We start from the raw sequence: 115,343 nt of genomic DNA, 5'->3' as shown, positions 1-115,343 counted from the left end.
GACGGTAGGTGACGAAGTCCACCTGCATCCCGGCGATCATGCGGCTGTGCTGGGACACCGTCTCCCGCCGGAAACCCTCCTCGTCGGCGAGCTGGTGCAGGTAGTCCAGATCCCCGCCGGTGCCGAAGAAGATCAGGACCCGCCCGGTGCCGGTGAGGTGCTTCCGCGCCTGCCGGAAGAACCGCGTCAGCGCCGCGTAGTTTTCGTCCGTGGTGGCCGATTCGTAGACGTTGCCGGCGGCGAACCAGCGGAACGGCGGGTTGAAGATGATCAGGTCGAAGGCGCCGTCGACGGCGCTGAAGATGTCGCTGTGGCGGACCTCGAACCGGTCGCCGACCCCGTTCCGGTCGGCGTTGCCCCGCGCCGCCTCCAGCGCGTGCGGGTTGATGTCCACGGCGAGGACCTCGGCCCCCTTGGTGGCGGCGAGGACGCCGTTGACGCCGTTCCCGGTGCCCATGTCCAGTACCCGGTCACCGCTCCCGGTCTCGGCGAGGACGGCCTCGCCGAGCAGGTAGGAGACCGGGCCGATCGCCAGCACCTGCGGCGGGACCGTGATGGTCAGGCCGAGGAAGGAAAAGGTCTGCTCGCACTCCGCCCCGGCGCTTCCCCTGCTGACCAGCGACTGGTGCAGCTCCCAGATCTTCGTGGCGCGTTCTTCGGACATCAGCGGACGGTAACCGTCCTGTGCTTTCGTCACTTTCCAGCTCCAGACTGCGTCAGTGGTTTCGGTGAAAGCGGAAAAGCGGAGGGCGGGCGAACCCACCCTCCACTGTGGACATATCAGGCCTTGGCCGCGAAGTGGTCCACGATCTCCTGCAGGTTCTTGTCCGACTTGCCCCCGACCTTCTTCCCGGTCTTTTCCACCAGGTCCCCGTCGAGCTCGACGGGCAGCACGATGGTGTTGCCGACCAGCACCTCGACCTCGGCCCCGTGCTGGGTGAGCCGGTACTCGCCGGTGAGCGAGTAGAGATCGCCCGGCAACCCGGTCCGCCACTTGTGCAGAATGCGGTTCGGGGCCTGGAGCACGCGCGCGTACTTCTTCTCGTCGCTGGTGTCGCCGTCGGCCAGGTACCGGTAGACCTCGTCGAGCGAGGCCGTCACCCGCGCCGTGCGCTCGGCGGTGAAGGTGAGCTCGCGCAGCCGGTCCTGGTGCACCGCGAGCCAGCTGGTGTGCTTGAGCACCTCGGGCACGTTGTGGTCCATGTGCGCGCTGACCTTCTTGATGGTCGCGGCGTCGTTGCCCGCGATGTCGAACCCGTGCCGGGTGCGGACCAGCGTCCCGGTGTCCCCGTCGGGGCGGAACGTCCACTCGCCGAACAGCGTCTCGAACGGCGCCGCGGGCTCGACGTGGGTGAAGACGATCTTCCGGCCCTCCCGGTCGATCGTGCGCCGGATCCGCCAGGACTTGACCTGCTCGCCGTCGATGACCCAGCGGTCGACCAGATCGTCGTTCCCGTCCCGCCCGACGACCTCGGCGTACAGGTGGGTCGGGTAGTAGAGGTGGTTGTTGTCCTGGTCGGCCACCAGTTCGAGCAGCGAGTCCGCGGACGCGGGCACGTGGATTTCGTGGATCAGCTCGGTCATTTCTCCTCACTTCTCCCCGCGCGCGGGGGTAGGGCGCGGGACGGTGCCCCGCGCGTGGGTGCCGTCCTGCCACGGGGCCTCGATGCCCCACGAGACGACCCGGCCGGGGGTGATCCGGATCATCTCGTCGGCGACGACGTCGTTGAACCGCCTGCCACCTTCGGCGAGCGCCTCGGCGGTGCCCCGGACCTCGATGCCCCGCGGCGTCCACGGGTCGATCGGGTCCACGTCGTCGACCACGAACGAGACCAGCGCGTTGCGCCGGATGTCGCGGTACTTCCGGCTGGCCGCCATGTTCAGCCCGCCGATGTCGATCGTGCCGAGTTCGGCGTTGTAGTGGAGGCCGACCGGGACGTTGTGCGGTTCGCCGTGCGCCCCGACCGTCGCCAACCTGCCGAGGCGCTGGGTGCGCAGGTACGCGATCTCCTTTTCGGTGAACACCGGGTACTCCTTCCGGGTCAGCGGAACCGGGCCGCCGGGCCCAGCGGGTCGCGGGTCAGCACCGGATCGCGCCGGACGACCGGCTCGACGGCCTCCTCGACGAGCTTCACGAAGTCGTCGTCGAGCCGGACCGACAGGGCTTCGACGTTGTCCCGCAGGTGTTCCGGCCTGCTCGCGCCGAGCAGCGCGCCGGACACCGCGGGATTGCGCAGCACCCACGCGATCGCCAGCCGGGGCAGGCTCAGCCCCGCCTCGGCGGCCAACCGGGCGACCGCGCCGACCGCGGTGAGCACGGCGTCGTCGAGATAGTTCCAGCGGTTGATCGACTGGGCGCCGATCGGCGAGCGCGCGGCCCTGCTGTTCTCCGGGGCCGGGACGCCCGGCGCGTACTTGCCGGTCAGCACCCCGCCGGCGAGCGGGGACCAGACCAGCTGGCCGATGCCCAGCTCCACGCACGTGGGCACCACCTCGGCCTCGATCACCCGCCACAGCAACGAGTACTGCGGCTGGCTGGCGATCAGCGGGACCCCGAGCTCCTTGGCGAGCGCGGCCGCCGCGCGGATCCGGTCCGCCGGCCATTCCGAAACGCCGACGTAGAGCACCTTCCCGGCGTTCACCAGGCTCGCGAAGGCGAGCATGGTCTCTTCGAGCGGTGTCTCCGGGTCGAACCGGTGGGCCTGGTAGAGGTCGATGTGGTCGGTGCCGAGACGGCCCAGCGAGCCGTGCAGCGATTCGACGATGTGCTTGCGGGAGAGCCGTCCCGCGTTCGGATCGTCCCTTTTGGACCGTCCGACCTTGGTGCACAGCACCAGGTCCTCGCGCCGGTGCCCGGCCAGTGCCCGGCAGAGGAGCTCCTCCGCGCGGCCGCCGGCGTAGGCGTCCGCGGTGTCGAAGGTGGTGATCCCGGCGTCGAGCGCGGCGCGCACGCACGCGAAGGACGTCCGGTCGTCCAGCTGTTCGCCGTGGGTGAGCGCGTTGCCGTAGGCGAGCCTGCTCACCATCAGCCCGCTCCTGCCGAGTGGGGCGTGGTCCATCAGCCGTTCCCTTCGTTGACGGTGCCGGCGACCAGCACGCGGACCGGCAGCCCGCCGACCGGGCGCACCTCCGGTTCGCCGAATCCGGCCTCGGCGAGCAGCGCGCGGTAGGTCGCCACGGAATGGGCCTGGCCGCCGGTGGTCCAGGCCAGCATGAGCAGCGAGAGCAGATGCGCCTCGGTCTCCTCGGCCGGCGGCCGCTCGCCGGTCACGAACCCGGCGAGGACCAGCCGCCCGCCGGGGCGCAGCACCCCGGCGATCCGGCGCAGCAGCACCGCGCACCGCTCCGGGGAGAACAGCGGCAGCAGGTTCGCCGCGACGACGACGTCGTAGGGCCCGTCGAGCGGGGCGGTGAAGGCGTCGCCCGCCAGGAACTCCGCGCGGTCCGTGACGTCGAGCCGTGCCGCCTGCGCGCGGGCGGCGGGCAGCACGTCCGCCCCGTCCAGCCCGGACATCCGGGCGTGCGCGAACCGCTGGGTGAACAGCAGCCCGAACAGGGCGTGCCCGCAGCCGAGGTCGAGCAGGTGCGGTGCGGGCCGGTCCACGGCCCACGCCGTCAGCGCGTCCAGGAAGACCTCGACCGTGCTCTTCGTGACGAAGGTGGCCTGGGCCGCGAAGTCCTGCCAGTAGCCGAATCCGGGGTCGGTGGCCAGCGCGGGGCCGCCGGTGCGCACGAGCGTCGCCAGATCCCGCATGGCGTCCCACTCCGCGTCGCTCACCAGGAGCTTGACCGCGCCGCCGCGAAACCCGGGGCCGGTGCTGACCAGGAGTTCGCCGCCCTCGGGCAGGGCGAACTCCGTGTCATGGCAGTCGAGCAGCCCGACCGCCGCCAGCGCGCCGAGCAGGACCGCGGTCCGGCGTTCGTCGGTACCGGCGGCCTTCGCCACCGTCGCCGCTTCGGCGGGCCCGTCGGCGAGCGCGTCGAAGACCCGGAGTTCGAGCCCTGCCTTGAGCAGGCTCGTTCGCTTGTACGCCTGGAGCGTTTCGACGAGCGAGTGCTGGGTGAACGGGCTCATGTGGTCGTCTCGCTTCGCGAGACTGCGTTGGTTTCCTTGTTGGTTTCCTTGTGGCACAAGATGTTTTCGCTCATGACACCTCCTGTGTCGTGCGGGCCGGGACGCCGAACCAGGTGCGCAGGGCGGCGTCGAGCCCGGCGGCCGTGGTACCGGGCGCCGCCCCGGCAGGCGCCGACCACGCGGTGTACCCGTCCGGCCGGATCAGCAGCGCGTCGACGTCCGCGAGCACGCCTTCACGCTTTTCCGGCGCGGCCGTGACCGTGTCGACGCGCCCGGACCAGCCCTCGGCGGCGCGCGCGTACGGCGTCGAAGCCCGGGTGAGCAGGAGCACCGCGCGTCCCGGGTGCAGCAGTTCGGCGAGGCGGCGCGTCCCGCGTGGGGTGGCGAGCCGGACGTCCGGGGCGAACCCGCCGGCGCCGGGATCCGCGCCGGGCATGGGATAGCGGACGCCGAAGCCGCTCGACAGCTCGGTCAGGTGCGTCCGGACCTCGTCCAGCCGCATCAGCTCGGCGAACAGTTCGCGGAGCGGATCGACGTCCTCGCCGGTCCGCATCAGCGCCAGCTGCGCGCGTGTCGTGCGCAGCACGGCCTCGGCGACCGGACGCCGCTCGCCGGGATAGCTGGCGAGCAGGTCGCCCGGCGCGTGACCGCGCACCGTGGCGGCGAGCTTCCAGCCGAGGTTGACCGCGTCCTGCAGACCGATGTTCAGGCCGGGCCCGCCCGCGGGGAAGTGGATGTGCGCCGCGTCGCCCGCCAGCAGGACCCGCCCGTCGAGATAGCCGGTCGCGATCCGGGACGCGTCGCTGAACCGTGAGATCCAGGTCGGCTCGGCCATCGGCACCGGGTAGCCGAGGATGTCGAGGACCTTCCGTTCCAGCTCCGCCAGGGTGGGCGGGGTGTCCCGGCCGTCCTCCGGCCCGGCGAAGTCGATGGTGACCACGCGGGTGAGCCGGGAATGGGGATAGGGCAGCATCAGTGTCCAGCCGCGACCCGTGCGGCGCCAGCCCTTCGGCGCCGTGGCGGGATCGGTCAGCACCAGCTCCCCGGTCATCCCCGCCACCGACGCCCTGGTACCGGGGAAATCGATCCCCGCCAGCTTCCGCACCGTGCTGGCGCCGCCGTCACAGCCGACCAGGTAACGGGCCCGCAGGGTGTGGTCCCGTTCTCCCGCGACGCGCACCTCCACGGCATCCGCGGTCTGCGTGAACCCGGTGACCTCGTGACCGCGCCGGAGCACCACGCCGAGTTCGGCGGCCCGCTCGCCGAGCAACCGCTCGGTGACCGTCTGCGGCATGAACGCGAGATGGGGGACATCGGTGTCCAGCAACGAAAAGTCGACACCCTCGATACCGGCGAAGTGCGAGCCGGTCCGCCGGGCGCCCGCGCCGATCCCCAGTACCTTTTCCTGTTCGTCGAGAAAGCGCTTCAGCAGGCCGCGCCGGTCCAGCGTCTGCGCCGTCCGGACGTGCAAGGACAGGGCCCTGGACTGCCGGGTGGGCTCCCGGAGCCGTTCGAGTACCACCGTGCCGACGCCGAGCAGGCCGAGTTCGGCGGCGAGCATCAGCCCCACCGGCCCACCGCCCGCGATCACCACATCCGTGTCCACGACTGCCTCCCTCGCCCGGGTGATCAGGCCGCGTCGGTGTTTTCGAGCATCGCGACGAGATCGCGCAGCTTCCCGCTCGCCGCGGCCAGCGCCAGGTGGTTGTGGTAGTCCCGCGAGGACACGATCAGGCCGTCGCGGATCCGCATCACCACGAGGTTCGGCAGCCGGACCGTCATCCCGGTCTCGGTGTCGACGAGGTCGTAGTCCCACTCCGCGACGATCACCTCGGGATCGGTGGTTTCGTGCACGAAGGTGTTGTGGGCCTTGAGTTTCATGCGGTCGCTGACGCGGCGGTCGAAGAAGGCCCGCAGCTCCTCGCGGCCACGCCACTTCGCCTGCCCGACGCCGAAGACGTGTTCCACCTCGGCGTCCTCGGCGTAGAAGTCGGCGACCTCGCCGCGGCCGCCGTTCTGGATGCTTTCCTGGACCTTGGCGAAGATCTCGCGAGGACGGGGTGTCGTGGCCATGATGAACTCCCGTGAAGGTGGTCGGGGAAATGAATGTGGATTGCCACGGCCGGTGCCGCCGGGCGGTTCGTCGCCATTTCCCGGCGGTGGCCGGACCCGAAGGTACGGAACCGCGGAACGGCGCGTCAAGCGGGGCATCGACACCCGGACTGCCTTGACTTTTGTTTGCTGACAGTGCTTCGGCGACCGTGCCGCCGAAGAAGCACCGGCCCGCGCGAAACCTCCGGTGGCTGTACTAGATTCGGTGCACGAACTTTTGATCCGGCTCGACGCTTTCGGAATTTCTGGGGAAGCGAACAACGGGAAGGAACGGAGAATCGGGATGGAATTCAGGCTTCTCGGGCCGTTGTCGGTCATCGATCGCGGGCGGGTGCGCACGCCGACCGCGCCCAAGGTCCGGCAGATGCTCTCCCTGCTGCTGCTCCGGGCGAACCACACCGTCGGCCTCGACGCCGCCGTCGAGGAACTCTGGGGCGATCACCCGCCGCACAGCGCGGTGCTGACCACGCGGACCTACATCTACCTGTTGCGGAAAGCGTTTCCCGACTGGGCCATCGAAACCGTCCCGCTCGGCTACGTGCTCCATGTGGACGAGGCCGTGCTGGACTTCAAGCGGTTCGACCGGCTGTTCGCCGAGGCACAGTCCTGCCACCAGGACGGCCAGATCGAGCGGGCGGCCCGGCGCGTCGACCAGGCGCTGGCCGTGTGGTCGGGGCCCGCACTGTCCAATGTGCCGCGTGGCAGGGTGCTCGACGGGCTGCTGACCGCGTTGGAGGACAAGCGGATCGCCGCGCTGGAGCTGCACATCCGGACGCAGCTGTTGCTGGGGCGGCACCGGGAGCTGATCGCCGAACTGCGTGCCCTGGTGGCGGAACACCCGTTCAACGAATGGTTCCACTCGCAGCTCATCTTCGCGCTGCACCTGGCGGGCCGCCGGGGTGAGGCGTTGCGGGCCTACCGCGACGTGTGCGGGCTGCTGAGCGACGAGCTCGGGCTGGCACCGTCGGCGGATCTCCAGCGGGCGCACCAGGACGTGCTGACCGCGACCGTGCGGGAACCGGCCTGAGCGTTTCCTCGCGGGCGCTCGAAGTCCTGTTTGGACCCCACACGGCGGGACGCCCCGGACGCGGTCGTGTCCGGGGCGTCCCCGCGCTTTTCGGCGCCTTCCTCAGGCAGGGGAGTCCTCGCCTCTGAGCAGGTCGAGGCGTTCGGCGAACTGCTGCCAGTCCGAGGCACAGCCGTGTGCCAGTTCGGCGACCAGCTCGCGGCAGTGCTCGGGTACCTGGTCGGCGATCCAGCTCCATCCCCCTTCGCCGCCGCTGTGACTGTGCAGCCAGCGCAGCAGGGTGCGCCCGGCCTCGGTGTAGCGCAGCGACGGATCCGCGAGCAGGGCACGCACCGCGGACGCCCGGTTCCGGCCGAGCGTCTGTTCGCCCGGCCGGTCCGGCGCCTGCCGGGGCACCCGCTCGGCGTGTGCCGGCGGCTCCCGCCGCTGTTTCGGCGGGACGGGGTCGTCGCCCCTGCGCAGCCTGCTGCGGACGTCCTTGGCCGTGGACAAGGAAATTCCGGCGTCCTCGGCGATCTCACGGATGGGCGCGCCGGGATTGCGGCTGATCAGCTCGCTCGCCCGCAGCCGTCCGTCGACCTGGTCGAGGCGGCGCTGTCGGCCATCCCTCCCCACTCGGGCGGCCGAGTGGGGAATTTCCCCACCGGACCGCCGCCGTATCGCACCGACGGTCTTGTGCGACAGTCCGGTCCTCGCCGCGATGGCGCGGTCGGACCAGTGCGGATGGGAGCGGACGATCCGCTCCGCCGCGGCCTTGCGGTCGGCGAGCGAAAGCGGCAGTCCGTGGCGGATGTTGGATTCGACGGCGACCACGAAGGCCTCGTGCTCGTCGCCGTCGAAGAAGTGGACGTCGATGGTGGTGTCGCCGCGCAGCCGCGCGGCGTGCAGCCGGTGCATGCCGTCCACCACCCGCATCGTGGCTCGGTGCACGATGATCGGCGGCAGTGCCACGCCGCTCTCCGCCAGTGCCTGGGCATGGTAGGGATCTTCGCCTTCGCTGCGCGGCGAATCCGCGGGAAGGAGATGGTCGATCCGAACCAGGGACGGTGCTTTGTCCGTCGGCTGGTGAGCGGCGGTGGCGCCGTGCGAGCCGTCCTCGGGCCTGGTGTCTCCCGCCTGTTCGCAACAGGACGCAGCTCGTCCTCGCACAGCTACCCCTTGGCGAACGTGGCACGGGTCCCCGCCGGCCACGGTCGTTGTGACACCCGGTGGCGAACCGCACCACGGCGGGCCCCGGGCCGGGCACGAAGCTTTTCAAGTCGCGTGTGCGCCGCCGAATCACGTATTTTCGAAGCCGACCCCGCCGATGCGCATTCGCTGCCTGCCATCCGATCGGTTTCCCGCCAGAACAAAACAATGACCCCCATCCCCAGAATGGTTCGGACCGGACGTGCGAGTGTGAAACGTCACGGAGAGTCAACATTCGCGCTTGCCGGCCAGCTGCCCCAGCATCACCACTGCAGCCGCTGTCGCTGGAGGGTGAGAAAGCTTTTCGTCACACCAAGGTGAGCTGACAGTTAATTTAGCTGTGCCGGACGGGGTTAGTCAACGGTGCTTGAAGATCGACCTGTCGCGTTGGCCAGCCATCGGTCCTGAATGTCTGAATTATCAACACTGTCCTGAGTGTGTGTGTTGTCGCAATGTGTCCGATATAGTTTTTACTGTGCGTGATATGGCACCGGGTGTCGATGACACGTTTGGCGCAGGGTCGGAATAGCCATTCTTGGCCGGCGCGAATTTGCCTGTCGTTATCGAAGGAATCCGCGAAATGGCCGGACGCCGTTGTCACGGAAGGTGGGTACCGAACCACGTGGCCAGCGCCGCGCGCGGGCCGGTCCCCGCGTCTTCGCCCGGCCGGGCGGCCCACGCGACGATGCCGTCCGGCCGGACGAGCAGGGTGGCGGTGTCGGCCCGGCTCGTCGACCGTACCGGGACGAGGCGGACGCGATCCGGCGGGATGGCGGGGATCCCGGCGGGGAAAGCGTTTTCCTCGCACAGCAGGACCGCGTGCCCCGATCCGGTCAGCTCGCTGAGCCGGCACTCGCCGCCGGTGCGGGTGATCCGCAGATCGGGACAGGGACGGCCGAGGAGCGGATGTCCGTTGCCCGGGTAGGGAAACTCGTGCCGGAGGTCGAGGCCGGTCAGCATCCGGGCGAAGTACCGGTTGACATCGGGAAGCTCCATCAGGTCGGTCAGTACCGCGCGGAGGGCGTCCACGTGCGGCCCCGGCCGCATCAGCACGGACTGGGCCAGGGTGTTGGCCAGCACCGACGCGGCGACGGGATGCCGTTCCGCGGTGTAGCTGTCCAGCAGTCCTCCTGGCGCCGTGCCGGCGACCGTCGCCGCGAGTTTCCAGCCGAGGTTGGCAGCGTCCAGCAACCCGAGAGTGAGTCCCTGGCCACCGTTGGGTGAGTGCACGTGCGCCGCGTCCCCGGCGAGCAGCACCCGGCCGCGGCGGTAGGTGCTCGCCTGGGCCGCGTAGTCGGTGAACTGTTGTGGCTCGGCGATCGCGGTCACCACGGCCGGCACGCCGGTCACCCGCCGGATGCTCTCCTGCAGGCTCGTCGCGGCGAGCGGCGTCCGGTCCGCCGCCCGCGCGTCGAACTCGAAGGTGCCCACGACGCCGCGTTCGCCGTCGTGGGAAAAGATGCCGCGTTCCGTGCGCAGCCTGCCCGTGGGCAGTGGTGGCCCGTCCGCCTCGATCCGCGCGATCCGGCCGATGAGCATCGGATCGGTGCCGGGGAAGTCGAACCCGGCCAGCGCGCGGACCGCGCTGCGCCCGCCGTCGCAGCCGACGACGTGGCCCGCCCGGATCCGCCGGGTGCCTCGCGGGGTGTCGACGGTGACCACGACCTCGTCGCCCGCGGTGTCCAGCCCCGTCACCGTGTGCTCCCAGTGGGGAACGACGCCGAGCCCGGCCGCGTGGGCGGCGAGGATCCGCTCCAGATCTCGTTGCCAGATCAGCGATCCCACGCGTTCCGGCTCGCCGGGCAGCACCGGGTCGACCCGGTGGATCCAGCCGAAGTGGAGTTTCGACGCGGCGCCGTCGACCCCGGCCCGGTCGCGGCGGAGGTCCGCTTCCGCGGCTTCGCGATATCCGGCGACGGCTTCTGCCAGGCCCCGGCGGGCCAGCGCCTCCACCGCCAGCGGGCCGATTCCGCGTGCCTTGCGTTGTCCCGTCGGGCCGGGAAGCCGGTCCAGCAGCAGCGGGCGCACCCCGGCCAGGCGCAGTTCCGCGGCGAGCAGGAGCCCGACCGGCCCGGCCCCGGCGATGACCACGTCGGCGTCCATCGATTCCTCCCCGGTTCCTCCTGACGCGATGTCGGCGTCGAAATTACGGCACGGCAGGCGATCCGTGCTCATTCCCGGCCCGAACCGCGCGCGATGCGGCCTCCCTACGGTCGACCGGTAAGCCGTTGGTGCCCTTCGGAGGGAGTCCGCCCCGATGACCGCACGGCAAGTCGTCGTCCTGTTCCTGGATCTCGCGGTGGTGCTGGTGCTCGCCCGCGGGCTGGGTGCGCTCGCCCGGCGGCTCGACCAGCCCGCGGTGATCGGCGAGATCCTCGCCGGGATTCTGCTCGGCCCGACCCTGTTCCACGGCGCGGTCACGCGGGCGGTGTTCCCGCCGGACGTCCGGCCGTTGCTCAGCGGGCTCGCCGATGTCGGTGTCGCGCTGTTCATGTTCCTGGTCGGGCTCGACCTGGACCTCGGCGCGTTGCGGGGACGGGCGCGCGCGACGATCACCGTGTCCGTCGGGTCGATGGTCGTCCCGTTCGGGCTCGGGTTCCTGCTCGCCACCTCGCTGGCCGGGCAGCACGCGCCGGGACACCGGCTCGGCTTCTCCTTGTTCCTCGGTACCGCCATGGCCGTGACGGCCTTTCCCGTGCTGGCCCGCATTCTCGACGACCGCCGGATGACCAGGACGCCGGTCGGCAGGCTCGCGCTGGCCGGGGCGGCGGTCTGCGACGTGCTCGCCTGGTCCTGCCTCGCGCTGGTGGTCACCCTGGTCGGCGGCACCGGACAGGCGTCGTGGCGGGTCGTGCTGCTCGCGCCGTTCGCGGCGGTGCTGTTCGGGCTGGGCAGGCCGATACTGAAGAAACTGCTCGGCCGGCCGGGGGACTCGGCGCGCACGCAGCTCGCCGTCGTGCTGGCCGGGCTGCTCGTGTGCGCCGCCGTCAGCGAGTGGATGACCCTGCACTTCATCTTCGGCGCGTTCCTGTTCGGGCTGGCCCTTCCCCGGAACGATGGGCTGCGTCGTCAGGTCACCGACCGCGTCGAGCCGGTGTCCTCGGTCCTGTTGCTCCCGCTGTATTTCCTCGTGGCCGGGCTGAACGTCGACCTGACGCGGGTCGGGACGGCGGAGCTGACCGAGCTCGGCTGGATCCTGCTGGTGGCCGTGGGCGGGAAGCTCCTCGGCACCTTCGCCGCCGCCCGGATGCACCGCGTCGGCGCGCGCGAGGCCGGGACACTGGCCGTGCTCATGAACACGCGTGGCCTGACCGAGCTGGTGATCCTCACGGTCGGGCTCGACCTCGGCGTGCTCGACCAGACGCTTTACACGATGATGGTGGTGATGGCCGTCGTGACCACGGTCGCGACCGGACCGCTGCTGCGGGTGCTCTACCCCCGGCGACATTTCCTGCCCGACGTCGCCGAGCCCGTGCGATGACCCGCGCGTCAGCCCATGCCCACGCTCTGCCGCTCGGGTTCGATGAGCGCGACGACCCGCTCCTGTTCGCGCGAGTAGGGGCCGCCGATGTACTTCGTCGCGATCCGGTCGACGATCTCCCACGCGGCGTCGCCGTCGAGCCATTCGACGACCCTGCCGCGGATGATGACCGGCTGGAACGGGTTGTCGACCGGCGTCAGCGAGAGCGCGACCCTCGGGTCACGGCGCAGGTTCCGTGCCTTGCGGCTGTCCGGGCCGGTGAGGATCACGACGTGGTCGCCGTGCGTGCCGATCCACACCGGGACGGCGTGCGGGGCGCCGTCGGGCAGGACGGTGGCGAGGTGGGCGGTCGGGGCGGTGTCGAGCACCTGGCGGACTTCGGGGTCGATCATGGTGGTCAGCTCCTTGGTGTGGCAGGGAAAACGGGTCAGCGTTCGACGGCGTAGTGCAGGTGGGTGACGCCGGGTGCCGGGACGGCCTCGACGAGGCGGAGTCGGATGTGTTCGGGCAGTTCGCGGAAGAACGGACGGCCTCCGCCGAGCAGGATCGGGACCTGGTGCAGGACGAGTTCGTCCACGAGCCCCGCCTTCAGCGCCTCGGTCACGACGCCGCCGCCCATGAGACCGACGTCCTTGCCGCCCGCGACCTCGCGGGCCGCGGCGATCGCGTCCTCGATGCCGGTGGTGACGAGGGTCTGCCGCTCGCCGAGCTCGGGCGGCCGCCGGTGGCTCAGGAGCACGAGCGGGGCGGCCGGATGCGGGCTGCCGCCGTCGAAGTGGCCGGAGTCCTCGTAGGTGTTGCGGCCGGCCACGACCGCGCCGACGCGGGAGGCGAGCGCGTCGAACACCCGGGCGCTGGGCTCGCTCAGCTTGAACCCGCCGAACACCTGGCTGGGCGTGTCGCCGTCGAAGTACCAGTCGAACAGCATCGTGCCGTCGCCGAGTCCGCGCCCGGCGCCGGGCTCCCGGCCGGTGATGTAGCCGTCGACCGACACCGCGAGCCCGCTCACGACCTTGCTCATCCGCACATCCTTTCGGAGTTCCTTCAAGAGACTCCATAACCGTAGCAGTTGAAGTTCCCTCAGGGAACCCCAATTGCTAGACTGGTCCCATGCAGCGCACCGACTTCGGCAGGATGGCATGTTCGATCGCCCGCACGCTCGACGTCATCGGCGAGCCGTGGTCGCCGTTGATCCTGCGCGACGTGTGGGTCGGGATGAGCCGGTTCGAGCAGCTCCAGACCGACCTGGGGATCTCGCGCAAGGTACTGACCGAGCGGCTGAACCACCTCGTGGAGCAGGGCGTGCTCGACCGCCGTCCCTACGACCGGCGGCCGAGGTACGAGTACGTACTGACGGAGAAGGGCACCGAGCTGGTCGACGTGCTCATGGTGATGGCGGGCTGGGGCGACCGCTGGCTGGCGGGCGAGGCCGGCCCGCCGGTGCTCTACCGCCACCACGCGTGCGGTGAGATCGCGCGGGCCGACCTGCGCTGTGCCCGCTGCGGTGAGCCGATGCACGCCGGGGACGTCGACGTGCTGCCCGGCCCCGGTGCGGCGGGCTGACCGGCGCAGCTACGCCGCGGTGCCCTCGACGACCGACAGCGGGGAGCCGGTCGGGATGACGCGGGTGAGTTCGAGCCCGGCTTCGGTGAAGAGGCGCTCGAACTCCGCCCGGGTGCGTTCGCGCCCGCTGAGCGAGGCCATCATGAGCAGGTCGAAGGTCTTCCCGGGGTGTGGATCGTTGCCGGTCGGGAGGACCGAGTCGGCCACGAGCACCCGGCCACCGGCGGACATCGCGCGCCGGCACTGCCGCAGGATGCGGACGCTCTCCTCGTCGTCCCAGTCGTGCAGGATGCGCTTGATCAGGTAGACGTCGCCGCGCGGCACCTCGGTGAAGAAGTCGCCGGTGGCCGTTTCCCAGCGATCGTCCGCGCCGAGTTCGCCGAGGTGGTGCTCGGCGAGGACGTGCGGCTGGTCGAACAGCACGCCGCGGATCCCGGGGTTGGCACGCAGGGCGGCGAGCAGGAGACCGCCGTGGCCGCCGCCCACGTCGACCACGGTCGCGGAGTCCGGGAACGCGCAGGCGTGCGCGATGAGCGGGTTCTCCGGATCCGCCATGCCCGCCATGCCGTCGTGGAAGATCGCCGCGGTGGCCGGGTCCCCGGAGAAGTGGCCGAAGAACGAGGTGCCGAAGATGCGCTCGAACACGGTGGTGCCCTCGCGTACGGTCGCGGGGAGTTCCCCGGCGGGCTGCCAGAACGTCTTGTCGGTGAGCATGAGGATCGCCGACCGCGCCGACACCGGCGCGTCCGTGCGGAGCGCGTCGGCGGCGGGGGTGAGCGCGAACCGCCCGGCCTCGTCCTCGGCGAACACGCCGCGGGTGGCCAGCAGCCGCAGGGTGCGGTAGAGGTACGCCGGATCGGCGCCGGTCGCCCGCGCCAGCTCGGCAGCCGAGCGCGGTCCCTCGGTGAGGTGATCGGCGACGCCGAGCGCGGCGGCGACACGCAGTGCCGCGGGGTAGAGGTATCCCAGTACTTCGTCCAGCAGGAAGAACGCGGATGCCCGGCCGGCGGTGACCGGCGTGGCTTCGTCCGGAGTCATGCACGGATGATCCACCCGGCCGTTGCCGCCGGGCAAGGTTTCCTTTGTGTACGGGGAAAGAGACGGGGCCGTTTCCCGCAGCGCCCACGGCCGGACGGCGGTACCGGGGTTCGTCGCGGTGGTGACGGCGTGCCGCCGGGGCCGGATAGTCCACTGTGGATAGTGGTGCGTGGTCCACAAAGGACCACACGGCCCGGCCGGTGCCGGGGGCGCCGGGTTGGCGTCGTGGGGCCGACGTGGAACCCTGAGGCGGACAGGAGGCGCCGTGGCGGACGCCTCGGGACCGGACGGAGCGGGGCGCGATGGACGAGGCGAGCGGGGCCGGGGCGCCGACACCGGGGTCGCTCGCCGGTCTGCGCCTTGACGAACTGCTGCACGAGGTGCAGGACCGGCTCCGGGAGATCGGGAAGACGCGGGACCAGCTGCAGGGACTGGTGGACGCGGTGCTGGCCGTGGCGACCGGGCTGGAGCTGGACTCGACGTTGCAGCGGATCGTGCAGGCCGCCGCGGACCTGGTGGACGCGCGCTACGGGGCACTCGGCGTGCTGGCCGAACACGACGGGCTGGCGGAGTTCGTTCACGTCGGCATCGACACCGAGACCAGGGCCGTCATGGGCCACCTGCCCGAGGGGCGGGGCCTGCTCGGCCTGCTGATCGAGGACCCGCGTCCGGTGCGGGTGCCGGATCTGGCCGCGCACCCGGCCTCGGTGGGCTTCCCGCCGAACCATCCGCCGATGCACAGCTTCCTCGGGGTTCCGGTCCGGGTGCGGGACATCGTGTTCGGGAACCTGTACCTCACCGAGAAACGGGGCGCCGCCGAGTTCACGCCAGACGACGAGGTGGTGCTGGAGGCGCTGGCGGCCGCGGCGGGAGTGGCTATCGAGAACGCGCGGATGTTCGAGCGGTCCAAGACGCGGGAACGGTGGCTGGCGGCGGTCGCGGAGATCAACGGCGGCCTGCTGGGCGGCGCGTCGGCGGCGGACACGCTCGGCCTGGTGGCCGACCGCGCGTGCGAGGTGGTGCTCGCGGACGGCGTGTTCATCCTGCTCGAGGACTCCGGCGCGACGATGTCGGTGAGCGCCGCGTCCGGGCCGAGGGCCGGGCTCGTACTCGGCTCGTCGATCGCGGTGGGCACCACGGTGCTCGGCGAGGTCGTGTCCACCGGGCAGCCGCTGCTGATCCCCGACATCGACGCGGCCCTGCCCGGTGACCCGGAACCGCCGGCGGCCGGGTTCGGGCCCGCCGCCGCGGTCCCGCTGGTCAGCGCGGCCGGGGTGGGCGGGGTGCTGATCGCCGTGCGGGACAAGGGCGCGGCGGGGTTCAAGCCGGAACAGGTGCCGATGCTGTCCTCGTTCGCCGACCAGGCCGCGGTGGCGCTGGAGTTCGCGGACAACCAGCGCAACCAGCGGCTGCTCGACGTGCTGGCCGACCGGGACCGGATCGCGCAGGACCTGCACGACCACGTCATCCAGCGGCTGTTCGCGACGGGGATGAGCCTGCAGAGCATCCTGCCGAGGGTGACCGACGACCACGCGCGCGCCAGGGTCACCACCGCGGTGGAGCAACTGGACCAGACGGTGCGGGAGATCCGGACGTCGATCTTCGACCTGCACAGCACGGGCACCACCACCAGCCTGCGGCGGCGGCTGCTCGACCTGGTCGCCGAGCTGGCCGCGGGGACCGCCGTCACGCCGTCGGTGCGGATCTCCGGCGCGGTCGACACGCTGGTCCCGGACGCACTGCACGAGCACGCCGAAGCCGTGGTCCGGGAGGCGCTGAGCAACGCGCTGCGGCATTCGGGGGCCGACTGGATCACCGTCGACCTCGCGGTGGACGACGAGCTGGTGATCACGGTCACCGACAACGGGAGCGGGATACCCGAGGGCGGCAGGCGCAGCGGCATGGACAACCTCCGGCGCCGCGCGGAGCGGCAGGGCGGGACGGCGGCGTTCACCGCCGGGCCCGCCGGGGGAACCACGGTGACCTGGCGGGTCCCGCTGCGCTTGCCCTGAACGACGGGTTCGGGGCAGGCGGGCCGGAGGTGCTGAAGGACGCCTTTAGTGCGTTGGCCGCTCTGAAGGACGCTTTCAGTGCGCTGGATGCACTGAAAGCGTCCTTCAGCGCCCCTCACGCGTCGTTCGCGGCGCGGTGCGGGCCGGGGGCCGCGCTGCCCTGGTACTCGCCGAGGTCCGAGACGAGCGCGGTGATGTCGGGCATGGTGTCGTACCGGCGCTGGTGCAGTTCCGCGATCTTCTCGGCCATCCGGGGGTCCTCGTCGTCGGTGATGTCGAACGACATGAACTTCTCCACCAGCGGCAGCCCGACCCGGTCGGTGTGCAGATGCGCCGGGTGGACGAGGTATTCCCAGTAGCCGTCGAGGTCTTCGAGCGCGAACACGGCGCCGTACTGGTACTCGCCACCGTAGTCGGGGCCGACCACGAAGGACTTGACCGCCGGGATGGCCCGGCCCTGCTCGCGCAGGCTTTCCAGCGCCTCTTCGAGCTGCTCCGGAGTGGCGGAGGCTTTGATGGTGAACCGGTTTCCGTGGTAGATCATCGAACTTTCCTTTCCTTGTGTTGCAGGACAATCAGGGTGGCCAGGGCCGCGCCGGCCGCCATCGCGGCGCCGCTGTAGGTGAAGGCGCCGCCGATGCCGGCGGTCCGGACAAGTGGCTGCGCGGCCAGCGGCGAGAGGAACTGGCCGAGGAAGATCCCGGTGACGAGTCCACTGAGGACTCTTCCGCGCCGCCCGGGGCCGGCCAGCCCGGCGAGCCGCAGATTCAGGGTGGGGACGGCGAGCCCGACGCCGACGCCGCCGACGAGCAGGCCGACCACGATCGGCGCGACGGATCCCGCCGTGCCGATCAGCAGCCAGCCCGCGCCCAGCAGGCCGACGCTGGCCGTGGTGATCGCCGTGGGCGTCAGCCTGCCACTGAGCACCGGGAACACCAGCGCGCCCACGACGCCGGTCAGCGTGCTCCCGGCGACGACGATCCCGACGACCGCCGGACCGACCCCGAACTCGGTCAGCAGGAACGGCAGCTGCGTGGGTGCCAGGTAGAACGCGAGTGTCACGACGAGGGCCAGCGCGTAGATCCCGGTGACGCGTAAGGAATTTCGCGACGGGCCGGTGTCGGCGGGGGCTTCCCCGGCACGGGCCGGTTCACCGAGTGTCCGCAGCGCGGCGGGCAGGATCAGCGCCGAGGCGGCGTAGATCCAGAACGGCAGCTTCCAGTCCACGCCGGCCAGCACCCCGGCCAGCGGCAGGAAGACGACCCCGCCGAGACTCGCGAACGCCTGCTGCAGCCCGAGGAACGAGGCCCGCCGCGGTCCGTCGAACCAGTCGGTGATGATCGCGCTGACCGCGGTCATGATCCCGCCGACCGCGATCCCGAGCAGTGCCCGCGTGACCAGCAGCACGACGAGGTCGGACACGAAGTAGCCCGCGGTGCCCGCCACGGCGTAGAGCGCGAGACCGCCGACGAGCAACGGCCGTCGCCCCACCCGGTCGGCGACGGCGCCGGACAGTGGCGCGCTGATCGCGATCGCCAGCGATGTGACCGTCAGCGCGAGCTTGACCAGGACGTCCGCGTTTCCGAAGGCCCGGGTCATCGCGGGCAGGCTCGGCGCGATGACGGCCGCCGCCATGATCGTCAGCGTGGCCGCGGCCAGCAGGGTCGCCTGAGCCGCTCGTGTGGGTGCCCGCCGGGCCGTGGTCATCGTGCCTCCTCGAGGTTCGTCGTCGAAGTCGAGGTTGCCGGTGTCGCCACGGAGCTCGCGTCGGCGACGATCGCCTATTCGATCGGTGGTGCCGGGTAGGCGACGGTTTTCGAGGAGAGCGGCGCGGTGTCCACGCCGGACAATGGCCGATCCGGTGACGAGCTGTGCCCGGATGTTCGCCGAGGCCGGGAGGTCAGCCGAGGCCGGGCATGTCCCGGAGCTGACGGCGCGAGGTGATCCCGAGCTTGCGGAAGATGTTGCGCAGGTGGGCGTCCACCGTCCGCGGGCTGAGGAACAGCCGGGTGGCCACCTCCTTGGTGGTCGCGCCGGCCGCGACCTCGCGCGCGATGTGCGTCTCCTGCATGGTCAGCTGGTCGTAGGTGTGCCCGGACCGGCTGCGGGCCACCTCACCGGTCGCGCGCAGTTCGCCCGCCGCCCGCTGGGCGAACGCCTCCATCCCGATCTCCGAGCACCGCTCGTGCGCGGTGCGCAGCTGTTCACGGGCCTCGCGACGGCGGCCCTCCCGGCGCAGCCATTCGCCGTACCGCAGGTGCGCCCGCGCGAGGTGCGGGGTGAGCGTGCTGCCGGCCAGAATCCCGATGGACTCCCGGTAGTCGTCCTCCGCCTCGCTGACCAGCGCCCGCGCGCCCGCCGCCACGCCGCGCGCGAACGTGGTCCCGGCGGGTCCGGTGTGCTCGGTCAGCGACTCCAGCGCCGAGGCCGCGGCGGCGGGCTCCCCGCAGCGGACCGCGGCCTCCACCAGCTCGGGCAGCGTGATGCCGGTGAGGAAGATGTCGCCGGCCGCGACTGTCCGGGTGGCCTCCGCCAGCGCGGCCGGGTAGTCGCCCAAACCGTTGTACAGCACCGCTTTCGCCCAGCCGAGGTTCGTGATCAGCTGACCGGTGCCCCGGCTGGCCGCGTCGGCGGACAGGTCGAGCACCTCCTGACGGCGGCCGCGCATCGCGGCCAGGTGCACCCGCGGGTACAGCTGCGGCCGGTCGCCGAGGGCGTCGGCGATCGCCTCCTCCTCGGCCGTCGCGGCGATCGCCCGCCCGAAGTCCCCGGTGAACACCGCCTGCACCGCCACCTGGGAGAGCCCGAGCCGGACGGTCATCGGCGACCCGGTGTCCTGCCCGGTCCGCACCAGCCAGTCGACGATCGTCGCGTGCAGGTCGAGGTCCCACAGTTCCCCGGCGAGCACCGTCGCCAGCGCCGGTGCCTGCGGCCAGCCGGGATCCTCGCCGGTGAGGGCCAGCCGGAGCGCGGGCACCCCGGTGCGGTGCCCCTCGGTGTGCCACCGCACCAGCGCGTCGAGCAGATCCGGTTCGCGGGTGGCCGGCGGCGCCGAGCGGGCCGCGTCGAGCACCCGGTCCAGTACCCCGGCCGCCCGCCCGACGACGAGCGCCATCTCCAGCGCGGCCAGGAAACACTCGCGCGACCGCGCCGGGTCGGTGGCCGCGAGCCGCTGGGCCGCCCGCAGGATGAGCTCGGGCCCGCGGACCGTGGCGTCCGCGCCCTGCACGAAGGCGAGCCGCCCGCGCAGCAGGTCCACCGACGCGTGCCGGTGCTCGTCGAGCTGCTCGGTGTCGATGCTGGCCAGCAGGTCCGCGGCGGTGTCCGTCCGGCCCGCGTCGAGCGTCGCCCGCGCGGCCGCGAGCGTGCGTTCGACCTGCTTGTCCGGGTCGAGCGACAACGCCGCCGCGCGTTCCAGGAAGGCGGCGGCAGCCGCGACCCCGCCCCGTGCCTGCGCGCGCGAGGCCGACGACTCCAGCTCGGCCGCGAGGAGCTCGTCCGGTCCGGTGGCGGCCTGCGCGCGGTGCCAGGCGCGCCGGTCCGGCGCGGCGGCCGGGTCGGTGGCCTCGGCCAGCGCCCGGTGCGCACGCCGGCGCAGCTCCGGCTCGGCCGCGCGGTAGGCGGCCGAGCGGGCCAGCGGGTGACAGAACCGCGCGCGGGTGTCGAACCGCGCGAGCCCCGACGCCTCGACGGCGGCGGTCGCGGCGGGCACGTCGATGTCCAGGTCCCGCACGGCCGTCCACAGTAGACCCGGGTCGCCGGTGGGGTCGGCGCTGGCGAGGACCAGCAGCCGCCGCGCGTCGGGCGGCAGCCCGGCCATCCGGCTCTGGAAACTCCGCTCGATCCGGCCGGTGACCGGTGACGGCGTCGGCAGCGCGAAGCCGCCCGCCTTCGGCAGCTCGATCAGGGCCAGCGGGTTTCCGCGTGCCTCGGCGAGCAGCCGGTCACGCACCCGCTCGTCGAGCGTGTCGGTCTTTTCCCCGGCGAGCAGGGCCCGCGCGTCCGCTTCGGCGAGGCCGCCGATCGTGAGCCCCGGCAGCTCGTCCAGCCCGCGGACGGCGTCCTGGTCGCGTGCGGCGAACACGATCGCGATCGGTTCCGCGGCGACGCGCCTGGCCAGGAACGTCAGTGCCCGCACCGAGGCCGCGTCCATCCAGTGCGCGTCGTCGACGAGGCACAGCAGCGGATGGTCCGCCGCCGAGGCGGCGAGCAGGTCGAGCGCGGCGAGGCCGACGCGGAAGGGATCGGGTGTGCCCTCGGCCAGCCCGAACGCGATCATGAGGGAGTCGCGGTAGGGCGCCGACAGCGTGTCGAGGTGGGCCAGCGCCGGGACACACAGCTGGTGCAGCGCCGCGAACGGCAGCTCGCCCTCGAACTCCGAGCCGGACGCGCGGACGATCCGGAACTCCGGCGGCGCGGTGTGCTCGACGTGGTCCAGCAGCGTGCTCTTGCCGATGCCCGGCTCGCCGCGGAGGACGAGCACCCCGCCCTCGCCCCGCCCCGCCGCGCCGACGAGCGCGCGCAGACGCTCGATCTCGTCCTTCCGGCCGATGAGCGACATGATGCGGCCATTATGGCGGACACCGTCACCGGGCGGCGATTAGGTGATGGTCACCGAGGCGAACGAGGGGGCGTCCGCGCGATCGTCGTGGCATGACGAACGACGACACGGACGGCGGGGTACCGGCCCGCGCGCCGATACCCCGCGGGGTCGCGATGGCCGGGCTGGCCACCGCCATGTTCCTGGTCATCCTCGACGCCACGATGGTGAACATCGCCGGATCCGCGATCCGCGCGAGCCTCGGGCTCACCGCCGCCGAACTCGCCATCGTCGTGGGGAGCTACCTGGTGGCCTTCGCCGGACTGCTGCTGCTCGGCGGCAGGCTCGCCGACGTGCTCGGCGCCAGGAAGGCGTTCCTGGGCGGGATGGCGCTCTATCTCACCGCGACGGCACTGTGCGCGCTCGCCACCGGCGGCGCGATGCTGATCGCCACCCGGATCGCGCAGGGGATCGGCGCCGCGGTGGTGATCCCGTCCGCGCTCTCGCTGGTGCTGTTCCTCCACCCGGAGCCGGCGGAGCGCACCCGGGCGACCGGTGTCTGGGGCGCGATCGCGGGGATCGGCAGTCTCCTCGGCGTGGTGCTCGGGGGAACACTGACCGAGCTGCTGGGCTGGCAGGCGGTGTTCCTGGCCCCGATCCCGTTCGGCGTCGCCGGCGCGCTCGTCGTGTGGCGCGCGGTGCCGCCGGTTCCCGGCAGGCCCGGCCGGTTCGACGTGCTCGGCGCCGTCACGATCACCGTCGGCGTCTCCGGCCTGGCGCTGGGCATGGTCTCCGCTCCCGGCGCGGGCTGGGCCGCGCCCACCACCCTGCTCGGTCTCGGGCTCGGGCTCGCCGCGCTGGTGGCGTTCGTGGCCGTGGAACGGCGGTCGGCGCGTCCGCTGGTCCCGCTCGGCGTCTTCCGCAGGCGGCCGGTCGTCACCGCGAACCTGGTGATGCTGCTGGGCGGCGGCACCCTGGCGAGCCTGTTCTTCTTCCTGCCCCAGTACCAGGTCGAGGTGCTCGGGATGAACGCGGCGGCGGCCGGGGCCGCCCAGCTCCCGCTCGCCGGGATGATCATCGTCGGCAGCGTCGGCTCGCCGATGCTGGCGAAGCGGATCGGGCTGACCCGCGCGCAGCCGGTCGCCCTCGCCGTCCTGCTCGCCGGATTCCTGTGGCTGGCACTGGACCAGACCGCCGACGGCTTCTCGGTCAGCCTGCTGTGCGCGTTCGTGCTCATCGGTACCGGCCTCGGCCTCAGCGTCGTCAACGCCACCGCGATGGCGGTGCGCGACAGCGCGGAGGGGGAGGCGGGCCTGCTCAGCGGGCTGGTCAACGCCGCGCAGCAGCTGGGCGGCGCGGTCGTGCTCGCCGCCCTCACCGGGGTCGCCATCGGCGCCGCGGGAACGAGCGGGGACATCTCGTTCACGACCGCGTTCGCCGGTGAGGCCGCGCTCGTCCTCGTCGCCCTCACGATTTCCCTCGTCTCCGCCACCCGTGCCCGCCCGGCTCCCGCCGTCGCGGGCGCCCGCTGAACCTGTTCACCGGAAAGGAAAACCCACCATGAACACCACTCCCACCGTCCTCGTGACCGGCGCGACCGGAACCGTCGGCTCCGCGCTGGTGCCCGCCCTGCTGGAACGCGGCGTCGCGGTCCGCGCGATGACCCGCGACGCCGGTCGCGTCATCCCCGGCGCGGAAACCGTCGTCGCCGACCTGAAGGACCCCGAGTCGGTCACCGCCGCGCTGAAGGGCGTCGACGCGGCCTTCCTCAACAGCCCGTCGGCCGAGGACGCCGCCGCCACGCAGATCCGGTTCGCCGACCTCGCCCGTGACGCCGGTGTCCGCGAGCTCGTGGTGCTGTCGCAGTACGCCGCGCGGGCCGACTCGCCGGTGCGGTTCCTGCGCTGGCACGCCGAGGTCGAGGCGCACGTCCGGGGGCTCGGGATCGAGTACACCGTGCTGCGTCCCAACCTCTACCTGCAGGCGCTGCTCGCCTTCGGTGGCACCATCGCGCAGGGCTGGTTCGCCGCGCCGGTCGGCGACGCCGCGGTCAGCGTCATCGACACCAGGGACATCGCCGAATCCGCTGCCGCCGTGCTGACCGGCACCGGGCACCACGGCCGCACCTACACGCTGACCGGGCCCCGCGCCGTGACCCACCACCAGATCGCGCGGGCCATCGGCGCGGCCACCGGGCGGGAGGTCGCCTTCCACGACGTGTCCGCCGAGCAGTTTTCCGCCGCGCTGAAGGGAATCCTCCCGCCGTGGCAGATCGGCGGCCTCGTCGAGGACTACGCCCACTACGCCAGGGGCGAGGCCGCCGAGGTGCACTCCGCCGTCGCCGACCTCACCGGCCACCCCGCCCGCGATCTGGACGAGTTCGTCCGCGACTACGCCGCCGCGTTCACGCCCTCGGCGTGAATCCCTTGCCAGGAAAGGAAAATCCGATGATCTACCACTGCATCCGGTTCACCCTCAAGCCCGGCGTCACCGAGGAGGAGAAGGCCGCCGGGATCGCGCGGATGCGCGGGCACCGGGACGCCATCCCGGCCATCAGGGCTCGCGTGTTCGGCCCCGACTTCGGCGGGGAGTTCGACTACGGCGCGGTGACCGTGCTCGAAGACCTCGCGGGCTACGAGGAGTACATGAACCACCCGGCGCACCTCGCGATGGACCGGGCCGGGCTGCCGCTGGTCGAGAAGTTCGTCTCCTACGACATCACCGACGATCCGGACCCGGAGGCCGGCGCGAAGATCGCCGAGATCCATCGGCGCCGGTTCGAGGCCGTGCCCGACGTCGCCGGCCTCGTCTCCGATCTCGGCGAGTACACCGGCAGCGCCGCGCCGGGCCCGCACGCGAAGTAGGCGTCCGATGTCCCGCGGCCCCGCCCTTGAAGAGTTGCATAATTAAGAAACTGCCAACATGATAGATTCTCCGAGTCTTGACGGGTCCGGATGAGGGGACGTGCCGATGGGAAGCCAGTTCGTCAGCGAGCTGCGCCGGGGGATCGGGGAGGCGCAGGACGCGGCGGTCGCCGCGACCGAGGCCGGGCACCCGTACGAGGCGTACCTGCACCGCGCGCGGCTCGCGGAGCTGCTGCGCCTCGCCGGCCAGCACGACGTCGACACCAGCGCGCTGGTGCTGCCCACGGTGCGCGCGGCGCTCGACGACGATCAGTCGGCCCTCGGTCGGTGACGATCCGCGTGTCTCGAACGCTCCGTTGGGGACGTTGCCTGGAACTTCGGGGGACGAGCGCCCCAATGTGGCGTTCGGTGCGTTGGACGCACCGAACGCCACATTGGGGCGCATGACCACCGCACAGCCCGAACGCGCAGGGCATCGTGGGCTATCGACGCGTTCGGGACGTGTCCGTGGGTCATTCGTGATCTGAAAGACCGGTGTCGTGCACCCGTCCGGTTTGGGGGATGTGAAAGGGTCGTGATGTGAGTAACAGGGCCGGGTAGCCGACTTTCGCTTGACGCTCCGCCACCGTGCGCGACTATCGTGCTGCGCTAAGCATTTGCTTAGCCACCGGGAGGCCCTGGATGCCCGACGCAGCGACCCCGCGAGGAGCCGGAATGGTGATCGGAGTCCTGAAGGAAGCCCGGCCGGGCGAGACCCGGGTGGCCGCCACCCCGGAGACGGTGGGCAAACTCCGCAAGCTGGGCTACGAGGTGATCGTGGAACCGGGCGCCGGGCTGGCGTCGGGGTTCTTCGACGAGGCGTACACCGAGGCGGGCGCCGGGATCGGCGCCGTCACCGACGCGGACATCGTGTTCGGGGTGAACGCCCCCTCGGCCGAGCAGCTGGCGGCGGTGAAGCCGGGCGCGACAGTGGTCAGCCTGCTGGCCCCGGCGCTGAACGCCGAACTGGTCGAGGATCTGGCGAAGCGGCCGATCACGGCGCTGGCGATGGACGCGGTACCGCGGATCAGCCGGGCGCAGTCGCTGGACGTGCTGTCCTCGATGGCCAACATCGCGGGATACCGGGCGGTGGTGGAGGCGGCGCACACCTTCGGCCGGTTCTTCACCGGTCAGGTGACCGCGGCGGGCAAGGTGGCCCCGGCGAAGGTGCTGGTCGTCGGCGCGGGGGTGGCCGGGCTGGCGGCGATCGGCGCGGCGGGCTCGCTGGGCGCGATCGTGCGGGCGACCGACCCGCGTCCGGAGGTGGCCGACCAGGTGAAGAGCCTCGGCGGGGAGTACCTGTCCATCGAGGACCCGGAGGCCGAGGTCTCCGCCACCGGGTACGCCAAGGAAATGGGCGACGACTACAAGGCACGCGAGGCGAAGCTGTACGCCACGCAGTGCCAGGACGTCGACATCATCGTCACCACCGCGCTCATCCCCGGCAGGCCCGCGCCCCGGATCATCACCGCGGAGATGGTCGCGTCGATGAAGCCGGGCTCGGTGATCGTGGACATGGCCGCGGCCAACGGCGGCAACGTCGAGGGCTCGGTGGCGGGGGAGAAGATCGTCACCGGCAACGGCGTGACGATCCTCGGCTACACCGATCTCGCGGGCCGGTTGCCCGCGCAGGCGTCGCAGCTCTACGGCACCAACCTGGTGAACCTGCTGAAGCTGATGACGCCGGAGAAGGACGGCAGGCTGGTCGTCGACTTCGACGACGTCGTGATCCGCTCGATGACCGTCGTCAAGGACGGCGAGCTGACCTGGCCGCCACCGCCGGTCAAGGTCTCGGCCGCGCCCGCGGCGCCCGTCGCGGCACCCGCGGCGAAGGAGGAGACCGCCAAGCGGCCGATGACGGCGGGCCGACGGCTCGGGCTGGTGCTGGGCCTGGCGGCGGTGTTCCTGCTGCTGGCGGCGCTGGCCCCGGCGGCGCTGCTGCCGCATCTGACGGTGTTCGCGCTGGCGATCGTGATCGGGTACTACGTGATCGGCCACGTGCACCACGCGCTGCACACCCCGTTGATGTCGGTGACGAACGCGATCTCCGGGATCATCGTGGTCGGCGCCCTGCTGAACCTGGTCAGCGGCAACACGGTGGTCGTGGTGCTCGCCGCGGTGGCGACGCTGCTGGCGACCATCAACATCTTCGGTGGTTTCGCGGTGACACGCCGGATGCTCGCCATGTTCTCCCGCAGCTGACCCGAGAGGCCTTGACATGACTGTGCACACCGCGAGCCAGGCCGCCTACATCGTCGCCGGGCTGCTGTTCATCCTCGCGCTGGCCGGGCTGTCCCGGCACGAGACGGCGCGGGTCGGGAACTACTTCGGCATCACCGGGATGGCGGTCGCGCTGGTCGCGACCATCACCCAGGCCGTGACGGGCGAGATCACCGGCACTTCGGTCGCGCTGCTGATCATCGCGATGGTGATCGGCGCCGGGATCGGGCTGCGGCGGGCGGCCGTGGTCGAGATGACCGGGATGCCCGAGCTGATCGCCCTGCTGCACTCGTTCGTCGGTCTCGCCGCGGTGCTGGTGGGCTGGAACGGCTATCTCCAGGTCGAAAGCGAACCCGCCGGGGGCGAGGCGCTGCACCTCGACTCGCTCGGCACGCTGGGGATCCACCACGCCGAGGTGGTCATCGGCGTGTTCATCGGGGCGGTGACCTTCACCGGCTCGATCGTGGCGAACCTGAAGCTGTCGGCGAAGATCAAGTCCGCGCCGCTGATGCTGCCCGGCAAGAACCTCCTCAACCTCGGCGCGGTGGTCCTGTTCGTCGCGCTGACCGCGTGGTTCGTGGCGAGTCCGCAGTTGTGGCTGCTGATCGTGGTGACGGTGCTGGCGCTGGCGCTGGGCTGGCACCTGGTCGCCTCGATCGGCGGCGGGGACATGCCGGTGGTCGTGTCGATGCTGAACTCCTACTCCGGCTGGGCCGCGGCGGCGTCCGGGTTCCTGCTGGAGAACGACCTGCTGATCATCACCGGCGCGCTGGTCGGTTCCTCCGGTGCGTACCTGTCCTACATCATGTGCAAGGCGATGAACCGGTCGTTCATCTCCGTGATCGCCGGCGGTTTCGGCATCGAGGCCGGCCCGGGCGGGGACAAGGACTACGGCGAGCACCGGGAAATCACCGCGGAGGGTGCGGCGGAACTGCTGACCGGTGCCTCGCGGGTGATCATCACGCCGGGCTACGGGATGGCGGTGGCGCAGGCGCAGTACGGGGTGGCGGAGCTGACCCGGAAGCTGCGGGACCGGGGCGTCGAGGTGCGGTTCGGCATCCACCCGGTGGCAGGCAGGCTGCCCGGCCACATGAACGTGCTGCTTGCCGAGGCCAAGGTGCCCTACGACATCGTGCTCGAACTGGACGAGATCAACGACGACTTCGCCGAGACCGACGTCGTGCTGGTGATCGGCGCGAACGACACGGTGAACCCGGCCGCGACCGAGGACCCGGGCAGCCCGATCGCCGGGATGCCCGTGCTCACCGTGTGGGAGGCGGAGAACGTGGTCGTGTTCAAGCGTTCCATGGCCTCGGGCTACGCCGGGGTGCAGAATCCGCTGTTCTTCCGGGAAAACTCCGCGATGCTCTTCGGGGACGCGAAGGACCGGGTCGGCGACATCCTCGCCGCCCTCTGAGACCGCGCGGGCGCCACGATGTGTCCACAAAGGACACATCGCGGTCGTGCGGACGGCACGGTGGCGGAGGGCTAGCAGCCCGGGGCCTGGGGGAGCGGGCCGGTTTCGCGGATCCGGTCCACCACCGCCCGCACCTGGGCGGTGTCGTATCCGGCGAAGGATCGCCGGAGCGTTTCGAGACACCGGCGGGCACGGACGGAATCGACGGTCTCGGCGAGGGTGAGCGCGGTGTGCGCCAGCTCGACGGCACCGTCGAGCTCGCCGATGGCGAGGCGTGCCTCGGCCAGCCAGGCGGAATACAGCAGCCGTTCGCGCCGCCGGTGCTCGCCCAGCCGCGCCAGGCCGCTCGCCAGCAGTTCCTCGGCGCGGCGGAAGTGCCCCAGCTTCAGCCACGCCCGTCCGGTGTCGGCGAGCAGCACCCCGGGGCCGAACCAGCGGAGCCAGCCGGGAGTCCCCGCGCCCGCCGGTGTGGCCGCCGCCTCGGCCGCCGCGGCGTCGCAAGCGCTTTCCTCCCCGAGCTGGGCGTGGGCGAGGGCCTGCCGGATCGCCAGTAGCGCGCGGAGCGCGTCACTCGCGGTTTCCTCGACCCCCGTGCGGGCGATCGCGAGCAGGCGAAGCGCGTCCTGCGGCCGGCCGTACCAGGTCAGGTGATCGGCCAGCCACGAGAGGACGTAGGCGCCGAGCTGGCGGTCACGGGCCAGCGCGGCCGTCCGGAGCGCGGTGAGCTCGTAGTGCTGCCCCTCGGCGTAACGGCCCTGGTCGGTCAGCAGCCAGCCGACGTTGTGCGCGAGTTCCGCGGCCGTCGTGTAGAGCAGCCGGCCCGTCACCGTGTCGTAGGAGCCCTCGTCGAGCAGGTGCGCCACCCAGCGCAGGTCGTGGTTGTTCCAGTCCGCCAGCAACAGCCCGTGCTGGGTGCGTTCGAGCTCGCGCAACTGCGCCAGCCGGGGCGCCAGCACCCCGGCCAGCCGGGGGGTGACCCGCGTGCCCTGGTTGCGCGGCCGGGCCTGCTGCCCGTCCGCGGCCAGCCAGTCGACCGCGATCGAGACCAGCGTGCCGCCGGTGTGGTGTACCGGCTTGCCCCTGGCGCCCTGCCCGAGCCTGCGGAGCGCGCGGATGACCTGCTCCTGGGTCCAGGGCGTCTCGGCGGGGTCATGGGCGCCGAAGGTGTCCCGGTCGCCTCGCCCCGGCCAGATCTGGTTCACCTCGATCGTGCGGCCGATTTTCCGCGAGAGAATCGCGGCGACGAATTCCGGCAACTGTCCCCGGGGGAACGATCCCTTCAACCAGCCGTACGGGGTTTTCGCGCTCACGGTACGGGGTCCGTGTTCCCTGTTGAGTTCTCGGGCGAGCCGTTCCGGCGACCACTGCAACTTATCCAGATAGGTGCCCAAATAGGCCTTCTGTGTCACGCTTTCCTCCCCCAAACGCCGTGCCCCGCGCCCCGGCTCGGACCGGCGCGCGAGCATGATCCAGATTGTCACAGGCCGGTGCCGCGGCGTGATCCGCCCGTCGGTTTGGACCTGATCGGAGCAATCCGGCGTTTCCGTCGGTCCGGTATTCGCCGATCGGTTGAGGTATATGTGCTGATTTCGTTGTGTCGGGCGTATTCCCGGCCGCGGATCGGAGGCTTCCGGATGGGGCGATTGGTGACGCCGCGACGAATTCCGGCGGCGCCGCGGCCAGGGACGGCCGGGGACACCGAGAAGCACGTGCTTACACTGTCGTGGTGCGCACGATCCGGTGCCGCGCGGCCCGGTCGTGGGAAGGGGACGCAAACCGATGACCCTTCGGCAGTACGAGTACGCGCTGGCCGTCGCCGAGCAGGGCTCGGTGACCGCGGCGGCGGAACTGCTGCACGTCGCCCAGCCGTCGGTGTCCCAGCAGATCCGCGGGCTGGAGCGGGAACTCGGCGTGCAGTTGTTCGCCCGCACGCCCACCGGGCTGGTGCCCACCGTGGTCGGCCGCGCGTTCCTGCGGGAGGCGGAGATCGCGGTGAACGCGGCGCGGCGGGCGCGGGCCACGGCGCGGGCCGGTGCCGACGAACTGGTGGGTGAGCTGCTGGTCGCGGCGCAGCTGGGCCTGGGCACGCGGCAGCTGCCGAGCGCGCTGGCCGAGCTGCGCCGCCGCTTCCCCCGGCTGGAGGTCACCGTGTTCGAGGAGCCGAACCCCGCCGAGCTGGAGCGGATGGGCCGCCGGGGCGTGCTGGATCTCGTCCTGGCGGCCAAGACGTGCGAGGAGGGCTCCGCCGAGGCGTATCACCTCGGGGACGAGGAGTTCGTCGTGGTGCTGGGCGAGGGGCACCGGCTGCTCGCCGCGGACCGGGTCGAACTGCGTGAGCTGGCGGGGGAGCCGTGGGTCCGGTTCGACCGCGACAGCGCGCTCGACGGTGTCCTGCGGGACGTGCTGCGGGACCACGAGCTGACCCCGGCCACGGCCGCCCGCGTGTCCCAGGCGGCGACGGCCGTGCGCTGGGCCGCGCACGGGCTGGGGGTGACCCTCGTCCCGGCGTCCGCGGTGCCGCCCGGGTACGAGCACCTCGCGCGCCCGACGTTCCCGGTCGTCTCCCAGCGCGTTCTGGTCGCGCTCCGGATCGGCGCGGGCCCGGCCGAGCGGGCCCTGCTCGACCTCCTGCGGCAGGAGACCTGGCACAAGTCCGCTTCCTTCGCGCCCGGTGCGCTGACGGCCGCGAAGGAAGCGGGCGCCGCCTGAGCCCCGCTCAGAGCTGGGTGGCGCCGCCGTCCACGACGAGCTCGGCACCGGTGGTGTACGTGGCGTCGAAGGCGAGGAACGCGACCGCCCTGGCGATCTCGCCGGGGGTGCCGAGCCTGCCCATGGGATTCTCCGCGGCCCGCTCCGCGACGAACCGCTCGGCCTCCGCTTCGGGCATCGTGGTCCCCAGGATCCCGGTGTCGACGGGACCGGGACTGATCGCGTTGACCCGGATGCCGCGCGGAAGCAGTTCGCCGGCGAGCGTCCTGGCCATCGATCGCAGCGCCGCCTTGCTCGCCGAGTAGACGCCGGTCGCCGGCAGGCTGGTGACGTTCGCGGTGGAGGTGGTGAGGACGACACCGGCGCCGGTGCTCAGCAGCGGGGCGAGTTTCCGCACGGTGAAGTAGGCGCCCTTGGCGTTGATCGCGAACATTTCGTCGTAGAACTGTTCGGTCGTCGATGCGAAGGGCATGGTGGCCGCGATCCCGGCGTTGACGAACAGTGCCTCGACGGTGCCGAGTTCGTCCCGCGCCCGCTCGGCCAGTGTGTCCAGATCGGACAGTGCGGCGACGTCGCCGCGGACGGCCACCGCGTTTCCGCCGAGCCGCTCCAGCGCGGTGTCGAGGGTGGCCTGGGAACGGCCGGTGATCAGGACCCGCGCCCCGCCGTCCGCCAGCAGTTTCGCGGTCGCGAATCCGATGCCGCTGCCGCCGCCGGTGATCACCACGTTCTTGCCGCGGTAGTTGTCCATGACAGGGTTCTTCCGTTTCTTTGTTTCGCCGGGAATGGTTTTCGGAACGGCCCGGTGTCAGCGGTGGAATTCGCCGCCGTCGACGACCAGGCCGCTCCCGGTCAGCCAGCTCGCCCTTTCGGAGACGAGGAACAACACCGCGTTCGCGATGTCGTCGGGCAGGCCGTCACGCCCCAGCGGCACGGCGGACACGGCGGTGTCGCCGGGCTCCGGTGCCCCGGCCAGGCGGGCCCACTCCTCGCGGGTCGCCTCGCCGCCGGGGGTGGCGGTCCGGCCGGGCGTCACGATGTTGACCCGGACACCGGACGGCGCCAGTTCCAGCGCCAGGCCCCGGCTGTAGTTCTCCAGCGCCGCCTTCGCCGCCGTGTAGTGCAGGAAGGGGGCCACCGGGGTGGGGACCGCGGCCGAGGAGACGTGCACGATCGCCCCGGAGCCCTGTTCCCGCATCCCCGGCGTGAGCAGCGCGTCCAGCCGGACCGAGGCCAGCAGGTTCAGGTCGAGCGCGTCCTGCCACTCCTGGTCGGGAATGTCCGCGCTGCCCGGGTGCGGCCGCGCCCCGCCCGCGTTGTGGACCAGGATGTCCACCCCGCCGAGCGTTTCCCGCGCGGCGTCGGCGAGCGCCCGCGTCCCGGCCGCTGTCCGGACGTCGGCCGCCACGAAGGTGGCGCCCTCCGGCACCGTGCCGGTGGCCGACCTGGCGGTCGCGACGACCTCCGCGCCCGCGGCGAGGAGCTGACGGACGACGGCCGCGCCGATACCGCGGGAACCACCGGTGACCAGCGCCCGCTTTCCGGCGAGTTCTTGTGCTCCGTGTTCGGTCGTGGTCATGCCATCGGTCCTTTCGGTCGTGGTTTTTCCGCTCGAAAAGGGAATGAGGCGCGTGGATCCTTCGGGAGAAAAGGGCGCCTGTTCGAGCTGTTTTCACCGTACGTCCGGGAAAGAACCAGAGGCAAAGACGAAATGTGAGTAGCTGCCATAGGGGACTCCTATGGCGGTGGAACGGGATTCCCAGTCTCTGAAGGCCACCTTGAGGGACTCCAGGTCTCTCAAGGTGGCCTTCAGAGGCCTTTCGCCGACGTGGCGCCGAGGGCCCGGTTCACCCAGCGGCCCACCGGCAGCGCCACGACGATCGTGGCCAGCGCCAGGTGCACGGCCATGAACGCCACCGCGGCCGGCACGCTCGGCGGCCCGCCGAGGAACACGATCATGTGCGACGCCCACTTCAGCTCGGCCGGTCTCGTGCCCGCCGACCAGACGGTGTTGAGCGCCCAGAAGGTCAGGTCGTTCACGCCCGAGATGACCACCAGGATCGCGGCGACGCCGGTCTTGAGCACGTTCGCCGTCCGGCCGCCGCCGAGCCGGTAGGCCAGCAGCGCGAACAGCACGATGAACGTCGTGATGAACAGCTCGAACTGGTAGACCGGGCCGAACGCGTCGTCGTTGGTCGCCGACTCCCGCGCGAACGCCTGGACCCGCATCACCAGCTCGGTGTCCAAATAGGACATGTAGACGAACACCGCGAACACGATCAGCGCCGGCCCGAACTTCCCGCGCGGGAACAGCGAAACCGTGAGCACCGCGAAGACGAACGGGCACAGCTTGAACGCCCAGTCGCCGAGGTTGTCCAGCGTCTGGTCCGGCGGCAGGATCACCATGATCAGCAGCGTGGTCACCACGGCGGGGACGGCCGCCACCAGCCACAGCCACCGCCGCCGCCGGTACAGCGCGGCGACCCACCCCGGGGCCGCTGCGGTCGTCGTCATTCTTCTTCCTCCAGTAGCGGTTTCTCCACCCAGAACGGGCCGAGGGCCAGCGCGTCGACATCGGTCTTGAGGTAGCAGGCGATCGCGTCGGCCGGGCTGGCGACGATCGGCTCGTTGTTGTCGTTGAACGAGGTGTTGACCACCATCGGCACCCCGGTGAGCCGCTCGAACTCGCTGATCATCCGCCAGTACAGCGGATTGTCCTCCTCGCTCACCGTCTGCACGCGCGCGGTCCCGTCGACGTGGGTGATCGCCGGGACCTCGTCCCGCTTGTCCGGCAGTACGTCGAACACCAGCAGCATCACCGGCGACGGGTAGCCGCTCGCGAAGTAGTCCCCGGCGCGTTCGGCGAGGCAGGACGGGGCGAACGGGCGGAACGCCTCGCGGTGCTTGACCTTCTCGTTCATCCGGGTCTTCGAGTCCGGATCGCGCGGGTCGGCCACGAGCGACCGGTTCCCCAGCGCCCGCGGCCCGCATTCCATCCGGCCCTGCACCCAGCCGACGATCCGGCCCTCGGCCACCTTGGCGGCGGTGTGCGCGGCGATGTCCTCGACACGGGTGTACTCGACACCGGCGTCCTGCAGGGCCAGCTCCATCTCGGCCTCGGTGTAGTCCGGGCCGGTGTAGGTGAAGCCGTCCCGCGGTCGCGGCCTGCGGTACTTGCCGACCGACACCTCCAGCGCGGCGCCGAGCGCGCAGCCGTCGTCGGCGGCCGCGGGCTGGGCGAAGAAGTCCTCGAACGGGGTTTCCAGCAGGATCCGCCCGTTCATCACGCTGTTCAGTGCGACGCCGCCCGCGACGCAGAGCCGCTTCGAACCGGTCTCGCGCTGGAGCCAGCGTGCCAGGTGCAGGCCCGCCTCCTCAAGGGTCACCTGCAACGCGTAGGCGATGTCGCGATAGTGCTGCGGCACCGGATTGTCCGCCGTGACACGGGTTTTCGGCCGGGCCGGGCCGAAGGTGTCGGTGAACTTCTTCGCCATCACGTGCTTGCCGGTGCGGTGGTGGCCGAACCAGCTCAGGTCGAGTTCGAACCCGCCGTCGTCGTCGAGGTGGATCAGCTGCTTGAACGCCTCGACGTAGGTGTCCTCGCCGAACGGCGCGAGGCCCATGATCTTGCCCTCGTCGCGGGTCGGGTAGAAGCCGAGGTAGCCGGTGACCCCGGCGTACATCGCGCCGAGCGAGTGCGGGAACTTGATCCGCCGCAGGTCGGCGATCCGGTTTCCCCTGCCGTGCGCGAGATAGGTCGCGGTGCCGTCGCTGCCGATGCCGTCGAAGGTCAGCACGGCGGACTCGTCCCACGGCGAGATGAAGTACCCGCTGGCCGCGTGCGCGCGGTGGTGGTCGACGAGGTGGACCTTGAACTTCGTCGGCCCGGTGAACTCGGCGGCCTCCTTGACGTCCTTCTCCAGGGTGTAGGACCGCTTGATGTGCGCCAGCACGGCGCCGCCGACGTGGTAGTCGTCGCTGCCGCTCCCGCCGCCGGTACGGAAGGTGTCGACCATCCCGGCCGATCTGCCGCCCTCGTCGCCGTTGCGGTTCCGGAACACGTCGAGCGTGCCGGGGAAGTAGCGGGCGAACACCTTGCCCGCGTGGATCGCCTCCTTCCAGCGCTGCCAGTAGTAGGCGACGTGGTCGACGTCGGCGAGCGTGATCCCGCCGCGCTCCAGGCAGAACCGGATGGCGTGGGCCGGGAAACCGCCGTCGTGCTTGACGCGCGTGAAGCGTTCCTCCTCGGCGAACGCGACGATCTCGCCGTCGCGCACCAGCGCCGCGGCCGAGTCGTGGACCCTGCTGATGCCCAGTACGTACATGAGTTTCTCCCAGTGGTTCAGAAAGCGTGAGCGCGGTGGAGCAGGCGCCGCAGGATCGCCGCCTTGGCGGTGAGCGCGAGGACGAGCGCGGCGAACCCGCCCACCGGGCCGAGCGGTGGGACGAGCAGCGCCGCGGCGGCCGCGGTGACGGCGAGCGACACGACGGCGGTGCCGGAGGTCAGTGTCAGTACCTTGCTGTTGGTGTTCTCGACGAGAAAGCTCGCGTAGATCCCGATCGCGTACAGCGTCGTCTCGACGAGCACGAGCACCCCGAGCACGACGTAGCCGTCCTCGGCCGTGAGCAGCGCCCGCGTCACCGGTATCGCGAGCCCGGCGCCCAGTACCACGGCGAACGTGATCCCGGCGCGCTCGACCAGCCGTAGCAGGCCGGCCGCCCTGGCCCGCCCCGCCGCCGCCCCGGTGCCGCGCATCCGCCGCGACGCCGCGGGCTGGTGCAGCTTCAGCTGGTAGAACAGCAGCGAGCAGAACGCGCTCGACGCCAGCAGCGCCAGGTAGAACGGGCCGCTGTCGGTGGTCCGGCCGGACAGCGCGAGCACGCCGAACACCACCGACGTCGCGAGCACGTCGAGCAGTTCGGTCAGGCCGAGCAGGACCGTGCTGCGCCCGTACGCGGGCAGGAGCCGGTGCCCCGCGACACCGTCGCCGCGCAGCCACGGCCCCGGCAGCAGCGCCGCCGAGGTGCCGAGGAGCACGACGAGCCCGCCGAGCAGCAGGGCGAGATGCGTCTCCGGGGACCACCGCACCAGCCAGGTCAGGCCGGTGACGACGGCGACCACGACCGAGGCCGCGGCGAACGCCAGCGCGTCCAAAGTGGACTTTCCGCGCAGCCGGTGCAGCCCGGACACGGTCATCAGCATCCCGCCGGAGATCGACCAGGCCGCCGCCGTCAGGTAGAGCGCCGCGTCCGAACGCGGCGCCACCACCAGCGCGACGACCATCGCGGCCAGCACCGCGAGCACCGGCACGGCGGCGACCCGGACGGCGAGCGCGGCGACGGCGTCGCGGGTCACCCGCAGCCGCGGCAGGCTCTTGAGCGCGGACTTTTCCGCCGCGGTCGGCACGAAGTTCAGCCAGGTCACCAGGCCGAGCGCGTTGGCGAACCGGCCGTAGTCGCGTGCTCCCCACGCGGTGATCAGCACCAGCCCCATCAGCTGGACCGACACCCGGAACGCGCCGCGGCCGGCCAGCAGCCGCAGCACGACCGCCGGTCGCGGCGGGGCCGTGACCGTTCCGGCGGTGGAGGGCACGGTCACGGCAGGGGCACCGCCATGTCCTGCTCGTGCAGCACGAACTTCAGCGTGCCGCGCACCGCGTTCTCCCGGTCGAGCAGTTCCGGTACCGAGGTGGCGGTGAGCACGACGTAGCCCAGCTTGTACCCGGCCTGCTCGTACGGCCGGACGAAGGAACCCTCGTCGGCGAACAGGTGCAGCCCGACCAGGCCCGGCATGGCCCGCACCGCGGCCACACCGTCCACACGGGACAGATGGCCGCCGCGGTCGGAGGCGAGGATGTGCACCAGCGTCGGCCTCGGCTCGTGCAGGTCCAGCCGCACCTCGCCGCCGGTGGCGGCCGCGATCCCGGCGGCGATCAGGTCGGCGCCGTGGCAGTGCTGGATCGCCTCCGCGAGCCCGTTCCCGCCCATCCGCGCGCCCATCTCGATCAGGTACAGCCTGCCGTCGCGGCTCAGCACCGCGTCCAGGGTCAGCGGGCCGGTGCGGTAGCCGAGCTCGGTGCAGATCTGGTCGAGCGCCTCGATCAGCCGCAGCTCGACGTCGGCTGGCAGCTCGCCGGGCAGCAGGTGCGAGGCGGTCACGAAGAACGGCGGCGGCGTGAGCGTCCGGTCGGTGACGGCGTGGAAGACGATCCGGCCGTCGACGACCAGCGCCTCGATGGTGAAGTGCGTGCCGTCGAGGTGTTCCTCCACGACCAGCCTGCCGGACGGGGAGAACGCGAGTGATTCGGTGAACGCCGTGCCCAGCCTGCCGGGGCCGGGGCAGGCCACCACGCCGCGGCTGCCGGAGGAGTCGACCGGCTTGACCAGCGTCGGGAACCGCAGCTGCTGGGCCGCGCGCGCCAGTTCCGGTCCGGGCGTGCCGTCGACGCTGCGGTAGCTGGGCAGGCCCAGCCGGTCACACAGCGCGCGGAACACGGACTTGTCGGTCGAGGCACGGACGGCTTCGGCGGGCAGCGGGTCCGGCAGCTTCCAGTGGCGGGTGAGCCAGGCCAGCGCGGGCAGGCCGACGTCACTGGCGGGGCAGAGCACCCCGGCCAGGTCGCCCCGGCCCGCCAGGGCCGCCGCGATCTGCTCCGGCGCGCGCACGCTGACCTGCAGGAACTCGTCGGCGAACGCCACCGCGGGTGCGCCGGGCCGTACGTCGACACAGATCGTGCGGAAGCCCAGTTCGCGGGCCCGCTCGTAGGTGCTGACCGAACCGTCCGCGCCCCCCAGGATCACCAGGGTTCTCGCGGCTCTGTCGTCTTCGGAACTTGTCACGCTGAAACGCCTTTCCCCAGTTGCACATCGATCAGCCGGGGACCCGCGTCCTCCGGCGTGAAGAGCCGGTCCTCGACGTCGACCACGACGTTCGCCTCCCGGACGTAGAACTGCCGCGGCCGTGGCTGGCCCGCGCCGACCACGACGAGGTAACGCACGGTCAGCGAGAGCACCAGCAGCAGCACGGCGAGCAGCGCGAACAGCGTCGCGGCCGTCGCGCCCGCGCCGAGCAGCCCGCACGCCGCCGCGGCGGCGGCCAGCACGGAGACGCCGCCGGCGAACAGCGCCGTCGCGGAGGCCGCGGTGGTGAGGCGGCGGGTGAACCCGACGAACAGCTCGATGGCGTGCGAGGACAGGAAACCCATGCCCACCTTGGACTCCCCGCGCTCGCGGGCCCGGTGCGCCACCGGAACGGTGGTGTAGCGGCTGGTCAGCCGGGGGACGGTGGCCAGGAAGTAGGGCGTGCCGAGCCGCAGGTCGACGATCTTGCGGGCCAGTTCGGCCCGGACCAGCCGGAACGCGGTGGCGCCCTGGGGGATCTCGATGCGCAGTACGCGACGGCCGACGAAGTGGAACGCGGCGGTGCCCCACCGCCGGATCAGCGGGTCCTGGCGGTTGGTGCGCACGCCGAACACCGCGTCGTAGCCCTGTGCCGCGGTCGCGACGAGCTTCTTCGCCTCGGCGGCGGGGAACTGCTGGTCGGCGTCGATGTGCAGGATCCACGGCATCGACGCGTACCGGTAACCGGCCGAGAAGGCGGCCTCGAAACCGAAATTGCGGGAGAAGGACACATACCGCACGCGCGTGTCCGCGGCCGCGAGCGCGCGGATCTTTTCGAGTGTTCCGTCGCTGCTTCCGTCATCGACGTAAAACAGTTCGAGCGAGTAGTCACCTAGTTCGTTGGTTATTTCCCGATAGGATGGCTCGACGTTGTCGACTTCGTTGAAGCACGGAATGACTACGCTGAGTCCACTGTGGTCGGGTCCGGGAAAATCCCTGGTCATCTGCCGTGTCCGACCCGTGATCTCGGTCTTGTGCTCGCCCGGTCACCGACCGTGGCAGTTTTCCTCATGAATCCCCCAGTCGGATCCGGTAAGGCGTCTTGTGGCGTTGTTCGATCTGCGTTTTATAAGCAGAAAGTCATCGGTTTGGGGACGGTCTCGGGCAAAAGTTACTCCTTTCAGACCAAAGAGAAAGTAGGGTCCTTAGGGCATTCGGGCTGTTCTTCCGGCCGTTGCTTCCCAAGCGCCGCCGGATGACACAGACTGCTGCGCCATGGGGAATCTGGGGGTCGGCGTGCTGTGGCGCGCGGACTATCTGCGGGCGGTGCGGTCGGCGTTCGCCACGGTGCCGTTCTATCGGGAGCGCTGGGCGCTCGACGGTCGCGAGGATCCGGTACTGGTGCCAGGGCGCACCGGAAAGGACGGCGGGGCCGCGCCACTGCCCGAGGCGCTGCACAAGATCGTCGACCTCGTCCCGCTCGCCGGCGGCACCAAGCGGCCCGATCCCGGCCGCGGGCTCGGCCGGGTGCTGCGGACGGCCCGTCCGCCGGGGCGCGACGGCCTGGTCGTGCTGCTCGGCGGCGACGAGCTGCGCCCGCCCGCCGATCTGCCACGCGGCGTGCGCGGCTGCGTCACCGACCCCGACGCGCCCGCCGCGGCGGTGCTCGGCGAGGTGTCGGCCGTGTTGCGCCGGGGACACCGCGTGCTCGCCGTCGGTGACGACAAGGCGATCGTGACGTTCACCGCGGCGGTGCCGGGCGACCTCGCGCACCGGGTCGAAGCCGTGCCACAGCGCGAAATCGATTCGCTGGACGCCGGCCCGTACGGCGTGCTGCACGATCCGGCGCTCGGCTACCTCGGCGCGCTGGGCGACTGCGGCCGGTGGCATCTCGACTGGCGACACGTCTACGCGCGCCTCACCGACGGCGGGCTCGCGTTCACCTTGCTGCGGCAGGATTCCCCGCGGTTCGTGGACGTCATCCCGGCCGGTGGCGTGCGCGCGGAGGTCGCGTCCTGCCCCCGCCACGGCACCCCGGTCGTCCTCGCATGAGATTCGAGTTCCACGATCCCCGCGTCGACCCGGCGCCCGCCCGCTGGCCGGAGTTCTGCCGGGACGCGCGCCTGCACCCGGTGTGGGACTACGAGCTGATGGGCGTCGAGGCCTGGGGCGCCCGCAACCCGCAGCTGCTGGTCGTCGCGGCCGAGGGCGACGCGCTCGTCGCCGCGATGTCCGTGCTGGTCTGCCGTCCGCGGCTGGCGCCCCGGTTCGCGCCCCGGCCGGGCCGCCGCTCGCTGCGCCCGGTCTGGGCCGAGGTGTACCAGCCGTGGCTGAGCGGTTACCCCGGCATCGTGTTCGCCCCCGGCTTCCCCGCCGCCGACCGCGCGGCGTTGACCAGGGCGTTCGAGCGTCAGCTCGGCCGCAGGCTCGGCCCCGGCCTGCTCGGTGTGCTCTACCGCGCGATCGGGGAGGACTTCGCGGAGCAGGTCGGCGGACGCGGCCGGGTGATCCGGCGGGCGGAGCCCACGGCGGTGCTGGAGAACCTGCGTTTCGAGTCCGAAGAGGACTGGATCGGGACGCTGCCCGCGCGCAGGCGGTCCGGCCTGCGCCGACGCCGCCGCCGGATCGCCGAGGATCCGGGACTGGTGGTGCGTGGCGGTCCCGGCCGCGACGACGTCGACGGTGCGGAGGTCGCCGCGTTGATCCGGGCGCACCGTGACCGCTACGGGAAACTCAAGCTGGACACGCGCACCATGCCCTCGGCCGGGTTCCTGCACCGGTTCGTCCGGCGGCCCGACGTGCACACGCTGACCTACCGCGACACCGAGGGCAGGCTGCTCGCGGTGAACACGCTGCTCGATCACCCCGACAGCCTCAGCCTGCAGCACTGGGCGGCGCTGCCGCTGGACGAGCGGGGGCGCGGGGCGGGCCTGTACTTCGACTCCTACGTCCGCGCGGTGCGGCTGCTCGCGCAGCGCGGGGCGAAGGAGCTTTCCGCGGGGCGGGGCATGAGCGAACTCAAGCAGGAGCTGGGTTTTCAGCCACGTCCGCTCTACGCGGCGGCGGCGCCGAGGCCGGTGCTGGGCCGGTGATCGCACCCGCCGCGGCCGAGGTGTCGCATGTGGACATCCACGATCCCCGCGTCGATCCGCCGCCCGAGGGCTGGGCGGCGTTCCGGGCCCGGTGCCTGCCGCCGGTGTGGGACCACGAACTGCTCCGCCGCGAGGCCTGGCTGGCGAAGAACCCGCCGGTGCTCGCCGCGGTGCGGAGCGGTTCACGGGTGGTCGGCGCGCTGTCGGTGATGGTGTGCCGGAGCTGGCGGGCGACCGATTTCGCCCCGCTCACCGGTGGCCGGTTCCGCCCGCGCTGGGCCGAGGTCTATTTGCCGCTGCTGAGCGGATATCCGGCGTGCGTGTTCGACGACGACGTCGGCGACCGGCAGCGCCGGTCCGCGATCCGCCGGTTCGAGCGGGCCCTGCGCGAGCACCTCGGCGGCGGGCTGCTCGGGGTGATCTACCGGGCGATGACCCCGGAGCTGGTCCCGGCTCTGGACGGGCGGGGGCGGATCACCCGCGAGATCGACCCGGCCGCCGTGCTGCGCAACACCTATTCCACTGTGGACGACTGGGTGCGCACGCTCGCCCCGGAGGTCCGGCGGTACCTGCGCCAGGACGTCGCCACCGAGGCGGCCTTCGGGCGCGCGGACCTCGACCCCGGCGAACTCGCCGTCCTGCTCAACGCCCACCGCGCCCGCCAGGACGCGCGCGCGTGGGCGGGTGGGCAGCGGTCGCGGGTCGGCGGGCTGCACCTGGACACCCGCAGCCCGATCGCGCCCGCCTACCTCGACGCGCTCGTCCGCAGGCCGGACGTGCTGACCCGCACCTACCGCGACGGCGCGGGCCGCCTGCTCGGCTTCACCACGATGCTCGACCGGCCCGACGGCTGCGCGGTGCACCACTGGGCCGCGCTGCCCAGCGCGTCCGGCGGCCGGAAGGGGCTCTATGTCGACTGCTACGCCCGCTGCGTGGCGCACATGATCGCCGAAGGGCGTCCGGAACTGACTGCGGGCCGGGCGATGCTGGCCGAGAAGGCCGCGCTGGGATTCGGCACCCGGGCCCTGTTCTCGGTCGCCGTGCCCCGGCCGGTGCTGGGCCGATGAACCGGACCGCGGTCGACGTGCTCGACCCGCGCTACGACGCGGAACCCGGGTACTGGACGGCGTTGCGCGAGCGGGCCGGGCTCCGGGCGGACTGGAGCTGGGCGGTGCTCACGGCCCAGGCGTGGGCCGCGCGGACGCCGCAGCCGGTGACCGTGCTCCGCGACGGCGCCGGACCGCGCGGGGTCGTCGCGGCGGCCTGGGTCACCGGCCGCACCCGGCGCCACCGCTTCGCCCGCCCGTCCGCGCGGCGCGGCTGGCTGGGCGGACTGGACATCCGCGCGCCCGGCAGCAGCGCGCAGCCCGGCTGGTGGTTCGCCGACGCCGGTGGCGACGGCGGCGTGACGCGTCTGCTGGAGTCGTACGTTCCGGCGATGCGCGCGGAACTCGGGCCGGGGTTCCGCGGGATGCTGGTGCGGCAGGTCGGGGAGGCCGGGCTGGACGCCGTCGGCGGCCGGTTCCGGCTGGTGCGGCGGACCGAGGACATCGCCGTGCTCGACCTCGCGGGGTTCGGCTCGCGCGAGGACTGGATGAACTCCTTGGCGCGTAAGCGGAAACAGAACCTGCGCAAGATCTTCCGTACCTTCGACGCCGACCCGTCGGTCGCGGTGCGGTGCGTGCCGGGGGCCGAGGCCGATCCGGTCGCCGTCGCGGAGGTGTTGCGGTACAACGAACGCAAGCACCACGACGTCCCCATCGTGCCACTGCCGCACTTCACCGGATACCTGACGGCGCTGCTGCGGCAGCCCGACGTCCGGGTGATCGAATACGTCGAGACCGCGACGGGCAGGCTGCTCGCCGCCGCCACGCTGCTGGACCATCCGGTGCGGCCGATCGCCCGGCACTGGGGCGCACTGGGGCGGGCGGACGGCGGCCGGTCGAACCTGTACTTCCACTTCTACGGCGAGGCGGTGCGCTGGGCGATCGCGAACGGGCGCGGGTCGGTGGTGTTCGGCAAGAAGATGACGGAGGTGAAGGCGACGCTCGGCGCGCGGCTCGTCCCGCAGTACGCGGCGGCCGTCCCGCTGCTGCGCTGAAGGACGCCTTCGGTGCGCTCAGAGCACTGAAGGCGTCCTTCAGCGCGCCCAACGCACTGAAAGCGTCCTTCAGCACCCCGCTCGCCCCACGAAAGGCCACCAGCAACGCTCACCGTCCCCAACTCCGTACGCGACGCGGGCTTCGATGCGCGGAATCTCGGATGCGGAGGTCGCGGCCCGCCCGGTACGGTCCCGGTTCATGTCCGCAGCTGGGTTCGTCCCTGCCGGTTTCGTTCCGCCCACCTCGTTCGCCACCGACCGGTTCCGGCTCGAACCGTTGGGGCCGCGGCACAATCGGGCCGATCACGCGGCATGGACCTCGAGCATCGAGCACATCCGCGCCACGCCGGTTATCCCGACGGGAACTGGCCACCCCGCGACGGGATGACGATCGAGGAGAACCTCGCCGACCTTCGCCGCCACGCCGACGACTTCGCGCGGGGCGCCGGTTTCACCTTCACCGTCCTCGATCCGGGCGACGGCGACGTCATCGGCTGCGTCTACCTGTATCCCACGGCGGACGCGGACTGGGACGTCACGGTGCAGTCCTGGGTGCGGGCCGACCGGGCGGATCTCGACGGGCCGCTCGCCGACGCCGTCGCGGGCTGGCTCGCCACCGACTGGCCGTGGGAACGGGTGGACCGCTGCGGCCGGTGACTCAGGTACCGGTCGGTGAGCCGAGCACTCCGCGTCGTGCCGCGAAGACGCCGACGGCCAGCTGGCCGCAGGTGACGGTCCCGAGTGCGAGCAGCGGGATCGTCCAGCCGCCGGTCAGGTCGTGGAGGAGGCCGAGCAGGGCGGGCCCGGTGGCGGCCAGTGCGTAACCCAGGCTCTGGGCCATTCCGGACAGCGCGGCGGCGTCGTGGTGGTCCCGCGTGCGGAGCCCGAAGAGCGAAAGCGCGAGCACGAGGCAGACACCGCTGGCGAGACCAGCGGACCAGGACCAGATCCCGGCCAGCCGGGGCGCGCCGATCAGGCCGAGGATCGAGCCGAGCATGAGCGCGCCGCCGCCGATCGCGATCGGCCGGAGGTCACGCACCCGGTGGAGCAGCCACGAGCAGAGCAGGCTGCCGCCGAGGCTGCCGAAGTTGAGGAACGACTGGTGCAGACCGGCCTCGACCGGGGAGGTCCCCGCCGCCTGTTCGATCGGGGACATCCAGGTCAGCAGCACGTAGAAGAACATCGACTGCAGGCCCATGAAAACGCTGACCTGCCAGCCGATGGCGCTGCGCCAGGGGGACGCGGCAGGGCCGCGCTCGGGCCGCGACACCGGTTCCGGCGCGGTTCCCCGGTGGAACAGGAGCGGCAGGAAACCGAGCAGGGCGAGGACGGCGAGCGCGGCCCATGCCCCGATGGCGAGCCGCCAGCCCGCCTCCGGAGACGCCGCGATCGAGGCCGCCAGCCCGGCGGCGCCCGCGGCGAAACAGGACTGCACGGCGGTGTAGGCACCGGTGAGGGGGCCGATCCGGGCCGGGAAGTCGCGTTTGACCAGCGCGGGCAGCGTGACGTTGAGGACCGCGATGGCGGCGCCGACCAGTACGGTGCCCGCCCACAGCAGCCAGCCGGGGTGCAGTGAGCGGACGACGGTGCCGACGGCCAGCAGCGCGACGGCCGCGGCCAGCGTGCGTTCCAGCCCGATCCGCTTCGCGAGGGCCGGGGCGACGGGGGAGACCAGCGCGAAGGCGAGCAGCGGGACGCTGGTGAGCGCGGACACCGCCAGCGCGGACAGCCGGAGGTCGTCCCGGATGTCGTTCACGACCGGGCCGACCGAGGTGAGCGCGGCCCGGAGATTGGCGGCGATCAGGAAAATGCCGGACAGCGCGAGAATCCGCCGCCGCGCGAGCGGCCGGATGGACGTCGGCGCGCTCATCGGACCGGGTCGGCTCCGGGCTCGGCACTGGGCTCGACACTGGGCAGAGCCTCGGACAGCAGCACGGAGTGCAGAGCCGCGCGGGCGGCGGCCTCCTCGTCCCCGGTCTCCACGGCGTTCACGACCGCTTCGTGGGCGGCGTCCAATTCGCCTCGCCGCGCGGCGAACCGCTCGTAGGTGGTGTCGGTGGGCGTGACCCGGTGGACGCTCTCCTCGATGCCGCCGGTTCCCCGGTAGAGGTCGCACAGGAGCGGATTACCCGAAGCCTCCAGCAGGACGTGGTGGAAGGTCAGGTCGGCCGCCATGTATTCGGCGCCGGAGCGGGCCGCGAGCCGGGCCTCCTGCGCGTCGCGAAGCGCGGCGCGCTGCTCCGGTGTCGCCCGGAGCGCGGCCAGCCGCGCGCCCTCGCGTTCGAGGAGGCGGCGAACCTCTTCGACGTGCACCGCCCGCTCGGTGGTGGTTCGGCGCCGCAGGGCGGGGGTCAGCGCGTCGGCGGCGGTGACGTAGGTGCCGTCACCGGCACGCGCGCGCACCATGCCGGTGTGCACCAGCGCCCGGACGCCTTCGCGAACGCTGTTGCGGCTGACGCCGAAGTCCTGCGCCAGCTGGAACTCGGTGGGCAGCTTCGTGCCGACGGGGAACTCCCCGGAGGCGATGCGGCGGCGCAACTGCTCCGCGATCTGGGCGGCCAGCGGGATGTTGCTCTCGAGTCTCGCCACGGGGAAACCGTACCACGAATAGAGCCAAATGTAGGACATTTACGGTTCGCTGGGCTACGCTGTGGTCGTGCCGATGGGGAGGTCGGGCTTTGCCGAAGCGCACGGAGTGGCGGCGTCTGGTACGGCCACTGCTGCCTGGCGACTGGCGGTTGCATCAGAGCGAAAGGCTCGCCTACCGGATCCCGGTCGACTGGGTGCTGCACGGCATCCTCGCGGACGGCAGTATCTCGGGGGAGTTCTACCTGCATAGGCTGCACATGCCGCTTACCGTGCCCTGTGGGGGAGGTCTCGACCTCACCTACTCGCCGCGGCACACCAGGGGAACGCAGACCTACGCGACCGATTCTCCTGATCTGCCAAGGGTTTTGACCGAGGCCATCCGGCTGGTCGAGCGGGAGGCCGCCCGCCGGTCGGTGCTGCGCTCGAAGCCAGGCCCGGTGCGAGGAGACGAAATCCGGGGCTACGAGTTGCTGCTCGCCGGTCGGGCCGCCGGCGCGGTGCGCCGGCTCGACCGGGTGAGCCGGTATTACCCGGACGGGGTGAACTGGGTCGCCGAGGTCCAGCGGCGGGTGGCGGGGATGGCGGCGCTGATTCGCGCCGATCCGGCGGAGGCCGTCCAATGCCTGGAGGGGTGGCGCGCGAACAACCTTCGGGACCTGAAGATCGTCGACGCGGAGGCGGGGCCGGACGTCTGACAGTCTCTTGTGGACACCTGATCCGTCCTCTGTGGACGACGCGGGTCAGCGCAGGGTGCCGGCGCGCAGGCCGAGGGTGGCCTCCATGGCGTGGACGATCAGGGAGCCCCGTTCGGCGGAGCGGCCCCAGCGGACCAGTGCCTGTGCGTTGACGCCGTCGATCATGCCGATCAGCTGCCAGGCGACGGCGGCGGGATCGTCGGTGGTGAACTCCCCGGAGGTCACGCCGTCCGCGACGATCTTCTCCACGGCCTGCTGCCAGGCGTCCATCGCGGCCCGGACCGCCTCGGCGAGGGTGGTGTTGCGCCGTCCCAGTGCCCAGGACTCCACCCAGACCACGGTGACGTCCACGCGGCCCTCGTCGAACAGGGTCTCCACGAGCCGTGCCAGCCGGGCGCTGGCCGCGGTTTCCCCGGATACCAGTTCGAGGACGTCGTCCAGCTCCGCCATGACGATCCCGGTGAAGGTGTCCGCGATCAGCCGGTCCATGTTCGGCGCGTAGTGCGCGACCAGCGCGGGCGTCACGCCGGCGCCGGCCGCCACGGCGCGCAGGGTGACGGCGCCGAGTCCCTGGTCGAGGGCGATCTCGCGGGCGGTTCCGGCGATTTCCGCGGCACGTTCCGCCGGGGCCTTCCGCGCTGCTCGTTTCCTGACGTTTCTTGACATCGGGTACCAGTCTAGTTAGCGTCTCCGCCACTATTGATCGTGCGATCAATAGTGGCCTCCGTGCACCGCTCCGGCTGTGCCCGCCGACCTCTGGGAGCTCGCATGACCTGGCGCATGCCCGCGGAAACCGCGCCACACGAACGCGTCTGGATGGCCTTCCCGCGTGCCGGGCACACCCTGGGGGAGGACGCCGTCTCGGCGGAGGAGGCGTACGCCGCGTGGGCCGCGGTCGCGAACGCCGTCGCGGAGTTCGAGCCGGTGGTCATGGTCGTCGACCCGAGCGAGCGCGATCGGGCGCGGCGCATGCTGGGCGGCGAGGTCAAACAGGTCGAGGCCCCGCTGGACGACTTCTGGATGCGTGACATCGGCCCGACCTTCGTCGTCGACGACGAACGGCCCGGCGTACTGGGCGCGGTCGACTGGGTGTTCAACGGCTGGGGCGCCCCCGCCTGGGCGTCGTGGGAACGGGACCGGGAGATCGGCGGGTTCGTCGCCGACGAGGCCGGTGCGGAACGCGTCAGTTCCCTGCTGGTCAACGAAGGCGGCGCGATCCACGTCGACGGCGAGGGCACCGTGCTGGTCACCGAAACCGTCCAGCTCGACCCCGGCCGCAACCCGCACGCCGACAAGGCCCGCGTCGAAGCCGAACTGCGGCGCACGATCGGCGCGACCCGCGCGGTCTGGCTGCCCCGCGGGCTGACCCGCGACTACGCGGAGTTCGGGACGCGCGGGCACGTCGACATGGTGGCGACGATCCCCTCGCCCGGCCGGTTGCTGCTGCACGCCCAGCCCGACCCCGGTCACCCGGACCACGCGGTGCTGCGGGAGATCCGCGCGGCACTCGCCGGGCAGGCCGACGCCGGGGGCCGGACGTTCGAGATCGTCGAGATCCCGGCGCCGCCGACCCTGCGCGACGCGAGTGGCTTCGTCGACTGGAACTACGTCAATCACCTCGTGGTGAACGGCGGCGTGCTCGCGTGCGGCTACGGCGACGCGCGTGCCGACGCGGTGGCGGCCGGGATCCTCGCCGAGGCCTATCCCGGCCGGCGGGTGGTGACCGTCGACGCGCGCCCGATCCTGGCCCGTGGCGGCGGGATCCACTGCGTCACCCAGCAGCAGCCGGCCACCGGGGGCGGGCGATGAGCGCGTTCGACGTCGTCGAGGCCACGATCGCGCGGCTGCGCGTGGCGCTGGCCGAGGGCAGGACGACGAGCGAGCAGCTGGTCGAGGCCTACCTGGCGCGCATCGAGGCCTACGACCGCGACGGGCCGAAGCTGAACGCCGTCGTGGTGCCCAACCCCGCCGCCCTCGCCGACGCGCGGGCCTCGGACGAGCGCCGGGCCCACGGTGAGCCACTCGGTCCGCTCGACGGAATCCCTTACACCGCAAAGGACAGCTATCTCGCGCGCGGGCTCACCGCCGCCGCGGGCTCGCCCGCGTTCGCCGACCTCGTGGCGCGGCGCGACGCCTTCGCGATCGAGCGGCTCCGGAGGGGCGGCGCCGTCCTCATCGGACTGACGAACATGCCCCCGATGGCCAACGGCGGGATGCAGCGCGGGCTCTACGGCCGCGCGGAAAGCCCGTACCACCGCGACTACCTCACCGCCGCGTTCGCCTCCGGCTCCTCCAACGGTTCCGGCACGGCCACGGCGGCCAGCTTCGCGGCCTTCGGCCTGGCGGAGGAGACCTGGTCGAGTGGCCGCGCGCCCGCGTCGAACAACGGCCTGTGCGCCTACACGCCGTCCCGTGGCGTGATCTCCGTCCGGGGCAACTGGCCGCTCGTGCCGACCATGGACGTCGTCGTCCCGCACACCCGCACCATGGCCGATCTGCTGGAGGTGCTGGAGGTGATCGTCGCCGACGACCCCGACCCGCGCGGCGACTTCTGGCGTGCCCAGCCGTGGGTACCGATCCCGCCCGCGTCGGCCGTGCGCCCGGCGGCCTACGCCGCGCTGGCGGTGGCGGACGAGCGGGCGGCGCGCGACGTCCTGGTGGGCAAGCGCTTCGGCGTGCCGAAGATGTACGTCAACGCCGACCCGGACGCCGGAACGGCGGCGCGTCCGGGTATCGGCGGCCCGACGGGTAGGCGCATCGTGACCCGGGATTCGGTGCTGGCCCGATGGACGGCGGCGCGGCGGGACCTGGAAGCCGCCGGTGCCGAGGTCGTGCTGGTGGACTTCCCGGTCGTTTCCCGGTACGAGGGCGACCGTCCCGGCGCCCCGACGATCGGTACCCGCGGGCTGGTGCCGCCCGGATTCCTGAAGCGGGAGATCACCGACCTCTCGGCGTGGGCGTGGGACGATTTCCTGCGCGCCAACGGCGATCCGGCACTGAACCGGCTGTCCATAGTGGACGGCAACCGGATCTTTCCGCATCCCGAGGGTGCGCTGCCGGATCGCTACCACGGTTTCGACGACGACCTCGCCGCTTACCCCGACCGGGTCCCGGCCGGGCATTTCACCGATATCCCCGGGCTCGCCGAGGGCGTCCGGGGCCTGGAAGAGACCCGCCGCGCCGATTTCGACCGGTGGCTGGACGGCCTCGGCCTCGACGCCGTGTGCTTCCCCGCCGTGGCCGACGTCGGCCGCGCCGACATGGACACCAACCCGGCGTCGGCCGACGAGGGCTGGCGCAACGGGGTCTGGGTGGCCAACGGCAACCTCGTCCCGCGTCACCTCGGCATCCCGACGGTCACCGTGCCGATGGGCGTCATGGCCGACATCGGGATGCCCGTCGGGCTCACCTTCGCCGGGTGCGCCTACGACGACGTCGCGCTGCTGCGGCTGGCCGCCGCGTTCGAAGCGACCGGCACCCGCCGCGTGGCGCCACCACGCACGCCGCCACTGACCCGTTCCTGATCCCATCCCCGACGAACAACGGTGTTCCGGAGGTTCCGATGAGTTCGACACCCCTGTCCCCAGCCGCCGACGTGCCCGTGCGCGGGCCCGGCGGCGGCGTCCGGATCGAGGCCCACGGCATCGACGTGATCGGCGACGAGGAACGGCACGGCCGCGCCCGGCAGCTGTTCGGCGTGTGGGCGGCCCCGAACGTCAGTTATCTCAGCCTGGTGGTCGGGGGAGCGCTGGTGCTGATGGGACTGAACCTGTGGCAGGCGCTGGCGGTGATCGTCGCCGGGAACCTGTGCTGGGTACTGGTCGGGGTGGTCGCGGTCAGCGGGCCCGCCGCCGGGGCGCCGAGCGCGGTGATCATGCGGGCGATGTTCGGGGCCCGCGGCAACCGGGTGGTCATCGGGATCAACGGCTGGTTCGTCTCGGTCTGTTATGTCGCGCTCAGCTGGGCCGCCGCGTCGGTGACGGCGTTCAGCCTGTTCGCCCGGTGCGGGATCGAGCTGGACGTGGTGGGCAAGGTACTGGTGATCGTCGGCATCGCGGCGGTGACACTGGTGATCAGCGTGTACGGCCACGGCGTGATCGTGAAGCTCTACCTGCCACTGACCCTGGTACTCGCGGTGGTTTTCGTCGTGCTGGCCGGATACGTCTTCGGCCACACGGACTGGGCCTACCGGCCGCCGGAGCCGTTGCGCGGTGCCGGGTTGTGGGCGGCGCTCACCGGTGGTCTCGCACTGGTCGCGTCCGCCGCGTTGTCCTACAACAACAGTGCCGACTTCGCGCGCTACCTGCCGCGCTCGACGCGCCCCGCCGCGATCGCGGGCTGGACCACGCTGGGCGCGTTCGTGCCAAGCGTGCTGTTCACCATGCTCGGCGCGCTCGCGGCGACCACTTTGGACATGCGGGACCCGCAGACGGCGCTGGCCGGAGTGCTGCCCGGCTGGTTCACCCCGGTGTTCCTGGTCGCGGTGATCCTGGGCGCGATCGCCAACAACGCCATGACCGTCTACAGCTCCGGGCTCGCCCTCCAGGTGATGGGCGTGCGGCTGCGCCGGTCCCGCAGCGTCCTGCTCGACGGCACCCTCGGCGTGCTGCTCACCCTGTACGCGCTGCTGGTGTCGAACTTCCTCGACGCCGTCAGCCACCTGTTGCAGCTCATGGTCGTGCTGCTCGGCCCGATGATGGCGATCTACGTCGCGGACATCGTTCTGCGCCGCAACCGCTACGACGGCCACGCGCTCAGCGACCAGACGAAGTCCGGCCCGTTCTGGTACGCCGGGGGCGTCAACTGGACCGGCATCGCCGCACTGGTCGCCGGTGCCCTCGTCGCGGCGTCCTGCCTCGCGGTTCCCGGTCTCTACACCGGTTTCCTCGCCGACGCCATCGGCGGGATCGATCTTTCGCTCCCGGCGGGCATCGTGGTCGCGGCGGTGGTCTACTCGGCCGCGACGCGCCCGCGTCTCGCCGCCGCGCGGCGCGCGCACTGACTCTTCGTTCGAGCCCGAAAGGAATCCCGATGACCGAGACCGGCGACCGGAACGACGGCGGCGTGCCGCGCGAACCGGAACTGGTGCACTACCGAGGCGGGCGGATCTTCACCGCCAACGAACCGGCATGGGCGGAGTCCCTGCTCGTCCGGGGGGACACGATCGAGTTCGCCGGGGACACCGGGACCGCGGACACGCTGGCGGCGGGCGCGCGCGTCGTCGACCTCGACGGCGCGTTCGTGCTGCCGGGTTTCGTCGACGCGCACACCCATCTGCTGTCACTGGGCGAGTCGCTGCGGCAGGTGGACCTGTTCGACGCCACCGACCTCGCGGAGATCCAGGCCAGGATCGGCGCGGCGGCCGCCGCCGATCCCTCGGCACCGCGGATTCTCGGGCGCAGCTGGCTGTTCGGCGCCCTCGCCGGGCGGGCTCCGGACCGGCACCTGATCGACGCGGTGGTGGCCGACCGGCCGGTCTACCTCACCGCCAACGACCACCACTCGGCGTGGGTCAACAGCGCCGCGCTGCGCGAACTCGGGATCGGCCAGGACACGCCCGACCCGGTCGGGGGACGTATCGGCCGGGACGCGGCGAACGAACCGGACGGCATGCTCTACGAGTCCGCCGCGCTGGGGCTGCTGCGGCGGTTCCTCGACGGCACGGTGCGTGACGCCGAGCGGGACACCGCGCTGGCCGCCGCCTTCGAGCGTTACCTCGCCGACGGCGTCACCACCGTGGTGGACATGGCCTCCGGCCCCGAGGATCTCGGCGCGCTGGAACGCGCCGTCGAGCGGGGCGGCGGCAGGCTGCCGCTGCGCGTGGCCGCGCACTGGCTCGTCGAACGGACCGGGCGTCCCGAGGACGAACTGGCGCAGGTCGCGAAGGCGGCCGAGCTGAGCCGTCGGCTGGCCGGGCCGTGGCTGCGGGTGACCGGGATCAAGGTGATGGTCGACGGCGTGATCGACAGCTGCACCGCGGCGATGAAGGAACCGTTCGCCGACGGCAGCCACCCCGGCCCCATCTGGGACCTCGACGCGCTCGCCCCGGTGGTCGCGGCGGCCGACGCCGCCGGGCTCCAGGTGGCGATGCACGCCATCGGCGACGAGGCGTCGGACATCGCGCTTTCCGCGCTGGAGCACGCGATCGCGGTCAACGGGCCGCGGGACCGCAGGCACCGCATCGAGCACCTCGAAACCGTGACCGAGGAGAACGTGCGACGGCTGGCGAAGCTGGGCGTGGTCGCGTCCATGCAGCCGGTGCACGCCGATCCGGCCATCCAGGACAACTGGCGCGCGATGCTCGGCGACGACCGGGCGCTGCGTGGCTACCCGTGGCCGGAGTTCACCGCGGCCGGCGCGGTGGTGGCGTTCGGGTCCGACGCGCCGACCGCGCCGCATCCGCCGCTGCCCAACATGTTCGTCGCCACCACCCGGCGCTCGGCGGTGGATCCCCGGCTCGCGCCGAACGTGCCGGACTACGCCCTGCCACTGGCCGACGCCCTCGCGCACGGCACCCGGCACGCCGCGTACTCGTGCCGGGCCGAGCACCACACGGGCCGCCTCGCCGCGGGGTTCGCCGCGGACTTCGTCGTGCTGGACCAGGACCCGTTCGCCGAAGGTCTCGACGCGCTGCTGCGTACCCGGGTCCGGTCGACCTTCGTGGCAGGCGAAACCGCGACCGCATAGACCACGGTGGACAGTCCACAATGGAGTTTTCTCAGTAGTGGTGGCGCCGTTCGACGCCGCGAATGTCGCATGGGTGACACCGTCCCAGCCGGAGCCCGCATCCGGAACGGAGCAGTGCGCTGAGCGCCAATGCCCGGAACTTTAAGGTCTCCGAAGGCCACCTTGAGGGACTTGGGTTCCCTCAAGGTGGCCTTCAGAGTCAGTGGCGGGCGGGCCGCACCGTCGCGGAGACGACCGCGGCGATCGCGGTGAGGAACGCGAAGATCACCGCCAGCCCGATCGGCACCGCGTTGCTCTTGTGGAAACCGAGCACGAAGTCGAGGTGGTCGCCGAAGCTCGTGCCCGGCGGCATCGGCACGAGCGTGGCCACCACCGCGTACAGCAGGGACAGCCCGAACAGCGTCCACGCCGCCCAGAGCTGCCGGGCGAGCAGGAAGCCGGCCGGGACGACCAGTGCGAACGCGGCGATCAGCGCGCACACGACGTTCAGCCACACCGTGCCCGACCACTCGCCGAACGGGCCGCCGATCACCACGTTCGCGAAGACGAACCAGATCAGCGCGATCGCCGTGCAGCCCGCGAGGGCGGCCGCGACCGCACCGGCCGGGAGGTGCGCCCGGCGCCGGACCGGTGCGGGGACCGGCGGGGGAAATCCCTGGGGCACGGACATCCGGGGCTCCTGACGATCGCGGGTGGGGAGCGAGCTTCTCACCTCCCCGGCATCGCGGTCCAGGCGGCTGTCCGGTTCCGGCCGGGGGACGCGCCGCTCACGGCCGGGCGCGGCCGTTCTGGTGGTTGAGCGCGTAGCGGACGGCGTCGGCGCGGGAGTGGAACCCGGCCTTGGCGAACAGGTTGTTGATGTGGGTTTTCACGGTGGCTTCGCTGATCACGAGCTTGGCCGCGATCTCCGGGTTGCGCAGTCCGTCGCCGATCAGGCCGAGGATCTCCCGTTCGCGTGCGGTCAGCGAAAGGTCCGGTTCGGCGGTGCGGGCCGGGCTGCCGGCCAGGGTGAGCAGGCGGCGCTGGACCTCCGGTGAAAGCACGGTCTGTCCTCGTGCCGCGGTGCGCACGGCGTGCAGGATCGTGACGCGGTCGGCTTCCTTGGTCAGGTAGCCGCTCGCGCCCGCCCGCAGGGCGGCCAGGATCGACTCGTCGTCGTCGAAGGTGGTGAGGACCAGGATCGTGGTGTCCGGCAGGTCCCGGTGGATGCGTTCGGTGGCGCCGACCCCGTCCAGCACGGGCATGTTGAGGTCCATGAGCACGACGTCCGGGTGATGCTCCCGCGCGGCTTCGACGGCCTCGGCGCCGTTGGTCGCGGTCGCCACGACGTCGACGTCCTCGGCGAGGCCGAGCATGACCGCGAGCGCTTCGCGGACGGTGGCCTGGTCGTCGACGACGACGAGGGAGATCGCGGTATCGGTCATCGGGGCAGCTCCAGTTCCACGGTCCAGCCGCCGCCGTCGGCCGGGCCTGCCTGCAGGGTGCCGCCGAGCAGGGCGGCGCGTTCGCGCATGCCGACGAGCCCGACACCGGAGCTCTCGGCCGGTCCGGTGTGGCGGGGTCCGGTCGCGGGTCCATTGTGCACGGTCAGCCTGACCTGGTCGGCGGTGAAGGCCAGGCGCAGGTCGCGGGCGGCACCCGGCGCGTACTTGGCCGCGTTGGTCAGCGCCTCCTGCGACACCCTGACCATGGTGTGCGTGGCCTCCGCGCCGACCGGCCCGGCCTCGCCGATGATCGCGAAGCCGACTCCGGCGTGCTCGGCGAGCCTGCGCAGCGTCTCGGGCAGTGGCAGGGTGTCCTCGCGCAGCGCGTGCACCGCGCGGCGGGTCTCGCTGATCGAGTCGACGGCGATGGCGCGTGCCCTGCGGATGGCGGCGGTCGCCTCGTCGTCGCGGCCGCTGTCGCGCAGCGCGTCGGCCATGTCCAGTTGCAGCGCGATCCCGGAGAGCGAGTGACCGAGCACGTCGTGGATCTCGCGGGCGATCCGGCCCCGCTCCTCGAGCGCGGCTTCGCGTGCCTCGGACGCGCGGGCGCGGCGGGCCTCCTCGGCGGCGAGATCCGCGCTGCGCACGGCGTCGAGCCGGTCGTGGTGCGAAATGCCGATGGCGACCGGCATGGCCACGGTCAGCGCGAGCCACACCGGCCACTGCGGGAGGGCCGGGGAGAACTGCCCGACCGCCCAGGTCGCGAAGGCCGCGACGAGCGCGCCGGTGATCGCGATGGCCGCGGCGGCCTTGCGGGAGGCGAGCTTGAGGCCGGCCGCCACGGCGGCGACGTACGGGAACAGCACGCCGATCGTCTGGTGCGCCAGCGGCATCAGCAGCGCGCCGAGCAGCAGGTACGCGCTCATCGCGGCGATCTGCGCGCCCGGGGTGAGCCGGGTCCACGGCAGCAGCGACGCGAGGGCGGCGATGGAGACGAGCACGAACAGCGGCAGGGCCAGCGGCCGGTACGCGATGGGGGCGCCGGGCCACTGAACGGCGGTGCCGACGACCGCGGTGAGGACGAGGAAGGGCTGGATCAGCTCGTCCCGGAAACGTCCGGGGCGGGCAGGCGGCCGCGAGTCCGTCGTGGTCATGGACCGGGTTCCTTCTTGTCAGAGGTGTTCGCGTTCGGGCTGAGTGTTCCACCCGGCCGGACGGCCGTCGCGGCGGCCGAGCTCACGCTGGATGGTGTCCAGCACCGGCGAGGTCCGCGCGGGCTCGCCGTCGCCGCCCTGTGTCCACATGACCTGGTGACCGCCGCGCAGCGCGCGGTAGAGCACGACCAGCCCCTCGGCGAGGATGCCGAGGCCGAGGGTGAGCAGCAGGCTGTTGGACACGCCGCCCGCGTCCTTCGGGTCGAACGTGTCGAGCGCGTAGGTCACGCCCGCCTTGACCGCGATGTTCAGCAGCCACAGCACGACGGTCACGGCGGTGTACCGGACGAAGGCGACGTCGTCGCGCCGGGAGATCCGCACGGTCGCCCCGCGCAGCACGCCGAGGACGATGCCGATCACCGCGGTTCCGATGAGAAAAACCAGTGACAGCGGCGTTTTCACCTCGCCGGACACATTGGTGAGGCCGATGAGGCACAGCACGGCGGGCAGGATGAGCATCTGCTTGGCCTGTGCGGGTTCGCCCATCAGCCGCCGCACCATCAGGTAGGCGACGGCGGCCACGATCAGCACGATTTCCACGGGTCCACTCATGTTTCTCACTGCCTTGGCTCGACTGCGTTCCGATGCCGAAAACCTATGACCGCGCGGCGCCGATGTCGTGGGGCGAGCGTGGTATCCGCGGGTGGAGAAGTTCTCCACCCGGACTACGGCCCGCGGGTCAAGACGAGCACCGGTGCGCGGCCCTAGCGTTTCGTCCCGGATCCCCGCAACCAAGCCGAAACCAGGGAGTCAGCCATGACGCAGCACACCGAGGCCAAGCGCGGCACCAGCTTGGCCCGCACCATGATCTCCACCCTGTTCCTGGACATCGGGCTGTCGGTCCTCGCCTACTACGTGGCCGAACTGCTCGGCGCGAGCACCTATGTGTCACTGCTGGCCGGCACGGTCGTCGCGGGGGTGCGGACGATCTGGGTCGCGGTGGCGCAACGCAGAGTCGACCCGCTGTCGCTGACCCTCATGCTGTTGTTCGGCGCCGGCCTGGGGCTGAGTTTCCTCAGCGGCGACCCGCGCCTGCTGCTCGCCAAGGAGTCGGCGACCACCTTCGTCGCGGGTGCCCTCCTCGTCGGCAGCTGCCTGATCCGCAGGCCGCTCGCGTACTACGCGGCGCGGCGCTTCGCGCGGTCGGCGGGCGGTGACGAGCGGGACGAGTTCGAGGCCACCGCGCAGGGCGCGGCCATGCGCCGCCGCTGGTACCGGGTCTCGCTGGTGTGGGGCGGCGTGCTGCTGGCCGACGCCGTGCTCCGCATCGGGGTCGTCTACGCGCTGCCGCTCGGCGTGGCGGCGAACATCTCGCAGGCGCTGATGATCGTCGCCTTCGCGGCGCTCATCGGCTGGACGCTGCTGACCAGGCACCAGACCACGCGCGTCGCCTGAGCCGGGAAAACGTTGCCGGAAAAGAAAACCGTGCTTGACTGGGACGCGGAAACGTCATCGACCTTCAGAAGGATCCCGGATGTCCGGTGTGCGTGGTTCGACCCGTCCGTTGCTGGTGTTCTCGATGATCGGGGCGTTGCTGCTCGGTGGCGTTTCGGCGGCTTCGGCCGCCGGAGCCGCACCCGCGCCCGCGTCGGCTCCGGCGGCGTGGGGGCCGCTGGGCGGGCTGACGGATCTGGCGGCGCGGCGAATCCTGCTCGGTGACAAGGTCGCGGCGGCGAAGTTCGGTACGGACCAGCCGATCGACGATCCGGCACGGGAACAGCAGGTCCTCGACTCGGTCCGGCAGCTGTCGCTCGCCGCCGGGATCGACCCGGCGGCGAGCGTCCGCTTCTTCCGGGACCAGATCGAGGCGAACAAGATCGTGCAACGCGGCTTGTATGGGCTGTGGACCGCGCATCCGGAACTCCGCCCCGCACACCGGCCGGATCTGGCCACCGAGGTCCGGCCCGAGCTGGACCGCATCACGACCGGGATCATCGAGCAGCTGGCGGCGACGGTTTCCCTCCGGCGGCCCACCCTCACCTGTGCGGTGGACGCCTCGTTCGCGAAGATCTCCGCCGAGCTCCGGTGGCACCTGGACTCGCTCCACCGTCAGGCGCTGACCGTCGCCCTCCGATCCACCTGTTCGGGTTCGGCGCGAGCCGTCTCCGGCTAGCCGATCAGCCGCCGACGGGTTCGGGCCAGGCCAGGCCGGCGCCGAGCGCCGCGGTGAGGCGGGTGACCGTCCGGCGGCTGTGCTGGTCGCCAGCGTGCTCGGGGAGCCAGGCGCAGGCGAAGTAGGCGGCGGCGATGTCGGCGGTGGCGTGCGCGGCGGCCAGGCATTCCTCGATCCGGGCGAGCGAGGGGCCGGGGCCGGAGGGAAAACGCGCGCCGGGCAGCTGGGCGCCGTCGATGACGTCGATGTCGAGGTGGAGGTAGACGGGGGCCGGGCCGAGGAGGCCGAGGGCGGCGGTGATCGCGGCGGGGTCGGCGGGCACGCGGTGGACTTGGCTGGTGGCGAGGGAGCCGCGCTCGGCGGGGTCGAGGTCGCGGGCGTCGGCGAGCACGACGCTGGTGTCGGGGATGGGGCGCAGGTCGAGGGTGTCGCCGAACAGGCCGGGCGTGCGGCCGGTCAGCATGGCCAGCGCCATGCCGCCGACGTAGCCGCTGGTCGAGATGTCGGGGGTGTTGAAGTCGCCGTGCGCGTCAAGCCACAGCACGTTCAGGTCACGATGGCGGCGCTGCAGCCCGGCTACCACCGCGCGGGCGGTGGGGCAGTCGCCGGAGAGCACCAGGGGTCTGGTGGCCCGCGCCACCGTGTCGGCGGTGGCCCGGTGCAGCAGGCTCATCCGGGCGGGGACGGGGCCGTCGGGGAGGTCCGGGCGGACGACCTCGGTCGCGGCGGCGGGGATCGGGAAGGCCGGGAGGTACTCGTCGAGGTGCCAGGGCGTGACGATCGGATCCCATGCGCCATCGGTGTTGTAGTCAGCCACGAGGTGCCTCTCCTTCGTTTCGTTGGGCGAGCAGGTCGAGCAGCCGTCGCAGCTCGGCGGCGCCGGCCAGCAGGTGCGCGGTGAGTTCCGCCCTGGCTTCCTCGGGGCTACCGTGCAGCGCGTCCAGCAGCCGGCGGTGGTCGTCCGCGGTGCGGCCGAGTTCGCGCCGGGAGCGCTCGGCCAGTGCCAGTGCGAGACGCTGTTCCCGCTGGAGTTGTTCGTGGAAGCGGCGCAGCCGGGGGCTGCCGGTGGCCGCGACCAGGGTGGCGTGGAAGAGCCGGTCGCCGTCGAGCGCGGCGGCGGTGTCGCCACGCTCGAAAGCGCTTTCTATCTGGTCGACCAGGTCGGCGAGGTTCTGGTAGACCACCGGGTCCCGGTGTTCGGTGAGGGCGTCGGCCGCGGCCAGCTCCACGGCGGCGCGGGCGGCGTAGATGTCGGTGACATCCGGTCCGGTGACGTCCGCGACGACGATGCCGCGGTTCATCTGGTAGCGGACAAGGCCCTCGCTTTCGAGCGTCCGCGCGGCCTCTCGGACGGTGCTGCGGGAGACGCCGAGTTCGGTGGCGACGGCGGCTTCGCGCAGCGGAGTGCCCGGCGGCAGCCGACCGGACAAAATGGCCTGCCGGACGGCTTCGGCGGCCTGCTCGGTGGTGCTCTGCCGTTGGATGCTCGCGCCGAGGCCGGTGATCGGATTCGTCTCGGTCACCGGTCTCCTCGCGGCAGATCCCGAACGCGGTGGAACCCGGTCGAGGTCCCGACCGTGTTCGCCTTCGCCGTGCTGATCAGCCGCCCGACGTCGCCGCTACTCCAGGCTTGGAGCACCCGGCTCTCCCTTCCTCGAAACCCGTCCTGTCGGCGCTAGATTGCCAGATTATCCGACAATCTGGCAAGACGCCGGGCTCGGCCGGGTGGAGTGGGTGGCGCCGCGGGCCACGCCCGGTTCACCGGGCCGGTGCCGGTGGGAAACGATGTTCCCGTCAGGAACACGGCACCCCGGCTAACCTCGGCACCGTGAAAATGGTGCGTCACGTGGTGGTGTTCGACGCCGCCGACATCGATGCCGAGAGCACGTTCTGGGCAAGCCTTCTCGGCGGGCACGTCTTCGAAGACGAGGCATTTCACGTGGTGTTCGACGCTGCCGGAAAGTGGCGGATCGGCGTGCAACTGGCGCCGAACCATGTTCCGCCCGACTGGCCGCGCGGAAACCCGCAACAGGTGCATCTCGACCTGCACGTCGATGATCCGCGAACCGCGCACGCGGAGGCGATCGCGCTCGGTGCTCGGCTGCTGCGGGCAGCACCTGATCCGGAGAGCGACGAGGGACACCAGGTGTATGCCGATCCGGCCGGGCACCCGTTCTGCATCGGCTGGGGACACCCGTCTCGGGAAGCGCTGGCGAAGTTCGTGGCCGACCAGGTGCGGCCGGGAATCCGTTGGCCGGACACGTAACCGGGCCCGAAGCCGACGCGCACTCAAGACCTCGCCGCGGTATCGGTCATCGGTGTGGGATGTCGCGAATGTCGCATTGCTGACGTTCACCGTCACGAATGTCGCATTCGCGACATCACTACGGCCGCCATTCCTCGCGGTAGCCGGAGTGCTCTGCGTAGGGCAGGGCGAGCAGTTTGAGCGCGCGGATCCAGGGCATCTTGTGGTCCAGGACTTCGCCGAGGGTGTGCCCTGGCGGCGGTTGCGAAGCCAGTTGGCCGAGGATCAGCGTGAGCAGTTCGCGTTGGGCGGCGACGTCGGCCAGCACGAATCGGATCTCCTCGTGCGTCCACTCCTCCCGGTGGTTCGCCCGCCGCTCCCGCTCGTCGAGGTGGGCACTGAGAAACGCGATCAGGGCATCCACGATCTCCGGCATGGTCTTCTCCCTGTGCCGATTCCGGAACTGGGCAACGTACCGGAGAAAGTCCGGCGACGGCCCGCGTCAGTCCGATATGTCCCCGGTCCCCGTGCCCGGCGGACAGGCCCGCGACACCCGGTCAGGGGAAAATCGCTTGGTTGGCTGCTCCGACCGCGTGACAAGTGTTCGGCGAGGCTCCCGATCCCGCGCCGCCTGGAGGAGGCTGCTCGTCGTCCTGGTGGCGGCGGCCGGACCCCAACGTCGCCGGAGTCCTGTCACATCAAGGAGTCCCGACGATGACCGCCGCTCCCGAACCACCGCGGAAGGTGCTGTTCGAGACCACCGACCACGATCAGGCGGGTGAGTATCTGACCGGAATCTACGGGGGAAACTTCCGGCTGGGTATCGGTGAGAAAGGCGCGCCCGTTCATCTCGACTGGCTGATCACCACTACGTTCACCTTCGTCACGGCCGTACACAGCGCCGAGATCGGATACACCCTGGAATCCGTGCCCTCGCTGATGATCGCCCGCCCCCGCACCGCACCGGTGCACTACCGCTACGGCGGTGCCGCGCACTGTTTCCTCCCCGGCGAAGTGCATTTGTCCAACACGACCGAGGATCATCCCCCTATTCAGGCCCGGTGGCACAACGGTGCGGTGCAGGCCGTCACCTTTCCCTTCCCATTGCTCGACCAGGTGGCCGCCGCGCCGGAGACCCGCCAGTCGAAACCGGTCCGCTTCACCGACCTGCGCAGCACGAACCCGGAACCGGCCCGGCACCTGATCGCCACCATGGACTACCTCGCCACCAGCGTGCGTGACCGGCCCGAGGCCATGGCGGAACCGCTCGTCGCCGGTACGGCGGGCCGGCTGCTGGCTGCGGCGGCACTGACCACCTTCCCCAACACCGCGCTGACCGATCCCACCATCGAAGACCGCCACGACTCCCACCCGGCCACCCTGCGGCGGGCCATCGCCTACATCGACGATCACGCCCATCTCGACATCAGTGCTGCCGACATCGCCGCCGCCAGCCACGTCACCATCCGCGCGCTGCAGTACGCCTTCCGCCGCCACCGCGACACCACGCCGATGGGCTACCTCCGCCAAGCCCGCCTTCAGCAAGCACACCAGGAACTTCTCACGGCCGACCCCACCACGGGGGCCACGATCACCGAGATCGCCGCCCGCTGGGGCTTCTTCCACCCCGGCCGCTTCGCCCACCGCTACCGCACCGCCTACGGCCACCCGCCCTACCGAACCCTGCACCGCACCACCTGACCCACCCTCCACACGACGCCACCGCGCGCTCGCAGGCCCGGTTCGCGGGCCGCCATCGGGGGGGGGCGGCCTGCTTCGGGTCAGGGGATGTCGATGCCGGCGGCGCGAAGCTTCGCTTCGAGCAGCGCGGTCAGCCGGGCCGCTGCTGATTCGCGTTGTTCGCGGTGGTGGGCGACCAACCGGTAGCGGGTCGTGGTTTCGGTGCGGGCTTGCAGGCCGGTCACGATCCTCAGTTGTGCCGGGTTGGCGAGGTAGTGCTCGGCCATGTCGGTGGCCAGTTCGGCGACCCGGGGATCGTCCGGTTCCCAGCCGGCCACCTCGGCGGTGCGCCTGGTCAGTTCGACGAATCGGGGATCGCGCAGCGCGTGCTCGATATCGGTGAGGAAGCCGTCGAATCCTTCTGGGACCAGAGCCTTGGCCAGTACGAAGGATTCTCGCGCGGTCCGCACGTCGTACGGCGTGAAGCCGAGGGTCGGCATTCCCTCCAGCATCGCCACGGCGCGTTCGGGCAACAAGGTCCGGTCGCCGGAGCCGAGCCGGCGGAGCATGTCCCGCCGCGCGGTCAGCTCGGCGATCCGCTCGGTGAGGTGCCGTTCGACATCGGCGAGTGCGTCGGCGAACGTCGTGGCGTCGGAGTCGAGCAACGGGCCGACGTCGGCCAACGGCACCCCGGCGGCGGCCAGGGTCCGGATCTGCACCAGCCGCGACAGCTCGGCCGACCCGTATCGCCGGTAGCCTGAGCTGTCGCGTGCTGGTTCGTCGACCAGGCCGAGCTTGTGGTAGTGCCGCACCGTTTTGATGGTGATGTCGGCGAACGCGGCCGCCTGGCCGATGGTCACCCCGTCGGTCATCGAACTCAGCGTTCCTCCCGAGCCGACACGGCAGCGGTCTCCCGTACGGCGGCGGCGACGGCCTGGAAGTCCTTGCGCAGGATCTGCGTGTGGTTGCTCGCCACCTTCGTGCTGACCCGCAGATGCGGATTCCGGCCGAGCACCGGGTCGAGAGAGGCCCGCATCTGCTCCATCTCCTCCGCGCCACCACCGAGGTTCGCGCCCGTGGCCAGAACGTAGCGCACGGGGCAGGCCAATCGGTCCAGAACCGGTTCGAGGGCAGCGCAGACCTCGTTGATCTCGATGTTGACCTCGGCATGCTGAGCGGCGCTCATCGAGGCGGACATGCCGAACGGACGCACGAGCGGCAGGAACAACCGCATCCGGCGCCACAAACGCCGAATCGTTTCCCGCCCCTCCTCGCCGGTGTAGCCCCACGGAACCGCGCCGTCGACCGAGACCACACCAGTGACACGGTCCGGGTAGCGGTCGGCCCAGTGCGCCGCGAGCGCTGCCCCATAGGACCAGCCGACCAGCAGTGGCCGATCGACCTTGGTCGCCCTGAGCACCGCGTCGAGGTCGCGAACGCACCCCTCGAACGAGTAGTCCGCCGACCGCTTCGAGCGACCACGGGCCCGCTCGTCATAGGTGACGTGCCTCCACCCGGAGCCGAGCTCGGCGATCACGCGCCGCCAGGACCGCTGACTGGCGTAGGAACCGTTGAGATAGACAACCGGACGACCGAGGCCGCGGGTGTCGGTGACCGACAGGGCCGTGTCGTCGACAGACACCATGCCGGTCCAAGGTGAGGTAATCGAGCTGGTCATGTCGCCAGCCTCCACCTTGACCTCAGGTCAAGGTCAACACTGGGCGCCTGCTCCGCGCAATACGGACACGGCGGTGCATCAGTGCTGGTGGGTGAACCAGTCCAGCATCATCGGGACGGCGCGGTCCCGGGTGTCGAAGTGGTGGATGTCGCCCAGGTTCACCAGCGGCACGTCCGCGCCGGAGGCGTGCAGCTGCTGTCGGCAGTTCTGCGAATTGGCGAACGCGACCTGTTCGTCGCCGCTCGCGGCGAACAGCCGCACCGGCACGTCCGGGCGCCATCCCGCGCAGGTGCCGTCGCTGGCCTGGAACGCTTGCAGAAGCTGTCCGCGCGGATTCAGGAGCCGCCGGCGGTAGTCGTCGGTCAGCAGGTCGTCGGGGTTCGCGGGCAGTGCCCGGAAGATCTCCGGTTCCTCGTGAGTGCCGTCGAACAGCGACTCGACCGTCTTGTCGTACGGCGCTTTGAAGACCTCCGACGGATCGCGGTAGACGTGGAACAGCCGATTCATCGACACCGTGGCGTAGGCCAGGTAGAACGCCGTGCCCGGCTGGTCGAGCGTCCTGGTGACCAGCCCGGCCGGGATTTCCGCGTACTGGATGTCGAAGGGCCCGCTGATGGTCGCGACCCCGGCCAGCCGCAGCCGCGGGTCGGCGCCGGACCGCAGCGCCTTCGCCAGCGCCATCGCGGCCTGGCCGCCCTGCGAGAACCCGGTCACGCGCACGTTCGCGTCCAGCTCGCGACCGTGCCGGGCGGCGAGGGTCCGTGCCGCGCGAAGCAGGTCGAGCGACGCCGAGGTTTCGGTCGCCGCGTTCAGGTACGGGTGGTATCCGGGTCCGTAGCCGAGGCCGAGGTAGTCCGGTGCGACCGCGGCGTATCCGGTGGACCCGATGAGCAGGGCCGTGTACCGGTCGGCGTTGGTTTCGTCCCTGGTCGCGACGCCCGCGCGGGCCGACCGGGTGCCGTGCTCGAACACCAGCGGACTCACCGCGCCGCCGCCGTTGCGCGGCAGCACGACGAGCCCGCTGGCCACGGTCGGGAAGCCGTTGGTGTCGACGGTGCCGTAAAGGACGGTGTAAGCGTCCACACCGTAGTTCGTCTTCGGGTTCACCAGACTCGACCTGGCCACGACCGCGCCGATGTCCTTCTGCGGCACCGACTGCGTGTCGAGAGTGGCCAGATACGTTCCACGCCAAGCGTTCCGTGTCGGCACCGCGGTATCGGCGACGGCGGGCGAAGCCGTAGCGAGCACCAGCGCGGCACCCATGGCGGCGGCCGCGACGGCGATCATCCGGCGTCCGCCCCGACGGTTCCCACGTCTCTTCGAAGTCATGGGACAAAGCCTGGTCGCGAAGAGCCGCCACACCCAGCCGGTACACCACCGGCTGCCCGGTAGGGAAGACCCTACCTACCCGCGCTCACGTTGCCGGTTCGCCGAGCAATCTTCACGCGCTGCGTACGGCCGCCTCAGTCGGTGGTGTTCGCCGCGCCGTATCTGGCCTCCATCATCAGGACGGCCTCGTCCACGACGTGTGCCATCGACGCGTCGTCGGGGGACCAGTCGACGAGCAGCATCCGGGGCCAGAAGACGTAGTTGGAGATCATCCCGAGGAACTGGGTCGCTGCCAGTTCCGTGTCGTCCAGCTTGGCCGTTCCCAGGGCGTTCTCGGTGTCGAGATAGCGGCGTACCGAGTCGAAGTAGGGCATCTTGCCGCGCTCGAAGTGGGCCTCGCCCAACTCGGGGAAGCGCGGCAGTTCGGCGATGACGATGCGGAACAGGGCCGCCATACCGGGCCGGGCGAGCAGGGTGACGTACCGGTGGCCGATCGCCGTCAGGCCCGCCCGCAGATCGCCCGTCGGCGGGCGGAGGTCGCCGACGTCCTCGACCGTCCATGACTCCGTCACGATCGCGTCGAACAGTGCCGCCTTGGTGGGGAACTGCTTGAACAGAGTCGCCTTCGACACCCCGGCGGTCTCGGCGACCTTGGCCAGTGAGGTGCCGGCGTACCCGGCGTCAAGGAACAGGCGGGTGGCGGCCTCGATGATGGCCGCTCGCTTCTGCTCGGCGACGCGCCGGTGGTAGGGCGAGGGCTCCGTCGTCATGGCGCCACTCTACCCGAGGCGAGTCACTTGACTCACCACTTGTCCTGTCCGTAGCTTTGGTGAGGTGAGTCGCTCGACTCACCATTGTTTCGCAGGGAGGACCGCGTCATGGGACGCTTCGACAAGCAGACCGTTCTCGTCACCGGTGGCACTGGCGGGCAGGGCGCCAGTCACGTTCGGGCCTACCACGAGGAGGGGGCGAACGTTGTCATCGCCGCGCTCTCCGAAGGGCCGGGCAAGGAACTCGCCGCCGAACTCGGCGAGCGGGCACTGTTCGTCCGCACGGACGTCACCGACGAGGACGCCTGGGCGGTGGCGGTCACCGAGACCGAACGCCGGTTCGGGCCGATCGCGGTTCTGGTCAACAACGCCGGCGTCCAGAACCCCGCGGTGCCGATCGAGGCCGTCGAACGGCGGGTCTGGGACCGCGTACTCGAGGTCAACCTCACCGGCACGTTTCTCGGCATCAAGACCGTGGCACCGTCCCTGCGCCGCAACGGCGGCGGAGTGATCGTCAACATCGCCTCCACGATGGCCCACGTCGGCACCGCGCTCTACGCGCCGTACGTCGCCAGCAAGTGGGCGTTGCGCGGGCTCACCAGGACCGCCGCGCTGGAGCTGGGTCGAGACGGCATCCGGGTCAACTCCATCCACCCCGGCGTCATCTCCACTCCGTTGATCAACGAACCGATCGACGGCCGGCCGCCCATCGCCGACTTCTACTCGCCCGAACCGTATGCCGTCCCCCGGATCGGCACCCCGGCCGACATCACCACACTCCTGCTCTACCTCACCTCGGCCGACGCCTCGTTCGTCACGGGCTCGGAGTTCGTCGCGGACGGCGGGCTCCTGCTCGGCCCCGCCCTGCGGCCCGACACGACGGCGGCCTGACCAGATCGCCGGTCGCCAGGATCGATCAGGGTGATGGCGATCGAATGTCCGGTCATGCCGATGCGCGGGCGTTCGGCGCGTGTCCATGAGCGGTAGAGGCCGCGGCCACGCTCCGCCTCGACGACACTGAGACTCCGCCGGGCCGCGGTCGCTCACGGGACGAGGAGGCCGATGGCGGTGGCCATGCGGCCGAGATACTCCTCCCGGGTCTCCACCTGGTGCTTCAACCCGACCGACGCGCTGATCAACGTCTGTGCGACACCGGTCGTCGCCGCCCCGTCCACCGCGGCGACGACGAGTTCTTCGAAACGCTTCGGAGCCGTGTGGGTGATCGGCCCGAGCAGGTCCGGGTTCTGCTCGATGACCTCCGGGACGTCGCGGCTCATCGGTCCGACGTAGCGGCCGGCCCACCGGTCGAACGCACCGATCAGCCGCTCCCGCAACGGCTTTCCGGTGTCGGCGAGGATCTCCTCGGCCGCGGCGAGGTCCCGCTCGATCGCCCGGGTGACCGCTGCCCGGAACAGGTCCTGTTTGGACGCGAACAGGAAGTACAGCCCCGGCCGGGAGATCACTTCGCGGGGTTGGGGTGGCAGGTCGGTCACGGGGTGAGCGTGAGTTTGCCGCCGGGGCGGCGGGATCGGCTGAGTTCGGCGGCCTCGTGGATCTGGTCGAGGGTGAAGGTGCGGGCGACGGAGACGGTCAGGACGCCTTCGGCGGCGAGCCGGGCGAACTCGTCCAGGCGGTCGTAGCGCATGTCGATGCGGGTGATCCGGGTGTCGAGTTCGGTCGCGGCGGCGAAGTCGGAGACGGTGAGGACGCGGTCGGGGTCGCCGGTCAGCTCGATGAGGGCCGGTAGTGCGCCGCCGGCCGGGCTGGTCCGGCCGGGGCGGTCGATCCGGCCGCCGGTAGGGGCCGTGTCCAGGGCACGGTCGACGCGGCCCCCGGCCAGTGCGGCGACGCGGTCGGTCATGCCCTCGCCGTAGGCGGTCACCTGGGCGCCGATCCCTTGCAGGGCCGCGGCCCGTGTGGGGCCGGCGGTGGCGATCACCCGGATGTCCCGGTGCAGCGCGAGGCGCACCGCGGCCTCGCCGACGGTGGAGCCCGCGCCGTGGACGAGCAGCAGCTCACCCGGTTGGACGCCGAGGTCGTCGAGTGCGTGCCAGGCCGTCTCGGTCGCCATCGGCAGCGCGGCGGCCTGCTCGGCGGTGACGCCTTCGGGAAGGCGAGCCCAGGCCGCCATCAGCGCGTACTCGGCGGCCCCGGCGGTCGGGCCGTCGAAGGTCGCGGGGCCGAACACGGGGTCGCCGATCTCGATGCCGGTGACGCCCTCGCCGAGCGCGTCGACGGTGCCCGCGACCTCGAGGCCGAGTCCGCGTGGCAGCGGCGGCAACCGGTCGGCGAGGAGACCGTCGACCACCGCCCAGTCGCCAGGGTTCAGGCCGCACGCCCGCACGGCGATCCGGATCCGGCCGGGTCCCGGCTCCGGTTTCGGGACGTCACGGAGCACGATCACGTCCGGGGAACCGAACCGGTCGAACTGCAGAGCCTTCATGACGGTCTCCCAAAGTGATGACAGCATCTGTTGTCATCGACCGTAGCACGGTGATGACAGCATCTGTTGTCGTATGCTGACCGGTATGCCGAGATGGGAGTCCGACGCACAGGGCAGGCTCGAGCGCGCGGCGCTCGAGCTGTTCGAAACGCAGGGATTCGAGCGCACCACGGTCGCGCAGATCGCGCGTACCGCCGGTCTGACCGAGCGCTCCTTCTACCGCTACTTCCCCGACAAGCGGGAAGTTCTCTTCGCGGGCAACGAACTCGAAGCCCACCTCGTCGCCCGGGTCGAGGAGGCCGCCCCGGACCTCACCCCGTTCGAAGCGCTGCTGGCCGCGCTGGGCACCGCGGACGAGGTCTTCCGCTCGCGCGAGTTTCTGCTGCGCCGCGTCGGGGTGATCGCCGTCAGCCCGGCACTGGCCGAACGCGACCTGATCAAGCTCGCCGACATCGCCGGCGCGCTGACGCGGGCACTCGAGGGCCGTGGCGTCGAGCCCGGCGAGGCACGCTTCCTCATCGACGTGGCGATCGCGATCTCCCGGCGCGCCACGTCCCGGTGGCTGGCCGACCCGGACGCGACCCTGTCCGAGCTCATCGCCCACGCCGCCGCCGAACTGCGCGAGGCGGTCACACCGCGGACCCCGACGGCCCGCTGAACAGGCCCGGCCGGGCTTCCCTCGGCAGCGACCGAAACCCGGGACCGCTCCGCCGGGGCCAGCACTACCCTCCCCGCGCGAGCCTCGGGGACGTGGACCTCGGGAGGAAGGGGGCTGGTCGTCCTCGACGGCGAATCGGGTTCGGCCTCGCACACCGTCCCGCACCCCGGCAAACGGAGGCTTGATCATGACCACGTTCGTTCTCGTGCACGGTTCCTGGCACGACGGCTCGGCCTGGGACGCTGTCGTTCCGAGGTTGGAAGAACTCGGTCACGTCGCCCACAGCCCGACGATCGCCGGTCACGGCAAAGGGGCGGACAAAGCGGTCGGGCACGACGACTGCGTGCGGTCGATCCAGCGGTTCATCGTGGACAACGATCTTTCCGACGTGGTGCTGGCCGGCCACAGCTTCGGCGGGTCGGTGATCGCGCGGGTCGCCGAGGAGGTCCCGGGGCGGCTGCGTCGCCTGGTCTTCTGGAACGCCTTCGTGCCACTGCCGGGTACCAGTGTCGAGGACGATCTCCCGCCCAGCTATCGCGAGTTGTTCGCCCGGCTGGCCGGCGAGTCGGCCGACAACACGGTGACACTGCCGTTCCCCATCTGGCGGGAAGCGTTCATCCAGGACGCCGACCTCGACCGGGCGAAGGCCGCCTACCAACAGCTGTCACCGACGCCGTACCAGCCCTTCCTGGACCGGCTCGACCTGTCGAGGTTCTCCCGGCTGGAAATCCCCAAGAGCTACTTGAACGGCACCGACGACACCGCGCTCCCGCCCGGCGAGTGGGGATGGCATCCGCGGATGTCCGGGCGGCTCGGCCTGCACCGCCTCGTCCAACTGCCCGGCAGCCACGAGGTCGTCTTCACCAACCCCCGGCTGCTCGCCGAGAAGATCGTGCACGCCGGAAGGGACTGACGCCGCCGATCGCCCGTACCCGGCCGGTGCGCCCCCAGGGATCCCGCGGTGCCCACGAATTCCGTTGGGCCGTCAGTGGTTTCGCGGCAGACCGGACATATCCAGGACGAGGCGATAGCGGACGTCGTCGCGTTCCAAGCGATCGAGGGCTTCGTTGACGTGTGCGGACGGGAGGAGTTCGATGTCGGCCGTGATGTCGTGCCGGGCGCAGAACTCCAGCATGGCGGCCGTCGCGGGACGGCCGCCGCTGCCCGCGGAGCTGAGCTTCTTACGCCCTATCAACAGATCTGTGGCCCGCACGGTGATCGCGCCGAGGTGCCCGAGGTGGCTGAGCGTCCCGTCAAGGGCGACGAGCCCGAGGTAGGGCGTGACGTCGTGCGGGACGGCGATGGTGTCGACGACGACGTCGAACCGGTCCCTGGCCGCGGCCATCCGGCCTCGGTCCGTGGAGACGATCAGGTCGTGGCCGCCCAGCCGGCGGGCGTCGTCGGCTTTGCCCGCCGATCGGCTGACGACCGTGGTGTCGGCCCCGAGCGCGACGGCGAACTTGACCGCGAGGTGCCCGAGGCCGCCGAGTCCGGCCACGGCGACCCGGGTGCCGGGCCCGACGCCGAGGGCTCGCAGTGGTTCCCAGACGGTGATCCCCGCGCACAGCAGGGGAGCGGCGGCCGCGGGGTCGAGCCCGGCGGGGAGCGGATAGGCGAACCGGTCGCGGACGACGTACTCGCCGGAGTAGGCCCCCAGGGTGGTGGTCCCGTCGTGGCGGTCGGTGCCGCCGTAGGTCAGGGTGGGGAACTCGTGACAGAAGTTCTCCTGTCCTGCCCGGCACATCGCGCACACGTCGCATGAGTCGACGATGTTGCCGACGGCGACCCGGTCGCCGACGGCGAAGCGGGTGACCTCGTGCCCGAGGTCGGTCACCACGCCGGTGAACTCGTGGCCCGGCACCAACGGCGCTTCGCCGGTGTGGGCGCGGACGGCGTGGAGATCGGTATGGCAGACGCCGCAGTAGTCGACGCGAACGGCGACGTCGTCGGCCCGTAGTTCCCGGCGTTCCAGCGAGGTTCGCCGCAACGTGGTCCCGGCGCGGCCGGCTTGCCAGCCCAGGGTGCTTCTCACGTCCACTCCCAAATAAAACAGACTGTTCGGTCTATTTCGACGGTAGCGGGAAGTCGCCGACTCGGCAAACCGACTGGTCTGTTGTTATCGTCCTCGCATGGCCGACAAGCCCCTGACCCCGCGTGGCATCGCCACCAGGCAGCGCATCCTGGACGTGGCGACCCGGGAGTTCGCCGAGCACGGGATCGCCGGGGCGCGCGTCGAACGTGTCGTGGCCGCCGCCCGCACCAACAAGGCGCAGCTCTACGGCTACTTCGGCAGCAAGGAAGGGCTGTTCGACGCCATTTTCTTCGGCTCGCTGGAGCGGATCATGACCGTCGTGCCGATCGACGCCACCGATCTCGCCGACTGGGCCGTCCGTCTCTACGATGAGTATCTCCGCCGCCCCGACCTCATCCGGCTGGCCACCTGGGCACGCCTGGAGCGGCGCCCGGCCGGTCATCTCGTCGAGGACGGCAACCGCCTCGACGACGCCAAACTGCGCGCCATCGCCGACGCGCAGGCCGCGGGCGTCGTCCGGGCCGGAGACCCGTTCGACCTGATGGCCATGGTCATCGCGATGTCCATGGCGTGGTCACCGGTCAGCAACGTCTACGCCGCCAGTGATCAGGAGCCCCCGGAGCTGCACGACCAACGCCGGGCCCTGCTCCGCGACAGCGTTCAGCGCGTCATCGCACCCCGGTAGGCGGCCCGTGTCGATCCCGGCTTCTTCACTCCGTGGTGTGCGTGGACACGGCCCTGGTCAGCAGCCGTTTGAGCTGGCGCTGCTCGGCCGGGCCGAGCCGGCCGACGTGTGACCGGGTGACCATCGCCGCGGCGAGCTGGTGCCGGGTGGTGAGCCCGAGTTCGGTGAGGGTCACGATCTTGGCCCGGCGGTTCGCGGGATCGATCTCCCGGGTGATCAGGCCCTTGTCCTGGAGACGATCGGCGATGAAGGTCACCGTGGACGGATCGCAGTGCAGGCTGGCGGCGAGCTGGCGCATCGTCGGGGAAGCCGACGGCTCGATCTTCCACAACGCTTTCGCTTGCACGGCAGTCAGTTCCAGGTCGCCGAGGGTGTCGGCGAGCAGGGCGTTGGTCTGGTCGGCCATGGTGAAAACCAGGTCCAGGACCTCGTAGACCAGGGACTCCTCCACACCCGTGCGCTCGGCCATGTCCGCACATTACTTGGTCCATCCAATACTTGACAACTCAAAGTATTGCCGCGACACTGCGAACAGTTTGAAAATCCAAGTATCCGCGTGATCGGCCCAGAGGACTTCGATGACCGCGCACACCAGCACCCTGATCGGTCTTGGCGCCAGGCCCCGTCGCTCGGCCACCCGTCGTTGATCGCCCGAACGGGCGTGGTGAGGATCTACGGCCGGAGGCCGTGATCGAACTTGGCGGCAGCCGTGGCGGCCCGCTCGATCTCGGCGCGCCGCGCGTCCACAATGGCCGCGTCACGCCGCTGGGCGGCGTAGCCGGCGGCCGTCCCTGTCGAGCCATCCACCTGTTCGCGCAGGATGTCGGCGTGTCCGGCGTGCCGGCTGGTTTCGGTGAGCATGTGCACCAGGACGGTGAACAGCGTGACGTCCGGGCGCGGCCACCAGGGCACCCGACCGGGCGCGTCGATGGCGAGGGCGGCGATCGTCGCGTCGGAGTGCGCCCAGGCGCGCCGGTAGCGGCCGATGATCTCCTCGCGCGTCTCGTGCTCGGTCGCCCACAGGTCGGTGCCACGCTGTCCGGGTTCGTCCCAGCGGGGCAGGGGCGTGGGGAACGGCCGGTCGAAGACCTCGCCGAAATAGCGGGACTCCCACAACGCCAGGTGCTTGACCAGGCCGAGAAGATTGGTTCCCGTCGAGGTCAGTGGCCGGCGGACGTCGTACTCGCCCAGCCCGTCCAGCTTCCAGAGGATGACCTCGCGGATCTCCCGCAGATCGCTGTGCAGGTATTCCTTCGCGAAATCGTCGATCATGGGAACCGAGCCTGCCACGCGCCGGGAGGACATCTTGGGCAGCCCCGGTTGTTTCGGTCCGTCCGGCAACGACAAGAACCGAGATCAGGTCGCTTCGATCAACTGCGTTGTCCCGTCCGGCATTCCGGTGCCGGACACCGCGTTCACCGGGACGTTCGTGCCGTCGCCGCCCGGGCCGGGCACCGGCTGCCAGCCGCCGAGGGTGCCGTCGGGCCGGCGGACATTCCGGTAGACGTAGTGGGTCGTCCGGTCGGTGGCCAGGAACTGGGTCGATCCGTCGGCCAGGGGAGTCATGCTCACGGCCGCGCCGATGAAGGCGGCCGCGCCGTCGCGGCCGGGGACCATCGCGAACTGCCGGAAGTCCCCGGTCGACTGGAAAAGCGCGCCGGGCGGAAGGGTCGAGGTGCGGCGCCGGTAGGTCGCGAGGTAGTGGCTCGACCCGTCGGCCAGCTGCGTGACCGAGACAGCGTCACCCTCGAACGGGAGATCCGGGGAGAGCCCCGGCACGACCCGCCACCAGGTGAGACCGCCATCGAGGGTGCCCGGCTGTTCGAGCAGCAGGCGGCCGCCTTCGAGGGCGGCCATGAGGTACGAGCCGTCGGGGCGCCCGACCACGGTGGGACTGGTGACCTGGATGGTGGGCGCGTCGCGGCCCTCGCCCGGGATCGCCCGCCAGTCCGACCAGATCCCGTCGGGGTCCTGGATTCGGTGGTAGAGAACGTGGTTCTGGTCGGTGGCCAGGACAACCGAGGACCCGTCGGTGAGTCCGGCGATCGCCACCTCGTTCGCGGCGAACACCGCGGAGCCGTCCGGGGCGTTCAGGGTCTGCCAGCCGGTCCAGGTGCCGTCGACGAGCCTGTTCTGGTAGCACAGACCGCAGGCAGGGTCCGTGGCGACGACCTGGACCGAGCCGTCCGGCATGGTCGTGGCCGACACCGAACCCGCGGCCAGCGGACTGCCGTCGGGCCCCGGCAGCGGGGTGGCCGGGCCCCAGGTGCCGTCCGCGTTGCCCTGCACCGCGTACACACCGCCTGCCCTGGCCTTGGCCGTCACCCGGTTACCGGTGCCGGGCGCGGCCGTCGGCCCGGTGGCGGACCGCGTCGCCGCCTCCGCCGAACTCATGCCGCCCAGGATCGCCGTCGCCAGCGCGGCCACCACCGCGACGCGACGCGTCGTGCTCCCCATGCTTTTCCTCCCCATCCGCTCGGACACCGATCGGCGCCGAGCCCCAGTGCCGTCTCGGGCGGGCCGGACCGTCCCGGTCTTCGCAACACCTCACGACCGAGGCGGCCAACAGGTTGCCCCGTAACCGAAAACTCGCTCCTTCGGCCACGGCCGCCCCGGCGGCCGTGTCATCGGGATTTCATCGACGGCGCCTACCGTCATCCGGACGAGGACGACCCACGGTGGTGGTATGGACGAGTGGTGGCGGGTGCTGTGCCTGCTCGGCTACGTGGTCGCGTCGGTGGCGGCCGTGGGGTGGGCGGTGCTGCTCCGATGGGGGCCGCGCCGGGCGGTGCCGTCGCGGCCGTTGTCCGTCGACGAGGTCGCCTGCCTGCTCGGCGGCGCGGCGCGGCTGGCGGAGACGGCCATCGTGCGGCTGGTCGACCAGGGGACGCTGCGCGTGTCCAGCAGCGGTTTGGCCAGGGTCGCCGGCGCGGATCTGGCCAGTGCCAGGCAGAACCGGGTGGACGCGGCCGTGCTGCGCCAGCTCAGCCAGTGGCGTCCGACGCCGGTCGCCGCCGTGGCACGGGACGCGGCCGGCGAGCCCGAGTTCGCCGCGGTCCGGTCCGGGCTGGCCGAGCTGGGGCTGGTGGCGGGCGGGCGCGCCTGGCTTCGTCGCCGTCGGCTGGCGCTCGGGGCGGTGCTCGTGGTGTTCGCGGTCGGCGCGGTCTGGTTGGTCGCCGAAACCGGGCCGCGCCGGCCGGAGGGATGGCTGCTCGTCTGTCTCGCCGCGGTGGTGATTTCCCCGCTGTGGTGGGCGAGCGAGTCCCGCGCCCCTGGCACGCTCACCGGCGCCGGCAGGCAGGTGGCGGCGCGGGCCAGGGCCGGTGTGGCCACCGCCGGTCTGTGGAGCACACCGGCGGGCCTGGTCGCCTTGGGCGGACCGGACGCCCATCCCGATCCCGGCCTGCGCGCGTACCTGCGGTCCACGACCACCGAATACGCGATCCCGCGAGCCCCGCTGCCTTCGTCGGGCCGGCCCGGTCCGGCCGCCTCGCGCCGCCGATCCGGCGTGCGCGGGCCCACGACCGGACGTCACCAGGGCCACTGGGGCGGCGGGTGCGGTACCCACGGCGGGGACGGCGGGAGCCACGGTGGTCACGGATGCGGCTCCGGCGGGGACGGTTGTGGTGGCGGGGATGGCTGAGCGCCGGAAGGAACGTCGCGACGCGGCCTGCCGTCCTATCCGGTTCCCGCGGCGCGTCCGGCGCGACGGGACAGCTCCGCGAACGCCGCGCGCAGTTCCGGCGGGGTGATCACTTCGATCTCGGTGTCGAAGCGGGCCAACGTCGCCGCGAGCGCGGCCCAGGACCAGGATCCCGTCGTCAGCCTGGTCCGGGCGGCACCGAGTTCCTCGACGACCCCGTCCCCGGCGAACGGGGCCACCGCCGCCGCGGGCAGGTCGAGGATCACCTCGCCACGGCAGGGCCAGGCGTCCGTGCTCTCGGAACCCTTGGACCGGGCCGAAAGGAAGGCTGCCACGTCGCCACCCGGCACCTCCCGGGGAACGAACCGCGGGCCGTTCGGGACACGCGGTGTCATCCGGTCGGCGCGGAAGGTCCGCCAGTCGCCGCGGTCGGGATCCCAGCCGAGGACGTACCAGCGCCCGCCCCGCACCACCAGGTGGTGTGGCTGCACCCGGCGCGGCGGGCGCGGCTCGGCGCCCGCGGGGCGTCCCGGCGAGCGGTAGTCGAACCGCAGTTCCTCCGCCGCGCGGACCGCGGCGCTCAGCGTGCGCAGGATCCCGGTGTCGACCTGCGGATCGGTACCATTCCCCGCCACGCCGATCTCCAGGGCGTCGACGCGCTGCCGCAACCGCGACGGCAACACCTGCCGCACGGTGGCCAGGGCCCGCGCGGCCGCCTCTTCGATGCCCGCGCCCGTCCCGGCCGCGATCCGCAGCGCCACGGCCAGCGCGACCGCCTGCTCCTCGTCGAACAGCAGCGGCGGCATCCGGCTGCCCGCGTCGAGCCGGTACCCGCCGTCGGGACCCTTGACCGCCCGCACGGGATACCCCAGCTCGCGCAGCCGGTCGACGTCGCGGCGCACGGTCCGCTCGCTGACACCCAGCCGCTCGGCGAGCAGGCCGCCCGGCCAGTCCCGGCGAGCCTGCAGCATGGACAGCAACGACAGCAGCCGACTGGAGGTCGTCCGCGAGGAGGCGATCGGCATGTCCGCACCCTGCCACACATAGCGGACGTTCCCTGACCGGTATCGCTGACATCGTCGTCCTCGGCGCCGGAAACCCCCGGCGACAAGAACCCTTCGCGAAGGACCATCCACACCATGACGCTCCACGCTGTCACCCACCTGAACTTCCACGGCCAGGCCCGCGAAGCCCTGGAGTTCTACCAGTCGGTCTTCGGCGGCCAGCTCACCATCGCCACCTACGCCGACTTCGGCATGCCCGCCGAACTACCCGGCGCCACCCACGTCGTGTTCGGCCAGATCGTGGCCGACAACGGCTTCCGGGTCATGGCCTACGACGTACCCGGCCAGCACGCCCCCACCACACCCGCCGCGCCCACCACACGACGCGAAAACGGCACCACCATCACCGGGGAACCGTTCTTCCTCTCCGTCCGCGGCGACAGCGTCGACGAAGTCACCCCCGTGTGGGAGGGCCTGGCCGAGGACGCGACCGTGATCGAAGCGTTCGGCCCCGCCCCATGGGCCCCCGCCTTCGGCATGCTCACCGACCGCTTCGGCGTCACCTGGATCATCGACGTCGCGGCCGAACACACCCAGGCCTGACCCCCGGAGGTGGTGCACCGGCCGTCCCCGCGACCTACCGGGGACGGCCGGTGCACCACAATCACAGTGGACAGTTTCCCAGTACACGAGAGTTTTCCGAAAACCAAAAATCCGGATTACCGTTTCCGGTGACACGGAGCCCGGGAAGCGCGATCGGGACTTGGATCCCGAATTCGGCAAACCGCCCCGCGCGGCAGGCCGCGCATCAACCGCGCCGTGGATTCAACGCCCTACGGCCGCCTTCGCTCTCATCGTATTCACGCCAATAGGGTCGCGTATTTCGGCCGCCAAACGGTGGTATAACCAGGTGTACGTCGCCTGGTGCGTAGTGTGCGCCTGACCGGGCTGAACCGAACATACCAATGTGGACTGAGCGGTTCGGAGCAATGTCACGGGTCGAACGGCGCTGGACGTTTTCGCCATGGGTAAAAGGTACTGGCGGGCGCGGGTGCCTCGATTGGCCGTCGATTCAGGGATAGCGTTGCGGGCGGTTCCGGGTTGAAATAGGCTTGCGGCCAAACGTGTGGCTACCTGTCGGTGCACTCGATCAGGGGCGGTGATCGGGTTCGCGGAAGGTCGACCCAATATAGGCGATAGCGCGCCGGGCGGTATTGGGTTTCCACCGTGACGTTTTTTGGGGGTGTCGTGTCACATACGCATGCCTTTCGGGCGAGGTGCGGTTGTCTTCGACGGCGTCATGCCGGGCCCGAGAGGCGTCTGGGGGCTAGATGCTGAGAATCCACTTCACCGACAAGGACCTGTCCCAGGTAAGAATGATCACGAGTTTGGGGCCCGTCGCCGAGAGCGTCTTCGCGTTGGACCTCTTCCGGCGCGGCGGCGGAGTCTTCGGCGGTTGGCAACGGCGGGTGCGGGACGGTCTCGGCCACCGCGTCGCCGGAATCGAGAAGCTGACCCGCGAGCACCTGCCGCTGACCGACCTGCAGTGGTTGCTGGAGCGGCAGCTCGCCGAGCAGGCCCAGCCGGAGGACCGGAACCAGGAACGGGTGGCCGCGGCCGTGTTCGAGTTCTGTCAGGTGGCCGTTGTGCCCTACTGGAGTCATACGCGAAGCTGCCTGGAAGCCGAGCGCGACGTCCGGGGCAGGGTCCTGATCACCGTCGGCGTGGAGGGGCTGCTGAGTTCGCTGCACCCGAAAATGCGGTGGACTCCGCCGACGCTGGAGATCGCCGGCCAGCCCCGGCGTGACGTCCATCTCGATGGCAGAGGACTGCTGCTGAGCCCGTCGCTTTTCCTGATCGGCCGGTCGGGAGTGCTGATCGACGCCCGGCGGGCCTCGACCGCGCCCGTACTCGCCTTCGCCGTCCCGCCGAGCCCCGCGGTGCTCTCCGGGATGTGGGGATCGTGGAAACCCAACGAGCAGGCGCTGGGGGCGCTCGTCGGGCACACCAGGGCGGCCGCGCTCCAGGCGCTCACCGACAGCTGCACCACCGGGGAACTGTCCCAGCGATTGGGCATCTCGCTGGCCGGAGCCAGTAAGCACGCCACCATCCTGCGTGAGGCCGGGCTGGTCGAGACGACCCGGAACCGCAACACCGCGCTGCACACCCTCACCCCGCTGGGCGTGGCCCTGCTCCAGAGCCGCAGGGTCGCGCCGAGGCGATCCGAACACCGTACGCCGGTGAAACTGCCGTAACCCGAGAAAGGATCCGCGAGTTGACCACGAACCCATTCGATGACCAGGACGGCCGCTACGTCGTGCTGGTGAACGACGAGAACCAGTATTCGCTGTGGCCCTCGGCCATCGAGGTGCCCGCGGGCTGGACGGTCGTGCTGACCGAGTCCGACCGCGAAACCGCGCTGCGGTACGTCAACGAGAACTGGACCGACATGCGTCCGAAGAGTCTGATCGACGCGATGGAAGCGGCCGCGTCGCCGACACCGGCCGCGTGACCGGCCGGGGGCCCGGTGGTCTGCCCCGCCCGGCCCCGGCGGAAGCTCTCCGGCCAGGACGCCCTCCCGGCCGGAGAGCTTTTGTCGTTTCCGACGTGACAGCGGGCGCATGGGCCCAGTATCCGGCGAGGAGCCGGCGGCCGGGCACACCGTTGTCCCCCGACCTTCGGTGGGGATAACCCGAAGCGGGAACTGGGGTTGGCCCGGTTGGCGGGTGTGGGGGACTCCCGCAGACTGGTCCGGAAGACACGGCCGCGAGCCATGCTCGTCTGTCTGTTGAGGACACTTCCGGCCCGGCGCGGCGGGGACGACCTTCGCGCTCGCCGAGGATTCGGTCGTGCCGCGCATCGCGAGCGGGAACTCCTGGTATACGGGGACAACCGGTGGCCAGCAACTTCGACCGCCCGCGAAATTCCCCGCCGGCGAAGGAAAATCGTCCGCGCTGTTTCGCTGCCGAGTCAAGTTCCTGGTGCGTGCGGACGGGTCCCCGCAGGCTGAGGCACCTGTCGTGAATTCCCGCTCAACAAGGTAGGTGCCATGGTCAAGAATGTGGTCATCGTCGGCGGCGGAACGTCGGGGTGGATGACGGCTTCGTATCTGACGGCGGCGTTCGGGGACCGGGTGACCGTGACCCTGGTCGAATCGCCCGGGGTGCCGACGATCGGTGTCGGCGAGGCGACCTTCAGTACGGTCAGGCACTTCTTCGACTACCTCGGCCTGGACGAGCGGGTGTGGATGCCGGAATGCCAGGCGACCTACAAGCTGGGCATCCGGTTCGAGAACTGGCGGGCCAAGGGGCACCACTTCTATCACCCGTTCGAGCGACTCCGGGTGGTGGACGGGTTCCCGATCACGGACTGGTGGCTGCACCAGGGCACCGGGGACCGGTTCGACCAGGACTGCTTCCTGATCGCGTCGCTGTGCGACGCCAAGCGCTCGCCCCGCTACCTCTCCGGCCAGCTGTTCGAGCAGGAGTTCAGCGAGGGCGGCGCGGACGGGATGTACCGCACCACCCTGTCGGAACAGAACACCCAGTTCCCGTACGCCTACCACTTCGACGCCGCCCAGCTGGCGCGGTACCTGACGCGGTACGGCGTCGATCGCGGCGTGCGGCACGTGCTCGACGACGTCACCGAGGTCGCCCTCGACCAGCGGGGCTGGATCAGCCACGTGGTCACCAGGGAACACGGCGAACTGGCCGGGGATCTGTTCGTCGATTGCACCGGTTTCCGTGGCATGCTGCTGAACCAGGCCCTCGGCGTGCCGTTCCAGTCCTATCAGGACACTCTGCCGAACGACCGGGCGGTGGCGCTGCGGGTGCCGGTCGACATGGCGGCGAGGGGAATCCGGCCCTGCACCACGGCCACCGCCCAGGACGCGGGCTGGATCTGGACCATTCCGCTGTTCGGCAGGCTGGGGACCGGCTACGTCTACTCCTCCGACTACTGCACGCCCGACAAGGCCGAACAGACCCTGCGCGAGTTCGTCGGCCCGGCCGCGAACGACCTGGAGGCCAACCACATCCGGATGCGGATCGGCCGCAGCGCGGAGTCGTGGGTGCACAACTGCGTGGCCGTGGGGCTGTCCAGCGGCTTCGTCGAACCGCTCGAGTCCACCGGCATCTTCTTCATCCAGAACGCCGTCGAGCAGTTGGTCAAGCACTTCCCGAACCGGGGCTGGGACGAGCGACTGCGGCGCGCGTACAACCGGCAGGTCGCCCATGTGATGGACGGGGTGCGGGAGTTCCTGGTGCTGCACTACTACGCGGCGGCCCGCGCGGACAACCAGTACTGGCAGGACACCAAGACCAGGCCGGTGCCGGGCGAACTGGCCGAACGCATCGAACAGTGGCAGGTCAAGCTGCCCGACACGGACTCGGTCTTCCCGCACTACCACGGGTTCGAGTCCTACTCCTACACCGCGATGCTGCTCGGCCTCGGCGGGATCAAGCTCCAGGCGCCGCCCGCGCTCGAACTGATCGACGGCGCCGCCGCCGCGGGCGAGCTGCGACTGGTCCGGCGCCAGGCCGAGGAACTCATGGACAAGCTGCCCAGCCAGTACGACTACTTCGCGCACCTGCGCGGCCTGCCGCCGGAACAGCGCGTCCCGGCCGGCCGGCCGCGATGAACCCGGTCGGCGGGGCCGGACTCGCCCAGCACGTGGTGCTCGCCCTCGCGGCGGTGCTGCTGCTGGCGTTCCTCGGCAGGCTGGCGGCGCGTCGGCTGCGTCAGCCGGTGGTGATCGGCGAAATCGCGCTGGGGCTCGCCGTCGGTCCGCTCGTCTTGGCCGCGGGCGGACCGCGGCTGCTGGAGGTCCTGTTGCCTCCGGCGGTGCTCGACTGGTTGCGGTTCGTCGGCCACGCGGGGCTGGTGTTGTTCGTGATCGGCGTGGCCCACGAACTGCGCCGGGCGCGTGAGCCGGTCGGTGGCCGCTCCGTGGGCTGGACGGTCGTGGGCGCGGTGGCCGTTCCCCTTGCCATGGGCGGGATCCTGGCGACCTGGGTGCTGGTCGACGACGATCCGGCGCTGCGCGGCACCGCGCCCCCGGCCGCGCTCGTCGTGCTGCTGGCCGTGTCGCTCGCGGTGACCGCCGTGCCCGTGCTGGCCAGGATCCTGGAGGACCGCGAGCTGACCGGCACCCGGCTCGGCCGGTTGTCGATGACCGTCGCGGTGATCACCGACGGGCTCGCCTGGCTCCTGCTCGCGGTGGCGATCGGGCTGGCGACCGGCGGCATGGGGAACGTGAGCCGGGTCGGCATCGTGATCATCGTGGCGCTGCTGGGCGCGGCCGGCTGCTGGGCGCTGCTGCGGACCCCGTCCGCCAACCGGTTCGCGGCCCGGTTTCCCTCGGCGGCGGCGGTGGTGATCGCGGCGGGCGGCCTGGTCCTGTCCGGGACGTTGCAGCACCTCGGCCTGACGGAGATCTTCGGCGCGCTGCTGGTCGGCCTGGCCATCCCGACCGGACGGCGCCAGACCGCCTGGCACACCGCCGTGCGGACCGTGACCGACGTCGGCCGCCGCATCGTGCCGGTGTTCTTCGTGGTCACCGGGGTCACGGTGTTCGCTCGGCGGTTCGACACCCTGCCGTGGGCGGCGATGGTGCTCGCCACCGTGCTCGGCGTGCTCGGCAAGGTCGGCGGTGGCTACCTCGGTGCCCGGATGGGCCGGGAGCCACCGGATTTCGCGATGCGCATGGGCGTGCTGTTGAACGCGCGGGGCCTGACCGAGCTCGTCGTGCTGCAGGCCGGTTACAGCGCCGGGATCCTCACCTCCGGCATGTATCTCGCCCTGGTGGTGATGGCACTGGTGGCCACGGTGGTCACCGGCCCGGTGGACGCCCTGCTCGCCCGGAAACCGTTGGTGGCACTGGGAAACGGAGCACCACGATGACCGACAGCCTGATCGTCCCGGAAACACCGCCCGCCGAGCCGTCGGCCCGGTTCCGGTCACTGATGGCCACCTTCCCCAGCGGGGTCGCCGTGGTGACCGCGTTCGAACCGGGCGGGCGGCCGTGGGGCATGACCTGTTCGTCGATGTGCGGCGTGGCACTGGATCCCCCGACGCTGCTGGTCTGCCTGCGCCGGGACAGCCCGACGCTGGGGGCGACGTTGCTGACGTCCACCTTCACGGTGAACCTGCTGCACTCCGGGGCACGCGCCACCGCGGAACTGTTCGCCTCCGGCAGAGCCGACCGGTTCAGCCTGGTCCGCTGGCGGCGCGACGGCGACCGCGGGGGACCCCGGCTGATCGACGACGCGCACGCGATCGCCGACTGCGGGGTCACCCGCACCGTCGCGGCCGGCGATCACGTGGTGGTGTTCGGCGAGGTCTCCGAGGTGGAACTGCGCGTCGCGGCGCCGACACCGCTGCTGTACGGACTGCGGCGGTTCTCGTCGTGGTCCCCTGCCTGAATCCGCCGTGCCCCCGCCAAGGCCTTGTAAGGTGAGGAGTCCGATTCCTGGCGGGAGGCGCTGGCGGGTGCGGTTACCGTGGTGGTAGTCATGAACGACGTTCCCACGAACGCGTGGGAGGCCATGGCTCGCGGTCCGCGCCGGTTCCTCGGGTCGAGCTGGCCGTGGCGGTCGTGGGGATACGTGGCCAGCGGGGCGTTGTTGGCGCTCCCGATGCTGCTGCTGAACACCTGGTTGTCCGGACACGACGCCGTGTCCGTCTACGTCATGACCGGTGTCGGACTGCTCCTGGTCAACGTGGTGATCGCCATTCCGCTGGCCGCGGTGGAGCGGCGGCGGCTGCGGCTGGTCGACCGCGAACCGGTGCACAGTCCCCACCCGTGTCTGTCCGGCACCGGTGTGCAGCACTGGCTGTGGACGCGGCTGCGGGAGGCCGCCACGTGGCGGGAGTTCAGCTACGCGGTGGCGTTCACGATCGTCCTCCCGTTCATCGACCTCGGCGTCATGGTCCTGGTGGCGGTCCTGCTCTACATCCCGGTCGCGCCGCTGGCCGAACTGTTCCTGGACACCGGGTCGTTGAAGTTCGGCCTGCCCATCACCAGCGTCACCGGGAAGATCCTCGCCGCGTTGGCCAGCGTGGCACTGGTGCCGCCGGTGGCCTACCTGATCAGCGTGGTGGCCGCGGGGCAGGCCGAGTTCGCCCGGATGCTGCTCGGGCCGAAGGGCGTGGAGCTGTCCAGCCAGGTGCACGAGCTGACCCGTTCGCGGACCCGGCTGGTCGACGCGTTCGAGGCCGAGCGGCGCCGGATCGAACGGGATCTGCACGACGGGGCGCAGCAGCGGCTGGTCACCCTGATCATGACGCTCGGCGTGGCCGAGCTCGAACTGGCCGCCGCCGACGGCGAGGGGCCGCGGCTGGTGGGCACGGCGCGGCGGGAGGCGGAGGGGGTGCTCGCGGAGTTGCGCGAGCTGATCCGCGGTATCCACCCGCAGGTGCTCACCGACCGGGGTATCGTGGAGGCGGTGATGGAGCTGGCCGATCGGTGCCCGATCCCGGTGAGCGTGGACATCACGCTTTCCGAGCGGCTCAAGCCCGGCATCGAGGCGGTCGCGTACTTCGCGGTGAGCGAGGCGCTGGCCAACGTGGTGAAGCACAGCCAGGCCGAGCGGGTCCGGGTGGCCGGCCGCCGGGACGGTGACCGGCTGGCGCTGACGATCTCCGACGACGGCGTCGGGGGTGCCGATCCCACCGCCGGGTCCGGGCTGCAGGGCCTGGCCGACCGGGTCGCCGTCGTCGGTGGCAGGCTTACGTTGATCAGCCCGTACGGGGGCCCGACTCACCTGCTCGTGGAGCTGCCATGTCACGCCCTCGGCTCCGGATAGTCCTCGCCGAGGACGCCGTCCTGTTGCGGGAGGGGCTCATCGAGCTGCTGGGCCGCTTCGGCCATCAGGTCGTGGCCGCGGTCGACGACGCGGAGGGCCTGCTCACCGCCGTCGACGAGACCCGGCCCGACGTGGTGGTGACCGACGTGCGGATGCCACCCGGCTTCACCGACGAGGGATTGCAGGCCGCCGTGGCACTGCGGGACCGGTATTCCGAGGTGGGCATCCTGGTGCTCACCCAGTACGTCGCGACGGCCTACGCGTTCGAGCTGCTGGAGTCCGGGGTGCGCTGCGGGGGCGGGCTCGGGTACATGCTCAAGGACCGGGTGGGCGCGGTGACGGAGTTCATCGGCGCGGTGGAACGGATCGCCGACGGCGGCACCGTCATCGACCCCGACGTGGTGCGGCAGTTGCTGCGACGCCAGCAGAAGAATCATCCGGTCGACCGGCTGACCCTCCGGGAGCGCGAAGTGCTCGCGCTGATGGCGGAGGGACGCAACAACGCCGCGATCGCCGCCGAGCTGGGTGTCAGCCAGGCCGCCGTGGCCAAGAACATCGGCAACGTCTTCGTCAAGCTCAACCTTTCCGAGGCGTCCGGACATCGCCGGGTGCTCGCGGTACTGAGCTATCTGCGCCGCTGAGTCACCCGGACCGCCGAGTTCCCGACTGCCCTCCTTAACCTTCGGTTCAAGGAGCTGGCTCCCACCGTCGCCGCCGAGCAGGCTTTGGGCGTGCCCGCGAATTTCCCGTGGGTCATTCGACGCCGATCGACGGGGGATTCGTGGACGTCGCGTGGCTGAGCCGAACTTTTCTCGACCTGGCCGAGGAACATCGGGTTCCCGGCGCGCAACTCGCGGTCCACCACTCGGGTGTGACCACCACGGTCGAACACGGCGAAGAACTGTATGGAAGTGGCAGGCCGGTAGGCACGAAGTCGAGTTTTCCGTTCGGCTCGGTGACCAAGCCGTTCACCGCGACGCTCGTCGCGCAGCTGGCCGGCGAGGGCGAGCTGGACCTCGACGCGCCGATCGGGGTCCACCTGCCCGAGCTGGCCGGTATGCGGGCGACCCCGCGACATCTGCTGGGCCACACCGGCGGGCTGGTGGCCGAGCACCGTCCGGCGGGCGCGGCGCCGTCGCCACGGTCCTATGTGGCCCGGTGCCGGGACCTGGTTCCGTTGTCTCCACCGGGACTCCGGTTCTCCTACTCCAATGTCGGCTACTACCTCCTTGGGCGCCTGATCGAGGTGGTGACCGGGCAGGACTGGCCGGACGCGGTGACCGGACTGCTGCTGGCCCCGCTGGGGATCACGCCGGTGTTCCGGTGTTTCCCGCCGGGGCCCACCGTCGGCGGGCACGTAGTGCGCGCAGGGCGGGTCCAGCCTGTTCCCGGGGAATTCCCGGTGTTCCGCGCTCCGGCCGGTGGGCTGGCCGGCAGCGCCGCCGATCTGGTGCGGTTCGGCAGGGTGCTCCTCGGCGAGGGGCCGTCGTTCGTGCTCGACGCCGCCGGGGCGCGCCTGATGCGGGGCGAACCGACCGGCGCCGCTCCGTTCGGTCTCGCCGACGGCTGGGGGCTCGGCCTGGCCCGGTTCCGTCACGCCGGGACCGACTGGTTCGGCCACGACGGCGGGAGCGACGGCACCACGGCGCATCTGAGGTTCGACCCGGCGAACGGCATCGCGGTCGCGGTCACCACGAACTCCGCCGACGGGACGCGGTTGTGGGAGGACCTCGCCGCCGAAGCCCGCATCGGCAGCTACGGGACGAGCGCCCCGCCCGGCCCGCCGGTCCCCGGGCCACCCGGGTGCGCCGGCGAGTACCGCAACGGGGACAACCACTACTCGGTCCGGCCCGGTGGTGCCGGATTCCGGTTGGACATGGGCACCGCGACCGCGCTGGACATGACCTTCCACGAGGGACTCGTGTTCGACGCGGGGCGGACCGCGGCCGGCCGCCCGGTGTACGTGGGCCGGTTCGGGCGGGACAGCGACGGCGCGATCGCCGTGCTCGAGGTGGCGGGCCGGGTGGCCAGGCGCATTCCGGATGGGGAGGACCCGAGGTGACCGACAGGATTCTGGACGCGGCGGAGGAACTGGTGCTGGACCTGCCGACCGACCGGCCACGGGCGGCGGCCGGCGAGGCCGGTACCGCCGTCGTCGGGTTCGAGCTGACCGCCGAGGTGCCTGCCCGGTTCGCCGCGGCGCCACTGAGCACGCTCGCGGCCGCGGTGACGGTGCTGCTGGCCCGCTACACCGGCCAGCGGGACATCGTGCTCGGGGTCGAGCTTCCGGCCGGGACCCGGCCGATACGGTCCACAGTGGACAGCGCGGCCCCGTTCGAGGACCTGCTGGCCGCCGTCGGCGCGGCGATCCGAGCCGATGACGACGACGAGGAGGTGGATCTCCCGCCGGTCTCGGTCACCGCAGGCTACTTCGAATCCGAAGTGGACAGTGTGCCTTCGCCGGTGGTGGAACTGGGTTTCCGGTTCCACCGGGAGAACGGCGGGCTGGCCTGTCTGCTCTGGTACCGCGCGGACCTGTTCGACCGCGCCACGGTCGTGCGGATGGCCGGGCACTTGGACACCGTGCTCGCCGGTGTCCTCGCGACGCCCGCCGCGCCGCTGTCCACCGTGCCCGTGATGACCGGCGACGAGCTGCGCCGGATCACCGTCGAGTGGAACGCGACCGCCGCCGAGTTCCCCGCCGACCGATGCGTGCCCGAGCTGATCGCGGAGCGCGCCGGGCAGGTTCCGGACGCGACGGCGGTGCTGTTCGGCCGCGAGTCGCTGACCTACGCCGAACTGCACACCAGGGCCAACCGGCTGGCGTGGCACCTGATCGATCGCGGGGCGGGGCCGGGAACGGTCGTCGGCGTGTATGTCGAGCGCGGCATGGACATGGTGGTGGCGATCCTGGCGGTGCTGCGGGCCGGGGCCGCGTACGTGCCGTTGGACCCGGCGCTTCCCGCCGAGCGGCTGGCTTTCCTGCTCGAGGACACCGAAGCACTGGTGGTGGTCACCCAGGAGCGGCTGCTGCCCCGGCTGCCGGACACCGGCGTGGACGTGGTGTGCCCGGACCGGGACGCCGCGGCGATCGCGGGCTGGTGGGAGGAACCGCCGCGGGTGGGCGCCACCCCCGGCGACCTCGCCTACGTCGTCTACACCTCGGGGTCCACCGGCACCCCCAAGGGCGTCATGGTCGAACACCGGGCGCTGTGCAACCTGGTCACCGCCGCGGCGCGGATCTTCGGCCTCGGCCCGGGAAAGCGCGTGCTGCAGTACGCGTCGCCGGGGTTCGACGGCGCGGTCTGGGACATCTTCATCACGCTGACCGCGGGCGCCACGCTGTGCCTGAGCCGGATGGACGCGCCGGACGCGCCGCTGGGCCTCGCCGAGCAGATCCGGGCCGAGCGGATCGATCTGGTCACGCTGCCGCCCGCCGCCCTCGCCGACCTGCGTCCCGAGGAGGTCCCCGGACTGGAGACCGTGCTGTCGGTCGGGGACCGGTGCCCGGCCGACCTGGCCGCGAGATGGGCCAAGACGCACCGGTTCGTCAACGGTTACGGCCCGACCGAGGCGACGGTGGGCGCGACCCAGTTCCACGGCGGGTGCGAGCCGGGCGCCGGATCGGTGCCCATCGGCCGCCCCCTGCCGAACATGCGGGTCTATGTGCTGGATCCCGATCTGAACCCGGTTCCGGTCGGGGTGGTGGGGGAGCTGTTCATCGGTGGTGCCGGGCTGGCCAGGGGATATCTGAACCGGCCCGGCCTGACCGCGCAACGGTTCGTCCCCTCGCCGATCGACCAGGACGGCCGGCTCTACCGGACCGGCGACCTGGTGCGCTGGCTGGCCACCGGCGACCTGGAGTTCGTCGGCCGTCGTGACGAGCAGGTCAAGATCCGGGGCTTCCGGATCGAGATCGGCGAGGTGGAGTCCGTCCTGCGCGAGCACCCCGGGGTCGCCTCGGTGGCCGTGGTCGCCGAGACGACCGGGCCGGGGCGCACACGGCTGGTCGGCTACGTGGTGCCCGCGGACGGCGCCGCGCCGACTCCGGCGCGGCTGCGCGAGTTCATGGCGCGGCGCGTGCCCGAGTACGTCATTCCCGGCGCCTTCGTGAGCCTGCCCGAGTTCCCGCTGAACGCGGGGGGCAAGGTCGACCGGCGGGCGTTGCCCGCGCCCGAGGCGGGGACGGCCGAGTACGTCGCGCCGCGCGGGCACACCGAGGAGCGCCTCCTGCGGATCTGGTCGCGGGTGCTGGGGACCGAGGGGATCGGGACCGCCGACGACTTCCTTGACCTCGGCGGCGACTCACTGGCCGCGATGCGGGTGCTGTCCAGGGTGCGGCGGGACTTCGGGGTGTCGCTGGCCGTGCGGGCCCTGTTCGCCGCGCGCACCGTGGGCGGCCTCGCCGAGCTGGTGGACGCGACGACCGGTGTACCGGCGGATCTCATTCCCGTCGAGCACCGCGAGGGCCCCGTCCCGTTGTCGTTCGCGCAGCAACGGTTGTGGTTCCTGCACGAGTTCGAACCGGACAACGTCGAGTACAACACGCCGGCCGGGTTCCGCCTGCGTGGCCCGGTGAACGTGCCCGCGTTGCGGACCGCGCTGAACGAACTGGTGGTGCGGCACGAGTCGCTGCGGACGGTGTTCGGGTCCGAGGACGGCCGCGGCGTCCAGCTGGTCGGCGAGCCCGCCGACGTCCCACTGTCCATCGTGGACATTTCGAAGGGGCTGCTCGCCGAGGAGATCACCGCGCCCTTCGACCTGGGCGCCGGGCCGCCGTTCCGCGCCCTGCTGGTCGCACTGGCGCCCCTGCTCGGCGTCGACGACCATCTCCTGGTCCTCACCATGCATCACATCGTGGCGGACGGGTGGTCGATGGGGGTGCTGGCCGGGGAACTGGGAGAGTTGTACTCGGCGGCGGTACGCGGTGAACGGGCCGAGCTGGCTCCGCTTCCCTTGCGCTACACCGACTTCGCCCGGTGGCAGCGGGGACGGCTGGCCGAACTGGACGAGCAGCTGCCCTACTGGCGCGAGCAGCTGGCCGGGATCGCGCCGCTGGACCTGGCGACGGACCGGCCCCACCCCGCGGTGCGGTCCTCCCGCGGCCATTCCGTCGGCTTCACGGTTCCGGCGCCGGTGACCGCGGGCCTGCGCCGGTTGGCGCTGGAGCGGGACGCGTCGCTGTTCATGGTGCTGACCGCGGCGGTGCAGGTGCTGCTGGCCCGCCGGTCGGGGCAGCGCGACGTCGCGGTGGGCACGGCCACCTCCGGGCGCGCCAGGGCGGAACTGGAGCGGCTGGTCGGGTTCTTCGTCAACACCCTGGTCATCCGGTCCACTGTGGAGGGAACCTTCGCCGGCCTGCTGGACCGGGTGCGGACCACGGTGCTGGACGCGTTCGCCCACGACGAGGTGCCGTTCGAACGGGTGGTGGACGCCGTCGCGCCGGACCGGGACCTGAGCCGCACCCCGCTGGTGCAGGCGATGGTCCTGGTGCAGAACTCCCCCGGCGGGCCCATGGAGCTGGCCGGGCTCGAGGTCGAGCGGGTCGAGCTGCCGCGCCCCACCTCGCGGTTCGACCTCACCTTCGAGTTCCGGGAGCGGGACACCGAGCTCGTCGCGCACCTCGAGTACCGCACCGACCTGTTCGACGAGGACACGATCCGGCGCATGGCCGATCACCTCCTGGTCCTGCTGGAGGGGGTTCTTGCCGACCCGGACCGCGCGGTCGCCGACCTCCCGCTGCTCACCGAGGGGGAGCGCGGCCGGGTGCTCCACGACTGGAACCGGACCGGCCTGGAGTTCCCGCCGGACCGCTCGCCCCTGCACCGGTTCGACGGTCACGTCCGGCGTACGCCCGGCGCGGTGGCGGTGACCTCCGGCGGCGACAGCCTGACCTACGCGGAACTGGACGCGCGGGCGAACCGGCTGGCGCGGCTGCTGATCGACCGGAACGTCGGACCGGACGCCCTGGTGGGACTGTGCCTGGACCGCGGCGTGGACCTGCTGGTGGGCGTGCTGGGCGTGCTGCGGGCGGGCGGGGCCTATGTGCCGCTGGACCCGGAGTACCCGGCGGACCGCCTCGCCTTCATGCTCGCCGACGCCCGGCCGTGCCTGGTGCTCACCCACGAGCGGCTGGCCGACCGGCTGCCCGCCACCGACGTGCCCGTCGTCGCGCTGGACACGCACCGGGCGCGCATCGCGGAACACCCGCCGACGGCGCCGCCGCACCGCGCCCTGCCCGGCCACCTCGCGTACGTGATCTACACCTCCGGCTCCACCGGCCGCCCCAAGGGAGTGCAGATCCAGCGGCACAGCCTGGCCGAGCTCCAGGAGTGGGCGGTCGCCGAACTGGGACCGGAGCGCCTGGCCCACGTGCTCTGCGCGACCTCGCTCAACTTCGACGTCTCGGTGTTCGAGCTCTTCGGCCCGCTGGCCACCGGCGGCCGCGTCGAGATCGTCCGTGACCTGCTGGCCCTCGCCGACTCGGCGGAGGGCTGGTCCGGCACCCTGCTCAGCGGCGTGCCGTCCGTCGTGGCCACCCTGGTCGGGGACGGCGCGGCGCGGTGGGACGCGCGGTCGGTGGTGCTCGCGGGCGAGGCGCTGCCACCGCGGCTGATCACCGCGATCCGGCAGGCCGTCCCGGACTGCGAGATCGCCAACATCTACGGGCCCACCGAAGCGACCGTGTATGCCAGCGCCTGGTACCTGTCCGGGGACTTCCCCGGCGGGACCGTCCCGATGGGACGGCCGGTGTCCAACACCCGCGCGTACGTGCTGGACGCGTCGCTGCGCCCGGTCCCGATCGGGGTACCCGGCGAGCTGTACCTCGCCGGCGCGGGCCTCGCGCGCGGCTACCTGAGACGACCGGCGCTGACCGCGCACCGGTTCGTCGCCGACCCGTTCTCCTCCTCCGGCGGGCGGCTGTACCGGACCGGGGACCTGGTCCGGTGGACCGCCCGCGGCGAACTGGAGTACCTGGGCCGGACCGACCACCAGGTGAAGATCCGCGGCTTCCGGATCGAGCTCGGCGAGATCGAAGCGGCCCTCGCCGGACACCCCGCGGTCGAGCAGGTCGCCGTCGTCGCACGGGACGACGGCGTCAAGCGGCTGGTGGCGTACGTCGTGCCGAGCGGCGAGGCCGATCCGGCGGACCTGCGCGCGTACCTGTCCGGGAGGTTGCCGGGGCACCTGGTGCCGTCGGTGTTCGTGACGCTGCCCGCCTTTCCCCTGACCGGCAGCGGAAAGATCGACCGGTCGGCGTTGCCCGCGCCGGAGGGCCGGGTGGCGGCCGCGTTCGTGGCGCCGCGCTCGGCGGCGGAGCGGGTGCTGGCCGGTGTGTGGGCCGAGGTGCTGGGCGTGGCGCGGGTCGGCGCCGAGGACAACTTCTTCGAGCTGGGCGGCGATTCGATCCTGAGCCTCCAGGTCGTGGCGGCGGCCCGGCGGCGCGGGCTGCGGCTGTCCTCGCGCGAACTGTTCCAGCGGCAGACCGTCGCGGCGCTGGCGGCGGGCCTGACCCCGGAGGCGGCCCCCGCGACCGGTCGACAGTCCACTGTGGAAGGCGAAGTGACGCTGACGCCGATTCAGCGGTGGTTCTTCGAGACCGTCACCGACACCCCGGCGCACTTCAACCAGTGGGTCTCGGTCGAGCTGACCGGCGACGTGGACGAGGACGCGTTGCGTACCGCGACGCGCGCGGTGGTCGCGCACCACGACGCGTTGCGGATGAGGTTCCGCCGCGTCGAGGGCGGGTGGACACAGTTCAACGCGGGCAGCCAGGACGTCGAGCCGGTGCCCGCAGGCGGGGCGATGGATCTGGAGCACGGGCCGCTGGTGCGGTTCGCGCGGCCCGAGCGGTCCCGGCTCGTCGTCAGCGCGCATCACCTGGTGGTGGACGGCGTGTCCTGGCGGGTCCTGCTGGACGACCTCCAGACCGCCTACCGGCAGGCCCGCGCCGGGCAGTCCGTCGACCTCGGCCGGAAGACCAGTTCCTTCCGGGACTGGGCGGCGCGGCTCGCCGACCACGTGGCGGCGGGCGAACTGGACGACGAGTACCCGTACTGGGGCGAGGTGGCGGGCGCCGTGCCCGCCGGCCCGCCGCCGGGCACGGACAGCGGGGTGCTCACGACCCGGCTCGGCCCCGCCGAGACCACCGCGCTGCTGTCGGAGGTCTCCGGGGTGTACCGGACCCGGATCGACGACCTGCTGCTCAGCGCGCTCGGCCGGACGCTGGCCGCCTACCACGGCGGCGACCGGGTGGCGATCGCGCTGGAGGGTCACGGCCGGGAGGACCTCTTCCCGGACCTGGACCTGTCCCGCACGGTCGGCTGGTTCACCACGCTGTTCCCGGTCGTGCTCGACCTGCCCGCCGAACCCGGCTGGGCGGCGACGCTGAAGTCGGTCAAGGAGCAGCTGCGGGCGGTGCCGGGCCGGGGCCTCGGCTACGGCGCGCTGCGCTACCTCGGCGCGTCGGGTGACCGGCTCGACGGCGGGCGGTGGCCGTGGCTCAGCTTCAACTACCTCGGGCGGCTCGACGCGCTGGCCGCCGCGGGCGAGCTCTACCGCGGCACGCCGGCGGACATCGGCTTGGACGAGGCGCCGGGCCGGGCCCCGGCGCATCCGGTGTCCGTCGTCGGCAGGGTGAGTGCGGGGGAACTGGAGATCAGCTGGGACTACGCCGGCGTCGACGGGGCGGTGATCAGGCGGCTGGCCGACGGCCTGATCGACGCGCTGAAGGAGATACTGGCGCACTGCCGGCAGCCCGGTGTGGGCGGCTGCACGCCGTCCGACTTCCCGCTGGTCCCGCTGGACCAGGCCACGGTCGACCGGCTCGCAGGCGACGGGCGGTCCGTGCGCGACATCTATCCGCTGACCCCGGCCCAGGGCGGCATGCTGTTCCACAGCCTGGCCGATCCCGAACCCGGCCAGTACCTCACCCAGCTGACCATCGACCTGGACGGGGTCGCCGATCCGCGCGGGCTGGGGGCGGCGTTCCAGCGCGTGGTCGAGCGCACCCCCGTCCTGCGGACGTCGATCGCGTGGGAAAACCTGCCCGAGGCACTGCAACTGCTGCACGCGGACGTCCGGCTGCCGGTGACCCACCTCGACCGGCGTCAGCTGAGCGGGGAGGCGCTGCGGTCGGAAACCCGGGCGCTGCTGGCGGCCGACCGCGCGGCCGGGATCGACTTCGCCACGCCACCGTTGTCGCGGCTCACCGTCATCCGCTCCGGCGAGACCACCGTCCGTCTGGTGTGGACGTTCCACCATCTCCTGCTGGACGGCTGGAGCGGCTCGCAGGTGCTGGCCGACGTCTTCGCCGAATACCGGGGGCGGCCACCGGTCCCGCGCCGTCCCTTCCGCGATTACGTGTCCTGGCTGTCCACACAGGACCAGACCGCCGCCGGGAAGTACTGGCGGCACGTCGTCGCCGACCTGGAGGCGGCCACGCCGCTGCCGGTCGACCGGCGGCAGCCCGCCGCGCATCGCGCCCGGCCCGACGCGGTGCTCGACTGCGCGTTGCCCGCGGAACTCACCGGCAGGCTGACCGGGTTCGCCAAACACCACCGGCTCACGCTCAACACGGTCGTGCAGGGTGCCTGGGCGTTGCTGTTGTCGCGCTACAGCGGGGACCGCGAGGTGTGTTTCGGCGCGACGGCGGCGGCGCGGCCCGCCGAACTGCCCGGCTCGGACACCATGGTGGGACTGTTCATCGACACCCTGCCGGTCCGCGTGGCGGTGGAGGGCGGCCGGGAGGTGGTGCCGTGGCTGCGCCGGCTCCAGGCCGACCAGGCCGAGGCACGGCAGTACCACACGGTTTCGCCTGCCCAGGTGCGGTCGTGGAGCGGCGTGCCGGCGGGCGGCGCCCTCTTCGACAGCATCGTGGTGTTCGAGAACTACCCCGTCGATCGGGACGCCGCGGCGGGCCACGGCCTGCGCGTGCGCGCGATCGACGCGGTGGAGTCGACCAACTATCCGCTCAACCTCGTCGCCTACGCCGGCGACCGGCTCTCGCTGGAGCTGCGCTACGACTCGCGGTCGTTCGACGCGTCCACAGTGGACAAACTGGGCACGCATCTGCGTACCCTGCTCGAAGGCATCGTGAGCGGCGCGCACCGGACCATCGCCGCGGTGCCGATGCTGTCCGGGGCCGAGGTCCACCGGCTGACGGTGGAGTGGAACGACACCGCGGCCGCGTTCCCTCCCGGCCTGCTCGTGCACCGGGTGGCCGAACGGCAGGCGGCCCGCACCCCGGACGCCCTCGCGGTCCGGTTCGGCGACACCGAGCTGACCTACGCGGAACTGGAGGACAGGGCGAACCGCCTGGCGCACCTGCTGATCGAGCGGGGAGTGGGGCCCGACGTCCCGGTCGCCATCCTGCTGGAGCGGTCCCTGACCTGGGTGATCGCGGTCTGCGCGGTGCTCAAGGCAGGCGGTGCCTACGTCCCGTTCGATCCGGACTATCCCCCGGAAAGACTGGCCTACGTCCTGCGGGACGCCGCCGCCCCGGTCCTGCTGACCCAACGGGAACTGGCGTCGCGGCTGCCGGCGGCGGAGGCCGAGGTGGTGTGCCTCGACGGGGAGTGGCCGGAGGGTCCCGGCCACGCCCCCGCGGTGCCGGTCGGGCCGGACAACCTGGCCTACGTGATCTACACCTCGGGCTCGACCGGGCGGCCCAAGGGCGTGCTGATCACCCATCGCGGCCTGGCCGACCTGTGTTCCGGGTACGTCCGGGACTTCGGGCTCACCGCCGCGGACCGGGGAGCGCTGGTCGCCGCGCTCGGGTTCGACGCGACGGTGTTCGAGCTGTGGCCGCCCCTGATGGTGGGCGGCAGTGTCCACATAGGACACGGTGACGTGCTGCGCGATCCGGCGAGGATGGTCGGCTGGTTCGCGGACTCGGGGGTGACGATCTGCTTCCTGTCCACACCCCGGCTGGACGGCGTGCTCGACCAGCCCGCCATCGCCGGGACGAGCCTGCGGTGGCTGCTGGTGGGCGGCGACGTGCTGCGCAAGGCGCCACCGCCGGGCCTGCCGTTCCCGCTCGTGAACGTCTACGGGCCGACGGAGTGCAGCGCGCTGTCGACCTCCGTCGTGATACCCCCGTCGGCCGGTCCGCAGGCCGAGGTGCCGCCGATCGGGCGTCCACTGGCCAACAAGCGGGTGTACGTGCTGGACGCGAACCTGAGCCCGGTCCCGGCCGGCGTGGTGGGGGAGCTGTACATCGGCGGTGTGGGGCTGGCCAGGGGCTACCTGAACCGCCCCGGCCTGACCGCGGAGCGGTTCGTCGCGTCGGCGATCGATCCAGGGGGGCGGCTGTACCGCACGGGTGACCTGGCGCGGTGGCGGTCCGACGGCACCGTGGAGTTCGTCGGCCGTGCGGACAACCAGGTGAAGCTGCGGGGTTACCGGATCGAGCTCGGCGAGATCGAGGCGGCGCTGGTCGGGCAGCCGGGCATCGCCGAGGCCGTGGTCACCGTCCGGGAGGAGCGGCCAGGGGTCAAGCGGCTGGTCGGTCACCTGGTGCCGGTCGGCGGCGCCGTGCCCGACGTGACCGGGCTGCGCGCCGCGCTCGGGCGGGAGCTGCCCGGATACATGGTGCCCACGGTGTTCGTCGCGCTGGACCGGTTGCCCCTCACTCCGAACGGGAAGGTGGACCGGCGGGCGTTGCCGATGGGCGGGGCCATCGCCGACGGGAAACCCCAGGTGGAGCCGCGTGATCCCACCGAGCAGGCGCTGGCCGCCCTGTGGGCCGAGGTGCTCGGGGTGGACCGGGTCGGCGTGCACGACAACTTCTTCGACCTCGGCGGCGACTCCATCCTGAGCGTCCAGCTCGCCGCGAAGGCGGCCGCCGCGTTCGGCACGCCGGTGTCGCCACGGGAACTCTTCGACCGGCCAACGGTGTCCGAGCTGGCCCAACACATCCTGGCCACGATCCTCAGCACGATCGAGCAGGCCGCCGCGAATCAGCCTGGAGGGGAACGCTGATATGGACACGTCTTCATCGCACGCCGAGCGGCTCGCGAACCTGCCGGAACACCTGCGCGAGGCCGCGCTGCGCCGGCTCGCGGGGAACGCCGCGGCGCCCGCCGAACGGATTCCCGCCGTGGACCGGAACGGCCCCCTTCCGTTGTCGTTCGCGCAGCAGCGGTTGTGGTTCCTGCACGAGTTCGAACCGGACAGCCACGACTACAACACCGTGCGGGTCCTGCGCCTGCGGGGGCCGGTGGACGTGGCCGCGGTGCGGGCCGCGCTGACCGGCCTGGTGGCCCGGCACGAGTCGTTGCGCACCGTCTTCCGCGCCGAGGACGGCCGGGCGTCCCAGATCGTCCTGCCCGCCACGGACGTCGCACTGTCCGTTGTGGAGGCTCCGGAGTCCGATGTGGACTCTCTGCTGACAGAGGAGGCCGCCCGGCCGTTCGACCTGCGCACCGGCCCGCTGCTGCGGGCGTCGCTGGTGAGCTCGGCCGAGGACGAGCACGTGCTGGCACTGTCCATGCACCACATCGTCACCGACGGGTGGTCGATGGGCGTGCTGGCCGAGGAACTGGGCGCGCTGTACTCGGCGGCGGTGCGCGGTGGTTCGGCCGAGCTGCCCGCGTTGCCGGTGGGATACGGGGACTACGCGGCGTGGCAACGCGCGCGGACGACCGAGCTGGACACGCGGCTGGACTACTGGCGCGCGCAGCTGGCCGGGCTGGTCCCGCTGGAGCTGCCGACGGACCGGCCGCGGCCGACGGTGCGGTCGTCGCGCGGCTCGGCACTGGGCTTCGCCGTGCCCGGCGAACTGGTCTCCGGGCTGCGCGCGCTGGCCAGGGACCACGGCGCCTCGTTGTTCATGGTGCTGACCGCGGCGGTGCAGGTGTTGCTGGCGCGGTACTCGGGTGAGCGCGACGTCGCGGTCGGCACGGTGACCTCGGGTCGTTCCCGGCCGGAGCTGGAGCGGCTCGTCGGCTTCTTCGTGAACACCGTGGTGCTGCGCTCGACGGTGGAAGGGTCCTTCACGGACCTGATGACGCGGGTCCGGGCGACCGTGCTGGACGCGTTCGCGCACGACGAGGTCCCGTTCGAACGCGTGGTGGACGCGCTGGACCCCGGCCGTGACCTCAGCCGTACCCCGCTGGTGCAGGCGATGGTCGTGCTGCAGAACGCGCCGGACCGCCCGCTCGACCTGCCGGGCGTCCGGGTGGAGGAGCTCGACCCGCCCTGCCTGACCGCCGCCTTCGACCTCACCGTCGAGTTCCGCGAGCGCGCGGCGGGACTGGCCGGCACGCTGAACTACAGCACGGAGCTGTTCGACGAGGACACCATGCGGCGCCTGGCCGAGCACCTTCTGGTGCTGCTGCGGGGAATTCTCGCCGACCCGGGCCGCGCGGTCGACGACCTTCCCCTCCTCGCGCCCGCCGAGCTGGACCGGGTCACGATCGACTGGAACGACACCGCGCGGGCCTATCCCGCCGAGCTGAGCGTGCACGAGGTGTTCCAGCGACGCGTCCGCCGTGCTCCCGACGCGACCGCTCTCGTCTTCGACGACCGGAGGGTGACCTACGGCGAGCTGAACGCCCGCGCGAACCAGGTCGCGCACCACCTGCTTTCGCTGGGGATCGGCCGCGGGTCGCTGGTGGGGCTGTGCGTCGAGCGCGGGCCCGGCCTGGTGATCGGCCTGCTCGGCATCCTGAAGGCGGGGGCCGGGTACGTCCCGCTGGACCCGGCGTATCCGGACGACCGGCTGGCCTACCTGATCACCGACACCGGGACCTCGGTCGTGGTGACGGACGCCGCGCTGGCGAGCCGGTTCCCGGACCCGCTCACCCCGGTGCGGCTGGACGAGGACCTGCCCGTCCTCGCGTCGTACCCGGCGGAGGACCCGCACAGCGACGCCGGCGGCGGGGACGTGCTGTGCGTGATGTACACCTCCGGCACCTCCGGCCTGCCCAAGGGCGTGGTCTCCGAGCACCGCGCGGTGCTGCGGACCTTCCTCGGCACCGACTTCATCGACTTCGGGCCGGACCAGGTGTTCCTGTCCACCGCGCCGGTCTCCTGGGACGCGTTCCTCCTGGAGCTGTGGCCGGCGCTGCTGCACGGCGGCACCTGCGTGTTCCAGCCGGGCCAGACCCCGGATCCGGACCGGATCGAGGATCTGGTGGCGCGGCACGGCGTGACCACGCTGTGGTTGTCCGCCGGCCTGTTCAACTTCATGGTGGACAACCATCCGGCCGTGTTCCGGGGCGTGCGCCAGGTGATGACGGGTGGTGAAGCGGCGTCGGCGGGGCACGTCGACCGGGCGCGCCGGAGGTTCCCGTGGCTGCGGCTGGTCAACGGGTACGGCCCGGTGGAGAGCATGGTGTTCGCCACCACCCACGAGATCCGGACGCCCGCCGGGACGGCGACGTCGATCCCCATCGGCAGGCCCATCGCCAACACCAGGGTGTACGTGCTCGACTCCCGGCACAGTCCGGTCCCGATCGGGCTGGCCGGTGAGGTGTACCTCGGCGGGGACGGCCTGGCGCGGGGCTATCTCAACCAGCCGGAGCTGACCGCGCGGCGGTTCGTCCGGCTTACGGTCGGCGGCCGGTCCGAACGGCTGTACCGCACCGGGGACCTCGCCCGGTGGCTGCCGGGCGGGGAGCTGGAGTTCCTGGGCCGGGCCGACGAACAGGTGAAGATCCGGGGATTCCGGGTCGAACCGGCCGAGGTGGAGGCCGCGTTGCTGCGGCACCCTGGACTCGCCGCGGCCGCGGTGGTCGCGACCGAGGAGGCCGCGTCCCATCGGCGGCTGGTGGCCTACCTGGTCGGCGTGGACGGCGCCCGGCCGGACCCCGGCGAGGTGCGTGCCTTCCTCGACCGCGAGCTGCCCGGCTATCTGGTGCCGTCGGTCCTCATGCCGGTCGACGCCCTGCCGCGGACCGCCAACGGGAAGCTGGACCGGTCGGCGTTGCCCGCGCCGGAGGCCCGTGCGGTGACGGGGTTCGTGGCGCCCCGCGACGAGGTCGAGCGGGTGCTGGCCGAGGTGTGGGCCGAGGTGCTGGGTGTCGAGCGGGTCGGGGTCGAGGACAACTTCTTCGAGCTGGGCGGCGACTCGATCCTGAGCCTCCAGGTGGTGGCGGCGGCCCGCAGGCACGGGCTGCGCCTGACCTCGAAGGAGCTGTTCCGCAGGCAGACGGTGGCCGCGCTGGCCACCGACCTCTCGGTGGCGGACACCACGCGCCTCGCCGATCGGTCCACTGTGGTCGGAGAGGCACCGCTGACCCCGATCCAGCGCTGGTTCTTCGAGACCGTCACCGAAACCCCGGAGCACTTCACCCAGTCGGTGTTCCTCGAACTGACCGAGGACGTCGACGAGGCGGCGCTGCGGGCCGCGGTGGCCGCGCTGCTGGCGCACCACGACGCGCTCCGGATGCGGTTCGAGCCCGCCGAGGGCACCTGGCGGCAGCACAACCCCGAAGCCGAAACCCACGAGGTGTTCCGCCGGATCGCGGCGTCCACAGTGGAGGAAATGGCGCGGCACGCGCTGGCCGCGCAGTCGGGGATGGATCTCACCGGCGGCCCGCTGGTCCGGGTGCTGCTGTTCGACCGGGCCCGCCTGTTCATCGCCGCGCATCACCTGGTGGTGGACGGCGTCTCGTGGCGCGTCCTGGTGAGCGATCTGGAATCCGCCTACCACCAGGCGCTGGCGGGCGCCGAGATCGATCTCGGCGAGAAGACCACCTCGTTCCTGGACTGGGCCCGGCGGCTCGAACGGCACGCCGCGACCGGTGCGCTCGAAGGGGAACTCGAGTACTGGACGAACCACGGGAGCGAGCCGCTGCCGGTGGATCACGTCGGGGCGAACACGGTGGGTTCGGCGCGGTCGGTGTCGGTGTCGTTGGGGGTGGCCGAGACGGACTCGTTGCTGCACAAGGTTCCGGGGGCGTTCCGGACGCAGATCAACGACGTGTTGCTGACCGCGCTGGGGCGGGTGTTGTCCGAGTGGACCGGCCGCGCGCGGGTGGCCGTCGTCCTCGAAGGGCACGGTCGTGAGGAGCTCTTCGACGACGTCGACGTGTCGCGCACCGTGGGCTGGTTCACCTCCCTGTTCCCCCTCGCGCTGGACGTGCCCGCCGCCGACTGGGGCACGACAGTGAAGTCGGTGAAGGAGCAGCTGCGGGCGGTTCCCCAGCGTGGTTTCGGCTATGGCGCGCTGCGGTATCTCGCCGGAGCGGCCGAGCTGGCGGCGGACCCGTATCCGCGGATCAGCTTCAACTACCACGGTCAGCTCGACTTCGACGGTGGCGACACCCGGCTGGTCCGCGGCCGTCTCCCCGGCATCGGGCGGGACCACCACGCCGACCTGATCCGGCCGAACCTGCTCGACGTGGTGGGAATGGTCGAGGGTGGCCGGCTGGAGTTCGTGTGGTCGTACTCGGCGAACGTCCACGACGAGGCCACGATCGCGACGCTGGCCGAGCGGTTCGTGGCCGCGCTCGGTGAGCTGGTGGCGTTCTGCGCGGACGGGAACGCCGGCGGGTGCACGCCGTCGGACTTCCCGTTGGTGTCGTTGACGCAGGACCAGGTCGACCTGCTGGTGGGTTCGGGACGGGAGGTGGAGGATGTCTATCCGCTGACGCCGACGCAGAGCGGGATGCTGTTCCACTCACTGGTCGAATCCGGCAACGGCGTCTATTTCAACCAGATATGTGTTGCCCTGGACGGAATTCCGGATCCGGAGGTGTTCGGCCGGGCGTGGCAGTGCGTGGTCGACCGGGTGCCGGTACTGCGCTCGTCGGTGGTGTGGGACGGGGTGCCGGAGCCGGTGCAGGTGGTGCACCGGGACGTGTCCCTGCCGATCACCCACCTCGACTGGCGGCACCTGACCGAGACCGAGCAGCGGCACCAGTTCGACTTCGTGGTCGAGCACGAACGCAAGCAGGGCGCCGATCTTTCCACGCCGCCGCTGCTCCGGGTGGTCATCGCCAGGACGAGCGACACCGGTGTCCGGCTCGGGCTGGTCTTCCACCACATCCTGCTGGACGGGTGGAGCCTCGGCCAGGTGGTCGACGACCTGTTCACCTGCTACGCCGCGCTGCACGACGGCGAACAGCCGGAACCGAGCAGGCGGCGCCCGTTCCGGGACCACGTGGCCTGGCTGCGCGGGCAGGACCTGGCGCTCGCCGAGGCGCACTGGCGGCGGGAACTGGCGGGGTTCGAGTCGCCGACCAGGCTGCCGTTCGACCGCCCGGCGGTCGACGCGCACGGGACCTACTCGGGCGGCAGGACGGTCATCGAACTGTCCGAAGAGGACTCCCGACGGCTGTTCGACTGGGCCCGCGAACACCGGCTGACGGTGAACGCGGTGGTGGAGGGCGCCTGGGCGGTGCTGCTCTCGCGATACTCCGGCGACCGCGAGGTGTGCTTCGGCACGACCGTGGCCGGCCGACCGGCCGACGTGCCCGGTGTGGAGTCGATGGTCGGGATGTTCATCAACACCCTGCCGGTGCGGGTGCCGGTCGACGGGGACCGGGACCTCGTGTCGTGGCTGCGGGCGGTGCGGGACCGGGCGGTCGACTCGCGTCAGTTCGACTACGTGTCACTGGCCCAGGCGCAGTCGTGGAGCGAGACCACCGGGTCCCTGTTCGACAGCCTCGTCACCTCCGAGAACTATCCCTTCGACGAGGGAACGGCCGAACTCCAGGGCATCCGCACCGTGGAGGTGGCCGCGCTGGAGAGCACGAACTACCCGCTCTCGGTCAACGCGCACGCGGGCCGGCGGCTCGAACTGCTGGTGCGGTACGACGAAGCGGTGTTCGACGCCTCGACGGTCGAACGGCTGGGGGCCCATCTGCACCGGCTGCTGCGCGAGATCATCGCCGGTGCCGAGCGTGTCGCAGACCTGACCATGCTGACCGAGCCGGAGCGGCGGGACCTGGCGGACTGGAACGACACCGGGCACGAGATCCCGGACACCACCCTGCCCGCCCTGTTCGCCGAGCAGGTGCGGCGCACCCCGGACGCGGTCGCGGTCGTGTTCGACGGTGCCGCCCTGACCTACCGGGAACTCGACGAACGCGCCGACCGGCTGGCCCACGTGCTGGCCGGCCGCGGCGCCGGACCGGACGTCCTGGTGGGCGTGCTCCTCCACCGCGGTTTCGACCTCGTCGTCGCGCTGCTGGGTATCCACAAGGCGGGGGCGGCGTACCTGCCGCTCGACCCGGACTATCCCATGGACCGCCTGGAGTTCATGGTCGCCGACAGCGGGGCGCCGATCATCGTCACCGATGCCCGGCTGCGCGACCGCCTGGCCGACCGGGGGTCCGTGGTGTGCGTCGACGAGACCCCGGCGGGCCCGGTACCCCCGGCACCGACGCCGCTGCCCGCCCACGCGGCGTACTGCATCTACACCTCCGGATCCACCGGCCGTCCCAAGGGTGTGGTGATCTCCCACGCGGCCGTCGTGAACCGGCTGCTGTGGATGCAGGCCGAGTACCGGCTGACCGCCGAGGATCGTGTCCTGCAGAAGACGCCGTCGAGCTCCGACATCTCGGTGTGGGAGTTCTTCTGGCCACTGATCGTCGGCGCCACCCTGGTGGTCGCCAGGCCGGAGGGCCACCGCGATCCGGCCTATCTGGCGCGCGTCATCCGCGAGGAACGGGTCAGCACCGTCCACTTCGTCCCCTCGATGCTCCGGGCGTTCGTGGCCGAGCCGACGGCGGCCGGGCTCCCGAGCCTGCGTCGCGTGCTGGCCAGCGGCGAGGCCCTGCCCGCCGATCTGCGGGACGCGGCGCTCCTGGTGCTCGGCGCGCCGCTGCACAACCTCTACGGCCCGACCGAGGCGGCCGTCGACGTCACCAGCTGGGCCTGCCGGGCCGGCACCTCGACCGTCCCCATCGGACGTCCACTGTGGAACACCGAGGTACACGTGCTGGACGGTGACCTGCGTCAGGTCCCGGTCGGCGTGCCGGGTGAGCTCTACCTGGCCGGGGTACAGCTCGCCCGCGGCTACCACGGCAGGGCCGGGCTGACCGCCGAGCGGTTCGTGGCCAATCCGTTCGCGCCCGGCGGGCGGATGTACCGGACCGGGGACCTGGCCCGGTGGGCCGCCGACGGGTCCGTCGAATACCTGGGCCGCACCGACGACCAGGTGAAGATCCGCGGCTTCCGCATCGAACTCGGCGAGATCGAAGCGGTGCTGACCCAGCATCCGGACGTCACCGCCGCGGCCGTGGTGCTCCGCGACGGACGGCTGGTGGCCTACCTGACCGGACCGGCCGGCGACGTGCGGCCGTACCTCGCCGAACGCCTGCCCGAGCACATGGTGCCCGCGACGTTCGTGCGGCTGGACACGATGCCGCTGACCCCGGCGGGCAAGACGGACCGGCGCGCGCTGCCGACGACCGAGGTGGAGCCGGACACCGGATACGTCGCGCCCCGGACCGAGGTGGAACGCGCGCTCGCCGACATCTGGGCGGAGGCGCTCGGGGTCCGGCGGGTCGGCGTGGCCGACGACTTCTTCGCGCTCGGCGGCGACTCACTGCTGAGCATTCGCGTCCTGTCGCGGGTCCGCGCCAAGTTCGGTGTCGGCCTGTCGCCGCGCGCCCTGTTCGACGCGCGGACGGTCGGCGCGTTCGCCGTCACCGTGGCGGGCTCCCACCAGAACACCACGGATCCGATCGTGCCCGTCGACCGGACGGGCCCGCTGCCGCTGTCGTTCGGCCAGCAGCGGCTGTGGTTCCTCGACGAGTTCCGGCCCGGCGGCGTGGAGTACAACAGCGTCGCGGGCGTCCGGATGCGCGGAACGCTGGACGTCGACCGGCTGGCCTCGGCGCTGACCACGCTCGTCGCCCGGCACGAATCGCTGCGCACGACGTTCGACTCGGTGGACGGCCGCGGGGTGCAGATCGTGCGTCCGCCGTTCGACCTGGCACTGGCCCGCGCCGATCTCACCGGGGCGGAGGACCAGGAGTCGAGGTGCGAGGACATCCTCGCCGCCGAGATCGCCCGCCCGTTCGAACTGCGCACCGGTCCGCTGATCCGCGCGAAGCTGATCCGGATGTCCGCGACGGACCACATCCTCGTGCTGGTCCTGCACCACATCGTCACCGACGGGTGGTCGATGGGCGTCCTCGCCGACGAACTGGGCGCCCTGTACGAGTCGCGGACCCTGGATCCGCTGCCGGTGCAGTATCCGGATTTCGCGGTGTGGCAGCGGGAGCGGTTGTCCGGTGAGGTGGGGCGGCGGTTGCTGGACTACTGGCGGGAGCGGCTCGCCGGGATCGCGCCGCTGGAGCTGCCCACCGACCGGCCACGCTCGACCGTGGCGACCGCCGACGGTGCCACGGCGCGCTTCCAGGTCCCCGCGGACGTCGTGACGCGGCTGAAGCGCATCGGGCAGGAGCACGACGCGACACTGTTCATGGTGCTGGTGGCGGCGACGCAGGTGGTGCTGGGCCGGTGGTCGGGTCAGCGTGACGTGGCGGTCGGCACGGCCAGTTCCGGCCGTGGGCGGTCGGAGCTGGAGGGTCTGGTCGGGTTCTTCGTCAACACGCTGGTGCTGCGGTCCGATGTGGACGGAGCGTTGTCGTTCGGGGAGTTCCTGGATCAGGTCCGGGGGACGGTGCTCGACGCGTTCGCGCATGACGAGGTGCCGTTCGAGTGGCTGGTGGACGAGCTGGTCCCGGTGCGTGATCCGGGCCGCGATCCGCTGGTGCAGGCGCGGGTGATCATGCAGAACACCCCGATGCAGGGGCTCGGACTGGGTGATCTCCGGTTGTCCGAACTGAACGTGCGACCCGCCACGGCCATCAACGAACTGCTGGTCAACTACGAGGAGCGCGACGGCGCGGTGACCGGCGTGATCTCCTATCGCACCGGCCTGTTCGACGAGTCCACCATGGAGCGGATGGCCGGGCACCTCCGGGTCCTGCTCGCCGGTATCGCCGACGATCCCGCCCGGACTGTCGGCGCGCTGCCGCTGATGACCAGGACGGAACGTCAGGCTCTCACCACGAGTTCGACAGGACCGGAGCAGGCCGTTCCGCACGGCCTGTCGGTGCATCGTCTGGTGGAGGAGCAGGTGGTGCGGTCGCCGGGTGCGGTGGCTGTGGTGTGTGGTGACGAAAGTCTGTCGTATGCGGAGTTGGATGCGCGAGCGAATCGGTTGGCACGTTTCCTGATCGGCCGTGGTGTCGGTCGGGATGTCTTGGTGGGCTTGTGTTTTGAGCGTTCTTTGGACGCTGTGGTCGGGATGCTGGGCGTGTTGAAGGCCGGTGGTGCTTATGTGCCGCTGGATCCGGCGTATCCGGCTGACCGGCTGGCGTTCATGGTGCGTGATGCGCGCCCGGCGTTGGTGTTGACCCAGCAGGGGCTGGCCGGGCGGTTCGAGGTTCCGGTGGTGTCCCTGGACACGGACGGCGAGGAGATCGCCCGGTATCCGGAGACCGCCCCGGAGGTGCCGGTGGTGCCAGGGGACGCGGCGTATGTGATTTATACGTCGGGGTCGTCGGGTGTGCCGAAGGGTGTGGTGGTCGAGCATCGTTCGGTGGTGGATTACCTGTCGTGGACGGGTAGTTCGTATTCGGGTGCTGCTGGCCGGGTGTTGGTGCATTCGTCGTTCTCGTTTGATTTGACGGTGACGGGGTTGTTCACGCCGTTGACCGTGGGTGGCTGTGCGGTGCTCGGTGCGCTGGACGAGTCCGACGTGACGGCTGGTTCGGGGTGTGCGTTGCTGAAGGGCACGCCGAGTCATCTGCCGATGTTGACGGCGTTGCCTGCCGGGTACTCGCCGACCGAGCAGTTGTTGCTGGGTGGTGAGGCGCTGGTCGGGGAGGCGCTCAACGAGTGGCGTGCGGCGCATCCTTCGGTGACGGTGTTGAATGTTTATGGTCCGACCGAGGCGACGGTGAACTGTGCGGAGTATCGGATCGAGCCGGGTCAGGAGGTTTTGCCGGGTCCGGTGCCTTTTGGTCGTCCGCAGGGGAATGCGCGGCTTTATGTGTTGGACGCGTTGTTGCGGCCGGTTCCGGTCGGGGTGGCCGGTGAGTTGTACATCTCCGGTGCGGGCTTGGCGCGCGGTTATCTGAACCGAGCGGGCCTGACGGCGGAGCGGTTTGTGGCGGACCCGTTCGTGGCGGGCGAGCGGATGTACCGCTCGGGTGACCTGGCGCGCTGGAACGCCGACGGTGAACTGGTGTTCGCGGGCCGGGCCGATGACCAGGTCAAGGTGCGGGGTTACCGGATCGAGCTGGGCGAGGTCGAGGCCGCGCTGGTCGCGCGTCCCGGCGTGTCCGGTGCCGCGGTGATCGTGCGGGACGACCGGCTCGTCGCGTACGTGGTGTCCACTGTAGACGTCGAGGATGTACGGGCGTCGGTGGCGAACGTGCTGCCCGCCTACATGGTCCCGTCGGTCTTCGTCGTCCTGGACCGGCTGCCGTTGACGACACACGGCAAGCTGGACCGGACCGCCCTTCCGGAACCGGAGACCACCGCCAAGACCGGCTATGTCGCGCCACGTAACGACATCGAACAGACGTTGGCTGACCTGTGGGCCGAGGTGCTCGGTGTCGAACGGGTCGGGGTCGAGGACAACTTCTTCGAGTTGGGTGGCGATTCGATTCTGAGTATTCAGGTGATCGCCCGTGCTCGTCGGGTGGGGTTGCGGTTCACTTCGCAGCAGTTGTTCCTCCGGCAGACCATCGCGGCACTCGCCCCGGACGTGGCGGTCGATGTCGTCGCCACCGCCGACGATCGCTCGGTGGTCGCCGGGGAGGTGCCGTTGACACCCATTCAGCGGTGGTTCTTCGAGACGGTGACCGAGGACAGGGCGCATTTCAACCAGTCGGTTTACGTGGATCTGGTTGACGGTGTGGACGAGGGTGCGTTGCGGTCGGCGGTGGCCGCGGTGGTGGCACAGCACGACGCGCTACGGATGCGGTTCGCCCGCGCCGACGGTGTGTGGCGGCAGGAGAACGCGGCGGTCGAGTCGGCGGATGTGCTGGTGCGCGTCGAGGTGTCCTCTGTGGAGGATGAGGAGAACGCCATCGCCGTGGCGCAGCGTGGGCTGGAGCTCAGGGCAGGGCCGCTGTTACGAGCGGTGCTGGTCAACGGGGAACGGCTGTTCGTCGTCGTGCATCACCTGGTGGTGGACGGTGTTTCGTGGCGGATTCTGCTCGGTGACCTGGAGACGGCCTACCGTCAGGCGGCCGAGGGCCGGGAGATCGACCTGGGTTCGAAGACGACGTCGTTCCGGGACTGGGCCCGCCGCCTCGAAACACACGCGGCCGCGGGTGGGTTCGACGATCAGCTCGGCTGGTGGTCCGAGGTCCGGGGCGCCGAGCTGCCGGTCGATCACGCCGGGGCGAACACGGTGGGTTCGGCGCGGTCGGTGTCGGTCTCGTTGGGTGAGGCCGAGACGGACGCGTTGCTGCACCAGGTTCCGGCGGTGTACCGGACGCAGATCAACGACGTGTTGCTGACCGCGTTGGGCCGGGTGCTGGCCGACTGGACCGGTCGGGACCGGGTGGCCGTGGAGCTCGAAGGCCATGGTCGTGAGGAACTCTTCGACGACGTCGACGTCTCCCGCACCGTGGGCTGGTTCACCACCCGGTACCCGATCGTCCTCGACGTCCCCGCGACCGACTGGGGCACGACGGTCAAGTCGGTGAAGGAGCAGCTGCGCTCGGTTCCCCAGCGTGGTTTCGGCTATGGCGCGTTGCGCTACCTCCGCACCGCGGACGCGTTGGCGAAGACCCCGTACCCGCAGATCAGCTTCAACTACCTCGGCCAGTTCGCGGCGAACCCGGGTGACGGCCTGTATCGCGGCTTCCGCCCCGCTGCGGGGGGAAACCGGGCCGAGGGCCAACTGCGGCCGCGGCTGCTCGACGTGGTGGGCACGGTCGAGGACGGCCGGCTGGAGTTCGTGTGGTCGTACTCGTCGAACATCCACGACGAGGCGACCATCACGGCGGTGGCACGGGAGTTCGCGGCCGCGCTCGGCGGGCTCGTCGCGCACTGTGCCGAGGAGAACGCCGGTGGCTGCACGCCCTCGGACTTCCCGTTGGTGTCGTTGACACAGGATCAGGTCGACGGTCTGGTCGGCGCTGGCCGGGAGGTGGAGGATGTCTATCCGCTGACGCCGACGCAGAGCGGGATGCTGTTCCACTCCCTCGCCGAATCCGAGGCCGGTGCCTACTTCAACCAGGCCAGCGTCGCACTCGACGGCATCCCGGATCCGGAGGTGTTCGGCCGGGCGTGGCAGTGCGTGGTCGACCGGGTACCGGTGCTCCGGTCGTCGGTGGTGTGGGACGGGGTGCCGGAGCCGGTGCAGGTGGTGCGTCGCGAGGTGCGGCTGCCGATCACCCAGCTCGATTGGCGGCATCTCGACGACGCCGGGCAGGGCCGGGAGCTGGCCTCGTACCTCGAACGGGACCGGGCCGCGCGGCTCGACTTCGCCGCCGCGCCGCTGGCCCGGCTGGCCGTCGCCCGGTTGACCGACACCCGGATCCGGTTCGTCTGGACCTGCCACCACATCCTGCTGGACGGGTGGAGCACGGCGCAGGTACTGGCCGAGGTCTTCGTCCACTACTTCGCGTTGCGTGGCGAGGACCGGCACCCGGCGCACACCAGGCCCCCGTTCCGCGACTATGTGGCGTGGCTGCGGGAGCAGGACCCGGCGCTCGCCGAGGCGTACTGGCGGCGGGAACTGGCGGGGTTCGCCTCGCCGACCAGGCTGCCGTTCGACCGGGTCCCGTTCGAGGCGCACCAGGCCAGATCCGCCTCGATGCTGTCCATCCTTCTGTCCGAAGTGGACTCACAACGGCTGTACGAGTGGGCCCGGGAGCACCGGCTGACGGTGAACGCGGTGATCGAAGGCGCCTGGGCGGTGCTGCTCTCTCAGTACTCCGGTGACCGCGCGGTCTGCTTCGGCGCGACGGTGGCCGGTCGTCCCGCCGAGGTGCCCGGGATCGAGTCGATGGTGGGCCTGTTCATCAACACCCTGCCGGTACGGGTGGCCGTCGACGACGATCGCGACCTGGTGTCGTGGCTGAGGGCGTTGCAGGACCGGCTGGTGGAGTCCCGGAGGTTCGAGTACTCGTCGCTGGCCCAGGTGCAGTCCTGGGCCGGGGTGCCAGGGGGCAGCCTGTTCGACAGCATCGTCGTCTTCGAGAACTTCCCGGTCGACGAGGGCTCGGTCACCGAGCGCGGCATCGAGGTGGTCGACGTCGTCGCCGGGGGCAACAACAACTTCCCGCTGACCCTGAACGCCCACGCCGACCAGCGGCTGCGGCTGCGGCTGTACTACGACCGCGACCTGTTCGACCCGGCCACCATCGACCGGCTCGGCGGTCACCTGCGGCGGGTACTGGAGCAGATGGTGGCCTCGCCGAGCAGCCGGCCGGCCGACCTGACGGTGGTGTCGGCGGACGAGGCTCGCGAGCTGACCGTCGGGAACGCCGGGCCCGCGATGGAGGTGCGGGCGGGCCTGTCGGTTCATCGTCTGGTGGAGGAGCAGGTGGTGCGGTCGCCGGGTGCGGTGGCGGTGGTGTGTGGCAACGAAAGTCTGTCGTACGCGGAGCTGGACGCGCGGGCGAATCGGCTGGCACGTTTCCTGATCGGCCGTGGTGTCGGCCGGGGTGTGTTGGTGGGGTTGTGCTTTGAGCGGTCTCTGGACGCTGTGGTGGGGATGTTGGGTGTGTTGAAGGCCGGTGGTGCTTATGTGCCACTGGACCCTGAGTACCCGGCTGACCGGCTCGCGTTCATGGTCGGCGATGCGCGCCCGGCGATGGTGCTGACCCAGCAGAGGCTGGCTGGGCGGTTCGAGGTTCCGGTGGTGTCCCTGGACACGGACTGGGATCAGGTCGCCGGGTATCCGGACACCGCACCGGACATCACCGTCGACCGAGCCGACGCCGCGTACGTGATTTATACGTCGGGGTCCTCGGGTGTGCCGAAGGGTGTGGTGGTCGAGCATCGTTCGGTGGTCGACTACCTGACGTGGACCGGTAGCGCCTATTCGGGTGCCGCTGATCGGGTTCTTGTGCATTCGTCGTTCTCGTTCGATTTGACGGTGACGGGGTTGTTCACGCCGTTGACTGTGGGTGGTTGTGTGGTGTTGGCGGCGTTGGACGAGTCGGAGTCGGTGGAGGCCGGATGTTCGCTGCTGAAGGGCACGCCGAGTCACCTGCCGATGTTGACGGCGCTGCCTGAGAGGTTTTCACCGACCGAACAGTTGTTGCTAGGTGGCGAGGCGCTGGTGGGCGAGGCCTTGACCGAGTGGCGTGCGGCGCATCCTTCGGTGACAGTGCTCAACGTCTACGGTCCGACCGAGGCGACGGTGAACTGCGCGGAGTTCCGCATCGAGCCAGGTCAGGAGATCCCGTCCGGTCCGGTTCCGTTTGGTCGTCCGCAGGGAAACGCGCGACTGTACGTCTTGGACGCCTCGCTGCGGCCGGTTCCGGTCGGGGTGGCCGGTGAGTTGTACCTCGCCGGTGAGGGCCTGGCCCGGGGCTACCTGAACCGAGCGAGCCTGACCGCGGAACGGTTCGTGGCCGATCCGTTCGTGGCGGGCGAGCGCATGTACCGCTCGGGCGACCTGGCACGCTGGAACGCCGACGGTGAGCTGGTGTTCGCGGGCCGCGCCGACGATCAGGTGAAGGTGCGGGGTTACCGCATCGAACTCGGTGAGGTCGAGGCGGCTCTGACGGCGCATCCCGGGGTGTCCAGCGCGGTGGTGGTCGTCCGTGATGACCGGCTCGTCGCGTACGTCGTGTCCACTGTGGATACCGAGGATGTGCGGGCGTCGGTGGCGAACGTGTTGCCCGCCTACATGGTCCCGTCGGCCTTCGTCGTCCTTGACCGGTTGCCGTTGACCACGCACGGCAAGGTGGATCGGGAGGCGTTGCCGGAGCCGGAAGTCGTCGCCAAGGCCGGCTATGTGGCTCCACGGAACGATGTCGAGCTGACGCTGTCCGAGGTGTGGGCCGAGGTGCTCGAGGTGGAGCGGGTCGGGGTCGAGGACAACTTCTTCGAGCTGGGCGGCGACTCGATCCTGGGCATCCTGGTGATGTCCCGGGTCAAGGCCGCGTTCGGGACCGTGCTGTCACCGCGGGCGCTGTTCGAGGTGTCGACCGTCGCCGGACTGGCCGAGCTGGTCGCCCGCTCGGCCGGTGCCGGGGCCGAGGACATCCCGGTGGTCGACCGGACCGAGCCGTTGCCGCTCTCGTTCGGCCAGCAGCGGCTGTGGTTCCTCAACGAGTTCCAGCCCGACGGCGTGGAGTACAACAACATCGGCGCGGTGCGCATGCACGGCGAGCTGGAGCCGGCGGTGCTGTCGGCCGCCCTGGACCGGCTGGTCGCCCGGCACGAAGCCCTGCGGACCACCTTCGACGCGGTGGACGGGCGCGGCGTGCAGCTCGTGCACCCGCGGGTGCGGGTGCCGATCGTGGAGGTCGACCTGTCCGCGCGTCCGGTGGGGGAGCGTGCCCGGGAACTGGACCGCGAACTGGCCGCGGAGGTCGCCCTGCCGTTCGATCTCCGGAACGGTCCGCTGGTGCGGGCGAAGCTGGTCCGGCTCTCCGACGTCGAGCACGTGTTCGTGCTCGCCATGCACCACATCGTCACCGACGGCTGGTCGATGGGCGTGCTCACCGGCGAGTTGAGCACGCTCTACTCGGCCGGGATCCGCGGCGAAGAGGCCACCCTGGATCCGCTGCCGGTGCAGTATCCGGATTTCGCGGTGTGGCAGCGGGAGCGGTTGTCCGGTGCGATGGGGCGGCGGTTGCTGGAGTACTGGCGGGAGCGGCTCGCCGGGATCGCGCCGCTGGAGCTCCCGATCGACCGGCCGCGCCCGGCGGTGAAGACCACTACCGGCGCCCAGCACGTCTTCGTCCTGCCCGGCGACCTGCTCGCCGGGCTCAGAAGGGTGGCACGCGGCCAGGACGCCACGTTGTTCATGATGCTGGTGGCGGCGACCCAGGTGGTGTTGAGCCGGTGGTCGGGTCAGCGCGACGTGGCGATCGGCACGGCCAGCTCCGGTCGCGGCAGGCCGGAACTGGAAGGCCTGGTCGGGTTCTTCGTCAACACGCTGGTGTTGCGGTCCGATGTGGACCCGATCCTGCCCTTCTCGGAGTTCCTCGGCCAGGTCCGGGGAACGGTGCTGGACGCGTTCGCGCATGACGAGGTGCCGTTCGAGTGGCTGGTGGACGAGCTGGTCCCGGTGCGTGATCCGGGCCGTGACCCCCTGGTGCAGGCGCGCGTCATCATGCAGAACGCACCCATGCGGGACCTGGACCTCGCGGGACTTCGGCTGGAGGATCTCCGGCAGCCCCGCCACGCGGCCATGCACGAGCTGTTGATCAACTACCAGGAGAGCGGCGACACGCTCCTCGGCGCGGTCACCTACAACTCCGATCTCTTCGACGCCGCGACGATCGAGCGGCTCGCCGGGCACCTGCGGGTCCTGCTCGCCCGGATCGTCGCCGCCCCGGAGACCCCGGTCGGCGACCTTCCCGTGCTGTCGGAGACCGAGACCCGCGAGCTCACCGTCGGCCGCGCGGGGCCGAGGCTCCCGGTTCGCGGTGACGTCGGGGTCCACGGGCTGGTCGAGGAACAGGCGGTGCGGTCGCCGGGCGCGGTGGCGGTGTTGTGTGGCAACGAAAGCCTGACGTACGCGGAGCTGGACGCGCGGGCGAATCGGCTGGCGCACTTCCTGATCGGCCGTGGTGTCGGCCGGGATGTCTTGGTGGGACTGTGCTTTGAGCGGTCTCTGGATGCTGTGGTCGGGATGTTGGGTGTGCTCAAGGCTGGTGGCGCGTATGTGCCGCTGGATCCGGAGTATCCGGCCGACCGGCTCGCGTTCATGGTGGGTGATGCGCGGCCCGCGTTGGTGCTGACCCAGCAGAGGCTGGCCAAGCGGTTCGACGTCCCGGTGGTGTCCGTGGACTCGGAGCGGTCTCGCATCGAGGACTGCCCGGACCATGCCCCCGGCACGGCGGTGGTGCCAGGGGACGCGGCGTATGTGATTTATACGTCGGGGTCGTCGGGTGTGCCGAAGGGTGTGGTGGTCGAGCATCGTTCGGTGGTCGACTACCTGACGTGGACCGGTAGCGCCTATTCGGGTGCCGCTGGCCGGGTGTTGGTGCATTCGTCGTTCTCGTTCGATTTGACGGTGACGGGGTTGTTCACGCCGTTGACCGTGGGTGGTTGTGTGGTGTTGGCGGCGTTGGACGAGTCGGAGTCGGTGGACGCCGGATGTTCGCTGCTGAAGGGGACGCCGAGTCACCTGCCGATGTTGACGGCGTTGCCGCCGGAGTTCTCACCCACCGCCGAACTTCTGTTGGGTGGCGAGGCGCTGGTCGGGGAGGCGCTGACCGAGTGGCGTGCGGCGCATCCGTCGGTGGCGGTGTTGAATGTTTATGGTCCGACCGAGGCGACGGTGAACTGTGCGGAGTTCCGTATCGAGCCGGGTCAGGAGGTTGCGGCGGGTCCGGTGCCTTTTGGTCGTCCGCAGGGGAATGCGCGGCTGTATGTGTTGGACGCGTTGTTGCGGCCGGTTCCGGTCGGGGTGGTCGGTGAGTTGTATATCTCCGGTGGCGGTCTGGCGCGTGGTTATCTGAACCGAGCGAGCCTGACGGCGGAGCGGTTTGTTGCGGACCCGTTCGTGACCGGGGAGCGGATGTACCGCTCGGGTGATCTGGCGCGGTGGAACAGCGCTGGGGAGCTGGTGTTCGCGGGCCGCGCCGACGATCAGGTCAAGGTGCGGGGTTACCGCATCGAACTCGGTGAGGTCGAGGCGGCCCTGACCGCGCGTCCCGGGGTGTCCAGCGCGGTGGTGGTCGTCCGTGACGATCGGCTCGTCGCGTACGTCGTGTCCACTGTGGATACTGAGGATCTGCGCTCGTCGTTGGTGAATGTGCTACCGGCGTATATGGTTCCCGCGGCTTTCGTGGCGCTGGATCGGTTGCCGTTGACGACGCACGGCAAGGTGGATCGGGACGCGTTGCCGGAGCCGGAAGCCGTCGCCAAGGCCGGCTATGTCGCGCCACGCAACGACACTGAACAGACCCTGGCCGACCTGTGGGCCGAAGTGCTCGGTGTCGAACGGGTCGGGGTCGAGGACAACTTCTTCGAGTTGGGTGGCGACTCGATTCTGAGTATTCAGGTGATCGCCCGTGCTCGCCGAGTCGGGTTGCGGTTCACCTCGCAGCAGTTGTTCCTCCGGCAGACCATCGCCGCGCTGGTCCCGGACATCGTGGTCGAACAGAGCCGGCAGCCGGATCGGGCACCGGTCACCGGCGACGTCCCGTTGACGCCGATCCAGCGGTGGTTCTTCGAGACGGTGACCGAGGACAGGGCGCATTTCAACCAGTCGGTTTACGTGGATCTGGTCGACGGTGTGGACGAGGGCGCGTTGCGGTCGGCGGTGGCCGCGGTGGTGGCACAGCACGACGCGCTACGGATGCGGTTCGCCCGCGCCGACGGTGTGTGGCGGCAACAGAACCTGGCGACGGAGTCGGACGAGGTGTTCGCGGCCGTCGAAGTGCCCTCAGCGGAGGACGAGCAGGACGCCGTCACCGTGGCACAACGTGGGCTGGATCTGACCGCGGGTCCGTTGCTGCGAGCGGTGCTGGTCAACGGGGAACGGCTGTTCGTCGTCGTGCATCACCTGGTGGTGGACGGTGTTTCGTGGCGGATTCTGCTCGGCGACCTGGAGACGGCCTACCGTCAGGTGGCCGAGGGCCGGGAGATCGACCTGGGTTCGAAGACGACGTCGTTCCGGGACTGGGCACGCCGCCTCGAAACACACGTCGCCGCCGGAGAACTGGACCGGCAACTCGGCCACTGGGCGAACGTCGCCGCCACCGCGCCGACGGACATCCCGATCGACCACCGCCGCGGCGCGAACACCGTCGAATCCGCCGAGGTGGTGTCGGCGGGACTGACCGAATCCGAGACCCACGCACTGGTGCACCAGGTTCCGGCGATGTACCGGACGCAGATCAACGACGTGTTGCTGACCGCGTTGGGCCGGGTGCTGGCCGACTGGACCGGCCGGGACCGGGTGGCCGTGGAGCTCGAAGGCCATGGTCGTGAGGAACTCTTCGACGACGTCGACGTTTCCCGCACCGTGGGCTGGTTCACCACCCGGTACCCGATCGTCCTCGACGTGCCCCCGGACGACTGGCGCACCGTGGTCAGGGCGGTCCGGCGACAGCTGCGGGCGATCCCCGACCGGGGACTGGGCTACGGGGCCCTGCGCTACTTGCGCGGCACAGCGGACCGGGTGACACCCCAGGTTTCGTTCAACTACCTGGGTCAGCTCGACGCCACGATCACCGAGGACAGCCCGCTGTACCGGGCGAGCCTGCCCGCCCCGGGCGGCGACCGCGCCCCGTCCGGCATCCGGCCACAGCCGATCGGCGTGCTGGGCCGGGTGTACGAGGGGAGGTTGCGTGTCGACTGGGTGTACTCCGGCAACCTGCATCGGCGGGACACGATCGCCCGGCTGGCCGACCGGTTCGTCGAGGCGCTCCGGCAGATCGTCGAGGATGGAACCCCGTGAAAACGGCGGCCGGTGAGATCACCCCGTTGTGGCGCAACCGCGACTACAACGTGCTCTGGGTCAGCCAGGTGGTGTCCGAGCTCGGCGCGGCCATGTCCCAGCTGGCGTTCCCGTTGCTGGTCATCTTCGGCTCGGGATCGGTGGTGGAGATCGGCGTCGTGGTGTCCGCCAGGGCGGCGGCCCGGTTCGTGGCCGGGCTGCCGGCGGGCGCCCTCGCCGACCGCTACTCCCGCAAGAAGATCATGCTGTGCTGCCGGGGCACGCTGGTCGTCGGGTACACCAGTCTGGTGGTCGCGTTGCTGTTCGGCGCGGCGACGTTCCCGCACATCCTGGCGACGACCATTTTGGCGGGGGCGGCCAGCGCGCTGTTCGGTCCCGCCGAGGAGGCGGCGCTGCCCAGCATCGTGCCCAGGAGCCAGCTGTCCACGACGGTGGCCAGGAACACCGCGCGCACCTATCTCGCCGGGCTCATCGGCCCCGCGGTCGGCGGGGCCCTGTTCGGGATCCACCGCGTGCTGCCGTTCCTGGTCGACGCCGTGACCTCCGCGCTGTCCTTCGTGGGGCTGCTGTTCGTGCGGTTGCCCCATCGGCGGGTCGAGCGGGACACCAACCTCGGCCAGGAGATGTGGGCCGGGCTGGTCTGGGTCGCGCGGCAGCGCGCCATCGCGGCGACCCTGGTCTGGGTGGTCCTGTCCAACACGGTCTTCAGCGCCATGCTCGTCCCGATCCTGGCCATGTCGGGGGAGAAGGACACGCCGCCCGGCGAACTCGGGCTGATGATGACCACGCTGTCGGTGGGCGGCCTG

Annotated in this window: 86 protein-coding genes (2 of these 86 only partly in view); 42 read left to right on the top strand and 44 right to left on the bottom strand. The window is 71.3% G+C overall.

Features of this window, described 5'->3' with window-relative positions:
* From ABD987_RS28650 to ABD987_RS28620, 7 genes are all read right to left on the bottom strand, one after another.
* Positions 1-664 carry the 5' portion of a methyltransferase gene (locus tag ABD987_RS28650; RefSeq protein WP_345400548.1) on the bottom strand. It extends 8 nt beyond the left edge of the window, so only the first 664 of its 672 coding nucleotides appear in the window; it begins with the start codon at positions 662-664; its stop codon lies off the left edge, out of view.
* Positions 665-780: 116 nt separating this feature from the next.
* Complete coding sequence (locus tag ABD987_RS28645; RefSeq protein WP_345400546.1) at positions 781-1,584, bottom strand: SRPBCC family protein; 804 nt, start codon at positions 1,582-1,584, stop codon at positions 781-783.
* A gap of 6 nt (positions 1,585-1,590) precedes the next feature.
* On the bottom strand, positions 1,591-2,025 hold the full coding sequence (locus tag ABD987_RS28640; RefSeq protein WP_345400543.1) for a PPOX class F420-dependent oxidoreductase: 435 nt from the start codon (positions 2,023-2,025) through the stop codon (positions 1,591-1,593).
* Positions 2,026-2,042: 17 nt separating this feature from the next.
* Positions 2,043-3,059 carry an aldo/keto reductase family protein gene (locus ABD987_RS28635; RefSeq protein ID WP_345400541.1) on the bottom strand — a complete coding sequence of 339 codons (1,017 nt, stop codon included), beginning with the start codon at positions 3,057-3,059 and terminating at the stop codon, positions 2,043-2,045.
* Positions 3,059-4,075: a class I SAM-dependent methyltransferase gene (locus ABD987_RS28630; RefSeq protein WP_345400538.1), complete on the bottom strand. Its 1,017-nt coding sequence runs from the start codon at positions 4,073-4,075 to the stop codon at positions 3,059-3,061. Before ABD987_RS28630 ends, ABD987_RS28635 begins: the two co-directional genes overlap by 1 nt.
* A gap of 70 nt (positions 4,076-4,145) precedes the next feature.
* The gene (locus ABD987_RS28625; RefSeq protein ID WP_345400535.1) at positions 4,146-5,681 is read right to left on the bottom strand and encodes an FAD-dependent monooxygenase; all 1,536 of its coding nucleotides are present in this window, start codon (positions 5,679-5,681) and stop codon (positions 4,146-4,148) included.
* Between the two features lie 23 nt (positions 5,682-5,704).
* Positions 5,705-6,148, bottom strand: coding sequence for a nuclear transport factor 2 family protein (locus ABD987_RS28620; RefSeq protein ID WP_345400532.1), 444 nt, complete (start codon positions 6,146-6,148; stop codon positions 5,705-5,707).
* Between the two features lie 322 nt (positions 6,149-6,470).
* Here ABD987_RS28620 and ABD987_RS28615 point away from each other — a divergent pair, with 322 nt between their 5' ends.
* Complete coding sequence (locus tag ABD987_RS28615; protein WP_345400529.1) at positions 6,471-7,214, top strand: AfsR/SARP family transcriptional regulator; 744 nt, start codon at positions 6,471-6,473, stop codon at positions 7,212-7,214.
* 102 nt (positions 7,215-7,316) lie between these two features.
* Here the strand turns inward: ABD987_RS28615 and ABD987_RS28610 are convergent, their stop codons facing one another.
* Both ABD987_RS28610 and ABD987_RS28605 read right to left on the bottom strand, forming a co-directional pair.
* Entirely contained in the window at positions 7,317-8,165 is an 849-nt protein-coding gene (locus ABD987_RS28610; RefSeq protein ID WP_452039176.1) for a streptomycin biosynthesis protein, read from the bottom strand.
* 834 nt (positions 8,166-8,999) lie between these two features.
* Positions 9,000-10,505, bottom strand: a complete 1,506-nt coding sequence (locus tag ABD987_RS28605) for an FAD-dependent monooxygenase (RefSeq protein ID WP_345400526.1) — start codon at positions 10,503-10,505, stop codon at positions 9,000-9,002.
* 154 nt (positions 10,506-10,659) lie between these two features.
* On the opposite strand from ABD987_RS28605, the gene ABD987_RS28600 reads away from it, so the two are divergent.
* Positions 10,660-11,883: a cation:proton antiporter domain-containing protein gene (locus ABD987_RS28600; protein ID WP_345400523.1), complete on the top strand. Its 1,224-nt coding sequence runs from the start codon at positions 10,660-10,662 to the stop codon at positions 11,881-11,883.
* A gap of 8 nt (positions 11,884-11,891) precedes the next feature.
* Here ABD987_RS28600 and ABD987_RS28595 read toward each other — a convergent pair whose 3' ends face one another.
* Together ABD987_RS28595 and ABD987_RS28590 are read right to left on the bottom strand one after the other, a co-directional pair.
* Complete coding sequence (locus ABD987_RS28595; RefSeq protein ID WP_345400520.1) at positions 11,892-12,275, bottom strand: PPOX class F420-dependent oxidoreductase; 384 nt, start codon at positions 12,273-12,275, stop codon at positions 11,892-11,894.
* A 35-nt stretch (positions 12,276-12,310) separates the two neighbouring features.
* Positions 12,311-12,904 (bottom strand): dihydrofolate reductase family protein, encoded by a 594-nt coding sequence (locus tag ABD987_RS28590; protein ID WP_345400517.1) that lies wholly within the window; start codon positions 12,902-12,904, stop codon positions 12,311-12,313.
* 89 nt (positions 12,905-12,993) lie between these two features.
* Here ABD987_RS28590 and ABD987_RS28585 point away from each other — a divergent pair, with 89 nt between their 5' ends.
* Positions 12,994-13,446 carry a winged helix-turn-helix transcriptional regulator gene (locus tag ABD987_RS28585; RefSeq protein ID WP_345400514.1) on the top strand — a complete coding sequence of 151 codons (453 nt, stop codon included), beginning with the start codon at positions 12,994-12,996 and terminating at the stop codon, positions 13,444-13,446.
* A gap of 9 nt (positions 13,447-13,455) precedes the next feature.
* Here ABD987_RS28585 and ABD987_RS28580 read toward each other — a convergent pair whose 3' ends face one another.
* The gene (locus ABD987_RS28580) at positions 13,456-14,484 is read right to left on the bottom strand and encodes a methyltransferase (protein WP_345400511.1); all 1,029 of its coding nucleotides are present in this window, start codon (positions 14,482-14,484) and stop codon (positions 13,456-13,458) included.
* A 302-nt stretch (positions 14,485-14,786) separates the two neighbouring features.
* Between ABD987_RS28580 and ABD987_RS28575 the strand changes: the two genes are divergently transcribed.
* Positions 14,787-16,496: a sensor histidine kinase gene (locus ABD987_RS28575; protein ID WP_345400508.1), complete on the top strand. Its 1,710-nt coding sequence runs from the start codon at positions 14,787-14,789 to the stop codon at positions 16,494-16,496.
* Positions 16,497-16,611: 115 nt separating this feature from the next.
* Here ABD987_RS28575 and ABD987_RS28570 read toward each other — a convergent pair whose 3' ends face one another.
* The 3 genes from ABD987_RS28570 to ABD987_RS28560 form a co-directional block, all read right to left on the bottom strand.
* Entirely contained in the window at positions 16,612-17,040 is a 429-nt protein-coding gene (locus tag ABD987_RS28570; RefSeq protein WP_345400505.1) for a Dabb family protein, read from the bottom strand.
* Entirely contained in the window at positions 17,037-18,203 is a 1,167-nt protein-coding gene (locus ABD987_RS28565) for an MFS transporter (protein ID WP_345400502.1), read from the bottom strand. The genes ABD987_RS28570 and ABD987_RS28565 overlap by 4 nt, the downstream gene beginning before the upstream one ends.
* A 193-nt stretch (positions 18,204-18,396) precedes the next feature.
* Positions 18,397-21,057: a helix-turn-helix transcriptional regulator gene (locus ABD987_RS28560; protein ID WP_345400499.1), complete on the bottom strand. Its 2,661-nt coding sequence runs from the start codon at positions 21,055-21,057 to the stop codon at positions 18,397-18,399.
* 92 nt (positions 21,058-21,149) lie between these two features.
* On the opposite strand from ABD987_RS28560, the gene ABD987_RS28555 reads away from it, so the two are divergent.
* The 6 genes from ABD987_RS28555 (at position 21,150) to pntB (ending at position 27,576) form a co-directional block, all read left to right on the top strand.
* Complete coding sequence (locus ABD987_RS28555) at positions 21,150-22,568, top strand: MFS transporter (RefSeq protein ID WP_345400496.1); 1,419 nt, start codon at positions 21,150-21,152, stop codon at positions 22,566-22,568.
* A gap of 28 nt (positions 22,569-22,596) precedes the next feature.
* On the top strand, positions 22,597-23,457 hold the full coding sequence (locus ABD987_RS28550) for an SDR family oxidoreductase (RefSeq protein WP_345400493.1): 861 nt from the start codon (positions 22,597-22,599) through the stop codon (positions 23,455-23,457).
* A 26-nt stretch (positions 23,458-23,483) separates the two neighbouring features.
* Positions 23,484-23,900, top strand: coding sequence for a Dabb family protein (locus tag ABD987_RS28545; RefSeq protein ID WP_345400490.1), 417 nt, complete (start codon positions 23,484-23,486; stop codon positions 23,898-23,900).
* Between the two features lie 106 nt (positions 23,901-24,006).
* On the top strand, positions 24,007-24,231 hold the full coding sequence (locus tag ABD987_RS28540; protein ID WP_345400487.1) for a hypothetical protein: 225 nt from the start codon (positions 24,007-24,009) through the stop codon (positions 24,229-24,231).
* Positions 24,232-24,614: 383 nt separating this feature from the next.
* Complete coding sequence (locus ABD987_RS28535; RefSeq protein ID WP_345400484.1) at positions 24,615-26,141, top strand: Re/Si-specific NAD(P)(+) transhydrogenase subunit alpha; 1,527 nt, start codon at positions 24,615-24,617, stop codon at positions 26,139-26,141.
* A 16-nt stretch (positions 26,142-26,157) separates the two neighbouring features.
* A complete protein-coding gene (pntB, locus tag ABD987_RS28530) occupies positions 26,158-27,576 on the top strand; it encodes a Re/Si-specific NAD(P)(+) transhydrogenase subunit beta (protein ID WP_345400481.1) in 1,419 nt (472 codons plus the stop codon).
* Positions 27,577-27,647: 71 nt separating this feature from the next.
* Here pntB and ABD987_RS28525 read toward each other — a convergent pair whose 3' ends face one another.
* Positions 27,648-29,042: an NsdA family TPR-like regulatory protein gene (locus tag ABD987_RS28525; RefSeq protein ID WP_486303887.1), complete on the bottom strand. Its 1,395-nt coding sequence runs from the start codon at positions 29,040-29,042 to the stop codon at positions 27,648-27,650.
* Between the two features lie 313 nt (positions 29,043-29,355).
* On the opposite strand from ABD987_RS28525, the gene ABD987_RS28520 reads away from it, so the two are divergent.
* Entirely contained in the window at positions 29,356-30,285 is a 930-nt protein-coding gene (locus tag ABD987_RS28520) for a LysR family transcriptional regulator (protein ID WP_345400475.1), read from the top strand.
* Between the two features lie 7 nt (positions 30,286-30,292).
* On the opposite strand, the gene ABD987_RS28515 is transcribed toward ABD987_RS28520, so the two are convergent.
* From ABD987_RS28515 to ABD987_RS28485, 7 genes are all read right to left on the bottom strand, one after another.
* A complete protein-coding gene (locus tag ABD987_RS28515) occupies positions 30,293-31,036 on the bottom strand; it encodes an SDR family oxidoreductase (protein WP_345400472.1) in 744 nt (247 codons plus the stop codon).
* A 57-nt stretch (positions 31,037-31,093) separates the two neighbouring features.
* Entirely contained in the window at positions 31,094-31,864 is a 771-nt protein-coding gene (locus ABD987_RS28510; RefSeq protein WP_345400469.1) for an SDR family oxidoreductase, read from the bottom strand.
* Between the two features lie 230 nt (positions 31,865-32,094).
* Complete coding sequence (locus ABD987_RS28505; protein WP_345400466.1) at positions 32,095-32,799, bottom strand: hypothetical protein; 705 nt, start codon at positions 32,797-32,799, stop codon at positions 32,095-32,097.
* Entirely contained in the window at positions 32,796-34,610 is a 1,815-nt protein-coding gene (locus ABD987_RS28500; RefSeq protein ID WP_345400463.1) for a carbamoyltransferase family protein, read from the bottom strand. Before ABD987_RS28500 ends, ABD987_RS28505 begins: the two co-directional genes overlap by 4 nt.
* 17 nt (positions 34,611-34,627) lie before the next feature.
* Complete coding sequence (locus tag ABD987_RS28495; RefSeq protein WP_345400460.1) at positions 34,628-35,884, bottom strand: hypothetical protein; 1,257 nt, start codon at positions 35,882-35,884, stop codon at positions 34,628-34,630.
* On the bottom strand, positions 35,881-37,125 hold the full coding sequence (locus ABD987_RS28490; RefSeq protein WP_345400457.1) for an ATP-grasp domain-containing protein: 1,245 nt from the start codon (positions 37,123-37,125) through the stop codon (positions 35,881-35,883). Before ABD987_RS28490 ends, ABD987_RS28495 begins: the two co-directional genes overlap by 4 nt.
* Entirely contained in the window at positions 37,122-38,129 is a 1,008-nt protein-coding gene (locus ABD987_RS28485) for a glycosyltransferase family 2 protein (RefSeq protein ID WP_345400454.1), read from the bottom strand. The genes ABD987_RS28490 and ABD987_RS28485 overlap by 4 nt, the downstream gene beginning before the upstream one ends.
* Positions 38,130-38,451: 322 nt before the next feature.
* Between ABD987_RS28485 and ABD987_RS28480 the strand changes: the two genes are divergently transcribed.
* From ABD987_RS28480 to ABD987_RS28460, 5 genes are all read left to right on the top strand, one after another.
* Positions 38,452-39,177 (top strand): hypothetical protein, encoded by a 726-nt coding sequence (locus tag ABD987_RS28480; protein ID WP_345400741.1) that lies wholly within the window; start codon positions 38,452-38,454, stop codon positions 39,175-39,177.
* Positions 39,174-40,217, top strand: coding sequence for a GNAT family N-acetyltransferase (locus ABD987_RS28475; RefSeq protein WP_345400451.1), 1,044 nt, complete (start codon positions 39,174-39,176; stop codon positions 40,215-40,217). The genes ABD987_RS28480 and ABD987_RS28475 overlap by 4 nt, the downstream gene beginning before the upstream one ends.
* 29 nt (positions 40,218-40,246) lie before the next feature.
* Positions 40,247-41,284, top strand: a complete 1,038-nt coding sequence (locus ABD987_RS28470; protein WP_425551095.1) for a hypothetical protein — start codon at positions 40,247-40,249, stop codon at positions 41,282-41,284.
* A complete protein-coding gene (locus ABD987_RS28465) occupies positions 41,281-42,318 on the top strand; it encodes a GNAT family N-acetyltransferase (RefSeq protein WP_345400445.1) in 1,038 nt (345 codons plus the stop codon). The genes ABD987_RS28470 and ABD987_RS28465 overlap by 4 nt, the downstream gene beginning before the upstream one ends.
* Positions 42,319-42,630: 312 nt before the next feature.
* Positions 42,631-42,975 carry a GNAT family N-acetyltransferase gene (locus ABD987_RS28460; RefSeq protein ID WP_345400442.1) on the top strand — a complete coding sequence of 115 codons (345 nt, stop codon included), beginning with the start codon at positions 42,631-42,633 and terminating at the stop codon, positions 42,973-42,975.
* A gap of 1 nt (position 42,976) precedes the next feature.
* Here the strand turns inward: ABD987_RS28460 and ABD987_RS28455 are convergent, their stop codons facing one another.
* Positions 42,977-44,188, bottom strand: coding sequence for an MFS transporter (locus ABD987_RS28455; protein WP_345400439.1), 1,212 nt, complete (start codon positions 44,186-44,188; stop codon positions 42,977-42,979).
* Positions 44,185-44,907, bottom strand: a complete 723-nt coding sequence (locus ABD987_RS28450) for a FadR/GntR family transcriptional regulator (RefSeq protein ID WP_345400436.1) — start codon at positions 44,905-44,907, stop codon at positions 44,185-44,187. Before ABD987_RS28450 ends, ABD987_RS28455 begins: the two co-directional genes overlap by 4 nt.
* 89 nt (positions 44,908-44,996) lie before the next feature.
* Here ABD987_RS28450 and ABD987_RS28445 point away from each other — a divergent pair, with 89 nt between their 5' ends.
* Positions 44,997-45,602 carry a hypothetical protein gene (locus ABD987_RS28445; RefSeq protein ID WP_345400433.1) on the top strand — a complete coding sequence of 202 codons (606 nt, stop codon included), beginning with the start codon at positions 44,997-44,999 and terminating at the stop codon, positions 45,600-45,602.
* Positions 45,603-45,647: 45 nt separating this feature from the next.
* On the opposite strand, the gene ABD987_RS28440 is transcribed toward ABD987_RS28445, so the two are convergent.
* The gene (locus tag ABD987_RS28440; protein WP_345400430.1) at positions 45,648-46,268 is read right to left on the bottom strand and encodes a TetR/AcrR family transcriptional regulator; all 621 of its coding nucleotides are present in this window, start codon (positions 46,266-46,268) and stop codon (positions 45,648-45,650) included.
* 102 nt (positions 46,269-46,370) lie between these two features.
* Here ABD987_RS28440 and ABD987_RS28435 point away from each other — a divergent pair, with 102 nt between their 5' ends.
* The 4 genes from ABD987_RS28435 to ABD987_RS28420 are packed head-to-tail and all read left to right on the top strand — an operon-like array spanning position 46,371 to position 52,289.
* On the top strand, positions 46,371-47,411 hold the full coding sequence (locus tag ABD987_RS28435; RefSeq protein WP_345400427.1) for an agmatine deiminase family protein: 1,041 nt from the start codon (positions 46,371-46,373) through the stop codon (positions 47,409-47,411).
* The gene (locus ABD987_RS28430; RefSeq protein ID WP_345400424.1) at positions 47,408-49,126 is read left to right on the top strand and encodes an amidase; all 1,719 of its coding nucleotides are present in this window, start codon (positions 47,408-47,410) and stop codon (positions 49,124-49,126) included. The genes ABD987_RS28435 and ABD987_RS28430 overlap by 4 nt, the downstream gene beginning before the upstream one ends.
* Positions 49,127-49,164: 38 nt before the next feature.
* Complete coding sequence (locus ABD987_RS28425) at positions 49,165-50,604, top strand: purine-cytosine permease family protein (protein WP_345400421.1); 1,440 nt, start codon at positions 49,165-49,167, stop codon at positions 50,602-50,604.
* A gap of 29 nt (positions 50,605-50,633) precedes the next feature.
* Complete coding sequence (locus ABD987_RS28420) at positions 50,634-52,289, top strand: amidohydrolase (protein WP_345400418.1); 1,656 nt, start codon at positions 50,634-50,636, stop codon at positions 52,287-52,289.
* A gap of 199 nt (positions 52,290-52,488) precedes the next feature.
* Here ABD987_RS28420 and ABD987_RS28415 read toward each other — a convergent pair whose 3' ends face one another.
* The 4 genes from ABD987_RS28415 to ABD987_RS28400 all read right to left on the bottom strand — a co-directional run bounded on the left by ABD987_RS28415 (position 52,489) and on the right by ABD987_RS28400 (position 55,479).
* Positions 52,489-52,959 carry a hypothetical protein gene (locus ABD987_RS28415; RefSeq protein WP_345400415.1) on the bottom strand — a complete coding sequence of 157 codons (471 nt, stop codon included), beginning with the start codon at positions 52,957-52,959 and terminating at the stop codon, positions 52,489-52,491.
* Positions 52,960-53,056: 97 nt separating this feature from the next.
* Positions 53,057-53,713 carry a response regulator gene (locus ABD987_RS28410; protein ID WP_345400412.1) on the bottom strand — a complete coding sequence of 219 codons (657 nt, stop codon included), beginning with the start codon at positions 53,711-53,713 and terminating at the stop codon, positions 53,057-53,059.
* Positions 53,710-54,867, bottom strand: coding sequence for a sensor histidine kinase (locus ABD987_RS28405; RefSeq protein ID WP_345400409.1), 1,158 nt, complete (start codon positions 54,865-54,867; stop codon positions 53,710-53,712). Before ABD987_RS28405 ends, ABD987_RS28410 begins: the two co-directional genes overlap by 4 nt.
* A gap of 18 nt (positions 54,868-54,885) precedes the next feature.
* Positions 54,886-55,479 (bottom strand): CcdC protein domain-containing protein, encoded by a 594-nt coding sequence (locus tag ABD987_RS28400; protein ID WP_345400406.1) that lies wholly within the window; start codon positions 55,477-55,479, stop codon positions 54,886-54,888.
* Between the two features lie 204 nt (positions 55,480-55,683).
* Between ABD987_RS28400 and ABD987_RS28395 the strand changes: the two genes are divergently transcribed.
* Complete coding sequence (locus tag ABD987_RS28395; protein ID WP_345400403.1) at positions 55,684-56,322, top strand: VC0807 family protein; 639 nt, start codon at positions 55,684-55,686, stop codon at positions 56,320-56,322.
* 79 nt (positions 56,323-56,401) lie between these two features.
* Complete coding sequence (gene aroQ / locus ABD987_RS28390) at positions 56,402-57,040, top strand: gamma subclass chorismate mutase AroQ (protein ID WP_345400400.1); 639 nt, start codon at positions 56,402-56,404, stop codon at positions 57,038-57,040.
* A 4-nt stretch (positions 57,041-57,044) separates the two neighbouring features.
* Here aroQ and ABD987_RS28385 read toward each other — a convergent pair whose 3' ends face one another.
* Together ABD987_RS28385 and ABD987_RS28380 are read right to left on the bottom strand one after the other, a co-directional pair.
* Complete coding sequence (locus ABD987_RS28385) at positions 57,045-57,857, bottom strand: arginase family protein (RefSeq protein WP_345400397.1); 813 nt, start codon at positions 57,855-57,857, stop codon at positions 57,045-57,047.
* Positions 57,850-58,563 (bottom strand): GntR family transcriptional regulator, encoded by a 714-nt coding sequence (locus ABD987_RS28380; RefSeq protein WP_345400394.1) that lies wholly within the window; start codon positions 58,561-58,563, stop codon positions 57,850-57,852. The genes ABD987_RS28385 and ABD987_RS28380 overlap by 8 nt, the downstream gene beginning before the upstream one ends.
* Before the next feature lie 323 nt (positions 58,564-58,886).
* Here ABD987_RS28380 and ABD987_RS28375 point away from each other — a divergent pair, with 323 nt between their 5' ends.
* Entirely contained in the window at positions 58,887-59,306 is a 420-nt protein-coding gene (locus ABD987_RS28375; RefSeq protein ID WP_345400391.1) for a VOC family protein, read from the top strand.
* 118 nt (positions 59,307-59,424) lie between these two features.
* Here the strand turns inward: ABD987_RS28375 and ABD987_RS28370 are convergent, their stop codons facing one another.
* A complete protein-coding gene (locus ABD987_RS28370) occupies positions 59,425-59,721 on the bottom strand; it encodes a DUF6221 family protein (RefSeq protein WP_345400388.1) in 297 nt (98 codons plus the stop codon).
* Positions 59,722-59,999: 278 nt separating this feature from the next.
* Here ABD987_RS28370 and ABD987_RS28365 point away from each other — a divergent pair, with 278 nt between their 5' ends.
* The gene (locus ABD987_RS28365) at positions 60,000-60,986 is read left to right on the top strand and encodes a helix-turn-helix domain-containing protein (RefSeq protein WP_345400385.1); all 987 of its coding nucleotides are present in this window, start codon (positions 60,000-60,002) and stop codon (positions 60,984-60,986) included.
* Between the two features lie 80 nt (positions 60,987-61,066).
* Here the strand turns inward: ABD987_RS28365 and ABD987_RS28360 are convergent, their stop codons facing one another.
* From ABD987_RS28360 to ABD987_RS28345, 4 genes are all read right to left on the bottom strand, one after another.
* Positions 61,067-61,837, bottom strand: coding sequence for a MerR family transcriptional regulator (locus ABD987_RS28360; protein ID WP_345400382.1), 771 nt, complete (start codon positions 61,835-61,837; stop codon positions 61,067-61,069).
* A gap of 5 nt (positions 61,838-61,842) precedes the next feature.
* On the bottom strand, positions 61,843-62,643 hold the full coding sequence (locus ABD987_RS28355; protein ID WP_345400379.1) for an alpha/beta fold hydrolase: 801 nt from the start codon (positions 62,641-62,643) through the stop codon (positions 61,843-61,845).
* A 78-nt stretch (positions 62,644-62,721) separates the two neighbouring features.
* Positions 62,722-63,930 (bottom strand): lipase family protein, encoded by a 1,209-nt coding sequence (locus ABD987_RS28350; protein ID WP_345400376.1) that lies wholly within the window; start codon positions 63,928-63,930, stop codon positions 62,722-62,724.
* A 176-nt stretch (positions 63,931-64,106) separates the two neighbouring features.
* A complete protein-coding gene (locus ABD987_RS28345) occupies positions 64,107-64,742 on the bottom strand; it encodes a TetR/AcrR family transcriptional regulator (RefSeq protein WP_345400373.1) in 636 nt (211 codons plus the stop codon).
* A gap of 108 nt (positions 64,743-64,850) precedes the next feature.
* Here ABD987_RS28345 and ABD987_RS28340 point away from each other — a divergent pair, with 108 nt between their 5' ends.
* Complete coding sequence (locus tag ABD987_RS28340; protein ID WP_345400370.1) at positions 64,851-65,633, top strand: SDR family NAD(P)-dependent oxidoreductase; 783 nt, start codon at positions 64,851-64,853, stop codon at positions 65,631-65,633.
* 152 nt (positions 65,634-65,785) lie between these two features.
* Here ABD987_RS28340 and ABD987_RS28335 read toward each other — a convergent pair whose 3' ends face one another.
* A complete protein-coding gene (locus ABD987_RS28335) occupies positions 65,786-66,235 on the bottom strand; it encodes a TetR/AcrR family transcriptional regulator (RefSeq protein ID WP_345400367.1) in 450 nt (149 codons plus the stop codon).
* Complete coding sequence (locus tag ABD987_RS28330) at positions 66,232-67,185, bottom strand: NADP-dependent oxidoreductase (protein WP_345400364.1); 954 nt, start codon at positions 67,183-67,185, stop codon at positions 66,232-66,234. The genes ABD987_RS28335 and ABD987_RS28330 overlap by 4 nt, the downstream gene beginning before the upstream one ends.
* Before the next feature lie 85 nt (positions 67,186-67,270).
* Here ABD987_RS28330 and ABD987_RS28325 point away from each other — a divergent pair, with 85 nt between their 5' ends.
* Both ABD987_RS28325 and ABD987_RS28320 read left to right on the top strand, forming a co-directional pair.
* Positions 67,271-67,843 carry a TetR/AcrR family transcriptional regulator gene (locus tag ABD987_RS28325; protein WP_345400361.1) on the top strand — a complete coding sequence of 191 codons (573 nt, stop codon included), beginning with the start codon at positions 67,271-67,273 and terminating at the stop codon, positions 67,841-67,843.
* A gap of 187 nt (positions 67,844-68,030) precedes the next feature.
* Complete coding sequence (locus ABD987_RS28320) at positions 68,031-68,756, top strand: alpha/beta fold hydrolase (protein ID WP_345400358.1); 726 nt, start codon at positions 68,031-68,033, stop codon at positions 68,754-68,756.
* Positions 68,757-68,828: 72 nt separating this feature from the next.
* Here the strand turns inward: ABD987_RS28320 and ABD987_RS28315 are convergent, their stop codons facing one another.
* A complete protein-coding gene (locus ABD987_RS28315) occupies positions 68,829-69,875 on the bottom strand; it encodes an NAD(P)-dependent alcohol dehydrogenase (protein WP_345400355.1) in 1,047 nt (348 codons plus the stop codon).
* Positions 69,876-69,972: 97 nt separating this feature from the next.
* Here ABD987_RS28315 and ABD987_RS28310 point away from each other — a divergent pair, with 97 nt between their 5' ends.
* Positions 69,973-70,560: a TetR/AcrR family transcriptional regulator gene (locus tag ABD987_RS28310; RefSeq protein ID WP_345400352.1), complete on the top strand. Its 588-nt coding sequence runs from the start codon at positions 69,973-69,975 to the stop codon at positions 70,558-70,560.
* Between the two features lie 25 nt (positions 70,561-70,585).
* Here ABD987_RS28310 and ABD987_RS28305 read toward each other — a convergent pair whose 3' ends face one another.
* From ABD987_RS28305 to ABD987_RS28295, 3 genes are all read right to left on the bottom strand, one after another.
* Positions 70,586-71,029: a MarR family winged helix-turn-helix transcriptional regulator gene (locus tag ABD987_RS28305; protein WP_345400350.1), complete on the bottom strand. Its 444-nt coding sequence runs from the start codon at positions 71,027-71,029 to the stop codon at positions 70,586-70,588.
* A 203-nt stretch (positions 71,030-71,232) separates the two neighbouring features.
* Positions 71,233-71,832, bottom strand: a complete 600-nt coding sequence (locus ABD987_RS28300) for a DinB family protein (protein ID WP_345400347.1) — start codon at positions 71,830-71,832, stop codon at positions 71,233-71,235.
* An 84-nt stretch (positions 71,833-71,916) separates the two neighbouring features.
* Positions 71,917-73,017 (bottom strand): PLL family lectin, encoded by a 1,101-nt coding sequence (locus tag ABD987_RS28295; protein WP_345400344.1) that lies wholly within the window; start codon positions 73,015-73,017, stop codon positions 71,917-71,919.
* Positions 73,018-73,246: 229 nt separating this feature from the next.
* On the opposite strand from ABD987_RS28295, the gene ABD987_RS28290 reads away from it, so the two are divergent.
* The gene (locus ABD987_RS28290) at positions 73,247-74,203 is read left to right on the top strand and encodes a TIGR04222 domain-containing membrane protein (protein WP_345400341.1); all 957 of its coding nucleotides are present in this window, start codon (positions 73,247-73,249) and stop codon (positions 74,201-74,203) included.
* A 35-nt stretch (positions 74,204-74,238) separates the two neighbouring features.
* Here ABD987_RS28290 and ABD987_RS28285 read toward each other — a convergent pair whose 3' ends face one another.
* A complete protein-coding gene (locus tag ABD987_RS28285; protein ID WP_345400338.1) occupies positions 74,239-75,228 on the bottom strand; it encodes a helix-turn-helix transcriptional regulator in 990 nt (329 codons plus the stop codon).
* Positions 75,229-75,342: 114 nt separating this feature from the next.
* Here ABD987_RS28285 and ABD987_RS28280 point away from each other — a divergent pair, with 114 nt between their 5' ends.
* The 12 genes from ABD987_RS28280 to ABD987_RS28225 all read left to right on the top strand — a co-directional run.
* A complete protein-coding gene (locus ABD987_RS28280) occupies positions 75,343-75,810 on the top strand; it encodes a VOC family protein (RefSeq protein WP_345400335.1) in 468 nt (155 codons plus the stop codon).
* A 728-nt stretch (positions 75,811-76,538) separates the two neighbouring features.
* Complete coding sequence (locus ABD987_RS28275) at positions 76,539-77,462, top strand: ArsR/SmtB family transcription factor (protein WP_345400332.1); 924 nt, start codon at positions 76,539-76,541, stop codon at positions 77,460-77,462.
* 20 nt (positions 77,463-77,482) lie between these two features.
* Complete coding sequence (locus ABD987_RS28270; RefSeq protein ID WP_345400329.1) at positions 77,483-77,719, top strand: MbtH family protein; 237 nt, start codon at positions 77,483-77,485, stop codon at positions 77,717-77,719.
* Positions 77,720-78,256: 537 nt separating this feature from the next.
* Positions 78,257-79,846 (top strand): tryptophan halogenase family protein, encoded by a 1,590-nt coding sequence (locus ABD987_RS28265; protein ID WP_345400326.1) that lies wholly within the window; start codon positions 78,257-78,259, stop codon positions 79,844-79,846.
* On the top strand, positions 79,843-81,108 hold the full coding sequence (locus ABD987_RS28260; RefSeq protein WP_345400323.1) for a cation:proton antiporter: 1,266 nt from the start codon (positions 79,843-79,845) through the stop codon (positions 81,106-81,108). Before ABD987_RS28265 ends, ABD987_RS28260 begins: the two co-directional genes overlap by 4 nt.
* Positions 81,105-81,629, top strand: coding sequence for a flavin reductase family protein (locus tag ABD987_RS28255; protein WP_345400320.1), 525 nt, complete (start codon positions 81,105-81,107; stop codon positions 81,627-81,629). The genes ABD987_RS28260 and ABD987_RS28255 overlap by 4 nt, the downstream gene beginning before the upstream one ends.
* 90 nt (positions 81,630-81,719) lie before the next feature.
* A complete protein-coding gene (locus ABD987_RS28250) occupies positions 81,720-83,012 on the top strand; it encodes a sensor histidine kinase (protein WP_345400317.1) in 1,293 nt (430 codons plus the stop codon).
* Complete coding sequence (locus tag ABD987_RS28245; protein ID WP_345400314.1) at positions 82,988-83,653, top strand: response regulator; 666 nt, start codon at positions 82,988-82,990, stop codon at positions 83,651-83,653. Before ABD987_RS28250 ends, ABD987_RS28245 begins: the two co-directional genes overlap by 25 nt.
* Positions 83,654-83,793: 140 nt before the next feature.
* Positions 83,794-85,074: a serine hydrolase domain-containing protein gene (locus ABD987_RS28240; RefSeq protein ID WP_345400311.1), complete on the top strand. Its 1,281-nt coding sequence runs from the start codon at positions 83,794-83,796 to the stop codon at positions 85,072-85,074.
* The gene (locus tag ABD987_RS28235; RefSeq protein WP_345400308.1) at positions 85,071-94,994 is read left to right on the top strand and encodes an amino acid adenylation domain-containing protein; all 9,924 of its coding nucleotides are present in this window, start codon (positions 85,071-85,073) and stop codon (positions 94,992-94,994) included. The genes ABD987_RS28240 and ABD987_RS28235 overlap by 4 nt, the downstream gene beginning before the upstream one ends.
* 1 nt (position 94,995) lies before the next feature.
* On the top strand, positions 94,996-114,537 hold the full coding sequence (locus tag ABD987_RS28230) for a non-ribosomal peptide synthase/polyketide synthase (RefSeq protein ID WP_345400306.1): 19,542 nt from the start codon (positions 94,996-94,998) through the stop codon (positions 114,535-114,537).
* Positions 114,534-115,343, top strand: partial view of an MFS transporter gene (locus ABD987_RS28225; protein ID WP_345400303.1) — the 5' portion only. It continues 411 nt past the right edge of the window; 810 of the gene's 1,221 nt are visible here — the first part of the coding sequence; it begins with the start codon at positions 114,534-114,536; the stop codon falls past the right edge of the window. Before ABD987_RS28230 ends, ABD987_RS28225 begins: the two co-directional genes overlap by 4 nt.

Source organism: Amycolatopsis samaneae (assembly GCF_039541975.1).
GTDB classification, from domain to species: Bacteria; Actinomycetota; Actinomycetes; order Mycobacteriales; family Pseudonocardiaceae; genus Amycolatopsis; species Amycolatopsis samaneae.
This window is presented reverse-complemented; position numbering and strand designations above follow the sequence as displayed.

What these genes read in the sequence shown, in the direction of transcription:
- ABD987_RS28645 (WP_345400546.1), bottom strand. Translation starts at nt 1,584, where the DNA reads ATGACCGAGCTGATCCACGAAATCCACGTGCCCGCGTCCGCGGACTCG.
- ABD987_RS28635 (WP_345400541.1), bottom strand. Translation starts at nt 3,059, where the DNA reads ATGGACCACGCCCCACTCGGCAGGAGCGGGCTGATGGTGAGCAGGCTC.
- ABD987_RS28630 (WP_345400538.1), bottom strand. Translation starts at nt 4,075, where the DNA reads ATGAGCCCGTTCACCCAGCACTCGCTCGTCGAAACGCTCCAGGCGTAC.
- ABD987_RS28620 (WP_345400532.1), bottom strand. Translation starts at nt 6,148, where the DNA reads ATGGCCACGACACCCCGTCCTCGCGAGATCTTCGCCAAGGTCCAGGAA.
- ABD987_RS28615 (WP_345400529.1), top strand. Translation starts at nt 6,471, where the DNA reads ATGGAATTCAGGCTTCTCGGGCCGTTGTCGGTCATCGATCGCGGGCGG.
- ABD987_RS28605 (WP_345400526.1), bottom strand. Translation starts at nt 10,505, where the DNA reads ATGGACGCCGACGTGGTCATCGCCGGGGCCGGGCCGGTCGGGCTCCTG.
- ABD987_RS28600 (WP_345400523.1), top strand. Translation starts at nt 10,660, where the DNA reads ATGACCGCACGGCAAGTCGTCGTCCTGTTCCTGGATCTCGCGGTGGTG.
- ABD987_RS28595 (WP_345400520.1), bottom strand. Translation starts at nt 12,275, where the DNA reads ATGATCGACCCCGAAGTCCGCCAGGTGCTCGACACCGCCCCGACCGCC.
- ABD987_RS28590 (WP_345400517.1), bottom strand. Translation starts at nt 12,904, where the DNA reads ATGAGCAAGGTCGTGAGCGGGCTCGCGGTGTCGGTCGACGGCTACATC.
- ABD987_RS28585 (WP_345400514.1), top strand. Translation starts at nt 12,994, where the DNA reads ATGCAGCGCACCGACTTCGGCAGGATGGCATGTTCGATCGCCCGCACG.
- ABD987_RS28580 (WP_345400511.1), bottom strand. Translation starts at nt 14,484, where the DNA reads ATGACTCCGGACGAAGCCACGCCGGTCACCGCCGGCCGGGCATCCGCG.
- ABD987_RS28575 (WP_345400508.1), top strand. Translation starts at nt 14,787, where the DNA reads ATGGACGAGGCGAGCGGGGCCGGGGCGCCGACACCGGGGTCGCTCGCC.
- ABD987_RS28570 (WP_345400505.1), bottom strand. Translation starts at nt 17,040, where the DNA reads ATGATCTACCACGGAAACCGGTTCACCATCAAAGCCTCCGCCACTCCG.
- ABD987_RS28565 (WP_345400502.1), bottom strand. Translation starts at nt 18,203, where the DNA reads ATGACCACGGCCCGGCGGGCACCCACACGAGCGGCTCAGGCGACCCTG.
- ABD987_RS28560 (WP_345400499.1), bottom strand. Translation starts at nt 21,057, where the DNA reads ATGTCGCTCATCGGCCGGAAGGACGAGATCGAGCGTCTGCGCGCGCTC.
- ABD987_RS28555 (WP_345400496.1), top strand. Translation starts at nt 21,150, where the DNA reads ATGACGAACGACGACACGGACGGCGGGGTACCGGCCCGCGCGCCGATA.
- ABD987_RS28550 (WP_345400493.1), top strand. Translation starts at nt 22,597, where the DNA reads ATGAACACCACTCCCACCGTCCTCGTGACCGGCGCGACCGGAACCGTC.
- ABD987_RS28545 (WP_345400490.1), top strand. Translation starts at nt 23,484, where the DNA reads ATGATCTACCACTGCATCCGGTTCACCCTCAAGCCCGGCGTCACCGAG.
- ABD987_RS28540 (WP_345400487.1), top strand. Translation starts at nt 24,007, where the DNA reads ATGGGAAGCCAGTTCGTCAGCGAGCTGCGCCGGGGGATCGGGGAGGCG.
- ABD987_RS28535 (WP_345400484.1), top strand. Translation starts at nt 24,615, where the DNA reads ATGGTGATCGGAGTCCTGAAGGAAGCCCGGCCGGGCGAGACCCGGGTG.
- pntB (WP_345400481.1), top strand. Translation starts at nt 26,158, where the DNA reads ATGACTGTGCACACCGCGAGCCAGGCCGCCTACATCGTCGCCGGGCTG.
- ABD987_RS28525 (WP_486303887.1), bottom strand. Translation starts at nt 29,042, where the DNA reads ATGCTCGCGCGCCGGTCCGAGCCGGGGCGCGGGGCACGGCGTTTGGGG.
- ABD987_RS28520 (WP_345400475.1), top strand. Translation starts at nt 29,356, where the DNA reads ATGACCCTTCGGCAGTACGAGTACGCGCTGGCCGTCGCCGAGCAGGGC.
- ABD987_RS28515 (WP_345400472.1), bottom strand. Translation starts at nt 31,036, where the DNA reads ATGGACAACTACCGCGGCAAGAACGTGGTGATCACCGGCGGCGGCAGC.
- ABD987_RS28510 (WP_345400469.1), bottom strand. Translation starts at nt 31,864, where the DNA reads ATGACCACGACCGAACACGGAGCACAAGAACTCGCCGGAAAGCGGGCG.
- ABD987_RS28505 (WP_345400466.1), bottom strand. Translation starts at nt 32,799, where the DNA reads ATGACGACGACCGCAGCGGCCCCGGGGTGGGTCGCCGCGCTGTACCGG.
- ABD987_RS28500 (WP_345400463.1), bottom strand. Translation starts at nt 34,610, where the DNA reads ATGTACGTACTGGGCATCAGCAGGGTCCACGACTCGGCCGCGGCGCTG.
- ABD987_RS28485 (WP_345400454.1), bottom strand. Translation starts at nt 38,129, where the DNA reads ATGACCAGGGATTTTCCCGGACCCGACCACAGTGGACTCAGCGTAGTC.
- ABD987_RS28475 (WP_345400451.1), top strand. Translation starts at nt 39,174, where the DNA reads ATGAGATTCGAGTTCCACGATCCCCGCGTCGACCCGGCGCCCGCCCGC.
- ABD987_RS28465 (WP_345400445.1), top strand. Translation starts at nt 41,281, where the DNA reads ATGAACCGGACCGCGGTCGACGTGCTCGACCCGCGCTACGACGCGGAA.
- ABD987_RS28460 (WP_345400442.1), top strand. Translation starts at nt 42,631, where the DNA reads ATGGACCTCGAGCATCGAGCACATCCGCGCCACGCCGGTTATCCCGAC.
- ABD987_RS28455 (WP_345400439.1), bottom strand. Translation starts at nt 44,188, where the DNA reads ATGAGCGCGCCGACGTCCATCCGGCCGCTCGCGCGGCGGCGGATTCTC.
- ABD987_RS28440 (WP_345400430.1), bottom strand. Translation starts at nt 46,268, where the DNA reads ATGTCAAGAAACGTCAGGAAACGAGCAGCGCGGAAGGCCCCGGCGGAA.
- ABD987_RS28435 (WP_345400427.1), top strand. Translation starts at nt 46,371, where the DNA reads ATGACCTGGCGCATGCCCGCGGAAACCGCGCCACACGAACGCGTCTGG.
- ABD987_RS28430 (WP_345400424.1), top strand. Translation starts at nt 47,408, where the DNA reads ATGAGCGCGTTCGACGTCGTCGAGGCCACGATCGCGCGGCTGCGCGTG.
- ABD987_RS28425 (WP_345400421.1), top strand. Translation starts at nt 49,165, where the DNA reads ATGAGTTCGACACCCCTGTCCCCAGCCGCCGACGTGCCCGTGCGCGGG.
- ABD987_RS28420 (WP_345400418.1), top strand. Translation starts at nt 50,634, where the DNA reads ATGACCGAGACCGGCGACCGGAACGACGGCGGCGTGCCGCGCGAACCG.
- ABD987_RS28415 (WP_345400415.1), bottom strand. Translation starts at nt 52,959, where the DNA reads ATGTCCGTGCCCCAGGGATTTCCCCCGCCGGTCCCCGCACCGGTCCGG.
- ABD987_RS28410 (WP_345400412.1), bottom strand. Translation starts at nt 53,713, where the DNA reads ATGACCGATACCGCGATCTCCCTCGTCGTCGTCGACGACCAGGCCACC.
- ABD987_RS28405 (WP_345400409.1), bottom strand. Translation starts at nt 54,867, where the DNA reads ATGACCACGACGGACTCGCGGCCGCCTGCCCGCCCCGGACGTTTCCGG.
- ABD987_RS28400 (WP_345400406.1), bottom strand. Translation starts at nt 55,479, where the DNA reads ATGAGTGGACCCGTGGAAATCGTGCTGATCGTGGCCGCCGTCGCCTAC.
- ABD987_RS28395 (WP_345400403.1), top strand. Translation starts at nt 55,684, where the DNA reads ATGACGCAGCACACCGAGGCCAAGCGCGGCACCAGCTTGGCCCGCACC.
- aroQ (WP_345400400.1), top strand. Translation starts at nt 56,402, where the DNA reads ATGTCCGGTGTGCGTGGTTCGACCCGTCCGTTGCTGGTGTTCTCGATG.
- ABD987_RS28370 (WP_345400388.1), bottom strand. Translation starts at nt 59,721, where the DNA reads ATGCCGGAGATCGTGGATGCCCTGATCGCGTTTCTCAGTGCCCACCTC.
- ABD987_RS28365 (WP_345400385.1), top strand. Translation starts at nt 60,000, where the DNA reads ATGACCGCCGCTCCCGAACCACCGCGGAAGGTGCTGTTCGAGACCACC.
- ABD987_RS28360 (WP_345400382.1), bottom strand. Translation starts at nt 61,837, where the DNA reads ATGACCGACGGGGTGACCATCGGCCAGGCGGCCGCGTTCGCCGACATC.
- ABD987_RS28355 (WP_345400379.1), bottom strand. Translation starts at nt 62,643, where the DNA reads ATGACCAGCTCGATTACCTCACCTTGGACCGGCATGGTGTCTGTCGAC.
- ABD987_RS28350 (WP_345400376.1), bottom strand. Translation starts at nt 63,930, where the DNA reads ATGATCGCCGTCGCGGCCGCCGCCATGGGTGCCGCGCTGGTGCTCGCT.
- ABD987_RS28345 (WP_345400373.1), bottom strand. Translation starts at nt 64,742, where the DNA reads ATGACGACGGAGCCCTCGCCCTACCACCGGCGCGTCGCCGAGCAGAAG.
- ABD987_RS28340 (WP_345400370.1), top strand. Translation starts at nt 64,851, where the DNA reads ATGGGACGCTTCGACAAGCAGACCGTTCTCGTCACCGGTGGCACTGGC.
- ABD987_RS28330 (WP_345400364.1), bottom strand. Translation starts at nt 67,185, where the DNA reads ATGAAGGCTCTGCAGTTCGACCGGTTCGGTTCCCCGGACGTGATCGTG.
- ABD987_RS28325 (WP_345400361.1), top strand. Translation starts at nt 67,271, where the DNA reads ATGCCGAGATGGGAGTCCGACGCACAGGGCAGGCTCGAGCGCGCGGCG.
- ABD987_RS28320 (WP_345400358.1), top strand. Translation starts at nt 68,031, where the DNA reads ATGACCACGTTCGTTCTCGTGCACGGTTCCTGGCACGACGGCTCGGCC.
- ABD987_RS28310 (WP_345400352.1), top strand. Translation starts at nt 69,973, where the DNA reads ATGGCCGACAAGCCCCTGACCCCGCGTGGCATCGCCACCAGGCAGCGC.
- ABD987_RS28305 (WP_345400350.1), bottom strand. Translation starts at nt 71,029, where the DNA reads ATGGCCGAGCGCACGGGTGTGGAGGAGTCCCTGGTCTACGAGGTCCTG.
- ABD987_RS28300 (WP_345400347.1), bottom strand. Translation starts at nt 71,832, where the DNA reads ATGATCGACGATTTCGCGAAGGAATACCTGCACAGCGATCTGCGGGAG.
- ABD987_RS28295 (WP_345400344.1), bottom strand. Translation starts at nt 73,017, where the DNA reads ATGGGGAGCACGACGCGTCGCGTCGCGGTGGTGGCCGCGCTGGCGACG.
- ABD987_RS28290 (WP_345400341.1), top strand. Translation starts at nt 73,247, where the DNA reads ATGGACGAGTGGTGGCGGGTGCTGTGCCTGCTCGGCTACGTGGTCGCG.
- ABD987_RS28285 (WP_345400338.1), bottom strand. Translation starts at nt 75,228, where the DNA reads ATGCCGATCGCCTCCTCGCGGACGACCTCCAGTCGGCTGCTGTCGTTG.
- ABD987_RS28280 (WP_345400335.1), top strand. Translation starts at nt 75,343, where the DNA reads ATGACGCTCCACGCTGTCACCCACCTGAACTTCCACGGCCAGGCCCGC.
- ABD987_RS28275 (WP_345400332.1), top strand. Translation starts at nt 76,539, where the DNA reads ATGCTGAGAATCCACTTCACCGACAAGGACCTGTCCCAGGTAAGAATG.
- ABD987_RS28265 (WP_345400326.1), top strand. Translation starts at nt 78,257, where the DNA reads ATGGTCAAGAATGTGGTCATCGTCGGCGGCGGAACGTCGGGGTGGATG.
- ABD987_RS28260 (WP_345400323.1), top strand. Translation starts at nt 79,843, where the DNA reads ATGAACCCGGTCGGCGGGGCCGGACTCGCCCAGCACGTGGTGCTCGCC.
- ABD987_RS28255 (WP_345400320.1), top strand. Translation starts at nt 81,105, where the DNA reads ATGACCGACAGCCTGATCGTCCCGGAAACACCGCCCGCCGAGCCGTCG.
- ABD987_RS28250 (WP_345400317.1), top strand. Translation starts at nt 81,720, where the DNA reads ATGAACGACGTTCCCACGAACGCGTGGGAGGCCATGGCTCGCGGTCCG.
- ABD987_RS28245 (WP_345400314.1), top strand. Translation starts at nt 82,988, where the DNA reads ATGTCACGCCCTCGGCTCCGGATAGTCCTCGCCGAGGACGCCGTCCTG.
- ABD987_RS28230 (WP_345400306.1), top strand. Translation starts at nt 94,996, where the DNA reads ATGGACACGTCTTCATCGCACGCCGAGCGGCTCGCGAACCTGCCGGAA.